Origin of the sequence: Phytopseudomonas punonensis, from assembly GCF_900142655.1 — a bacterium.
In the GTDB taxonomy this organism is placed as follows: Bacteria; Pseudomonadota; Gammaproteobacteria; order Pseudomonadales; family Pseudomonadaceae; genus Aquipseudomonas; species Aquipseudomonas punonensis.
The window spans coordinates 1-112,721 of the sequence record NZ_FRBQ01000007.1 but is presented as its reverse complement, the minus strand read 5'-3'; the positions used below and the strand labels follow the sequence as shown (position 1 = coordinate 112,721).

The following is a 112,721-nucleotide window of genomic DNA, read 5'->3' as shown; positions in this document are numbered from 1 at the left end:
TTTGTTGCCGGCGTGAAATATCTGCAGGATCGCCGGCGCACCACCGCTCTTGGCTGCCTCGGCGAGGCTGCGCAGGCTGGGGGTAAAGCTGTCATCGTAGCTGGCAAACTCGTCGGTGAAGCCGATGCCGTCTGGCGTTACGTGGGTGCAGCCGGTAATCACCAGGCCAACGCCTTTGACGCGAGCGCGGTAGTAGGCGAGCTCTTGTGCGGAGAGGGTGCCGTCGGGGTTTGCCGACCATGTGGTCATCGGTGCCATGACGACGCGGTTGCGCATGGTCAGGCCATTGTTGAAAGTCAGAGGCTGGAACAGCCTCGATTCGCTAGACGTCATAGCACTGCATCTCCGTGAGCTGAATAGGGCATCGTGGTTGGGGGGCAGTATCACGGCGAAGGGATGCTGGGCGGTTGCCGGAATCGTTTTGATTTTTGCCTGATTTGATGAGGATCGCTCGTTTGTCGAGTGGCTTGTTCGACGCGCTGCTAAGCTTTTTTCATCTAGGTCAATGGTGGGCGACCAATTTAATGGGGATTTAAATGACGCTTAAGGCTGGCGCGGGTATCGACAGACTTTCCGATTTGATTGCGGAAATTGCCCAATTTGATGGGGACTACGACACTGCGATTCCGACGCTGAAGATGCGCCGCTGCAGTTCCACTACTGAGCCTATGCCCTGTATCTACGGTCTGGGCCTGGCGCTGATCGTGCAGGGCGGCAAGCGGTTGATGCTGGGCGACGAGATATTCGACTACGGCCCAGGGCAAACGCTGATCACCACTGTGGACATGCCCGTGGTCGCCTATGTCACTCGCGCCAGTTCGGCAGAGCCTTTCCTCGGCATGTGGTTGCAACTGGATGCACGAATGATTGCCCAGGTGGCAGCGGAAATGGAGTTTGCGACGCCTATTCAGGCTTCAGCAGGGCGCGGAATATCCCTGGCAGCGCTGGATACTGGGCTGCAGGAGGCGTTGACCAGGCTGATCCGGCTACTGGCCGAGCCGGCGCTGATTTCCTCCATCGCACCGCTGATCCAGCAGGAGATCGTGGTTCGCTTGCTCATTGGCGGGCATGGCCCCAGCCTGCGCCGTCTGATTGCGGTGGGCTCGCCGAGCCAGCAAGTGGCCAAGGTCGTTGCCTGGCTCAAGCAGCATTACACCGAGAGCGTACCGATGGATGACTTGGCGGCTAGAGCACACATGAGCCCGTCGACATTTCGTCAGCATTTTCGTGCTGTGGTCGGCATGAGCCCCCTGCAGTATCTGAAAAACCTGCGCCTGCTCGATGCCCGGCAACTGATGCTCAATGAACACCTGGATGCCGGGAGCGCAGCTACCCGTGTCGGCTATGAGAGCGCCTCCCAGTTCAGCCGCGAGTACAGCCGTTTATTCGGCTACCCGCCGAACCGCGATATAAAGCGGGTGCGAGGGCTGAGAGAGGGCCATGCCTACTGAGAATACTGCGTGGTTGATCGCACTGCGGGGTTCTCATACTGGCCTCCTTTGCCTGAGGCTCGATGTTCGCCCTTTGCGATACCCTGCAACGCCGCTTCACCGCGCTGAAAAGCCATGCCGGGTTGCAGGCCGCGTTGGAGCGGGCCGAGCAGCTGGCAGTACGGCTCACCATTGCTCAACGTGACCTTCGACCCGACGGCTACGGGCGAGCTGGTCAGCTGCCGCCAGGCCTTTTGAAAGAGGCGGACAAGCTTCGTGTTGTCCGCCTTCGTGTCTTGCCGCGTATCTCAGGCCATCCTGTGGCTAGCCGTAACGATCAACTTAATGGCTCGCCTTTTTCAACCATTGCGGCCCACGCAGCTACGCTTGGGCGATTTTGCATCCGGGCGTACCATTCGCGAAGCGCTTCGCACTCCTCGGGGATCGATAGCTCCACGAGCGTCGAGAAAATCATGCCGCCGATCACGGCGATATCTGCCATGGAAAACGACGCCCCAGCAACGAATGGCTGGCTCTTCAATACCTCATTGAAATAGCGCATGCCTCGTACGGCCTTGTCGCGCATGCGCAGGCCCCATTCCTCATTCTGATAGAGCTCAACGTGTGGGCCCAGGCCCGGGGTGGCATGGTGAAAGTACACGCTCACGGCATCGAGAAACTCGATTTCGGCGCGCTTGGTCATCATGTGGATCAGACCTTTCTCAACGGCGGTTTTGCCGGTAAGCGTGGGTGAGCCGTCCAGGTCGTCCAGGTCGTCCAGATATTGGGTGATAGCCGTGCATTCCGCGATGCGGGTGCCGTCCTCCAGCTCCAGAACCGGAAGCGTGCCCGAGTAGTTTATCTCGAGAAACTCAGGCGTCTTGTGCTCACCTTTCCAGAGGTTGATCGACACGAAATCAACCTTTTGCAGAAGGCCTTTCTCTGCGAGCGCTATGCGAACTCGTGCCGGGTAGGGGCCGTTGTACCAGTCGTAGATTTTCATCGGCAATTGGCAGGCGTCGGCGTGAGGATGTGTAGTGTTCATATGAATACCTATCTATCAGTTGGTAGGCATATTTATAGGCGGTTTATACCTGCTGTCAATGCCTATCTATCAGTTGGCAGGTTTGTGGGTTGCGGTTAGCATTCCTGTCATCTTCCAACCGGTGAGGTGATGCGTGAGTGCAAACGCAAAAGAGGCCATCCTGGCTGCTGCCAAGCAGGCAGCGCAGTCCCATGGCTACAACGGACTGAATTTCCGTGACCTGGCGGCTGCAGTCGGTATCAAGAGCGCGAGCATCTACTACCACTTTCCCAGCAAGGCCGATCTCGGTTCTGCGGTAGCCAGGCGCTACTGGGAAGACACCGCAGCCGAACTGCAGGCGATGCTGGAAGGGGCTGACAGCCAGCTTGAATGCCTGCGACGGTATCCCTCGATTTTTCGAAGGGCGCTTGAGAGCGAGAACAGGTTGTGCCTCTGCAGCTTCATGGCCGCGGAGTACGAAGACCTTCCCTCGCAAGTGAAGAGCGAGGTGCAGGCGTTCGCCACCGTGAACGTGGCCTGGCTTTCCAAGGTGCTGCTCGCGGCCGGGCTCGGCGATCCTGCCGCGTGCGAGGAGCGAGCAAACGCTATTTTTGCTGCCGTTGCCGGTGCTCAGCTCATGGCCCGCAGCCGCGCCGATATCGAGTTGTTCGACTCGCTCATGGAGGGTTATCGGAAGTCTGGGCTTCTGCCGGCCTGAGTTGCAGGCATTGCAGCTGACACGGAACAGCCCCTGTCACGTGTAGCCTTGTGGGGTTGTTAGACTGCCCCTCTTTGCCGTCATTCAAAGGGTGTCCCATGTTCGCCATCAGCGAAACCCTTCAACACCGCTTCGCCGCCCTGCACTCCACCGCCGATTTCTGGTCGCTGCGCCATGTGCGGGAAACCACCGAGCGCTATTGGGTGCGGCGCAATGTGGCGCGGGCACCGTCGTTCTCGGACGATGCGGGCGCCATGCTCAGTGTGCGGGTGGCTGGGGTAGAAGCCTATGCGGCGACCAGCGATCTCAGCCAGGCCGGGTTGCAGGCGGCGCTCGACAAAGCCGAGGCGCTGGCGCGGCAATTGGCGGGGCGCAATCTGCTCGATCTGCATGAGCTGCCGGTGCCCCATGGGCAGGCCGATGACGTGATGCCTGGCTACCGGCGCAGCCTGGCCAGCCCGGCGCACTGGTACGAACTGCTGGCGGCCGAGTCGGCGCGGGTGCCGCGCGATGAAAGGCTGGTGGACTGGTACGCAGGGCTGACCTTTACCGCTACCGAGCAGATTTACCTGAACAGCGTCGGCGCCCGTTTGCGCCGCGCTCAGCATTACGTCTTCCCGCAACTGGGCGTTACCGCCAGCGATGGCGCCGACAGCCAGAGCCGCAGTTTCGGCGGCACCCACCTGGCGCGTCAGGGCGGTGCCGAGGTGATCGATGAACTGGGTGTGGTCGGCACCGCCAGCCGTATTGCCGACGAGGCGCTGCAACTGCTGCTGGCGCCCAATACGCCGAGCGGTCACCGTGATCTGCTGCTGATGCCGGACCAGATGATCCTGCAGATCCACGAGTCCATCGGTCATCCGCTGGAGCTCGATCGCATCCTGGGTGACGAGCGCAATTTCGCCGGCACCAGCTTTATCCGCCAGGAGGATTTCGGCCGCTATCAGTACGGCTCGCCGCTGCTCAACGTGACCTTCGACCCGACGGTATCGGGCGAGTTGGCCAGCTATCGGCATGACGACGACGGCACGCCGGCGCAGCGCGAATACCTGATCCGCGAGGGCGTGCTGCAGCGGCCGCTTGGCGGTGCGCTGTCGCAATGGCGCAGCGGGCTCGAAGGCGTGGCCAACAGCCGTGCCTGCAGCTGGAACCGCCCGACTCTCGACCGCATGGCCAACCTCAATGTCGAGCCCGGCACGCAGCGCCTGGAGCAGCTGATCGGCGGTATCGAGCGCGGCATTCTGATGAGTAACAACCGCTCCTGGTCGATCGATGATGCGCGCAACAAATTCCAGTTCGGCTGCGAGTGGGGCCGGCTGATCGAGAACGGTGAGCTCAAGGGCGTGGTGAAGAACCCCAACTACCGCGGCATCTCCGCGCAGTTCTGGCGCAACCTCAAGGCGGTGGGCGACGCCAGTACCTTCGAGGTGCTGGGCACGCCTTATTGCGGCAAGGGCGAACCGAACCAGGTGATCCGCGTCGGGCACGCCACGCCGGCGTGCGTGTTCGCCGATGTCGACGTATTTGGAGGGGCCGCCTGATGAACGCACGTCAGCATTTCGAGGCGCTGCTCGCGCACCTGAACGCCGAACTGCAGGCCGGCGAGGGCTTTACCCTGGAGTACCAGGCCGAGGCCTCGGACTTCATCCGCTTCAACCACGCCCGCGTGCGTCAGGCCGGCCAGGTGCAGCAGGTGTACGCCACCCTGGCGCTGTATCAGGGCGAGCGGCATGGCGACTTCGAACTGGCCCTGAGTGGGGTGATCGACGATGACCGCCCGCGCCTCGACCAGGCGTTGCAGCGCCTGCGTGCGGTATTGCCGACACTGGTCGATGACCCCTACCTGCGCCTGAACCGCGAGGCCTGGCGCAGCGAGACGGCGGCGGGCGAGGCAGTTCAGCAGAGCGATGCGGCCATCGCGCAGATCGTAGAGGCTTCGGCTGGGCTGGATCTGGTCGGCTTCTACGCTGCCGGGCCGCAATACCAGGGCTTTGCCAGTTCCTGGGGCGCTTTCGGCTGGCATGCAGCGAGCAGCTTCAATTTCGAATTCAGCCTGTTCCACGAGAATGGTCAGGCAGTGAAAAGCAGCTACGCCGGCGAGCGATGGGACACCCAGGCCTTTGCCCGCAAGCTGGCCTTCGCCCGCGAGCAACTGGAACACCTGGGCAAGCCCGCCCATGAGCTGAAGCCGGGTGCGTACCGCGCCTACCTGACCCCCGCGGCACTGGAGGAATTGTTCGGGCTGTTCGCCTGGGGCTTTTCTGCCGAAGCGCTGGCCACCGGCGGCAGCCCGCTGCAAAGGCTGTTCGCCGGCAGCGCCAGCCTGAGCGACAAGGTGACGCTCGACGAGCGCATCGAAGGCGGCCTGGCGCCAGCCTTCACCCGTGAGGGGCCGCGCCAGCCGCTGCGCCTGGTCAGCCAGGGCAAACCGGGCGAGCGCCTGGTCAGCTCGCGCAGCGCCGCCGAACATGGGTTGATCGCCAACGGCGCGGGCAGCGGCGAGTACCCGTTCTCGCTGCACCTGCACGGCGGCGAGCTGGAGGAGGGCGAGATCCTGCAGCGCCTCGGCACCGGGCTGTATATCGGCAACCTGTGGTACGCCAACTTCTCCGACCTGCCGGCCGGGCGCCTGACCGGCATGACCCGCTTCGCCACCTTCTGGGTCGAAGATGGCCGTATCCAGGCGCCCGTGGATACCATGCGCTTCGACGACTCGCTGTTCGACTTCCTAGGCGCGAACCTGGAAGCTCTGACCCGCGATCCAGAGCTGCTGCTGCCCAGCGGCACCTACGGCGCGCGGCAGACCAGCTCGATGGCGCTGCCCGGCGCCTTGCTGTCGCGGTTTACGCTGACATTGTGAGCGGCTGGTTATTCGAGAATTTCCTGGGTATCGCTGCGCTCAATCGCAGGCTACGAGGGCGCAACGCTCCGGTAGCCCGGCGTTGAGCGCAGCGATACCCGGGGAAACGACGTGGCATCTCAGATTTCATAAGGCGAGTGCGAGATTAATTAAGCCAGCGCCCCAACTTCTTTTTAGCTTGGGCGTGACTGTGAATGCGATTTTCTACAATCGCCTGTTCGCCGCGTGCGAGAGCAAGCAAAAGTTCCTGTCGCCGCCCATCGCGCTTTTTCGGTGGGATGTTCATTGACTCTCCGTGCCACTGCCTACTTCGTCGCCTTCAGCACCACGAACTTCGGCGTGGCCGCCACCTGCTCGACACCGCGGAACAGCCGCGACAGTTTGGTGTGATAACCCAGGTGGCGGTTGCCGACTATCCACAGTTCGCCACCGGTAACCAGCGCGCTGCGCGCCTGCTGGAACATGCGCCAGGCGAGGAAGTCGCCGACCACCTGCTGCTGGTGGAAGGGCGGGTTGCACAGCACCAGGTCCAGCGAGTCTTCGGCCTGCTCGGCCAGGCCATCATCGGCACGAATGGTCACCGGGCGTTCGCCTAGGGCCGCCCGCCAGTTCTCGGCGGCGGACTGCACTGCCATATAGGACTCGTCCACCAGTATCAGCTCGGCGCCAGGGCTGCTCATCGCATAGGCGATGCCCAACACGCCGTTGCCGCAGCCCAGGTCAGCCACCCGTCGATTATCCAGGTGGCGCGGCAGGTGCGGCAGAAAAGCACGGGTGCCGATATCCAGCCCCTCGCGGCAGAACAAGTTGGCGTGGTTGCTCAGCTCCAGCGCCGGTTTGTCTAGGCGGTAGCGGGTCGGGTAGGGCGACTGCGTTGCCGGCTTTGCCTCAGGTGTGGCATGCAGCAGACGGGCTTTTTTCACCGCCAGCGAGGCCTGCACCGTGCCGACATATTTCTCCAGCAGGTCACCAGCCGCGCGGGGCAGATGCTTGATCATCGCGCCGGCGATCACCTGGGCGCCTGGCGCGAGCCTGCCGTGCAGGCGGATCAGCTGTTCTTCCAGCAGCGCCAGGGTTTTCGGCACGCGGATCAGCACCACGTCGAATGGCCCGTTCATCGGCTCGCTGGCAGGGATGAAGGTCACCGCGTCTTCAGCTAGGCCGTTGCGCGCGAGGTTGAGGCGCAGCGCCAGGTAGCCGAGGTGCGAGTCGCCGCTGCTGGTTACCTGAGCACGCCCGGCCAGGGCACAGGCGAGGGCGCCGAAACTGTCGTTGAGCAACAGCACGCGTGCACCGTCCGGCAGGCTCTGCACCTGTTCGAGCAGGTAGGCATCGGCGGCATCGAAGGCCTGTAGCGGCATGCCGGGTTGTTCGGGCTGGCGCTGCAGCTCAAGGGTGGCGAACGGTGTGACGAAAGACGACGACATGCTGATCTCGTGATGGGCGTGGCGGGGCGCATTCTGCCACGCCGCGGGCATTGAATCTTCAAGCTGTGCAGTAGTTGGCGTTATTGCCGCTTGTTCCGCCGGGTACTATCGACAAGAATCGCGGCCCTGCACCACGGTCGCGTTTGCCTGAGCCGTCGCCGCAGCCCTCCAATAATAGTCGGACACCTGCGCGCTGCGCTGGGCATAGCCGACAGCGACCTCAACGAGGTCATCCGAAACCCCAATTTCCCCAGGTGCCTGCCTACGCATGCGCCTCTGTCTGCTATTGCCAAGGTGTTGCATGTTCAAGTCCGTTGTCACCCTCGCTCTGTCAGCCATGCTGCTGATCTGCACGCCGGTTTCCGCCGCCGAGCCCATCGTCATCAAGTTCTCTCACGTGGTCGCCGAAGACACTCCGAAAGGCCGCGGTGCGCTGCTTTTCAAGCAGCTCGTCGAACAGCGCCTGGGCGACAAGGTGAAGGTCGAGGTGTACCCGAACTCCACGCTGTTCGGTGATGCGGACGAGCTGCAGGCGCTGCGTGACGGCAAGGTGCAGATGCTGGCGCCGTCGCTATCCAAGTTTGATGCCTACACCAAGCAACTGCAGGTGTTCGACCTGCCGTTCCTGTTCGACGATCTGGAGGCAGTGAAACGCTTTCAGAAGCGTGAGAAGAGCCGCGAGCTGCTGCGCTCCATGGCGGGCTACGACATTTACGGGCTGGCGTACTGGAACAACGGCATGAAGCAGCTTTCCGCCACCCGCGCGTTGAAAGCACCGGCCGATGCCAAGGGTCTGAACTTCCGTATTCAGCCGTCGCCAGTGCTGGAGGCGCAGTTCGCCGAACTGGGCGCCACCACTAGCAAGATGGCCTTTAGCGAAACCCTGGCGGCGTTGCAGAAGGGCACCGTGCAAGGTGCGGAAAACCCTTGGTCGAACCTGGCCAGCCAGAAGCTCGACAGCGTGCAGCCGTTCATCACCGAGACCAACCATGGCTCGCTCAACTACATGCTGATCAGCAATTCCAAGTTCTGGATCAGCATTCCCTACCAGGTGCGCACGCAGCTGGAAGCGATCATCGAAGAAGTCAGCTTCAAGGTGAACCAGGACGCCGAGGAGCTGAACCGCAAGAGCCGCGAGCAGCTGGTCGCCGCCGGTCGCGCGCAGATCATCACCCTGACCCACGAGCAACGCGAAGCCTGGCGCGAAGCGATGCGCCCGGTGTGGCAGCGTTTCGAAACGGAGATTGGTGCTGATGTGCTGCGTGCCGCGCAGACGGTAAATCGGCGCTGAGCACCTCTGTCGGCTCGTCACGCAGTTCGTAGGGTGGACGACGCTTCACCTACGCGGCCCGACCCGTCCACCGCTGCAATCGCAATGGTGGATGAAAAAAGCGTCAGCTACGCGCCCCGATCCACCCTACAACTACGAAGCGCGCAGCTCCTCCAGTAGCAAACGCGCCGGCGATGACAGCGGCGAGCCACGCCGGCTGATCACGCCGTACGGCTCGCTGCGCAGCACCTGGGCCAGCTCCAGGCACGCGAGCTGGCCTGAGCGCGCCGCCGACTGGGCGGTTTCCCGTGGCATCAGCGCCACCAGGTTCGGGTCTTCCTGCAGCAGCATCAGGGTGGCGAAGGTCGACGCGGTTTCCAGTGGGTAGCGCGGAAACTCCAGTTCGGCATCGCTGAACGCCCGCTCCAGTACCAGGCGCATCGGCATGTTCGCCGGGAACACCACCCAGCTGTAGGTCGCCAGCTGTGCCAGGCTCAGGCCTGGCGTGCTCGCCAGTGGGTGCGCGGGATTCGCCACCACTTTCAGCTGCTCGTCATGCAGGCTCAGGCAGTCGTAATCATCCGGCCGGCGGCTCACGCTCGTCCGGCAGATCGCCAGATCCAGGCGGCCCTGGTCGATCAGGCTGAGCAGCCGCGCGCTGGTGTCTTCGACGATTTCCACCGACAGCTCCGGCTGCCGCGCGCGCAACCGCGACAGCGCGCGGGTCAGGTGCGGCACCGCACCCATGATCACCCCAACCACCAAACGCCCGCCCTGGCCCTGCAAGATGCCGAGCATCTCCTCGCGCAGGTGCGCTAGGTCGCTGTGGATCAGCCGCGCGTAGCGAATCGCACAACGCCCCAGATCATTGGCTTCCAGGCCCTGGCTGGTACGGGTGAACAGCCGCGTGCCGAATGCCGATTCGATTTCGTTGAGCGCCTTGGTCGCGCCCGGCTGGCTGATCGCCACGGCGTCGGCGGCCTTGTGCAGCGAGCCCTGTTCGTCGAGAGCGATCAGCAGGCGCAGCTGTTTCAGGCGCAGTCGGGATACCAGAGCGGGGAGGGATGCGAGCATGGTGATAACCATCAGTTATTGCTTGATCAGAGCCTGTCATTAGGCAGGCTGGCGCTGAGTTCGTAAAGTCTGCCCTGTACCCGTTCGGGCAAGACTGACAAGAGAGATAAGCCATGCGACTGATCCAGTTCGAAACCACCAGCGGCCAGCGTCAGGTTGGCGTTGTCGAAGGCGATGCCATCCGTACCGTGCGTGGCGTGGCCAGTACCCGCGAATTAGCGCTGGCGGCGATCCGTGCCGGGCGCAGCCTGCAGGCCGAGGTCGAGAGCCGCGGCAGTGAAGCCGGCCCTGCTTATGCCGAATTGCAGCAGGGCGGGCGCATCCTGCCGCCGCTGGATCACGAAGACTCCGCCCATTGCCTGATCAGCGGCACCGGCCTGACGCATCTGGGCAGCGCTTCGACCCGTGACAAGATGCACCAGCAGAAGGGCCAGGACGAAGCCACCCTGACCGACACCATGCGCATGTTCCGCTGGGGCTTGGAGGGCGGCAAGCCGGGCGCCGGCAAGGTCGGCGCGCAGCCGGAATGGTTCTACAAGGGCGATGGCAGCATCGTGGTGCGGCCCGGCGCCGAACTGCCAGTGCCGGTGTTCGCCGAAGACGGCGGCGAGGAGCCCGAGTTGGTCGGCCTGTATGTGATTGGTGACGACGGCAAGCCCTATCGCCTTGGCTACGCGCTGGGCAACGAATTCTCCGACCATGTGCTGGAGCGCCGCAGTTACCTGTACCTGGCGCACTCCAAGTTGCGCGCCTGCGCCTACGGGCCGGAGCTGCGCGTCGGTGCGCTGCCGGCGCACCTGGCCGGCACCAGCCGCATTCATCGTGGTGGAGAGGTCATCTGGGAGAAGGAGTTTCTCAGCGGTGAGGAGAACATGTGTCACAGCCTGGAGAACCTGGAGTTCCACCACTTCAAGTACCAGCAGTTCCTGCGCCCGGGCGATGTGCATGTGCATTACTTCGGCACCGCTACGCTGTCCTATGCCGACGGCATTCAGGCGCAGCCCGGCGATACGTTCGAAATCGAAATGAGCGAGTTTGGCGCACCTTTGCGCAACGGGCTGGTGGCGGCTGATGAGCCGCTCGAGCCGGGCGGCGTGACTGCACTTTAAGCAGCATTTCACCCCGGGGCCTCAAGGCCCCGCTTGGTTTTTGAATAGGAGGCATATTTCATGACCGTTAACGGCCATAACATTATCGGCGGCGCCTACAGCGCACTGGGCTCTGTGAAGCTGCAGAGCGTTGACGCCACCACTGGCGAAACACTGCCGTACGAGTTCGTCGAGGCCACTGCAGAAGAAGTCGACGCCGCTGCCGAAGCTGCAGCCGCTGCTTACCCTATTTACCGCAGCCTGCCAGCATCTAAACGCGCTGATTTCCTCGATGCTATCGCCGATGAGCTGGATGCCCTGGGTGACGAGTTCGTCGCCACCGTCTGCCGGGAAACTGCGCTGCCGAGCGGTCGTATCCAGGGCGAGCGTGGGCGTACCAGCGGGCAGATGCGTTTGTTCGCCAAGGTGCTGCGCCGTGGTGATTTCTTTGGCGCGCGTATTGACCGTGCATTACCGGATCGCCAGCCGCTGCCGCGCCCGGACATCCGCCAGTACCGTATCGGCCTGGGCCCGGTTGCAGTATTCGGCGCCAGCAACTTCCCGCTGGCGTTTTCGACTGCAGGCGGGGACACCGCGTCGGCCCTGGCTGCCGGCTGCCCGGTGGTGTTCAAGGCGCATCCTGGCCATATGGTTACCACCGCACAGGTCGGCGCGGCGCTGTTGCGTGCGGCCGAGAAAACCGGCATGCCCAAAGGCGTTTTCAACATGATCTACGGGGGCATCGTCGGTGCCGCACTGGTCAAGCATCCGGCGATCCAGGCCGTCGGCTTCACCGGTTCGCTACGTGGAGGCCGTGCCCTGTGCGATATGGCGGCGGCGCGCCCGCAGCCTATCCCGGTGTTCGCCGAGATGAGCAGCATCAACCCGGTCATCCTGCTGCCAGAAGCCCTCAAGGCGCGCGGCGAGCAGGTCGCTGGTGAGCTGGCCGCATCGGTGGTGCTCGGCGCTGGCCAGTTCTGCACCAACCCTGGCCTAGTGCTTGGTATTCGCTCGCCGGAGTTCAGTGCATTCCTGCACAGCCTGACCGCCAAGATGGCCGAGCAGCCGCCGCAGACGCTGCTCAATGCCGGCGGCCTGGAGAGTTATGGCAAAGGCCTGGCGGCGCTCGCTGCACACCCGGGCATCACTCACTTGAGTGGCGCCGCGCAGGAAGGTAGCCAGGCGCGCCCGCAGCTGTTCAAGGCAGATGTCAGCCTGCTGCTCAACGGTGATGAGCGATTGCAGGAAGAGGTTTTCGGCCCGACCACCATCGTTGTCGAGGTGGCGGACAAGGCCGAGCTGCTGGCCGCCATCAAGGGGCTGCATGGTCAGCTGACTGCCACGCTGATCACCGAGCCGGGCGATCTGCCCGGCAGCGAGGAGCTGTTTGCGCTGCTCGAGCAGAAGGTTGGCCGCGTGCTGTTCAATGGCTACCCGACCGGCGTGGAAGTCTGCGATGCCATGGTGCATGGCGGCCCGTACCCGGCGACTTCCGACGCCCGTGGCACCTCGGTCGGCACCCTGGCCATCGACCGCTTCCTGCGCCCGGTGTGCTATCAGAACTGTCCGGATGCCCTGCTGCCCGATGCGCTGAAAAACGCCAACCCGCTGGGCATCGCCCGCCTGGTGGATGGCGCCAGCAGCCGCGACGCGCTGTAAGCGCCCGCTGTGTCGCTAGAGAAAGCCGACCCTGAGGTCGGCTTTTTTATGGGCGGCGTTTTTCCCGGGTGTCGCTGCGCTCGACCCGGGCTACGAGGTTCAAAATCATGCACGCGGTTTATGTGGGAGCGCGCCATGCGCGCGAATCGCGGGCATGGACTAGGCGTCCCCGCCCGCTCCCACAAGATAGTGGTGCCAGCTCGTAGGGTGGATAACGCGAAGCTTATCCACCAATCACCTCGGAATCGCAGCCCCGCCAATCCCTGCCCATGCGTTGTCCCTGATCTTTACCGGTGTTTCCCGCGGCAGCTTTGCGCGACACTAGGCCCATGAGCCCAGACGGAGCCGCCGATGAGCAGCGAAGACAAATTCACCCGCCAGACCCTTCTCGACGTACAAACCCTGACGCCCAGCCTGTTCACCCTGCGCACCACCCGTGACGCGGGTTTTCGCTTTCGTGCCGGGCAGTTCGTGCGCTTGGGCGTAGAGAAGGCTGATGGTTCGGTGGTCTGGCGCGCCTATTCGCTGGTCTCGGCGCCCCATGACGAGCACCTGGAGTTCTTTTCCATCGTGGTGCCGGGCGGTGAATTCACCAGCGAGCTGAGCCGTCTGCGCGTCGGCGACACCCTGCTGGTGGAGAAGATGGCCACCGGTTACCTGACCCTGGATCGTTTCATCGATGGCCGCGATCTGTGGCTGCTGGGCAGCGGCACTGGTATCGCGCCCTTCCTGTCGATGCTGCAGGATTTCGAAATCTGGGAGCGCTTCGAGCGCATCGTACTGGTGTACAGCGCCCGCTCGGTCGCCGAGCTGGCCTATCAGGACATGATCCATGGCTTCTCCGAGCTGGAGCACCTGGCCGAATACACCCACAAGCTTACTTACCTGCCAGTGGTAACCCGTGAGCAGGCACCAGGCTGTCTGAATGCGCGGATCACTCAGTTGATCGAAAACGGCGAGCTGGAACGTGCCGCCGGTCTGGAACTGACCCCCGAACATTCACGGGTGATGATCTGCGGCAACCCGCAGATGATTGACGACATTCGCCAGTGCCTGAAAGCCCGCAATATGAACCTCAGCCTGACTCGCCGGCCGGGGCAAGTGGCGGTCGAGAATTACTGGTAAACCGCGCTTCTTGATCCTCTCCCGAGGCATGTAAAGCGCCGTTACAAACTCTGCGCTTTCAGTGTGACTCGCGCTCCAGTAGATTGCGTGGTCTGTTTTCCACTTCTCGGTCTTCATGGACAGCGACAGTAGACGATCGCCCTCGCCGGTATGGACGAGGGCGTTACTTCCCAAAGGTGGCGCCGCCCGGTGCCAGCCTCGCGTGCAGCAGCGTGCTGCGCATACTTCCCGTCAGTCGAGCCCTCACGAGCCTGCTTCACGCATGCGCGTCGCGTTCGGCTGCCTTCGTTTTCCCCTTGAGAGAGCTACACACTAAATGGAATGGATCGCTGATCCGACGGCCTGGTTAGGCCTGTTGACCCTGATCGTCCTGGAAATCGTTCTGGGCATCGACAACCTAGTGTTCATCGCCATCCTCGCCGACAAGCTGCCGCCCGAGCAGCGTGACCGTGCGCGGGTGATCGGCCTCAGCCTGGCCTTGATCATGCGCCTGGGCCTGCTGGCCAGCATGGCGTGGTTGGTGACGCTGACCGACCCGCTGATCGAGGTGTTCGGTAAGTCCTTCTCCGGGCGTGACCTGATCATGCTGTTCGGTGGTGTGTTCCTGCTGTTCAAAGCCACCATGGAGCTGCACGAACGCCTTGAAGGCCGCGTGCATCAGCAGAGTGGCCCGCGTGTCTATGCGAAGTTCTGGCCTGTAGTGGCGCAGATCATCGTGCTCGACGCGGTGTTCTCGCTGGATGCGGTGATCACTGCCGTCGGCATGGTCGAGCACCTGCAGGTGATGATGATCGCGGTGATTATCTCCATCGGCCTGATGATCGTCGCCAGCAAGCCGCTGACCGCGTTCGTCAACGCACGCCCGACGGTGATCATGCTGTGCCTGGGCTTTTTGATGATGATCGGTTTCAGCCTGACCGCTGAAGGCTTGGGCTTCCATATTCCGAAGGGTTACCTGTACGCCGCCATCGGCTTCTCGATCCTCATCGAGCTGTTCAACCAGGTCGCCCGTTCGCGCCGTAAACGCAGCCTGCAGGGCCAGCGTGGCCTGCGTGACCGTACCGCCCATGCGGTGATGCGCATGCTGGGCGGCAAGGTGCAGGCTGATGAAGTCGGTGACGAAATCGCCGACATGCTCGAAGGCAGCGAAGGCGAAGTGGCGCTGTTCGACCGCCGCGAGCGGGTGATGATCAGCGGCGTACTGAACATGGCCGAGATGTCGATCCAAAAGGTCATGACCGACCGTATGGAAGTCGACAGCATCAATCTCGACGACGACCCGGAGCGAATCCAGCAGGCGCTGCTCGATTCGCCGCATTCGCGCCTGGTGGTGACCCGCAACGACTCCCCTGAAGAGCCTCTGGGCTATATCCACAAGAAGGAGCTGTTCAAGGAATTGCTCAAGGGCCAGCAGCCGGACATCGAAAGCCTGGTGCGTGCGCCGATCAATCTGCCGGACAGCTCCAGCGTGCTCAGCGCCCTGGAGCAGATGCGCCAGGGTTCCACGCACGTGGCCTTCGTGGTCAACGAGTTCGGCGGTTTCGAAGGCTTGCTGACCCTGACCGATATTCTCGAGGCGATTGCCGGTGAACTACCGGATGCCAGCGAAGTGGATGGCCCGGACGTCGAGGAAGTGGAGGGCGGTTTCCGCGTCAACGGCGCGGTCAACCTGGCTGTGCTGCGTGATCGACTTGATTTCGCTGCCCGCCCGACAGACGACTACCAGACCCTCGCCGGCCTGGCGATGAGCCTGCTCGACCGCTTGCCGTTGATCGGCGACAAGGTTGAGTACCTGGGCTGGGAGCTGACCGTGATCGAGGTCAAGGAACGCCGGGTGACCCGCGTGCTGCTCAAGCCGGGCAGCGAAGCGGCTGCGTAACGGCGCGGTAGTGAAATGAAAACGGCGCCCCTTGGGGCGCCGTTTTCATGTCTGGCGTTTGCCGCTCATTCCTTGTGCTGCTGGTTTTTCAGCAGGTCACGAATTTCCGTCAGCAGCACTTCCTGGGGGCTCGGCGCCGGCGGCACCGAAGGCGCGGCGGCTTCTTCGCGCTTGAGGCGGTTGATCGCTTTGACGCCCATGAAGATGGCGAACGCGACGATCACGAAATCGAGAACCGTCTGGATGAAGCGGCCGTAGGCCAGCACCACGGCCGGGATATCGCCTTGCGCGGCCTTGAGCGTGATGGCCAGGTCGGAGAAGTCCACCCCGCCGATCAGCAGGCCCAGAGGCGGCATGATCACGTCGCCGACGAAGGACGAGACGATCTTGCCGAAGGCGGCGCCGATGATGATACCGACCGCCATGTCGACGACATTGCCCTTGACCGCGAACGCCTTGAATTCGTTGATGATGCTCATGTGCAACTCCCCTGGATTTGATTCGTGCGCTGAAGTGTAAATCACCGCTGCCTGTCTGCCATGTGCTGCCGCATGGCAGCACTAGGTTTGTGACCCTGATGGTGGGCAATTGTCCGAATTTATTACCGGGCAATGCCTGCAGAACAGTCAGTGGAACGCTCTATTTCAGGCCTTTACGCGGTACGACAACCCGTCATCAGGCACCTTGAGCGCCGTTGACAGAGATCAAAAGCCGGGCTTTTTCGCCCGACTAGAGTGCGCTCATTCATCTATCGGGAGCCTCTGTCATGCACATCGATTATTCAGCCCAATCCGAAATGTCGTCGCACCAGCGCGGCAATCCTGCCTATGCCGCGCTGGTCGAACAGCACGACGACGTCGACCGCCGTATCGCCCGTATCGAGAGCGGCCTGGAACGGCCCGAGGGGCTGAGCCTGGCTGCGCTGAAACTGCGCCGTTCCGGTTTGCGCGAGGACCTGGCGCGCCAGCAACGCAAGGCGCGTGGTGAGTGCTGCAACTGCGGCAACAACTGCGCCGGCTGATACAGCTCTTCGGGCAGTCGCGTGGGGGGGGACTAAGGTCAATGGATCACCACCCCAACAGAGAGGAGTGCCCCATGACTGCCGAACACAATCTGCGCGAGGAATTTCGTGAGTATGGCGACGCCCTGACCGAACGTCGCAAGAGCCATCCGGGGTTCGATGGTCTGGTCGGCCGCTATCAGGATCTGGACAAACGCATCCTCGACCTGGAGTCGGGCAACCAACCGTTCGATGACGAAACCCTGGGCCGCCTGCGCCGCGAGCGGGTGCTGCTCAAGGACAAGATCGTGCAGGAGCTGACTTCCGGCTGAGCCTCTGGCCGATGTTGAGCGCGGCGATGCTCTGAGTCTTACCCGCGGGCTCCTGGGTATCGCTTCGCTCAACGCCAGGCTACGGGCTGGCTTCTGTAGCCTGGGTTAGCGGCAGGCGTAACCCGCGTTCTCCATCTCTACTGGCAATCAGGCTTGCACCACAAAGCGCCGCAGCCCCGGCTCTTCCAGCTCTTTAGCCAACTCGCGCACCTTGTACGGCAGTTCACTCAACACCTGCGTGCAGAACCCATTACCCACTTCATCCTGCTCATAACAACACAGCAGCCACCGGCGCCCGTCGCTGACGGTCTGTTGCAGCAGCGCGCGGCCGATGCCCAGGCGGCGGTATTTCTTGAGCAGGAACAGGTCGGCGAACTCCATCTCGGCAACGCCCTGGTCGTCGCAGGCTTCCAGCAACAGAAAGCCGGCGATGAAGTCATCGACCAGAATCAGCCCGGCGCTCCAGCCGTCGTCCTGCCAGTAACGCTGCAGGTGCGCCTCGTGCACGTAGAAGCGGCCGTCGATCTCGATATCCTCCTGCTCCCAGTCGGACGACTCGTAGGCGTAGAACTGGTAGAGGTTGCGGATCAGCGGCAGATGTTCGGCGGTGGTGGGGATAAGCCTGATCGACATGCTGGGTACCTAGGGTCTGTTGACGTTTCAGCGCGAGCCGCGTTGCCACGAGAAGTCTCGCCAGGCAAGGCGGAGGACGCAGGGAATGGCGTCCCCTTTTCAAGTCCTCCAACGACGCATGGCGAGCTTTCTCGCGTAACCCGCAGGGCCGGGCCCGTTTTGTCGCGATGCGGCGTTTCTCGCCGGCTCATTTGGCCAGCCAAACTTCGCGGCTCGTGCCTTGCCTCGCGACAAAATGGGCTCCGGCGCGGCCGTGCGTGAAACGTCAACAGACCCTAGCAGATAAGCGCCGCATTATCGGCAAGCGCGCCGGCCGCTGATAGCCCGCATGCCGAAAGTCTGTAAATTTATCCAGTCTTTCGGTATCGTTTCGGCCTCGATTCATCAGGCAGGACGACTTCCATGGCCAAGGCCAAACGCTTGTACGGCTGCACCGAGTGCGGCGCGACCTTTCCCAAATGGGCCGGGCAATGCGGCGAATGCGGCGCCTGGAATACCCTGACCGAAACCATGATCGAAGCCGGTGGTGCGGCAGCGCCCAGTGGCCGAACGGGGTGGACCGGGCAGCAGGCGCAGTTGAAGACCCTGGCCGAAGTCAGCGTCGAGGAAGTTGCGCGCTTCTCCACCGCATCGGCCGAGCTCGATCGGGTACTGGGCGGCGGCCTGGTGGATGGCTCGGTGGTGCTGATCGGCGGCGATCCGGGTATCGGCAAATCGACCATCCTGCTGCAGACCCTGTGCAACGTCGCCCAGCGCTTCCCGGCGCTGTACGTCACCGGTGAGGAATCCCAGCAGCAGGTGGCGATGCGCGCCCGCCGTCTGGGCCTGCCGGAAGACAAGCTCAAGGTGATGACCGAAACCTGCATCGAAAGCATCATCGCCACCGCCCGCCACGAAAAGCCCAAGGTGATGGTGATCGACTCGATCCAGACCATCTTCACCGAACAGCTGCAATCCGCGCCCGGCGGCGTCGCCCAGGTGCGCGAAAGCGCGGCACTGCTGGTGCGGTTCGCCAAGCAGAGCGGCACGGCGATCTTCCTGGTCGGCCACGTGACCAAGGAAGGCTCGCTGGCCGGGCCGCGGGTGCTCGAACATATGGTCGACACCGTGCTGTATTTCGAGGGCGACCCCGATGGCCGCCTGCGTCTGCTGCGTGCGGTGAAGAACCGCTTCGGCGCGATCAACGAGCTGGGCGTGTTCGGCATGACCGACAAGGGCCTCAAGGAAGTCAGCAACCCCTCGGCGATCTTTCTCACCCGCGCCCAGGAGGAGGTGCCGGGCAGTATCGTCATGGCCACCTGGGAAGGTACCCGGCCAATGCTGGTGGAAGTGCAGGCGCTGGTCGACACCAGCCATATGGCCAACCCGCGCCGCGTCACCTTGGGCCTGGACCAGAACCGCCTGGCCATGCTGCTCGCCGTATTGCACCGTCATGGCGGCATTCCCACTTACGACCAGGACGTGTTTCTCAACGTGGTCGGCGGCGTGAAGGTACTAGAAACCGCCTCCGACCTGGCGCTGATGGCAGCGGTGATTTCCAGCCTGCGCAACCGGCCGCTGCCTCACGATCTGTTGGTGTTTGGTGAGGTTGGTTTGTCCGGCGAAATCCGCCCGGTGCCGAGCGGCCAGGAGCGTTTGAAGGAGGCCGCCAAGCACGGCTTCAAACGCGCCATCGTGCCCAAGGGCAATGCCCCGAAAGAGGCGCCGGCTGGTTTGCAGGTAGTCGCGGTGACGCGCCTGGAGCAAGCGCTCGACGCGCTGTTCGAGTGACTGCGGCGTTCTGCCGCTAGGGGCGCCTGGCAGCTATTGATCCGCGTCAATGGCGGGGTAGGGCGCTGGTCGCAGGATGAAGGCGTACCCACAGAGGAGACGCCATCATGCTGCTGTTCTACGACATCATCGCCAAAGCCAGTTTCTCGCAAGTGGACCGCCTGGGCATCGAGCGCAAGCGCCAGCCGCTTCTCGATGTGCTGCCACGCCTGGTGAAAGCCCGCCGCGCCCGCCGCCGCGAGGCCGATGCGGCCTGCTGCGATTTCAGTATCAGCCCCTGAGCATGCGATCACTGGCCCTCATGAGCTCGTATTGCCAGCCGCTTTTTTAGCGCGGCGTCGCCAGTAGACGGCGGCGCCGGCGATCATCAGCGTGAGTGCTGCCAGCGCGATTCGGTGTTCGCGTGCGGCTTGGCTGATGGCCTGGCCGCGCTCGATCCATTGCCGCTTGCGTGCGGCCTGGAAATCCGGCGTCTCGCAGGCGCCCACTCCGAACACGAAGGCCGGTGCTGGCGGCAGCCGTAAGGCGCCGTGCTCCACGTAACGGCGGTAATAGCTCTGTGCGCGTTGCGGGTCGACATTGATCAGCCAGTCGGTGGCGGCGCACAAGGTGCTGGCAAACGCCTGGCTGCGTTCCGGCGGCAGGTCAGCCGCACTGCTGGCCAGATCCGCCGCTATCCAGCGGTAATGGAAGCGTCGATAGGGTTCGGCGGCACTGGCATTCCAGCGCTGCACCTCTGCTGCCGATAGCAGGCCAGCCGTCGCAACCGGTCCAGCGTCTGGGACCACCTCTGCACTGTTGTAGCGTTCGGGGTAGTTGCCTGCGTAAACGTAGTTATCCGGCCCCAGTTCGTAGCCCAGCAGTTCCATGCCTTGGCGGCGAAGAATGCTGGCAGCCTGGAAATAGGCCTCGGCGCGGCCGATGTCGGTCCAGGCGCTTTGCGCGCGCTGGCGCGCCTGCTGATAGGCGCCTGCGGCCTGCCGTTGTTCGGCCTGGGCAAAGTAGCCACGCGCTTCGTCATAACGGCCGTCGCGCATCAGACGGCGTGCCAGCAGTTCTCGCAGGCGCAGAGCCGGCGGACGATCCCAGTAACTCCAGGGTTCGCCGTCGGCAGGCGCCGGGGCGCTGGTGACGTGGCTGTCGACGTAGCCTTTGAGTTCATCGGTGGTCAGTACGCGTTCGGCCACGGCAGCAGCGTCCTCCCAGTAAAGATCACCGCCGCGATAGAGCTGCTCGAAAGCCTGCAGGTAGTCACCACGCTCGAGGGCGAGAATCGCCGACTCACCTTCGATACGGCACCTGGGCTTCAGGGTTTCGTTCAGCCAGTCGCCGTTACGTCGCCAGCCCCAGTTCTCGTCTTCCGGAAAACCTTTGGCCGCCTCGGCATAAGCCTGGCTGGCGGCTTGGCTGTCACCTGCACGAAGCGCCATTTTGGCCCGCAGCCACCAGGCCAGGCCGCTACCGGCGGCGCGATCGAGAAAACGCTGAGCGGTGGTGTAATCCCCTTCGCGATAAGCGATGGCTGCGAGTCGGTCGGCATCGTCCAGTTGCTGGATGCCCGTCTGCTGAATCAGCCTCAGCAGGCGCTCTGCGGGAAGCGACGAAGATTGGATGCCGGCCAGCAGCATGGCGCTGAGCAACTGGCGCACCGCCTGCTGATGCAGCAGCGGCAGCAGGTGTTGGTCATCCAGAGCCGCGAGATCGGCGCCGACCTCGCGCAACGAGCTGGTGCCGGTTTCGGAGCCATGAATGGCCTGGCTGGCGTAAAGGACGATGGCCTGGCTCCAGGCATCCGCTTGCAAATGCAGCCGCGCCTCTTCGCCGAGGCTGGCAATGGCCAGTTCGAGCGGGTCGTCGAAACCTTCGATCGCCAACTGGCGCGTTTGCTCGAAGGCCGCGGCCGCTCGTTGCGGCAGGTCGGGCTCGCTAGCGTCGGTTGCCTCGCCGCTCATAAAGGCCAGGCTACGGCCCAGGGAATAGGCTGCCCAGGTGCTGCGCAACTTGCGTTGCTCTGCAGGCAAGGCCAGTACGCGCTGGAAGTACTCGGCGGCCTGCCGATGATCGCCCTGGGCGAAGGCCACGGCGCCAGCCGTGTACAGGCGCAGCTCGGCCGGCAGCTCGACGCCCTGGCTTTCCACTTCGGTCGCTGCGGTGAATGCACGCAACTGCTGAACGCGTTCGAAGAGGCCGTCCTGCAACTGTGCTTTCTCCACCTCATCACGCTGCATCGGCAGGCGGTCGTTGCTGCCCCAGTACTGAGGCAGTGTCGCTTCACTGGCCCCACCCAGACCGGGAATCGCCGTGCCAAGGTTGCGAATCTCTTGCGTGAAGCTGCCTTCGGGCAGCTGCGCCAGAGCATTTTGGCGATCATTGAGCAGCAGGTAGGGGAAATCCGGTCCGCAGGCGACGGCAGGGGACAGCGGCAGCAATAAGCCAAAACCGACACTCAGCAGTCGGCGTTGCCACTCAGGGTGAAACATGAATTGCTCCTTGGTCGAACAGGCTGCAGCGTGCCCAGCCCAGTGCCTGGCGTTGCCCTGCTGCGAGACGTGCGGGTTGTTTGCGAACGAATACCGGACCATTTTCGCTCTGCTCCAGGCGATAGTCTGCGACGGCGTCGGCTGCTTCGCAGTGGCTGCCAGCCAGGCTGACGCGCTCTGGTAGCCCTGCGTCGCGATTGCCGTTGCTCACCAGCGTCAACTCACGCAGAGGGCCGGCCTGGTTCACGTCCACAGTGATCACGGCGCTCAGGGGCTGCCCATGCATCACCGCTTGCAGAGTCGCCAACGGCCAGGCGCGGCGGTCACCCGGCAGCGGCAGGCGGAACCAGATGATGCCGTGCAGGTTTTCCGGACGGCGCTCGTGCAGGCTGGTCAGAAGGTTGGCAACTTGCTGCGGGTCGGCAAGCAGCTCACGGCGGCTTCCGCCGGCATCCAGCGGGGCTTCGCTCTCGACCTGGCGTGAGGCGTCGATCAAGGCGACGCCGTAGGCGGGCAGCGCCAGCATGAAGGGTTTTTCGCTGCGTTTGCCATAGGCCTCGGCCCAGCGCTGCGCCTGCTGTGGGGCGAACAAACCATCGCGTGGATCGTTGATGGCATGCACCTGCAGCACCGAGCTGTCGACCTGGCGCAGCAGGGCTTCCAGATCTGGGCTATTCAACCAGGTGGGCAGGGCGGTGATGCTCAGCGCGAGGCCGGCCGGCAACGTGGGGCGCAGTGCTGCCAGCAGGTCGGTGTAGGCAGGCAGCCGGGCGCTTGCGCAGTCGTGATCGATTTCCACACCCTGCACGTTGACTCCGCTGGCCTGCCATTCAGTCAGCAGGCTGTCCGTTTGGCTGAGAGTCTGCGCCTGATCTGGTTGCGGCAATTGCCCGTCGAGTCGTATCACCATCACCACCGGGCGACCATCGGCGATCAGTTGCTGCAGGTCGGGATAGGCCCTGGCCCAGCCCACCTTGGGGTGAAACTGCAAGGCGAGTACGCGGAGGGTGGTGAAGTCATTCCTGGTCTGAGCAAGTACCTGACGATGGGCGGGCTGCCATTGCCGTTGCCAGATGTAGACCTGCTGATCAAGCGGTGCTGACGCTGGCGGTGAGCAGGCAGCACAAAGCAGCGCCAGCAGCGACAGGCACAAACAGCAAAGGGATCGATGCATACGGTCGGTATCGTCGCGCAGCGGGGCGGCGCATACGATACGCCTCGCCCGAGTTTGCTGCGCGTTGATTTTGCCAAGCCAAGCCAAGCCAAGCCTTGCCAGGTCACCGGCTTGCCGAGTTGCCGCCTTTAGATGGGCGAAATCAGTTGTCGTCTTCGCAGAGCGCAGCCAGTTCGCGTTCGAGCATCTGCTCATCACCGAGGTTGAGCTCTACCAGGCGACGCAGATGGCTCATCGAGTCGAGGTCGATGTGGTGGCAGAGAAAGCCCAGCACGCGCTCTTCGCGATGCACCAGTTCGACCTGCATGCTCACCTGCAGATTGTCATCGAGGGCGATGCGCAGCAGGTAGTCCTGGCCGGTCTCGCCTTCCCAGTTCCAGGGGCGGCGTACCAGCACGCCACGGAACGAGATGTCGTGCAGTTCCACTTGCCAGCTCTGCTCGCCCTGCACGATTTCGGCGGGGGCGTCGAAGGCGATGCGCTGGAAGCGCCGACGTTCGTGGTTGTCACTCATGAAAACTGTCCTCTTTTAGTTTTGTCCACTATAGCCAAGCCGCGCCGTGGCGTCGCCGAATGCGCTCGACGGTGGCGTCAGGTTTGCGGCGACCAGCCGTACTCCATGGCGTGCTTGACCAGGTCGGCGGGCTTTTCGATATCGAGCTTGCGGCGAATGTTCAGCCGGTAGGTCTCCACGGTGCGCACGCTGATCGCCAGCTCGCGGGCCATGGCCTTGTTGTTCAGCCCCTGAGCCATCATCAGTAGCACTTGGCGCTCGCGCGGTGTCAGCTCGCCTTCTTCGGTGTCTTCCTGGGCCAGCTTGTGGGCCACGTCGCCGCTATAGAAGCGCCCGCCGACCGCCAGCACGTCGATGGCCGAGATGATGTCCTGGGATGGCGCCTCCTTGAGTACGTAGCCCGAGGCGCCCATGCGTAGCGAGCTGCTCACGTACTCCTGATTGTCGTACATGCTCAGAATCAGCACCTTGATGGCCGGGTGGCGCTTTTTGATGATGCCGGTCAGCTCCAGGCCGTTTATGTCCTTGAGGCCGATGTCCATCAGCAGGATATCCGGCTGTTCGCGGGCTACCAGTTCCAGCGCCTCGCTGCCGCTGCCGGCTTCGCCGGCGATCTCGAAATGCTCGACCATCGACAGCAGCGTGCGGATGCCTTCGCGTACCAGAATATGGTCGTCGACGAGGGCGATGCGGATGGTTTTCATGACTGGGTCCGGGATTGCTGCGCGTCGGCAGAGGGTAACAGGGCGATGGACAGAACGGTGCCGGACGAGCTAGACGCGATGCTGAAGTCCCCGCCAAAGTGCTCGACCCGCTCGCGGATGTTGCGCAGGCCAATGCCGCCGCTCTGTTCGGCCTGATAGGGGCTGAAGCCGCTGCCATCATCGCTGATGCGCAGGTTCACCTGACGATTGTTGCCGGTTAGCCGGATCGTAACCTGGCTAGCCGCGGCGTGGCGCTCGATGTTGGTCAGCGCTTCCTGGAGGATGCGAAACAGCGCCACATTCATGTCATCGCTCAGGCGCGTGTCGCCCAAACTGTTGTCGTAGGTCACGCGCAGCCCGCTGCGTTGCTCGAACTCGCTGGCCAGCTGGCCAATCGCCGAGGCCAGGCCGAGGGTGTCGAGCAGCGAGGGGTGCAGGTCGTGGGAGATGCGCCGCACTTCGCCAATCGCCCCGGCCAGGCGCTCAATGCCCTGGCGCAGGGTCTGCGCGGCGCTGGCCTTGCCCGCTTCCAGTTCATGACCGGCGAGCTCGAACTTGAACTTGATCGACACCAGCAGCTGGCTGATGCCATCGTGCAGCTCTCGGGACAGCCGCGAGCGTTCCTCTTCCTGGGAGTTGATGATGCGTTGGGTGAGCTGCTGCAGCTTGCGGTCAGCCAGGCGATGTTCGCTGACGTTGAGGGTCAGGCCGCTGGCAGACACCAGTAAAACGGCGATCAGCGCGACGATGGCGATGGCCAGCATGGTGGTGCGGATACCGCTGCCCACGTCGTGGCGAACCTGGGCGATGGCGTTGTCGACATCTTCCAGATAGATACCGGTGCCGAGCATCCAGCCCCAGCGCTCGAGCATGCTCACGTAGGCGAGCTTCTCGGCGACCTGGCCGGTGGACGGCTTCTGCCAGTCGTAACGCTGAAAACCGTCGCCCTCGGTAGCACTGCGGATCAGCGCCTGGATCACCAGCAGGCCGTGTGGGTCGGTCATGTTCCACAGATCTTTGCCTACCAGCGAGGCCTGGCGTGGGTGCATCAGACTTTTGCCGTTGCGGTCGTAGACGAAGAAATAGCCATCGCTGCCAAAGTTGATGCGCTCCAGCAGAGCAAGTACCTGGCGCTTGGTTTCCTCATCATCGCGGCCGCTGTCATACAGCGGCGCGATGGTGCTTAGGGCCATTTCCACGTAGTGCTTGAGCTCGGCTTGCTTACTGCCAAGGATGCTGTGTTCGATCAGCTGGGCCTGCTGGTTGCCCAGGCGCTGGTTCTGAATCAACACCAGTAGGCACACCACTGCCACGGCCAGCAGCATGGGCAAAAGACTCAGGGCGACGATCTTGTGCTTGAGTTGCATCGGGTCACTCCGGGGCGGTGCATCGCCGGTGCTCGGCGGCCATGTGGCAGGTGGAAGGCTGGGCGCGCAGCTGGCGCGGCGGGGCAGAGCATACACAAAGCTGCAGCCCTCGGCGGGCGGGATGTGCAGCGGATTGCGTAGTTCTACGTAGTCGCCCGTGGGTAGTTTTGCGAATTACTGCAAGCAGTACTTAGATGGATAGTTGCGAGGCTCTGGTAAAAGAGCACAACAATAACAATGAGTGTCGCAGGCCTTGTGCTGCGGCCGGAGATGTCCAATGACCAGAATGGCTAGCCATATCGCCTGGTTTGCGGTCGCGTTGCTGGGCGCATTCGCGCTGGGCACCGTGGCGCTGAACCGCGGCGAATCTATCAATGCCTTGTGGATCGTCGTCGCTGCCGTGGCGATCTATCTCGTCGTGTATCGCTACTACAGCCTGTTCATCGCCACCAAGGTGATGCAGCTCGACCCTACCCGTGCCACTCCAGCGGTGCTCAACAACGATGGCCTGGACTACGTCCCGACCAACAAGCACATCCTCTTCGGTCACCACTTTGCCGCCATCGCTGGCGCTGGCCCGCTGGTCGGCCCGGTACTCGCGGCGCAGATGGGTTACCTGCCTGGCACGCTCTGGCTGATTGCCGGTGTGGTGCTGGCCGGTGCTGTACAGGACTTCATGGTGCTGTTCATTTCCACCCGCCGTAACGGCCGCTCCCTGGGTGAGTTGGTACGCGAGGAAATGGGCCAGATCCCCGGTACCATTGCGCTGTTCGGCGCGTTCCTGATCATGATCATCATCCTCGCGGTGCTCTCGCTGATCGTCGTCAAGGCGCTGGCTGAAAGCCCGTGGGGCATGTTCACCGTGATGGCGACGATTCCCATCGCGATGTTCATGGGCATCTACATGCGCTACATCCGGCCCGGCCGCATCGGCGAGATTTCCCTGATCGGGGTGATCCTGCTGCTCGGCTCTATCTGGCTGGGTGGCGTGATCGCCGCTGACCCCGTGTGGGGCCCGGCCTTCACCTTTACCGGTGTGCAGATCACCTGGATGCTGATCGGCTACGGCTTCGTCGCGGCGGTGTTGCCGGTTTGGCTGATCCTGGCGCCGCGCGACTACCTGTCGACCTTCCTCAAGATCGGCACCATCATCGCCCTGGCCATCGGCATTCTGGTGGTCATGCCCGAGCTGAAAATGCCGGCACTGACCCAATTCACCGACGGCACCGGCCCGGTCTGGAAGGGCACCCTGTTCCCGTTCCTGTTCATCACCATCGCCTGTGGCGCGGTATCGGGCTTCCACGCGCTGATCAGCTCGGGCACCACGCCCAAGTTGATGGCCAACGAAACCCATGCCCGTTACATCGGTTACGGCGGCATGTTGATGGAATCCTTCGTGGCCATCATGGCCATGGTTGCTGCCTCGGTGATCGAGCCTGGCGTGTACTTCGCCATGAACAGCCCGGCGGCCCTGGTCGGTTCGGATGTTCAGTCGGTCGCAGCAGCGGTCAGCAGCTGGGGCTTCGTGATCACTCCGCAGGAGCTGGAGGCGGTCGCCCGAGACATCGGCGAAAACACCATCCTGGCCCGTGCTGGTGGTGCACCGACGCTCGCTGTAGGTATCGCGCAGATCCTGCACAGCGTGCTGCCAGGCGAGAACACTATGGCGTTCTGGTACCACTTCGCGATCCTCTTCGAGGCGCTGTTCATCCTCACCGCTGTGGACGCCGGTACCCGTGCCGGGCGCTTCATGCTGCAGGATCTGCTCGGCAACTTCGTACCGTCGCTGAAGAAAACCGAATCCTGGACTGCCAACGTCATCGCCACCGCAGGGTGCGTGGCGCTGTGGGGCTGGCTGCTGTATCAGGGCGTGATCGATCCGCTGGGTGGCATCAACACCCTGTGGCCGCTATTCGGCATCTCCAACCAGATGCTCGCCGGTATCGCGCTGATGCTCGGTACCGTGGTGCTGATCAAGATGAAGCGCGAGCGTTATGTGTGGGTCACGCTGATCCCGGCCACCTGGCTGCTGATCTGCACCACCACCGCTGGCCTGATCAAGCTGCTCGATCCGAACCCGGCCGTTGGCTTCCTGGCGCTGGCCAAGAAGTACCAGACTGCTGTGGATGCCGGTCAGGTTCTCGCTCCGGCCAAGGATATGGGCCAGATGCAGCACGTGATCTTTAACGCGTACACCAACGCCACACTCACCGTGCTTTTCCTGTTCGTGGTGCTGAGCGTGCTGTTCTATGCCGTCAAGGTGGGCCGCGCAGCCTGGCGCAAGGAGCTGCGCACCGATCAGGAAGCTCCATACCAGGAACTACCAGCTGACGCACCGGAGGTCGCCCGTGTTCAATGATCTCAGCCGCATGGGCAAGTACCTCGGCCAGGCTGCACGGATGCTGGTGGGCATGCCCGACTACGACACGTACGTCGAACACATGACCAAGAAACATCCGGACAAGCCGGTAATGAGCTACGAAGCCTTCTTCCGCGAGCGCCAGGAAGCGCGCTATGGTGGCGGCAAGGGGCGGCCCATTCGCTGTTGTTGATCTCTCTGGGCTGATTGCCTGGTTCAAGAACCACACGCCACGCCTAGCCGTGGCGTGTGTCATTCAGAGGAACGCTTTTTATGTCCTTCAACCCCATTCCGGTCACCGTGCTCAGCGGTTTCCTCGGCGCTGGTAAAACCACGCTGCTGCGCCACATCCTCAAGGCCGAGCACGGCCTGAAAATCGCCGTGATCGAAAACGAATACAGCGAGATGCCCATCGACAGCCAATTGCTCGGCACCGAGCCGGTACAGGTGATGACCCTGGCCAACGGCTGCGTGTGCTGCTCCATCCACGTCGAGCTGGAGAAGGCGTTGTTTGTGCTGCTCGAGAAGCTCGACAGTGGTGAGCTGACCTTTGATCGCCTGGTCATTGAATGCACCGGCCTCGCTGACCCGGCGCCCGTGGCACAGACCTTTTTCGCCACCGAAGAGCTCTGCGACCGTTACGTGCTGGACGGCATCATTACCTTGGTGGACGCCGCCAACGCCGAGCGCCATCTGCAGGAAATCATCGCTCAGGCCCAGGTTGGTTTTGCTGACCGCATCCTGCTTAGCAAGACCGATCTGGTCGATGTAGGCGCTCGCGACGCGCTTATCCAGCGCCTGCAGCGCATCAATCGTCGGGCACCGATTCGTATCGTCGAACACGGCCGTATCGATCTGGCCGAGCTGCTCGATGTGCGGGGCTTCAATCTGAATGCCGATATAGCGCCGAGCCTGCGCCCGGTATTGCCAGGCAAGAGCAGCGACCGAATATCCACATTGGTGCTCACGGGCGACAAGCCGCTGGATTTGGATCGGCTCAGTGGCTTTATGGAGACATTGCTCGAGGAACACGGCAATTCATTGCTGCGCTACAAAGGTGTGCTGAGCATTGCCGGTGAAGATCGCCGCATGGTGTTCCAGGGTGTGCTGCGGCTCTATGGTTTCGACTGGGACAGCGAGTGGGGCACTGACGAGAAGCGCGAAAGCGTGATCGTCTTCATCGGCGACAACCTGCCCGAAGAGGCAATTCGTCAGGGTTTTGCCGAGGTGAACGCCTGAGATTTCAACGTCGCTTGTGAAGAGCCGTAGGCTTTCCGCCAAGGATGGCGGGGCATAAAAAATGCCGGTCAGCGCAAACTGACCGGCATTTTTTGTACCCGGGAAACCTTACTCGTCGAGGAACGAGCGCAGGTGTTCGCTACGGGTCGGGTGACGCAGTTTGCGCAGCGCCTTGGCTTCGATCTGACGAATACGCTCACGGGTAACGTCGAACTGTTTGCCCACTTCCTCAAGGGTGTGGTCAGTGTTCATGTCGATACCGAAACGCATGCGCAACACCTTGGCTTCGCGGGCGGTCAGGCCGGAAAGCACTTCGCGAGTGGCTTCCTTGAGACTTTCCACGGTGGCTACGTCGATCGGGGACTGCATGGTGCTGTCCTCGATGAAGTCGCCCAGATGCGAATCTTCGTCATCGCCGATCGGGGTTTCCATGGAGATCGGCTCTTTGGCGATCTTCAATACCTTGCGGATCTTATCCTCAGGCATTTCCATGCGCTCACCCAGCTCTTCCGGAGTAGGCTCGCGGCCCATTTCCTGAAGCATCTGACGAGAGATGCGGTTGAGCTTGTTGATCGTCTCGATCATGTGCACCGGAATACGGATGGTGCGGGCCTGGTCGGCGATCGAGCGAGTGATCGCCTGACGGATCCACCAGGTGGCATAAGTCGAGAACTTGTAACCGCGACGGTATTCGAACTTGTCCACCGCCTTCATCAGGCCGATGTTGCCTTCCTGAATCAGGTCAAGGAACTGCAGACCACGGTTGGTGTACTTCTTGGCGATGGAAATGACCAGACGCAGGTTGGCCTCGACCATTTCTTTCTTGGCGCGACGAGCCTTGGCTTCACCGATCGACATGCGACGGTTGATGTCCTTGATCTCGGCCAGCGTCAGGTCGCTTTCTTCCTGCAGGGCGATCAGCTTCTGCTGGCAGCGCTGAATGTCAGCTTCCAGGTTACCAATGGCTTCGGCGTACTTGCCTTTGCCCTTGGCCAGGCTGGCAGCCCAATCCAGGTCTACTTCGTTGCCTGGGAACAGGCGCAGGAAGTCGGCACGCGGCATACGGGCATCACGAACGCACAGTTGCATGATGGCGCGTTCCTGGCCGCGCAGGCGGTCCAGGGCTTCACGTACACGTACTACCAGTGCGTCGTACTGCTTTGGCACCAGCTTGATCGGCATGAACAGCTCGGCGAGCAGGCGCAGTTCTTCGATCGCCTGCTTGCTGCTGCGGCCATGCTTCTTCAGCGCTTTCTTGGCGATTTCCAGCTGATCAGAGACCGCGGTGAAGCGGCGCAGGGCCTCTTCAGGATCCGGGCCGCCATCGCCTTCTTCTTCCTCGTCGTCGCTGTCGCCGTCTTCCTCGTCATCGTCCTTGTCTTCGGCCTTGTCGTCTGTAGACGCAGGAACCGGAGCCGCGGCTTCGGCAGGCACGCTACCGTCGTCCGGGTCGATGTAGCCACTGAGTACTTCGACCAGACGGCCGCCCTCAGTGGTGACGCGAGTGTATTCGGCGAGAATGCTGTCGACGGTGCCTGGGAAGTGGGCAACTGCGCCCATGACTTCACGGATACCTTCTTCGATCCGCTTGGCGATTTCGATTTCGCCTTCGCGGGTCAGCAGCTCCACGGTACCCATTTCACGCATGTACATGCGCACTGGGTCAGTGGTGCGGCCGATATCGGTCTCAACGGCAGCGAGTGCAGCAGCGGCTTCTTCAGCGGCTGCCTCGTCGGTGTCAGCATCGGCCAGCATCAGGGCGTCTGCATCCGGAGCACTCTCGTGTACCGGGATCCCCATGTCATTGATCATGCGGATGATGTCTTCCACCTGCTCAGGATCTGAAATATCCTCAGGCAGGTGGTCGTTGACCTCTGCGTAAGTCAGATACTTCTGCTCACGACCCAGGGTGATCAACTCTTTGATACGAGATTGCTGTTGCGCTTTTCCGGACATAACACCCTATCCATTTAAGGTCTTGGCGGGCTGAAAACAAGCCGAGGATTATACCTCAGCTCGGCGCTCAGGCGCCAGTTGGGGTCTTGCTGGGCGAGTTGAGGCTGCTGTAATGCTCGCGCAATAGCGCCTTTTCCTCGTCGGTGAGTTCGCTCAGGCTTTTCTGCATGATGCTGCGCAGAGCGGTTTCGCGTCGCTTTAGCGACTGGCTATGGGCAAGTGTAGTAATGGTGTCGAAAAACTGCCGTTCAAGGTTGTCCTGATCGATTAACCATTCTTTTTCTGCCAATACTTTCAGCAGGCGGCCCTGTTCGGTGCCGTGCCAGCGGGCAATCAATTGCAGCGAGCGCAGGCCCGGCTGCTTTTGCAGCGTGCCTACCAGGGCCACCAGCAATTGTGCGTATGTGTCGTCTTCGGCTGCGAAGTTGCTGACATCTTCAACTTTTTGCGCAAGCTCGGGGTGATGCAGCAGGCTGCGCAGCGCGCTGAGGTGTGGCGACTCGACGCTGACCGCCGTGCGCGGCGGTTGGTAGTCGTCGCGGCCCTTCTTGCTCCACTTGCCGCCCTCTTTTTTCCACTCGCCCTTGCCCTGTTTCCTGGCCGGTCGCTCGAATAGTTGTGCGGGCTGCTCTTCGTAACCTGGTGGTGCGTCGTAATAAGCGCTGTCCGGGATCGCTTCAAGCGCTGGGGCGTGATGATCGATGCCCTGATGGCTGGGTGCGACCTGCTGTTGGCGAGGCTGCGGTGCGGCCATCTGGCCCAGTGCGTTGGCGTCTAGCCCGGTGATCTGGGTCAGGCGTTGGCGCATCAGTGCGCGCAGCGTATTGCCAGGGATCTTTTCGATCAGCGGTGCTGCCAGGGTCACCAGGTGTGCCTTGCCTTCCAGAGAGCGCGGGTCGGCTTCTTCGCTTAGCTGTTGGAAAAAGTAATCGGCGAGGGGCTGGGCGTGCTGGTGAATGCGCGCCTGGAAGGCTTCGGTGCCTTCGCTGCGTACCAGGGTGTCCGGGTCTTCGCCGTCTGGCAGGAATAGAAAACGTGCGCGGCGGCCGTCCTGCAGGTTCGGCAGGGCTGCTTCCAGTGCGCGCCAGGCGGCGTTGCGGCCGGCCTGGTCGCCATCGAAGCAGAACAGTACGCTCGGCACCAGGCGGAAGATACGTTTGAGGTGCTCTTCGCTGGTTGCAGTGCCCAGGGTCGCCACGGCATTGCGCAGGCCCTGTTGGGCGAGGGCGATGACGTCCATATAGCCCTCGACCACCATGATCTCGTCGAGGTTGCGATTGTTCTTGCGCGCCTCATAAAGGCCGTAGAGTTCCTGGCCCTTATGGAAGACCGGCGTCTCGGGTGAATTCAGGTACTTGGGTTTGTCGTCTCCAAGCACTCGGCCACCAAAGGCAATCACTCGGCCGCGGCTGTCGTGAATGGGGAAGATCACCCGGTCACGAAAGCGGTCGTAGCGCTTGCCGCTTTCGGTGTTCTCTACCAGCAGGCCGGCGTCGATCATCGCCTTGTGTTGCAGGCTGTCGCCGGCCAGATGCTTGAGCAGGTTGTCCCAGCCGGGCGGCGCGAAACCGAGGCCGAAGTCCCGGGCGATTTCGCCGGACAGGCCGCGACCTTTCAGGTATTCGACTGCGGCACGGCGCTGCGGGTGGCTTTTCAGCGCCTGACGGTAGTAGTCGGCCGCCGCCTTGAGCAGGGCGTAAAGCGGCGAGTCGGTTGGTTGGCGTGGTTTGCCGCCGCCGCGTCCGTTGTCCTCGCGCGGCACTTCCATGCCGGCGCGCTTGGCCAGCTCCTCGACCGCCTGCGGAAACTCCGTCTGGTCGTGATCCATCACGAAGCCAAGGGCATTGCCGCCGGCGCCGCAACCGAAGCAGTAGTAGAACTGCTTGTCCGGGCTGACGGTGAAGGAGGGCGACTTTTCCTTGTGGAACGGGCAGCAGGCGCTGTAGTTCTTGCCGGTCTTCTTCAGTTGGATGCGCGAACTCACCACGTCGACGATGTCGGTGCGGTTGAGCAGGTCATCAATGAAGGATTGTGGAATCAGGCCGGCCATAGACGCTCGATGGTGTCTGAAAACAGTAGCGGCACAAACGCAAAAACTCCGCTAGTTCGCCAGTAGGCGACGCGGAGTCCTTGACGATGATACCCGGCGAGCCGGGCATCCAGGCGCTGCGTGTACGGTATTAGTACAGGCGAACGCTGCGGCGCTGTTCGCGCTGCACTTTCTTGGCGTGACGCTTAACAGCGGCAGCGGCTTTACGCTTACGCTCGGCGGTCGGCTTTTCGTAGAATTCGCGGCTACGAACTTCGGCCAGAACACCGGCTTTTTCGCAGGAGCGCTTGAAACGACGCAGAGCTACGTCGAAGGGTTCGTTCTCTTTAACTTTGACGGCTGGCATCCAGAGCTACCTTCTTTATTACCGGAGGTTTGTGAGTTCCGGCAAAGGCACGGAAAGATCACAGGTTTTTAAGGGTTGCGGATGTTACCGCCTCGTCAACCGGAATGCAAAGCCTCTGATCGAAAAGCACTGGTCTGAGCCGCTGAGCGGCGATTATCATGCCGGCCTTTACGCTCGGCAAGTGCTAATAAAGGCGAAACCATGCTGGTTCTGGGATTGGAAACTTCGTGCGACGAGACCGGTGTCGCGCTTTATGACAGTGAGCGCGGTCTGCTTGCCGATGCGCTGTTCAGTCAGATCGACCTGCACCGTGCCTATGGTGGCGTGGTGCCGGAGCTGGCCTCGCGAGACCACGTCAAGCGCATGCTGCCGCTGATTCGTGAGGTGCTGGGCGAGGCTGGCTGCGCCGCCACCGATATCGACGCCATCGCTTATACCGCCGGGCCGGGCCTGGTTGGTGCGCTGCTGGTCGGCGCCTCCTGCGCTCAGGCGCTGGCGTTCGCCTGGGATATTCCCGCCATTGGCGTGCACCACATGGAAGGCCACCTGTTGGCGCCCATGCTGGAGGCGACCCCGCCGACGTTCCCGTTCGTTGCCTTGTTGGTATCCGGCGGCCACACCCAGCTGGTGCGGGTCGATGGTATTGGCCAGTACCAGTTGCTCGGCGAGTCGCTGGACGATGCGGCAGGTGAGGCGTTCGACAAAACCGCCAAGCTGATGGGCCTGCGTTATCCCGGCGGCCCGGAAATCGCCCGACTAGCCGAGCGTGGCACGCCGGGGCGTTTCGTGTTCCCACGGCCGATGACCGATCGCCCGGGTCTGGATTTCAGCTTTAGCGGCCTGAAGACTTTCACCCTCAATACCTGGCAGCAGTGCTGTGCCAATGGTGATGACAGCGAGCAGACCCGTTGCGACGTGGCCCTGGCATTCCAGCAGGCGGTGGTAGAAACGCTGACCATCAAATGCCGCCGCGCCCTCAAGCAGACGGGCCTCAACAGCTTAGTGATCGCCGGTGGGGTAAGTGCCAACCGGGCGCTACGCACGTCGCTCGAAGACATGACGGCAGCGCTCAAGGGCAATGTCTTTTACGCACGCCCGGCATTCTGTACCGACAATGGCGCGATGATCGCCTACGCCGGTTGCCAACGTCTGTTGGCCGGGCAGCACGAGGGGTTGGCAATAAACGTGCAGGCCCGCTGGCCGATGGAGCAGTTGCCGGCGTTGTAAGGATTGGTTATGGGTATTGATGGATCACTTGTGGGAGCGGGCCTCGCCCGCGATTCACGCGCATGGCGCGCTCCCACAGGAGATTCGTGAATAGCCGCCCATTGTTTTCGCCTTCTCGAAACGGATCAGAACTGCCGTTCGCGGCCAGCCCACAGATCACGTAAATTGCGCCGGTGACGCCAGACGATCAGCCCGCTGAGCACGCACATCGGCAGCAGAGCAGCCGGTCGTTGCCAGGCCAGTAGCGGCAACGTCATCGGAGCAGCGGTCAGCGCCGCCAGCGAGCTGGTGCGGGTCAGGGTGAAGGTCAGCAGCCAGGTGCACAGCGCCAGCAGTGCCGCCGGCGGGTATAGCCCCAGCAGCATGCCGGCCGCAGTGGCGACACCCTTGCCGCCGCGGAAGCGAAAGTAGATCGGGTAGAGGTGGCCGACTACGGCCGCGAGGCCCAGCCAGGCCTGCTGTTGCAACGTGAAATCGAGGTGGGCAGCTATCAGTACTGGCAGCAAACCTTTGAACAGATCGCCGATCAGCGTGAGAATGGCCAGCCGTTTACCCGCCACCCTGAGCATATTGGTGGCGCCGGGATTACCCGAACCACTGGCGCGCGGATCTGCCAGGCCGGTCATGCGGCTGAGCAGGATAGCGAAGGACAAAGAGCCGAGCAGGTAGGCGAGGATCGCCAGTAACCAAAACATGGTATCCATTCCGCGCCGGGGGATGGCCGATTCTAAACGAGGTACGGCGAGCTTGTCGTGCCGTGGAGAGCATGCTTGGACACAGTGTTTATCGCAGGGCTGGAGGTCGACACCGTAATTGGTGCCTACGACTGGGAGCGCACCATTCGCCAATGCCTGCAGCTGGATCTGTGGCTGGGCTGGGACAACCGCCCCGCAGCCGAGGATGACGACCTGAGCAAGGCGCTGGATTACGCCTCGGTATCGGCGCGTATCCAGGCTTTTGCCAGCGAATCGCAGTTCATCCTGGTGGAAACCTTCGCCGAGCGCCTGGTGGCGCTGCTGATGAGCGAATTTTCCATTCCCTGGGTGCGCCTGCGCCTGACCAAACCAGGCGCCGTGCCGGCCGCCCGCGGCGGTGTTGGTGTGGAGATCGAGCGCGGATGTCGCTAACGCCAATCCTGCTCGGCCTGGGCAGCAATATCGAACGCGAAGCGCATCTGCTTGCCGGCCTCGATGCCCTGGTCGATATCGTCACCGATATGCGCTGTTCGCCGGTATTCGAGAGCCTGGCGGTGGGCATCAAGAGCGGGCCGTTCTTCAATCTGGTGATTTCCGGTCGTACCGCGCTGCCGCTGACCGAGCTGGACCGTCGCCTGAAATTCATCGAGGCGGATAACGGCCGCTACGCACCTGACCGCAAGGGCCTGCCGCTGGATATCGACGTACTGACGTACGGCGAGCTGGTCGGCAACTTCAATGGCCTGGTGCTGCCGCGGGCGGAAATCCTCAAGAATGCCTTCGTACTCAGGCCGTTGGCGCTGCTGGTGCCTGATGTCGAGCATCCCGGAATCGGGCGCAGTTTCGCTCAGTTGTGGGACGAGGCGCGGATCGAGCAGCAGCTGTGGCCGGTGGCCTTCCAGTGGCGTGGCGTCCAGCTGACGCCTGCCGAGTTGCTGCCGTCGCCCTAGCTGTTTTCTCTGTCTTGCTTGAAGGCTTTGAGCGCGTTAAGGCGCTCGCGGTTGAGGGCTTCGCCCAGTTCTGCGCCTTTGTAGCCGCGTTCCAGCAACGGCTGTACGGCTACTTCGCGGACCGCGCGCATGGCGTCTAGCAGATAAGCCGCCTGGTGATATTCTCGCTGTTCCAGCCCTTCACGACCGCGGGCATCCATTTCGCAGGCGGCGATGAACGCCTCGAAGCGTTGCGGGCGGCGGAACACGTCGAAGCGCTGCATCAGCTCCAGCAGCGTCGAGGCGCGCAACTCCAGCGCCCGATGGGCGTGGGTGTGAAATTCGCCTACCAGCTCGGCCAGCTCCTGGCACTCCTTGGGCACCTTGCACCGGCTGTTGACCGCCTGAATCAGCGGGATGCCGCGATGTTCATGGGCGATGTGGCGTGGCCAGTCCGCAGGGTCGGTCCTGCCCTTGCCTACATCATGCAGCAGGCAGGCCCAGCGCACGGGCAGTGGCTGCTGGTGTTCGGCGCATTGGCGCAGTACCGCCAGCACGTGAATGCCGGTGTCGATTTCCGGGTGGTGGGCCTCGGGCTGCGGCACGCCGAACAGCCGGTCGACCTCAGGCAGCATGGCTGCCAGGGCGCCGCAGTCGCGTAGCACCTGAACGAACACGTCCGGGCGCTGCTCCATCAGCGCGCGGGAAATTTCCTTCCAGCTGCGTTCCGGGGTCAACGCATCCAGCTCCCCGGATTCGGCCAACTGACGCATCAGTTCGAGGGTTTCCGGCGCTACGCTAAAGCCCAGCGGCGCGTAGCGTGCCGCGAAGCGTGCCACGCGCAACACGCGAAGCGGGTCTTCGGCGAAGGCTGGTGACACGTGGCGCAGTTGCCTGGCCTCCAGATCACCCTGGCCGCCGTAGGGGTCGATCAGCTTGCCCTGCTGATCTTCGGCAATGGCATTGATGGTCAGATCGCGGCGGATCAGGTCCTCTTCTAGCGTCACCTCGGGGCTGGCGTGAAAGGTGAAACCGCCGTAACCGCGACCGCTCTTGCGTTCGGTGCGGGCCAGGGCATACTCCTCGCCCGATTGCGGGTGCAGGAATACCGGGAAATCCGCCCCCACCGGGCGATAACCCTGTTCCAGCATGGATTCGGCGGTGGCACCAACCACCACCCAGTCGATCTCGGTCACCGGCCGGCCGAGCAGGCGATCGCGCACGGCGCCGCCGACTTTGTAGATGTGCATAGAAGTCTCCGTCATGCGCAGAGGATACCCGCTGCGCCGGAGCATGTCGCCGGACCTAGAGCGGTGGAATATGCAGGTCCAGGCGTGGAGGATCGCCGTCCGCCGCGCCGTCACTTCTGGGCGGCACGTGCTGGGTGGTGACGATGCGGTCGCCCTGCAGCGTCTGCAGGTGGATGTCGAACCCCCACAGGCGGTGCAGGTGCTTGAGCACTTCCTCGGTAGAACTGCCCAGCGGTTTGCGGTCGTGCTGGAAGTGACGCAGAGTCAGGGAGCGGTCGCCGCGGCGGTCGATGCTCCAGATCTGCACATTGGGTTCGCGATTGCCCAGGTTGTATTGGGCTGCCAGGGTTTCGCGGATGGTGCGATAGCCCGGTTCGTCATGGATGGCCGGCACGCTGAGTTCGTCTTTCTGGTCGTCGTCGAGAATGCTGAACAGCTTCAGGTCGCGGATCACCTTGGGCGACAGGTACTGCAGGATGAAGCTTTCGTCCTTGAAGCTGGTCATGGCGAATTTCAGGGTACTCAGCCAGTCACTGCCGGCAATGTCCGGGAACCAGTGACGATCCTCCTCGGTGGGTTCTTCGCAGATGCGGCGGATGTCCCGGTACATGGCAAAACCCAGGGCGTAGGGATTGATGCCGCTGTAATAGGGGCTGTCGAACGATGGCTGGAACACCACGCTGGTGTGCGACTGCAGAAACTCCATCATGAAGCCGTCAGTCACCAAGCCCTCGTCGTAAAGGTCGTTCATCAGCGTGTAGTGCCAGAAGGTCGCCCAACCTTCGTTCATCACCTGGGTCTGGCGCTGCGGATAGAAGTACTGGGCGATCTTGCGCACGATGCGGATCACTTCGCGCTGCCAGGGCTCCAGCAGCGGCGCATGTTTTTCCAGGAAGTAGAGGATGTTTTCCTGCGGCTCCGCCGGGAAGCGCTTGTTGTCGCCATCACCAGCCTTGCTCGCGCTTTTCGGGATGGTGCGCCACAGATCGTTGATCTGGCGCTGCAGATGCTCTTCGCGATCCTTCTGGCGGCGACGCTCCTCCTCGGCGGAGATGGGGTAGGGGCGTTTGTAGCGATCGACGCCGTAGTTCATTAGCGCATGGCAGGAGTCGATCAGGTCTTCCACGGCATCGATGCCGTGGCGCTCCTCGCATTGGGTGATGTACTGCTTGGCGAATACCAGGTAGTCGATGATCGAGCTGGCATCGGTCCAGGTGCGGAACAGGTAATTGCCCTTGAAGAAGCTGTTGTGCCCATAGCAGGCGTGGGCAATCACCAGCGCCTGCATGGTGATGGTGTTTTCTTCCATCAGGTAGGCAATGCACGGATCGGAGTTGATCACGATCTCGTAGGCCAGGCCCATCTGCCCGCGGCTGTAGGATTTCTCGGTACTGAGAAACTGTTTGCCGTATGACCAGTGGTGATAGCCCAAGGGCATGCCGACGGAGGCGTAGGCATCCATCATCTGCTCGGCGGTGATCACTTCGATCTGATTGGGGTAGGTGTCGAGCGCATAACGCTCGGCCAGTCGGCTGATTTCCCGGTCGTAGTCGCGAATCAGCTCGAAGGTCCATTCCGAGCCCGTGGACAAGGGTTGGCGCTTTTTGCTGCTGGCACTGCTCATGTCGAGAGCCTCCGCTGGAACAGTTCGCGGAACACGGGATAGATATCGCCGGCTGATACCAGTTGCTGCTGGGCGAAGGTCTCATCGTACGCCTCGGCAACCCGCTCGTATTCGAACCACAGCGCCTGATGCTCGCGCGGGGTGATTTCCACGTAGGTGAAGTACTGCACGAACGGCATGATCTGCTTGATCAGGATGTCGCGGCACACCGGCGAGTCGTCGTTCCAGTTGTCGCCGTCGGAAGCCTGGGCGCCATAGATGTTCCATTCGTTGGCCGGGTAACGCTCGGCCATGATCTCCTGCATCATCTTCAGTGCGCTGGAGACGATGGTGCCGCCGGTTTCCCGGGAATAGAAAAACTCTTCTTCATCGACTTCCTTGGCGCTGGTGTGGTGACGGATGAACACCACGTCGATCTTGTCGTAGTTACGCTTGAGGAACAGGTACAGGAGGATGAAGAAGCGCTTGGCGACGTCCTTGGTGGCCTGGGTCATGGAGCCGGACACGTCCATAAGGCAGAACATCACGGCCTTGGAGCTAGGGTTGGGGTGTTTGACCAGCAGGTTGTACTTGAGATCGAAGGTATCGAGAAACGGGATGCGGTGAATGCGTGCGCTGAGGCGTTCGATCTCGGCCTCGAGCAGCTGGATGTCGCTGAAGTTGTCCGGCTCCTCGCGGCGCAACCGTTCAAGTTCGGCCTTCGCTTCGCGCAGCTTGGCCCGGCTGCTGCCGGACAGGGCGATGCGCCGCGCATGGGCCGAGCGCAGGGTACGCACGATATTGATGCGTGACGGGTTGCCTTCGCTGCTGATGCCGGCGCGCACGGTCTTGAAGGTTTCCGCGCCGGTCAGGTGGCGCTTGACCAGGTTGGGCAGCTCCAGATCCTCGAACATGAAGTCCAAGAACTCTTCCTGGGTGATCTGGAACACGAATTCATCCATGCCCTCGCCGGAGTTGCTGGCCTTGCCGGCACCCTGGCCGCCGCCACCGCCCTGCGGGCGGGGAATCCGCTCACCGGCAACGAACTCCTTGTTGCCTGGATGTACGACAGTCTGCTTGCCGCCGCGGCCGTGGTGCAGCACCGGCTCGTCGATATCCCGGCCGGGAATGCTGATCTGCTCGCCGTGCTCCATGTCGGTAATGGAGCGGCGGCTGACGGCGTCCTCCACGGCCTTCTTGATGTGGTCGCGGTAACGACGAATGAACCGCTGGCGGTTCACCGTGCTCTTGTTCTTGCCATTGAGGCGACGGTCGATCACGTAGCTCATACAAGCCCTCCGGGCACCGCCCGCTCAGGCCACGGCGTGGGCCATGACCTGAACGGCAGGCCGCTTACTGCGATTTACGTACGCGCAGATACCACTCGGACAGCAGGCGCACCTGCTTCTCGGTATAGCCGCGTTCGACCATGCGTTTGACGAAGTCGTTGTGCTTCTGTTGATCCTCCTTGCTGGCCTTGGCATTGAAACTGATGACCGGCAGCAGATCCTCGGTGTTGGAGAACATCTTCTTCTCGATGACCACTCGCAGTTTCTCGTAGCTGAGCCAGGTCGGGTTCTTGCCATTGTTGTTGGCGCGGGCGCGCAGCACGAAGTTGACGATCTCGTTGCGGAAATCCTTCGGGTTGCTGATGCCGGCCGGCTTCTCGATTTTCTCCAGTTCCTCGTTGAGGGCCACGCGGTTGAGGATTTCACCGGTTTCCGGGTCGCGATACTCCTGATCCTGAATCCAGAAGTCGGCATACAGCACATAGCGGTCGAATATGTTCTGGCCATATTCGCTGTAGGACTCGAGATAAGCGGTCTGGATCTCCTTGCCGATGAATTCGATATAGCGCGGTGCCAGGTATTCCTTGATGAAGCGCAGATAGCGCTCGCGGGTTTCACCGGGGAACTGTTCCTGCTCGATCTGCTGCTCCAGCACGTAGAGCAGGTGCACCGGGTTGGCGGCAATCTCATGAGGGTCGAAGTTGAAGACCTTGGAGAGAATCTTGAAGGCGAAGCGGGTCGACAGGCCGTTCATGCCTTCGTCGACACCGGCCGAGTCGCGGTACTCCTGAATCGACTTGGCCTTGGGGTCGGTGTCCTTGAGGTTTTCGCCGTCGTACACGCGCATCTTCGAGTAGATGTTGGAGTTTTCCGGTTCCTTGAGGCGCGACAGGGTGGAGAACTGCGCGAGCATCTTCAGGGTGTCGGGTGCACAGTGGGCATTGGCCAGCGAGCTGCTGATCAGCAGCTTATCGTAGATCTTGATCTCGTCGCTGACACGCAGGCAGTACGGCACCTTGACGATGTAAATACGGTCGATGAAGGCTTCGTTGTTCTTGTTGTTGCGGAAGGTGTGCCATTCCGATTCGTTGGAGTGGGCCAGCAGGATGCCGTTATAGGGGATCGCGCCCAGGCCTTCGGTGCTGTTGTAGTTGCCTTCCTGGGTGGCAGTGAGCAGTGGATGCAGCACCTTGATCGGTGCCTTGAACATCTCGACGAATTCCATCAGGCCCTGGTTGGCCCGGCACAGCGCGCCCGAATAGCTGTAGGCATCGGCATCGTTCTGCGGGTATTCCTCGAGCTTGCGGATATCCACCTTGCCGACCAGGGCAGAGATGTCCTGGTTGTTCTCGTCACCGGGCTCGGTCTTGGCGATGGCAATCTGATTGAGGATCGACGGGTAGAGTTTAACCACCCGGAACTGGCTGATATCGCCGCCGAACTCGGCCAAGCGCTTGCTGGCCCAGGGCGACATGATGCTGCCGAGATAACGGCGGGAAATACCGTAATCCTCTTCAAGAATGGCGGCATCTTCTGCCGCGTTGAACAAGCCCAATGGTGATTCGAAGACCGGCGAGCCCTTGATGGCGTAGAAGGGCACTTTCTCCATAAGTTGTTTGAGCTTTTCAGCCAGGGACGATTTACCGCCACCGACCGGGCCCAGCAGATAAAGGATCTGTTTCTTCTCTTCCAGCCCTTGAGCTGCATGGCGGAAGTAGGAAACGATCTGTTCGATGCATTCTTCCATGCCATGGAAGTCGGCAAAGGCGGGGTAGCGGCGAATCACCTTGTTGGAAAAGATCCGCGACAGCCTTGGATTATGGGAGGTATCGAGCAGCTCCGGCTCGCCGATGGCCATCAGCAGGCGTTCGGAGGCGCTCGCGTAGGCACTGCGATCCTGTTTGCACAGTTCGAGGTACTCCTGCAGCGAGTACTCCTCCTGGCGGGTCGCCTCGAATCGTTGCTGGAAGTGACTGAAAATACTCATGACTTCACCTCGCTCGATACTTGGAGCCGGCCGGGATCGGTCGAGCGGGTACATGCAGACTCGGCGCTTGCGCTACCGAGATGAATCCCCCAACACCCCGTAGTCAGTCAGAACCTCAAGATCGGCCTGTCCGTGGCGTGGCAGGTTTAAGGACAGCCGCCATGCGCGCTGTGCATGGCGTATCGGCTGCCTTCTCCCACCTGACCCTGTGCTGCATGGCTCTGGCTGGCTGCTGAAGGTGATACCGATGGCCCGTTCGGCCGATTGGCCGGCTACCTGAATTGGGATGGCCTGAGGTAAGAATAGTTGGTTATCGCAGAGATCAAGGCGCAATCGCCGTGCGAAGCGCCATTGCGACGCTTCGCAGAGAACCAAACCCAGCATCGACGCGGGGATGGCGGCAAAAAATATTTATTCCAACGGGCCGGACTCGGTGTCTTGAGGATAAGTGGTGCGCCACAGCTCGAAGCCACCATCAAGGCTGTACACCTCGGAGAATCCCTGGCCGACCAAATAGGCCGCAGCGCCCTGGCTGGAGTTGCCGTGATAGCAGGTGACGATCACAGGGCCATCCATATCGGCCTTGGCGATGAAGTCCGGCAGGGAGTAGTTGTCCAGATGCAGGGAGCCGCTGATGTGCCCCGCAGCAAAGCTCTGTGGATCACGGATGTCGACCACCACTGCGCCACTCGTACGCAGTGCCTGGGCCTGCTCCGGGGGGATGCGTTTGAACTCGCTCATTCTGCCTCCTCGCTACAGTCGCAGCGATGGTATTCGCCGCTGTCGATATTCATCAGGGTCATGCTGCCGCCCCACACGCAGCCAGAATCCAGGGCGAATACTCCTGGCTCATCGCAGCGGCCTTCAAGGGAAGCCCAGTGGCCGAAGACTATCTTCTGGCCGCGTGTCTTGCGTTGCTTGTGGCTGAACCACGGCAGATAGCCGGCTGGCGCAGTGCCCAGGCCTTCCTTGCTTTTCAGGTCTAGGGTGCCATCTGCCTTGCAAAAGCGCATACGGGTGAAATAGTTGGTGATCACCCGCAGCCTGGTAATGCCCTGCAGTTCCTTGTCCCAGCGCGCCGGCTCGTTACCGTACATGCCGTCCAGAAACATTGGAAACAGTGCGTCGTCAGCCAGGGCGCTTTCTACTTCTGCCGCGCGCCGCAGCGCCTTGTGCATGTTCCACTGCGGGGGAATGCCGGCGTGGACCAGCGCCATGTCGCGTTGCTCATCGTAATGCAGCAGCTTCTGCTTGCGCAGCCAGTCGAGCAGCTCGTCGCGGTCTGGAGCTTCGAGGATTTCGTGCAGGGTGTCGCCGCGTTTCAGGCGTTCGATACTGCGCGATGCGGCAAGCAGATGCAGGTCGTGATTGCCCAGCACGCAGATCAGCGCATCGCGCATGCGATAGAGAAAACGCAGGGTTTCCAGCGACGCTGGGCCACGATTGACCAGGTCGCCGACCAGCCAGAGGCGGTCATGCGTGGGGTTGAAGGCGACACGTTCCAGTAGGCACTGCAGCGGTTTCAGGCAGCCCTGCAGATCACCGACGGCGTAAGTCGCCATCAGTGCAGGGCACCTGGAACGGCTAGGCGGAAAGGCGCGATCGGCGCATCGAAACGCTGGCCATCATCGGCCAGCATCTGATAACTGCCTTGCATCGTGCCGACCTGAGTGGCCAACAAGGTGCCGCTGCTGTAGCGATGTCTGTCACCGGGTGCGATCAACGGTTGCTCGCCGATAACACCTGCGCCGCGTACTTCCTGAACCTGGCCATTGCCATCGGTGATCACCCAGTGACGCGTCAGCAGTTGCGCTGGCAGATCACCGTTGTTGCTGATGGTGACGTCATAAGCGAAGGCGAAACGGTTCTGCTGGGGCTGTGACTGCTCCGGCAGGTAACGTGTGACGATGCTGACATCGATCTGGTAGCGAGAGTCGGACATGGGCACTCGATAAGTCAGGTGAGCGTAGGTTCTGGCTGCAGCGCGAGCTGGTCGGCCAGGCGCACGAAGGCGGCCAGGTCCAGTTGCTCCGGGCGCAAGCTGCCGTCGACGCCGGCAGCTTCGATTTCGCTGGCAGGCAGCAGCGCCTTGAGGGTGTTGCGCAAGGTTTTGCGACGCTGATTGAAGGCTTCGCGCACCACACGCTCGAGCAGGCGGTGATCTTTAGCCGGGTGCGGCAACACCTTGTGCGGGACCAGGCGCACGATGGCCGAGTCGACCTTGGGCGGTGGATTGAAGGCGCCGGGGCCGACATTGAACAGGTGTTCGACCTGGCAGTGGTACTGCACCATGATCGACAAGCGACCCCAGTCGCCGCCACCCGGGCCTGCGGCCAGACGCTCGACCACTTCCTTTTGCAGCATGAAGTGCATGTCGCGGATTAGGTGAGCGTTGCTCAGCAGGTGGAAAATCAGCGGCGTGGAGATGTTGTAAGGCAGATTACCGACCACCCTCAGGCTGTTGGGCGCTGCTTGCAGGCTGTTGAAGTCGAACTTCAAGGCATCGCCCTGATTCAGGCGAAAGCGCGGTTCGCCGGCGAACTTGGCTTGCAGAATCGGGATCAGGTCCAGATCGAGCTCGATCACATCGAGCTGCGCGCCGCTATTGAGCAGCCCTTCAGTCAGCGCGCCCTGGCCAGGGCCGATCTCCAGAATGTGCTCGCCTTCGCGCCCGTGAATGGCGCGCAGGATGCGATGAATCACCCCGGCGTCATGCAGGAAGTTTTGGCCAAAACGCTTGCGCGCGCGGTGTTGGTAAGGCTCGGACATCGGGAAAGCAGCTCCAGGCTTCAAGCTGCAAGCGTCAAGCAAGAGCGTAAAGCGATCAGGCGAAAACGCGCAGTTTAGCAGGGAACACCTGTCGAGCGTTGCCGCTCGCCGCTTATCACGTCCGGTTCACGGTCTATTGCAGCTCTGCGCCATTTCATAGGCCGTTTCTAGCGCGACTTGTAGGCTGCCACAGTCGATTTTGCCAGTGCCGGCAAGATCCAGCGCGGTGCCGTGATCGACCGAAGTGCGAATGATGGGCAAGCCCAACGTGACATTCACGGCAGCGCCAAACCCTTTGTACTTGAGCACCGGCAGCCCTTGGTCGTGGTACATGGCTAACACCGCGTCGCAGTGCTCCAGATGTTTGGGGGTAAACAGCGTGTCAGCAGGTAGCGGGCCGATCAGATTCAGGCCTTCTTCACGCAGTTGCTGCAGCGTCGGCTCGATTACCTCGATCTCCTCACGGCCCAGGTGACCACCTTCGCCAGCATGCGGGTTAAGGCCGCAGACCAGAATGCGCGGGACGGCGATACCGAATTTGTCGCGTAGGTCTGCGTGCAGGATGCGCGTCACGCGTTGTAGCCGTTCAGTGGTGATGGCGTCAGCCACGTCCTTGAGCGGCAGGTGCGTAGTAACCAGTGCAACGCGTAGGCCGCGTGTGGCCAGCATCATCACCACCTGTTCGGTGTGGGTCAGCTCGGCAAGAAACTCGGTGTGCCCGGAAAACGCGATGCCCGCTTCGTTGATGATGCCTTTATGTACCGGCGCGGTGATCAGGCCGGCAAAGTTGCCGTCCAGGCAGCCCTGACCAGCGCGGGTCAGGGTCTGCAGCACATAGGCTGCATTGGCCTGGTCCAGGTGGCCAGTCTCGACCGGTGTGCCGAGTGGGGTATCCCACACATACAGGCTGTTGGCAGGCGCTGGTTGCTTTGGCCAGTTGTCGGGGCCGGTTTCGATTAGGCGGATATCCAGCTCCAGCTCCTTTGCGCGCTCCTTCATCAGTGCCGTACTGGCGACGCAGATCAGCGCGTGCGCCTGCCGCTTTCTGGCTAGTAACAGGCAAAGATCGGGGCCGATGCCGGCGGGTTCTCCGGGCGTCAGGGCGAAGCGCAGGCAGTCTGACATGATCATCTCTCAAGAGTGGGCCGGGCAATTCTAGCAGGCGGTGCCTCCGGGTCGTCTCTGCTACAGCGATCTAGGTCCCTGATGTTTCAGCGTGACAGGCATGAAAAAGCCCGGCACTGGGCCGGGCTTCTCGGTGGTATCAGGCCGGATTACAGCTTGATTTCCACATAGGCTTCGTCACGGATCTGGCGTAGCCAGGTCTGCAGCTCTTCCTCGTACTTGCGATTGCGCAGCAGGTTGAGTGCTTGTTGCTCACGCATCTGCTCACTGCTGTCGGTGGCGCGGCGGCCCATGACTTGCAGAACGTGCCAGCCAAACTGGCTCTTGAACGGCTTGGAAACTTCACCGCTTGCCGTGTTGTTCATCACTTCACGGAATTCCGGTACCAGAGCGTTGGGGTCGATCCAGTTAAGGCTGCCACCGTTAAGTGCCGAGCCCGGGTCTTCGGAGAAGTTCTTCGCCAGCTCGGCAAAGTCTTCACCAGACTGGATGCGCTGATACAGGCGCTCGGCCAATACCTTGGCTTCGGCGTCGGTACGGATTTCGCTTGGCTTGATCAGGATGTGGCGTACGTTTACTTCTTCGCGCACGGCTGCTGCCTCGCCACCGCGCTTCTCCAGCACCTTGAGCAGGATAAAGCCGCCTGGAGTGCGAATCGGCTCGGTCACATCGCCAACGCTCATGGCGCTGATCATGCTGTCGAACGGCGGAGGCAGTTGCGCGGCCTTGCGCCAGCCCATGTCACCGCCATCGAGCGCGGTTTCACTGGCCGAGTTGGCGATCGCCAGTTTGGCGAAGTCGCCGCCCTGTCGGGCTTGCTGATAGATGTCCTGAGCACGACGCTCTGCAGCCTGCAGGGCTTCAGAGCTGGCGTCTTCCTGAATCGGGATGACGATGTTGGCCAGGTGAAACTCTTCGGAGAGCTGCATCTTGCCCAAGTCGGAGGCGAGGAAGTTTTTCACTTCCTGCTCGGTAACCTGGATGCGCTCAGCAACACGGCGCTGGCGCACACGGCTGATGATCATTTCGCGGGATATCTGGTCACGCGCATCGTTGAATGACAGACCGTCTTTGGCCAAAGCATCGCGGAACTGCTCGATGGTCATGCCGTTGCGTTGGGCAACGGTGGCCATGGCCTGGTTGAGCTCTTCATCGCTGATGCGAATGCCAGAGCGCTCGCCCATCTGCAACTGAATGTTCTCCAGGATCAGACGATCCAGTACCTGTTGAGTCAGTACATTGGCCGGCGGCACCTCGCCGCCGCGCTTGGCGATGGTCTGCTGAACGTCGCGAACGCGGGCGTCGAGTTGCGTTTGCATGATCACGTCGTTATCGACGATCGCGACCACACGGTTGAGAGGCTGTACATCGGCGTGTGCCGCGGTACCCAGAAACATCGCGCCCAACAGCAGCGGGCGCATGTACTCAGCGAGCTTGTTCTTCACGTTCACGATAACCTTGAATGCCTTGGTCGAGGAATGTCTCAACTTTGTTGCCAGTCACGCCACCCAGGCCTTTGAGGACGATCTGCAGGAAGATGCCAGTGTCGGCCTTGTCGTTGCGTGAGGGATTGAGACTGACCTCGTCGTAATCGATCCAGTAACGGTTGATAACGCGTAGTTTCCAGCAGCAGCTGTCGTACTCGAAACCACCGAAGGCTTCCAGGGTACGGTTGCGGCCGTAGTCGTACTGCCAGCGCGAGATCAGGCTCCACTGCGGGCCAACCGGCCAGATGACCGAGAAGTCATGCTGGCTGATCTTGTAGTAGTCCTTGATGAAGGTACTGCTGCCAGGCGTGCCGTAGTCGCTGCCATAGCTCCAAAGGCCCTTGCTCTCGTCGTAGTTGAGTGTGTCGTTACGATAACGGTAACCCGCGTTGACGATCTTGCGTGGGTTATCCGCAGGCTGGTAATGGAACATGGCGCTGCCCGAACGGGTGCTGCGGGTATCCGGATCCCAGTTGAAATCAGAGGTGAAGCGCCAGTCCTGGTTGTAGCGGTACATGTATTCGAGCGCGTAGGGCGACACGGAAGACTGAGCTTGGTCAAGGGTGCGGTAATCGATGCCGGGCATCTGCACCTTGCGGTCTTCGAAATAGAACGCCTGGCCGATACTGAAGCGCTGACGCTCGAAGCCGTTCGGCTCGATCCAGCGGCTGGTCACGCCAAGGGAGATCTTGTTCTCGTCGCCGATCCGATCCTTGCCACTAAAGCGGTTTTCACGCCACAGCGACGAGTAGCTGAAGGTGCTCTCGGTTGTGTCGAAGACCGGGATGTCGGTTTGATCTTCTTCCGGTACATAAAGGTAGAAGAGTCGCGGCTCCAGAGTCTGACGAGCTTCACGGCCAAACAGCGAAGTGTTGCGGTCGAAGTACAGGCCGCTGTCGACGCTGAACAGGCCGACGCCGCGGTTCTGCGTGCTGCTGTATTGTTCATCAGCCAGCAGCGTGCTCTTGCCTTGCTGATCAAGGTCCAGGTCGTAGCTGGTTTGCAGGTACTTGATCTGCGGCTTGATGTAGCCCCAGCTCCAGTCCAACGGCAAGCTGACACCCGGCTCGACATGCAGTCGAGTACCGTTAGCACGCGCCAGGCCTTGCACGTTGGCATCGTTCCACGGACCTTCGACGTTGCCATTCTGGTCGATGTAGTTACCACTGCGCAGGTCGCGATCAAAACGTACCAGCTCGCTACCATAGGTGAAGTTCAAACCACCTGGCTCAACCGGCAATTTACCGTCCAGAGTGATCTGCGGCAGGCGGTTGTAAGGCGTTACGGCAGTGATGGTGGCCAACTCATAGGCATGCGCATTGAGTTTCGCCGTGTAGCTGTCGCCACGCCAGGTAAGCGTACCGCGCTGGTCGACGTAATCAGAGGTCTCGACACCCAGGTCCGATTTCAGATCCTGGAAGTAGTAAGGATCGCTGATATCGGTGTAATCGACCTCTGCCAGCAGGCGGTCATTGAGCCCCTGCGTGTGCTGCCAACTGTACATCCAGCGCTGATCTTTATAGCCGGACTGCAGCTTGCGTTCATCTTCCTGGTCGTCGAGGTAACCGCCACCGACTTGGCCTTCGCTGTTTTGCGTCAGGTAGCGGTATTCGCCTTCTAGGAACAGGCCGCGTTTGGCCATATAGGTCGGGTAAAGCGTGGCATCGAAGTTCGGTGCCAGGTTGAAGTAGTAAGGCGTCTGCAGGCTAAGGCCGTTGCTGCCGGAAGTGCCGATGCTCGGCGGCAGGAAGCCAGATTGACGACGATCGTCGATCGGGAAGTAGATATACGGCGTGTAGAAAACCGGGAAATCCTTGACCCGCAGCGTGACGTTGGTCGCGGTGCCAAAGCCGGTGGCCGGGTTCAGGGTGATGTTGTTACCGGTCAGGTGCCAGGCGTTGCTGCCTGGTTCACAGCTGGTGTAGGTGCCATCTTTGAGGCGGATGATGGCGGTTTCTTCGCGCTTGGCGTAGGCCGCGCTGCCGCGTACATGGGCGGCGTGCATCACGTACTCGGCGTTATCGATTCGCGCCTCGCCGTTGTCGAGTTGCAGCTCGCCGCGATCACCAACCACCAGGGCGCCTTTGTCGCGTAGGCGGACGTTGCCGACCAGCTCGCCACGGTTTTCTGCCTGGTGCAGGTTGGCCTCGTCGGCTTCGACCTGCATACCGGCCTGGCGCACAACTACGTCACCTGCGAGGGTCGCGACCTGCTCGTCCTGCTGATAGCGCGAAGCCTTGGCCGATACGAACATCGGCGCTTCGCTCATCGGCGTGGTGTCGTTCATGCCTGGGCGAGTCGGTTCGATATAGGCGCCGGAACAGGCCGGGCCCATTTCCGCCAGCTGCGCGCTGGTCAGCTTCTCGCGAGGCACCCAGTCGAGGTGACTGTAATCGGCACTACGCGAGGCCAGTGCGCGACCACCGCTTTCTGTCACTTGCGTTGGCGCCGCCTTGGTATCAGGCTTGGCGGCCGTTGTCGCAGCCGTACCAGCGCTCACCGAGTTGGCACTGTGCGTCGGACGCGACGGCACATTGGCCACACCGGATTTCGGTGCACAGGCCCAACCGCCGGTAGGCGATGCCTGGCAATCGAACTGTTCGGCAGCGCTGGCGAATGGACTGGCGAAGGGCTGTAGGGCCAACAGGCCGCCCGTTACCAGAAGCGGGAATTTCTTACGAAAAGCGGGGTATTTTACTGCCATCTTGTTTTCCGGGCTTCCTGTGCGCTTTTGGCCCAGGGGCCGCACGCCTCTCGATGGGCTGAAAAAGATGCTGGATAATAAAGCATGACCCGCGCAACGGCTAGCGCCGTCGGAGACCCTTGTAATGCCTGATCAAGATGTACGTCTGCAATGCCTGCAACAGTGGCTCGAGCCGCAGATGCAAACGCTGTTCGCTGCCAACGGTTGGGGGGCGGTGCCACCTGCCACTCTGCAGCCTGCCAGCAGTGACGCCAGCTTTCGTCGATATTTTCGCTGGGAGGCCGCAGGCCGCAGCCTGATCGTGATGGATGCACCGCCGCCGCAAGAGAATTGCCGGCCATTCGTCGAAGTGGCGAATCTGCTGGCACGGGCCGATCTCAACGTTCCGCGCATCTATGCCGCGGACTTGGATCAAGGTTTTCTGCTGCTCAGTGATCTTGGTCGCCAGACCTATCTGGATGTAATCGACAGCGACAATGCCGACAGCCTGTTCGGCCCAGCCATCGATGCATTGCTGGCCTACCAGCAGTTGCCGATGGACACTCCGTTGCCGCACTACGATGACGCATTGCTGCGCCGCGAACTGCAGTTGTTCCCGGATTGGTATGTCGCCCGTGAGCTGGGGCTGACCTTCACTGCCGAGCAGCAGGCAGCCTGGCAGCGCGTTTGTACGCTGCTGATCGACAGCGCCCTGGCGCAGCCCAAGGTCTTGGTGCACCGCGACTACATGCCACGCAACTTGATGGTCAGCGAGCCCAACCCTGGCGTGCTGGACTTTCAGGATGCCGTCTACGGCCCGGTCACTTATGACATCACCAGCCTGTTCAAGGATGCATTCCTCAGCTGGCCAGAGCCTCGCGTACAGGGCTGGCGTGAAGGCTATTGGCATAAAGCCCGTGCAGCAGGCGTTCCGGTGCAAGCCGATTTGGCCGACTTTCTGCGCGCCAGCGATCTGATGGGCGTGCAGCGCCACCTCAAGGTGATCGGTATCTTCGCGCGTATTTGTCATCGCGATGGCAAGCCGCGCTACCTGGCGGACGTGCCGCGTTTCTTTGTTTATATAGAGGCAGTGCTCGCCAGGCGCCCTGAGCTCGCAGAGCTCGGCGAACTGATCGCGCAGCTCAAGCACGCCGCGGAGGCCGCTCGATGAAGGCGATGATTCTCGCCGCCGGCAAAGGCGAGCGGCTGCGGCCGCTGACCTTGCACACCCCCAAGCCATTGGTGCGTGCCGCTGGCGTGCCACTGATCGAATACCACGTGCGCGCACTCGCGCGCGCCGGTTTCAGCGAACTGGTGGTCAACCATGCCTGGCTCGGCCAGCAGATCGAGGACTATCTCGGCAGCGGCGAAGGCTTTGGCGTCAGCATTCGTTATTCTCCCGAAGGCGAGCCGCTGGAAACTGGCGGTGGGATTTTCAAGGCATTGCCGCTGCTCGGCGATGCTCCTTTCCTGATCGTGAATGGCGATATTTTCACCGATTACGATTTTTCCACGTTGCGCCGGCCATTGAGTGCGAAAGCTCATCTGGTCTTGGTGGACAACCCCGCTCATCACCCGCAGGGCGATTTCCGCCTGCATGATCACTTGATCGAGGATGGTGCGGCGGATGCGGCTAGCCTGACCTACAGCGGTATTGCGGTACTCAGCCCCGAGCTGTTCACCGGTTGCCAGCCTGGAGCATTCAAGCTCGCTCCGCTGCTACGCGATGCGATGCAAAGCAAGCAGGTGAGTGGTGAGCATTTCACTGGGCGCTGGGTGGATGTTGGTACCCACGAGCGCCTGGCCTACGTGGAAAATCTGCTGCAGGAAGCGCGCTGATATGTACTGGCCCCTGACGCTCATTGGTGCCCTGGCGGGGTTTGCTCTGGCCAGTATTCCCGGCTTGTTGTTGGGCGGCCTGCTTGGTCAGGTGCTGGATCGTCGGCTTGGCCTGCGGGGCTGGTCGGCCTTGGGCGAACGGCTGCGCGGTACGTCGGGTGTTCAAGATGAAATGCTGTTGTTTCTTATGTTGGGGCGCCTGGCCAAGAGCGACGGCGTAGTGCAGCAGGCACATATTCGTCAGGCCCGGGCTGAAATGCAGCGGCTGACCATGAGCGAGGCCGGCAGAGCGGCGGCCATCGAAGCTTTTGCTCGTGGCAAGACCGGCCAGGACAACCTGCGTGGCCCCTTGCTGCGCCGTCGTAGTGAGGCGCAGGAGCTGTTGCGCGCCTGCTGGCGTATGGCCTGGGCCGATGGCAAGGTCGGGCAGGCCGAGCGCGAGCAGATTTTGCTGTGGGGCAAATGGCTGGGTATCTCGGCCGAGGCCCAAGAAGCGCTCAGTGCCGCCTATTCGCCACGCCGTGGCCCGCCGGTAACGGCCGCCGATAGTTATCAACAGGCGATGCGCCTGCTAGGCGTGACCGCGGACAGCGATGCTCAGCAGGTCAAGAAGGCTTATCGTCGGCTGCTTAGCCGCCATCACCCGGACAAAATGGCCGGCAGCGGTGCGGCGCCCGACAAGGTGCGTGAAGCCACCGAAGCGACCCGCGAACTGCACAACGCCTATGCGCTGATTCGCCAGCGCCGCGGCTTTCGCTAAGCCGCTGCTATTTGGCGCCGCCGGCGTGCTTGTCCAGCCACCCTCGCAGGCGTCGAAATAGCTGCTCCTGAGCCACGTCGGGATTACCCGGCAGCGCATCCAGACTGATCTGCACCAGCGTTGGCTGCTTCTGCCGCTGACTCAGTTGCTTGCGCGCCAGCGCCGCCTGCCGTGCGGTGGCGCTGTCGCGGTAATAGAAGTCGCCGACTTTGGCAGTGAGCTGCCCCAGCAGATCGTTGAACGGCGCGTCGAAGCCTTCCGGCTGTCGAGTATCCACCAGCACCAGATGAGTGACATTGGCGGGCTTGCGCTCGGCAATGTAGCGCGCTGCCCAGTAGGCGCCGCTGCCGTGGCCAAGCAGCACCACGACCTTGGCTTGCTGCTGCCCGGCAAAGGCGATGCCGGCATCGATACGGGCGAATACCCGCTCGACGTGGGCCGCGCGTGCCGCTTCAGCGTCAGGCGCTGGTGCCTCGCTCGGTGGCGCAGGCGTGGCGGGCTCTGCGGGCTTTTCAGTCGGAGCCTCGGCAGCTTTGCCGTCGCCGCTTGCAGGTGGTTCGGCAATGCGTACTGGCAGATTCGCCCCCTGCGGATCCGGCAAGGTCAGGCTCAGGCTGTGCCAGCCGGCGTCCGGCAATTTGCGGCGTAGCGGGCCAATGGTAGGTGGTGCGTCGGCACTCTCTTCGTCGCCGGGAATCAGGATCACCGCGCCCATCGGCGCCGGATCATTGGCCGGTCGCCAGAGCGCCAGAAAAGGCGTGCCGGCGGCGTCGAGTTGCTGCTGCTCAGTGGCGGCCAGCTGGCGCTCCAGCGCCAGCGCTTCAAGGTCGCTACGCTCGGCCAGCGGCGCGCGCTGTTCGGCCTTGGCATCGGCCTTTTCACCATCCTTGGTGGGTGGGCTCTGTTCGGCGAACGCGCACACGGCGCCTGCCAGCAGTGTCAGGCATAGCGCGTAGTGTGGCAGGTTTTGAAAACGCGTCATTGCAGGGGCCGGCAGTTGTAGATAGAGCCCAGCCTAATCACTTGTCGTGGATTTGTCAGACTCTGATGTAGCTTAATGCGCGTTCGCCGCGCCGTTGCCTTTGCGGCATTTCTCTTTTTGGTGCCTGAGCATGATTCACCGTTGGCTGTTTCTCCTGATGCTGAGCGTGCCGGGTGCGCTGTGGGCGGACCAACCGCCAACACCGGCTGCAATCTTCGATGTCGCTCAGCAGCAATGGCTGACCGCCAACCCGGCACTGCGTGCCGGTGTGGTGCTGCAGCCGCCTTATGCGCAGCTTGACCGGCGCCTGCACCGCCTGACCGGTGCGAATGTGGAGATGATCAACACCCTGACAGCGCTGATGGGCGTGCAGGTGCGCTGGCGCACCTTCCAGACGAGCGAAGAGCTGGAGCAGGCGCTGCGCAACGATCAGATCGACCTGGCCTCGGGGCTTATCCAAACGCCGGCCGGGCTGCGGCGCTGGGTATTTTCCGATCCTTTTTTACGCGTCTCGCACTTGTTGATCGGCGAGCGTGATAGCGGTGGATCGGTGGATCTGGAGCAGCTCGACGGCCGCTCACCGGTCGCCCTGAAAGTTTCCGATGCGGTACTCGACTACCTGCGCGGCAGCTACCCCAAGCTCAAACTGGATATCGCCAACACCCCGCGTCAGGCGCTGCAGCGAGTCGTCAATCAGCAGGCCAGTTACGCGGTGCTCGATGAGGCGCAGCTGGGTCGTCTGTCACGTGAGCCGGAGTTCCTAGGCCTGGCCATCGTCGGTGATATCGGTTTTCCGCAATTGCTGCGCATCGCCACGCGACGTGATCAACCGCAATTGGCGGGCATCGTCGATGTCGCCCTGCGTAGCGTGTCGGCGCGCGAACTCGATGATCTGCACAACCGCTGGCTGCCGCCGAGCTATGTGCAGCAGGAAAGCTCGGCGAGCTTCTGGCGCACGATCAGCCTTCTGCTCTGCCTGTTGCTGATATTCGCGCTGGCCTTGGTGCTGTGGATGCGCCGCCAGCGAGATAATCTCGAATTCCGCTTGCTCGCCGCGCGCCATGAAGTCGAGTTGCGCGAAATCGCCCGCGACGCGCTTAGGTTGTCGCAGTTCTCCATCGACAACAGCACGGTCGGCATTCTCTGGGTCAACTGGGACAGCCACGTGCGCTACGCCAACCATGCCGCCGAGGCCATGCTGGGCTGCCACAGCGGCGGTCTGGTTGATCGGCCGCTGCGCGATTTCGAACCGGACATGAGCATGGATCGCTGGCTCAACCTGTGGCGCCTGGCGCGCAAGGGCGACGAAGGGCCGCCGAGCTTCGAGACCGAGTGCGTGCGCGCCGATGGCAGCCGCTTGCCGGTCGACGTTTCGCTGAGCTTTCTGCAGTACCGCGATACCGAATACCTGGTGGTCTTCATCACCGATGTGACCGAGCGCCGTCGCGCCCTGGCCGCCTTGCAGGAAAGCGAGGCGCGGCTGCAGGGCATCGCCTCCAACGTGCCGGGCGTGGTGTTTCGCCTGGAGCGGGCGCGGCCGGGCGATCCGGCGCTGTTCGCGTTTATCGGCGAGGGCAGTGAAAGCCTGGTCGGTTATCGGGCATCGACACTGCTGGCGCCCGATCACGGCTTGCGCAGCCTGGTACATCCGGACGACAAGGCCGACTACCACCGCGTGCAGGATCAGGCCTTCGACAGCGACAGTGACTGGCACTGGCAAGGCCGCATGCTCACCCACACCGGTGAGTCGCGCTGGGTCGACATCAAGGCAATGGCGCGGCGTCTGGCCGATGGCCGGGTGATCTGGGATGGCGTGGTCTGGGACATCAGCGACAACAAGCGCAACGAGCTGGCGCTGGCCGAATCCCAGGCGCGCCTGCGTGATCTGTCCGCGCACCTGGAAAGCGTGCGTGAAGAAGAAAAGGCCCGTATTGCCCGCGAGGTGCACGACGAACTCGGCCAGGTGCTGACCGTACTCAAGCTGGAAACCTCGATGTGCGAGCTGGGCTTCGCTGACCTCGACCCAGGCCTGCGCGAGCGCCTGGACAACATGAAGAAGCTGATCGCCAATTTGTTCCAGCTGGTGCGTGATGTCGCCACCGCCTTGCGCCCGCCGATTCTCGATGCCGGCATTGCCTCGGCCATCGAATGGCAGGCGCGGCGCTTCGAGGCGCGCACGCAGATCCCCTGCCTGGTGGAGGTGCCCGAGCATCTGCCGCCGCTGAGCGACGCCAAGGCCACCGGGCTGTTTCGCATCCTTCAGGAGTCACTGACCAACGTCATGCGCCACGCCGAAGCGCATACGGTGACGGTGCAGCTGGAGCTTCTCGGCGACAGCCTGCACCTGTCTATCAGCGACGACGGCCGCGGCTTCGATCCCGCGAGCGTGCGCGCCGACTCCTTCGGCCTGGTCGGTATGCGCGAGCGCGTATTGATGCTCGGCGGCCAATTGAGCCTCGACAGCCGGCCCGGCGAAGGTACTCTGTTGCGCGTACGGGTGCCGCTGAACGAGTGCGTGTCCGATGATTGAGAGGGTAAGTGCGTGATCCGAGTACTGGTAGCCGAAGACCACACCATCGTCCGTGAGGGCATCAAACAGCTGATCGGCATGGCCCGCGACCTGCTGGTAGTCGGCGAGGCGAGCAACGGCGAGCAGTTGCTGGAAACCCTGCGGCACACGCCTTGTGAGGTCGTGCTGCTGGATATCTCCATGCCTGGCGTCAACGGCCTGGAGGCGATTCCGCGGATTCGCGCCTTGAACCAGCCGCCGGCGATTCTGGTGCTGTCGATGCATGACGAGGCGCAGATGGCCGCCCGCGCGCTGAAGATCGGCGCCGCCGGTTACGCCACCAAGGACAGCGACCCGGCCCTGCTGCTCACCGCGATTCGCAAGGTCGCCGGTGGTGGGCGTTACATCGATCCCGATCTGGCCGACCGCATGGTCTTCGAGGTCGGCCTCACCGACTCGCGCCCGCCCCACGCGCTGCTGTCCGAGCGCGAATTCTCGGTGTTCGAGCGCCTGGTGCAGGGCGAGGGCGTCAACGAGATCGCTGCGCATCTGGCTCTAAGCAGCAAAACCATCAGTACCCACAAGGCACGGCTGATGCAAAAGCTCAACCTGCACTCGGTTGCGGATCTGGTGCGTTACGCGGTCGAGCACAAGTTGGTCTGAACGCGCTGCTTATCTATCCGCGACATGCCAGAAACTAGGCGAGCCGCTTCGTTTCGAGCGCTATCTATCAGCACTTATCCAGATACGACATCCGTGTAGGGCTCGCCCTACAGCCACCTTTCCGCCTGCCTTATAGCAAAGTGTCAGTACGCCCGATTTTCAGGTTCTAACCGCGGTTCTAGTCTCTGTTCACGGTAGAACAACAGGCAGGTGCGGTGATGGGCGACACTTCTTCGAGCGACATCCTGGTCAGCTTTCGTGGCGTGCAAAAGAGCTACGACGGCGAGAACCTGATCGTCAAAGATCTCAATCTGGATATTCGCAAGGGCGAGTTCCTGACCCTGCTCGGGCCGTCCGGCTCCGGCAAGACCACCAGCCTGATGATGCTGGCCGGCTTCGAGACGCCCACCGCCGGTGAGATCACTCTGGCCGGCAAGCGCCTGAACAACGTGCCGCCGCACAAGCGCGATATCGGCATGGTGTTCCAGAACTACGCATTGTTCCCGCACATGACGGTGGCCGAGAACCTGGCGTTCCCGCTCAGCGTGCGCGGCATGAGCAAGGCCGACGTTGGCGAGAAGGTCAAACGCTCGCTGTCGATGGTGCAGCTCGATGCCTTCGCCGGCCGTTATCCGGCGCAGCTCTCTGGTGGCCAGCAGCAGCGTGTGGCCCTGGCCCGCGCGCTGGTGTTCGAACCGCAGCTGGTGCTGATGGACGAACCGCTCGGCGCGCTGGACAAGCAACTGCGTGAACACATGCAGATGGAGATCAAGCACATCCATCAGCGCCTTGGCGTAACCGTGGTGTACGTGACCCATGACCAGAGCGAAGCGCTGACCATGTCCGATCGCGTGGCGGTTTTCCACCAGGGCGAGATTCAGCAGATCGCCGCGCCGCGCGACCTCTACGAGTCGCCAAGCAACACCTTCGTTGCGCAATTTATTGGTGAGAACAACCGCTTCGCTGGCCAGTTGGTCGAGCGCAATGGCGACAATTGCACAGTGCAACTGGCGCGCGGCGAGAAGGTTCAGGCCCTGGCCGTCAATGTCGGCCAGCCTGGCGATGCCGTAAGCCTGTCGATCCGTCCGGAGCGCATTCGCCTGAACAATGCGGCCGAGGGCTGCGACAACCGCTTCTCCGGCCGTGTCTCGGAATTCATCTACCTGGGCGACCACGTGCGCGTGCGCCTGGAGGTCTGCGGCAAAACCGACTTCTTCGTCAAACAGCCGATTGCCGAGCTCGATCCCGGGCTCGCGGTTGGTGATGTGATCCCGCTCGGCTGGCAGGTCGAGCACGTTCGCGCCCTTGATCCGCTGTCGGCGGAATGATCGGCGTTTTGCGCTTTACCACAGCACTTGGAGCCAACATAAAAATGTCGAAGCTATTCTCCCTTTCCGCGCTGACACTGGGCCTGGTTTGCGCTGCACAGGTTCACGCTGCAGACCTCACCGTCATCAACTTCGGTGGCGCCAACAAGGATGCCCAGGTCAAGGCCTACTACCAGCCGTGGGAAGCGGCCGGTAAAGGCAAGATCATCGCTGGCGAATACAACGGTGAAATGGCCAAGGTCAAAGCCATGGTCGACACCAACAGCGTTTCGTGGGATCTGGTCGAGGTTGAGTCCCCGGAGCTCGCCCGTGGTTGCGATGAGGATCTGTTCGAAGAAATCGACTACTCGGTAGTCGGCGACAAGAAGGCCCTGGTGCCGGGCGCGGCGTCGATGTGCGGCGTCGGCTTCTTCGTGTGGTCGACCGTGATGGCCTACAACGCCGACAAGCTCAGCACCGCGCCGACTAGCTGGGCAGATTTTTGGGACGTGAAGAAATTCCCGGGCAAGCGCGGCCTGCGTAAAGGCGCCAAGTACACCCTCGAGTTCGCTCTGATGGCTGACGGCGTTGCGCCGAAAGACGTCTACAAGGTGCTGGCGAGCAAAGACGGCCAGGAGCGCGCGTTCAAGAAACTCGACGAACTCAAACCTTACATCCAGTGGTGGGAAGCCGGCGCCCAGCCGCCGCAGTACCTCGCTTCCGGTGACGTGGTCATGAGCTCGGCCTACAACGGCCGTATCGCCGCCACCCAGAAGGAAGGCAGCAGCCTGAAAGTGGTGTGGGACGGTGGTATTTACGACTTCGACGCCTGGGCCATCCCGAAAGGCGCGAAGAACAAGGATGAGGCCATGAAATTCATCGCCTACACCCTGCAGGCCGAGAACCAGAAGACCTATTCGGAAAACATCGCCTACGGGCCGGTGAACCCGAAAGCCGTTGATCTGCTGGACGCCAAGGTCGCCGCCGACCTGCCGACCGCCCCGCAGAACATCGCCAACCAGGTCGCGATGGACGTGGCCTTCTGGGCTGACTTCGGCGAAGTGCTGGAGCAGCGTTTCAACTCTTGGGCTGCCAAGTAACGGCTCAGCGTAATGCGGTGAGCGCGCCCAGCGTTCACCTGTTGCAAGGAGCGCTCGCGTGCGGGCGCTCTGGCTTTATCCCCGAATTCTTATCCGCTTCACCGGAGTTATCCCCATGGCCCTAGCAGTGCCCCATGCCGAGGTCGCCGGCCCCTCGCTCAAGCAGCGTCTGGCGCGCGCTGAGCGAATGAATCGCTTGAAATCCCAGGCGCTGATCCTGCCGCTGGTGCTGTTTCTCGTCTTCACCTTCTTGGTGCCAATCGTGGCGCTGCTCAACCGCAGCGTGGATAACCCGGACGTGGTCGGCTCGCTGCCGCGCACCGTCGAAGCCATCGACAGCTGGGACGGCCGCGGCCTGCCCGAAGAGCCCGTCTACAAGGCGCTGGCACTGGACCTGGCCGAGGCCCGCGAACAGCAGAAGCTCGGCGACCTGTCGAAGCGCCTGAACATGGAACTGGCCGGTTACCGCAGCCTGCTGGCGAAGACCGGCCGTGCGCTGCCATTCGAAGCTGAGCCGGCTTCCTACAAGGATGCCCTGGAGTCCTTTGACGAGCGCTGGGGCGACCCTGCGTACTGGCAAGTGATCCGCCGCAACAGCAGTTCCTGGACCTCCTACTACCTGCTGGCCGCCCTGGATCATCGCGTTGACGACTCCGGCGCGGTAGTGAAGACCACGCCAGATCAGGCCATCTACCTGGATATTTTCGCCCGCACCTTCTGGATGGGCGCGGTGATCACCGCCATCTGCCTGGCGTTGGCCTATCCGCTGGCTTATCTGCTCGCCAACCTGCCGACTCGCCAGGGCAACCTGCTGATGATCATGGTGCTGCTGCCGTTCTGGACCTCGATCCTGGTGCGTGTCGCCGCCTGGATCGTGCTGTTGCAGTCGGGCGGGCTGATCAACTCGGCGCTGATCAAGCTGGGGTTGATCGACCAACCGCTGGAGCTGGTGTTCAACCGCGCCGGGGTGTACATCTCCATGGTGCACATCATGCTGCCGTTCATGATCCTGCCGATCTACAGCGTCATGAAGGGCATTTCGCCGACCTACATGCGCGCCGCGATTTCCCTGGGCTGCCACCCGTTCGCCAGCTTCTGGCGGGTGTACTTCCCGCAGACCCTGGCCGGTGTCGGCGCCGGTTGCCTGCTGGTGTTCATCCTGTCCATCGGCTACTACATCACGCCTGCGCTGCTCGGCAGCCCGAGCGATCAGATGGTCAGCTACTTCGTCGCCTTCTACACCAACACCACCATCAACTGGGGCATGGCCACCGCGCTTGGCGGCCTGCTGCTGGTCGCCACGCTACTGCTCTACGTGGTGTACAGCTGGCTGGTGGGTGCGGGTCGGTTGCGTCTGGGTTAATGAGCGGAGATTAGAAAAATGCTGAGTCCTTACATGTCTCCTGTTGAGCGCGCCTGGTACTACGGCTTGCGCCTGCTCTGCGGCCTGGTGCTGCTGTTTCTGGTGCTGCCGATCCTGGTGATCGTGCCGCTGTCGTTCAACTCCGGCACCTTCCTGATCTACCCGATGCAAGGCTTCTCGATGCGCTGGTACGAGGACTTCTTCGGCTCGGCCAGTTGGATGCGTGCGCTGAAGAACAGCATGATCATCGCCCCGGCAGCGACCGTGCTGGCCATGATCCTCGGCACCCTGGCCGCTATCGGTCTGACCCGCTCGGAGTTCCGTGGCAAGGCGCTGGTGATGAGCCTGCTGATCTCGCCGATGGTGGTGCCGGTGGTGATCGTCGGCGTCGCCAGCTACCTGTTCTTCGCACCGCTGGGCCTGGCCAACGGATACCTGTCGCTGATCGTGGTGCACGCAGTACTCGGCGTGCCCTTCGTGATCATCACCGTGTCGGCGACCCTGCAGGGCTTCAACTACAACCTGGTACGCGCTGCGGCCAGCCTCGGCGCCTCGCCGATCACTGCGTTCCGCCGGGTGACCCTGCCATTGATCGCACCGGGCGTGATATCCGGCGCACTGTTCGCCTTCGCCACCTCGTTCGACGAAGTGGTGGTCACCCTGTTCCTCGCCGGCCCCGAGCAGGTCACTCTGCCACGGCAGATGTTCAGCGGCATCCGTGAAAACCTCAGCCCGACCATCGCCGCCGCCGCGACTCTGCTGATCGGTTTTTCGATCTTGCTGCTGCTGACTTTGGAATGGCTGCGCGGGCGCAGTGAGAAAATGCGCACCCAGGTCAACGAATAACCCTTTTCACGGCTATGCCGTAACCGCCGCGCCCTTTGGGTTGCGGCGGTTTTTTTTAGCCGCCGTTTCCGGTCGCGGCCTGGCTCGTTGCCGGCCCCTTGTCATGCCTGTCGTCGTCAGCGAGTACACTGCCAGGTCTTCTGCCCGGTCCTGGAAAGCCCATGGATTTCAACGATCCCAGTTTTCGCGAATTGCTCGACGCGTTGCACGATGGTGTCTATATCACCGACGCCGACGGCATCACCCTCAAGGTCAACGGCGCCTACGAACGGCTGACCGGCTTGCGCAGCGAGGATGTGGTCGGCCAGCACATGCAGGCGCTAGTGGAGCAGGGCGTGATTTCCCAGTCGGTTTCCCTGCGGGTGCTCAAGGAGGGCAGGGCGCTGTCGCTGATGCAGAGCGTCAGTCAGGGCAAGCGTCTGCTGGTCAGCGGCACGCCGATTCTCGATGCCACGGGCCAGGTGCGCTATGTGGTCAGCACGGTGCGCGACATGACCGAGCTGTTGCGCATCAAGCACGAGCGTGACGAGCTGCAGCAACTCAAGGAGCTGCGCAGCAGCACGGCGAAGCTGCACGCCGGCCAGCGCGGCGATCTGCTCTACGCCTCGCCGGTGGCCGATCACCCGGCCTCCGGGCGCATCTTCGCCCAGGCACGGCAGGTCGCCGCCAGCGACGTGAAGGTGTTGTTGCAGGGCGAAACCGGAGTCGGCAAAACGCTGATCGCCCAGTACATCCACAAGAGCAGCCCACGCGCGGCCCAGCCGTTCCTGGCGCTCAACTGCGGCGCGCTGCCGGAGAACCTGATCGAGGCCGAACTGTTCGGCTACGTGGCGGGCGCCTTTACCGGCGCCGGCAGCAAGGGCAAGCGCGGCTTGCTCGAGCTGGCCCACCACGGCACGGTGTTTCTCGACGAGATCGGCGACCTGCCGCTGGCCCTGCAGGTCAAGCTGCTCAAGGTGATCGAGGAAAGCCGCTTCATCCCGGTGGGTGGTCTGGAGCTCAAGGAAGTGGACGTGCGCATCATCACCGCCACCCACCATGACCTACGCCAGATGGTCGCCGATGGGCGCTTTCGCGCCGATCTCTATTACCGTCTCAACGTGGTGCCCATCCATATTCCGGCGCTGCGCGAGCGGCCCGATGAGATCCAACCGCTGCTGGATTTCTACCTGGCCGAATTCAATGGCCGTTATGGCCGCGCGCTGACCTGGGGGTTGGAGGCGCTGGATGCGCTCACCGATTACGCCTGGCCCGGCAATATCCGAGAGCTGATTAATCTGGTCGAGCGCCTGGTGGTCACCTGCACGGGTGAGGCGGTGGAGCTGTTCGACCTGCCCGAGGAAATGCGCACGCCTGCGGCAGAGGCGGGCAATGAGAACCTGCCGCTGCGCAAGCAGGTCGAGCAACTCGAGCGACGGCTGATCCGCAAGGCCCTAGTGCAATACAAGACTACCCGCGAGGCCGCCAAGGCTCTCGGCCTCAGCCAGGCGACGCTGGTGCAGAAGATGAAGCGCTGGGAGCAAGGCTGATTGGAAAATGGATCAAGCAGGCTTTTTCGATCCATTTCCTAATCAAAACTGAGCGCCCCGAGCCTGTGGCAGATCGACGCAGCCCTTGCGCCGCAAGGGTTCCGCTCAACTGGCACAGGACTCGCTAAGACAGGCCCGAACCCGTCTAGTTTTCACAATGCACAAAAGGGCCCTGATGATGAGTACCGCTGCCTTCAAGATCGCCAATAAGCTGCTGACCGGCCAGGGCGCCGTCGAGCAACTGGCGCACGAATTGCCCCGCCTGAAAATAGACAATCCGCTGATCGTCACCGACGCCATCCTGATCAAGTCCGGCACCGTGGAGCATGTGCTCAAGCAGCTCGGCGAGCGCGCTTACGGCATTTTCGACGGCGTGGAGCCGGAGCCGGAGATCGCCATCGTCGAGGCCTGCGCCAAGGTTTTCCGCGACGGCGGCCATGACGGCCTGATCGGCGTCGGCGGCGGCAGCGCCATCGACATCGCCAAGGCCGTGGCCGGCTACGTCGGTCATGACGGCGCGCTGGAAGAGCTGTTCGGCGTCGATCAGGTCAAGCGCAAGGGGCCGCCGCTGATTGCCATCCCGACCACCGCCGGTACCGGCTCGGAAGTGACCAACGTGTCGATCCTTTCGGACAAGCAGGCGCAGCTGAAAAAGGGCATCGTCAGTGATTACCTGTTGCCCGACGTGGCCTTGGTCAGCCCGGTGATGACCCTGACCTGCCCGCGTAGCGTGACCGCCGCCAGCGGCGTCGATGCCCTGGTGCACGCCGTGGAATCCTACCTGTCTGTGAATGCCTCGCCGATCACTGACGCCCTGGCCATCGGCGCCATCAAGCTGATCGCCAAGGCGCTACCCAAGGCCTACGCCAATCCGGCCGACCTGAGGGCGCGCGAAGACATGGCCACCGCCAGCCTGATGGCCGGCATGGCCTTCGGTAACGCGGGTGTCGGCGCCGTGCACGCCCTGGCTTATCCGTTGGGCGGGCGCTTCAACATCGCTCATGGGGTCAGCAACGCCTTGCTGCTGCCCTACGTGATGGCTTGGAACAAACTGGCCTGCGTCGAGCGCATGGCCGAGATCGCCGCTGCTCTCGGCGTGCAGACTCATAGCCTGAGCGACAAGGCCGCCGCCGACCTGGCCGTCGAGGCCATGGCCGAGCTGTGCGCCAGCGTCGACATTCCCAAGGGCATGCGCAGCTTCAACGTGCCCGAGGACGCCATCCCAGCCATGGCCGAGGAGGCCAGCAAGATCGACCGCCTGATGCGCAACAACCCGCGGCGCCTGACCGCTGGCGACATTGAGCAGATCTACCGCGCTGCCTACTGATCCCTTTCACAACCGATGACCAACAGCCCCGGCCACGCTGGGGCTTGCTGCTTACAACTCTAATAAGATTGGTAATTCTCATGTCCGAACTGCATCAACAAGACCTGGGCGTCGAAGCCCCCTACTGGCCAATGGGGCCATTCAAGGTACGTCTGCCTTTCATTCACTACCGCTTCGAGCTCTCCGACTACATGCAAGGCTTGCTCATGTGCGCGGTGGACCTGGCGGCGATTCCGCTGATGACCGAATTCCTCGGCATGCCGTTCGAGGTGGCACTGGCGGTGGTCATGCTCAACGGCTTGCTGTACCTGACCCACCACCTGCTCGGCGACCCGGTGGTTCCGGGCTGGATCACCCCGGCGATCCCACTGCTAATGGCCTACTGCAGCCAGTTCCCGGAGGGCCCGGAGCGGGTGCATGCGCTGATTGCCTTCCAGTTGATGCTCGGGGTGTTCTCGATAGGCCTGGGCATGACGGGCATGGCGCGTAAGGTGGTGTCGCTGGTGCCCTCGGCGCTCAAGGCCGGCATCATCATGGGCGCCGGCCTCAGTGCGGTGGTCACCGTATTCAAGGAAGGCGGGCGCTTCGACGCCTTCCCCTGGACCATCTCCATCGCGGTCGGCATCGCTTTCTACCTGGTGTTTTCCCTGCACTTCCAGCAACTGAAGAAGCGCAGCCGCTTCTGGTGGAACTTCGCCAAGCTGGGCATCTTCCCGATCATCCTGCTGGCCGTGTTCGTCGCGCCGATCTTTGGCGAGGCGCCGTGGCCGAGCATCGAGTGGGGCATCAGCAAGCCGGACTTCGTCACCCTGTGGAACGAATACACCGTGTTCGGCCTCGGCATGCCGCCGTTGATGATGTTCGTCACCGCCATTCCCACCGTGTTCGCCGCCTACCTGGTGGTGTTTGGCGACGTGCTGGGCGCCAGGGCGATTCTCTCCGAGGCCGACCATATCCGCAGTGACGAGAAGGTTGACTTCAACCCCAACCGTTCGCACATGATCTTTGGCGGCCGCAACGCCCTGATGAGCATCCTCGGCCCGGACGTGGCTATGTGCGGCCCGCAGTGGTCGGCCATGCAGGTGGTGATCACCGAGCGTTTCAAGGGCGGCGCCCAGGCGATGAAGTCCATCTACGGCGGTGTCGGCTCGTTCCGCTGGGGCACCAATACCGGTCTGTTGCTGCTGCCGGTGGTCACCCTGCTGCAGCCGATTCTCGGCGTGGCACTGGCGCTGACCCTGCTGATCCAGGGCTACGTCAGCGTGCGTCTGGGGATCATGGAGGCGCGCAGCCAGCGTGACCTGGGCATCGCCGGGGTGATCGGCGCGGTGCTGGCGATCAAGGGCGCCGGTTGGGCCTTCGCTATAGGCGTCGGTCTGTGCGTGCTGATCTACGGCGCGCAGATGTTCCGCGGCGAGAACGATCAGACCTTTACCAAGGATCTGCCGCCGGGCGAGTAATCCCGGCGAGTGCTTGAGTCTGGGTAGCCCGAATCGAGCGCAGCGACACCCGGGACTGCCCTGGGTATCGCTGCGCTCAACCGCAGGTTACGCCGTGCCAGACTGAGGCATTTGCGCGCGCCGCCGTCAGGTGGCGCTGCCATCCGGCGCATCTGCCGCTACAATGCGCGCCACCGTGATTCAGCACTCAGAGGTGCGCCATGCAACCCTTCGCCATCGCCCCGTCGATCCTTTCCGCCAACTTCGCCCGCCTGGGTGAAGAAGTGGATAACGTACTCGCCGCTGGCGCCGACATCGTTCACTTTGATGTCATGGACAACCACTACGTGCCCAACCTGACCATCGGCCCGATGGTCTGCACGGCGCTGCGCAAACACGGCGTGACCGCGCCGATCGACGTGCACCTGATGGTCAGCCCGGTGGATCGCATCATCGGCGACTTCCTCGAGGCCGGCGCCACATACATCACCTTTCACCCCGAAGCCAGCCAGCACATCGACCGCTCCCTGCAGTTGATCAAGGATGGCGGCGCCAAGTGCGGCCTGGTGTTCAATCCGGCGACCTCGCTGGACGTGTTGAAGTACGTGATGGACAAGGTCGACATGATCCTCTTGATGAGCGTCAACCCCGGTTTCGGTGGCCAGAAGTTCATCCCCGGCACCCTCAACAAACTGCGTGAAGCCCGCTCGCTGATCGACGCCAGCGGCCGCGACATTCGCCTGGAAATCGACGGCGGCGTCAGCGCCACCAACATCCGCGAGATCGCCGAAGCGGGCGCTGACACCTTCGTCGCCGGCTCGGCGATCTTCAACCAGCCGGACTACAAAACCGTGATCGATGCCATGCGTGCCGAGCTGGCCCAGGTGCGTGGATGAAACCGCTGCGCGAACTGTGCGCCGGTGAACTGCCGCGTCTGGTGATGTTCGACCTGGACGGCACTCTGGTCGATTCAGTGCCGGACCTGGCCACCGCCGTCGATCGCATGCTGGTCGAACTGGGACGTGAGCCGGCTGGCGTCGAGCAGGTGCGCAAATGGGTCGGCAACGGGGTACGGGTTCTGGTGCGTCGCGCCCTGGCTGGCGGCCTGGACCACGCGGCGGTGGGCGAGGCTGAAACTGAAGAGGCGCTGGCGCGCTTTCTCGATATCTATGCCGATTGCCATGAGTTGATCACCCTGTATCCGGGCGTCCATGAGTTGCTGGAAGCGCTGAGCACGGCGGCCGTCGAGCTGGCGGTAGTGACCAACAAACCGGAGCGTTTCGTTGCCCCGTTGTTGGAACAGGTCGGTTTGGGCGGTTACTTTCGCTGGATCATCGGCGGCGACACCCTGCCGCAGCAAAAGCCCGATCCGGCCGCCTTGCTGCAGGTGATGCACCTGGCGGGCGTCAGCCAATCACAGGCGCTGTTCGTCGGTGACTCGCGCACTGATGTATTGGCCGCCCGTGCGGCTGGCGTGCCTTGCGTAGCGGTGAGCTACGGCTACAACCACGGTCGCCCGGTGGCCGAAGAAAAGCCGCAGTTGGTGGTCGACAGCCTCGCCGAGCTTCTCTAACGGCATTTGGTTGCCTGAACCGAGCGGCTGCGCTACCTTGGCCGCTCGTTGTTTCCCCCCTCTCTGAGATGCTCCCGTGGCGGTCACCTGCAAACTCTGGATGAAAGTCATCAAGGCCCTGGCCCGCTGGCGCTGGCGCGCCTGACATCCTCTGCCGCTCTGCGCGGCCCGTCTGCATCTGACCGATTTCTCATGCCACGAGGCTGATCATGATCCATGAAGAATTCCTGCGTTTAGCCGCTGAAGGCTACAACCGCATTCCGCTTGCCTGCGAAACCATCGCCGACTTCGACACGCCGCTGTCGATCTACCTGAAACTCGCCGACGCGCCTAACTCCTATCTGCTTGAGTCGGTGCAGGGCGGCGAGAAATGGGGTCGTTACTCGATCATTGGCCTGCCGGCGCGCACCGTGCTGCGGGTGCATGGCCATGAGGTGGAGATCACCACTGATGGCGTTGAAGTCGAGCGGCATGACTGCGCCGATCCCTTGGCTTTCGTCGAAGAGTTCAAGGCGCGCTACCGGGTGCCGACCATCGCCGGCTTGCCGCGCTTCAATGGCGGCCTGGTCGGCTACTTCGCCTACGACAGCGTGCGTTACGTCGAGCCCAAGCTGGCCGCCGGGGTGAACCCCGACGCGCTGGGCACGCCGGACATTCTGCTCAACGTTTCCGATGCCGTGGTGGTGTTCGACAACCTGGCCGGCAAGATGCACGCCATCGTCCTGGCCGACCCGGCCGAGACCGATGCCTTCGAGCGTGGTCAGAAGCAACTGCAGGACATCCTCCATAAGCTGCGTCAGCCGTTCACGCCGCGCCTGGGCGTGGATCTGAACAAGCCAGCGGGCGCCGAGCCGGCGTTCCGCTCCAGCTTCAGTCGCGAGGATTACGAGCGCTCGGTCGGCGCCATCAAGGATTACATCCTGGCCGGCGACTGTATGCAGGTGGTGATTTCCCAGCGCATGTCGATACCGTTCAAGGCCGCGCCCATCGACCTGTACCGCGCGCTGCGCTGCATCAATCCGACGCCGTACATGTACTTCTTCAACTTCGGCGACTTCCACGTGGTGGGCTCTTCGCCGGAAGTGCTGGTGCGCGTCGAGGACAACCTTGTCACCGTGCGGCCCATCGCCGGCACCCGCCCGCGGGGTGCCACCGAGGAGCAGGACCTGGCGCTGGAACACGACCTGCTGGCCGATGCCAAGGAAGTCGCCGAGCACCTGATGCTGATCGACCTGGGCCGTAACGACACCGGCCGCGTTTCGGAGATCGGTTCGGTGAAGCTGACCGAGAAGATGGTCATCGAGCGCTATTCCAATGTCATGCACATCGTCTCCAACGTCACCGGCGAGCTGAAGCAGGGCCTGACCTCGATGGACGCCTTGCGCGCCATTCTGCCGGCCGGCACCCTGTCCGGTGCGCCGAAGATCCGCGCCATGGAAATCATCGACGAGCTGGAGCCGGTTAAGCGCGGCGTCTACGGTGGTGCCGTCGGTTACTACGCCTGGAACGGCAATATGGACACCGCGATTGCGATTCGTACCGCAGTGATCAAGGACGGCGAGCTGCACGTGCAGGCCGGTGCCGGCATCGTCGCCGACTCGGTACCCGCGCTGGAGTGGGAAGAGACCCTCAACAAACGCCGCGCCATGTTCAAGGCCGTGGCCTTGGCGGAGCAGGGCTCGCTCTGATCCGTGCAGATAACAAAAAGGGCAGCTCAGGCTGCCCTTTTTGTTTTCGATTTCCCGGGTATCGCTGCGCTCCATCCAGGCTACAAAGAGCGCCCGTAGCCTGGTGTCGAGCGTAGCGATACCAGGAGCGATCTCAGCCTTCCAACTTTGCCAAGGCCGCTCCGGCATCCAGATAAGCCCCTGCCTGCTCGCGAATGCGCAGGGTGCCGTCCGCTGGCGCGGTGACCTGGGTTTCCATCTTCATGGCTTCCATCACCGCAATCACCTCGCCGGCTTTGACCTGGGCGCCGTCCTCGACCAGCCAGGCGTGCAGGTTGCCGGAGATCGGTGCTGCTACCAGGCCTTCTTCGGCAGCCGGTGGTGCTGCTTGAGGCGCGGCTTGGGTGTTGCCGCCCAGCGGCGCCAGACCTTGCAGCAGGGCGCCGGGCAGGCCCAGTTCGTGGCGCTTGCCGTCGATCTCGATAAAGGTGCGTAGCACCGTGTCACCGGCTACCGGAAGGGTGCGCGGTGCCAGGGTGATCTGCTCGGCGAAGTCGGTCTCGATCCAGCGCGTGTGCACGGCGAAGCCGCCGCCGGTGAAGTCCTCGTGGTCCATCACCGCGCGGTGGAAGGGCAGTACCGAGGCGATGCCCTCAATCTGGAACTCGGCCAGGGCGCGGCGGGCGCGGGCGATGGCCTGTTCGCGGGTGGCGCCAGTGACGATCAGCTTGGCCATCATCGAGTCGAATGTACCAGGCACGCTGGAGCCGCTTTCCACGCCGCTGTCCAGGCGCACGCCCGGGCCGCTCGGGGCGCGGAATTCGCTGATCTTGCCTGGGGTGGGCAAAAAGCCCTTGCCGGCATCCTCGGCGTTGATGCGGAACTCGAAGCTGTGGCCGCGCGGCGTCGGCGTTGTGCTGAAGGACAGCGGCAGGCCGTCGGCGACGCGTAGCTGCTCGATCACCAGGTCGACGCCGGCGGTTTCCTCGGTCACCGGATGCTCGACCTGCAGGCGGGTATTCACTTCCAGGAACGACAGGGTGCCATCGGCGCTGAGCAGGTATTCCACGGTGCCGGCGCCGACGTAGCCGGCCTTGGCGCAGATGGCGTGTGCGGACTGGTGAATGCGCTGGCGCTGCTCATCGGTGGTGAACGGTGCTGGCGCTTCTTCCACCAGCTTCTGGTTGCGGCGTTGCAGCGAGCAGTCGCGGGTGCCGACCACCACCACGTTGCCGTGGCTATCGGCGATCACCTGGGCTTCGATATGGCGCGGGCGGTCGAGGAACTGCTCGACGAAGCACTCGCCGCGACCGAAGGCGGCCTCGGCTTCACGCACCGCCGAGGCGTACAGTTCGGCCACTTCGTCCATGCGCCAGGCGACCTTCATGCCGCGCCCACCGCCGCCGAACGCGGCCTTGATGGCGATCGGCAGGCCGTGTTGCTCGGCGAAGGCCAGCACTTCGGCGGCGCTCTGCACCGGGCCGGGCGTGCCGGCCACCAGGGGCGCGCCGACCTGCTGGGCGAGTTTGCGGGCTTCGACCTTGTCGCCGAGTACGTCGATGGTTTGCGGGTTCGGGCCGATCCAGATCAGCCCGGCGTCTTGTACGGCACGGGCGAAGTCGGCGCGCTCGGAGAGAAAACCGTAGCCGGGGTGCACGGCATCGGCGCCGGCACGTTTGGCGATAGCCAGCAGTTTGTCGATGTTCAGGTAGGTGTCGGTCGGGCGCTCGCCGTCCAGCGCGTAGGCTTCGTCGGCATGGCGTACGTGCAGGGCGTCGATATCGGCATTGGCGTACACGGCCACGGAGCCCACACCGTAATCACGACAGGCGCGGGCGATGCGCACGGCAATTTCACCGCGGTTGGCGATCAGGACTTTTTTCATGATGGGTTCTTCGCATCGGCAGTAGGAAGGGAGGCCTCGGGCTCGAGCTCGACGAACGCCTCGGTCGGGTTGAAGCGGATCTGTGCGTTGATGGGGATTTGCCCGGCCAGATCCAAATGGTGGCTGGCCACGGCGGCGATCACCGGATAGCCGCCGGTCAGCGGATGGTCGGCGAGGAACAGCACCGGCTGGCCGCTGGCGGGCACCTGGATGGCGCCCAGTGAGGTGCCTTCACTGGGCAGTTCGGCAGGGTTGCAGCGCTCCAGCGGCACCTCGCCCTCGAGGCGAATACCGACCCGGTTGGATTGCGACGTGACGCGCCAGAGCTGACTGCTCAAACGCTCGATGGCCGCCGGGGTGAACCAGTCGCTGCGCGGGCCCATGACCACATCCAGGGTGATCACGTCCTTGGCGGTGGGCAGCGCGAACGCCGGGGCTTCGCTCGTCGATACGCTGCTGCCGGCGCTGGTCGCCTCGAAACCCAGACGGTCGCCGGCCTTGAGCGGCGGCGGGCCGACCTGGGCCAGGCTGTCGTAGGAGAGGCTGCCCAGCACCGGGGCCACCTGAAAACCGCCGCGAATCGCCAGGTAGCAGCGCAGCCCGGCCTGGGGCGCGCCGAGGCTGACGCGGTCGCCGTCGTCCAGTTCGATGGGTTGGTAATTACCGGGCTGCCATTGCAGGCCGCTGGCGGTGGTCACGGTGATGGGCGTCTGCGCACCGGTGATGGCGATGAGCGTGCGGCCATGGCAGACGAAGCTCAGGCCGCCAAGCACCACTTCCAGGCAGGCGAGGGCCGTGTCGTTGCCCACCGCGCGGTTGGCGGCGCGCAGGGCGCCACGGTCCAGCGCGCCGGACATCGACACGCCCTGGTCGGTATGGCCGGCGCGGCCCAGGTCCTGCAACACCGTTTGCAGGCCGGGGCTGAGGATTTCCAGGTGGGCACCGGCAGGCGGCTCGCTGGCCACCGCATGCTCATGGGCGGGCAGGCCCGCGGCCAGCAGCGGGCCGGCGTCCTGGAAGCGCACCTTGTAGCCAGGGCGCAGCAGGGCCGGCTCGTCGCGGCCTAGATCCCACATCTGCAAGGGCGTGACGCCGATGATCTGCCAGCCGCCAGGGCTGGCCTTGGGGTAGATGCCGCTGAAATTGCCGGCCAGGGCCACAGCGCCGGCTGGAATGCGGGTGCGCGGAGTCTGCCGGCGCGGCACCTGGAAGTCGGCGCCGCCGGTCAGGTAGCCGAAACCGGGGGCGAAGCCGCAGAAGGCCACTTCGTAATCGGCGCTGGTATGGCGGCGCACCACTTCTTCACGGCTGATGCCGAGCAGCCCGGCGACCTCGTCGAGGTCCTCGCCGTTGTAGTGCACGGGAATTTCCACGCGGCGGCTCTCGCGGGCGCTGCGCCGGCTCAGGTCGCGGCGGGCGAGATCGTCGATTAATGCCTGGCGGTCGACGGCGCTGGGCCGATACTGGATCAGCAGGGTACGGGCCGCCGGGACGATTTCCTCGACCCCGGCGATAGGCTCGGCCTGCAGCGCGTCGAACAGCGCCAGGGTTTCGTCGAGATCCTGTAGTTCGACGAGCAGCGTATCGAGGTTGGCTGGGAGAAAACGCACGGGCTCGTCCTATACGTGGTACGTGCTGTCAGGCACGTCGGTGATAAACATATGGCCCGGCGAATGGGTGATCGCGAAGGGCACGCCGGAGGCCATGACTGCTGCCTGGGGCGTCACGCCGCAGGCCCAGAACACCGGCACTTCGCCGGGCTCGATGCGCACCGCGTCGCCGAAATCCGGCGCCTGCAGGTCTTTGATGCCGAGCCGCTGCGGCTCGCCGATATGCACCGGGGCGCCGTGCACCGAGGGATAGCGCCCGGAAATGCCGGCCGCCTCGGCGACGCGATCCGCCGGGATCGGCCGCATCGACACCACCATCTCGCCGTGCAGACGGCCCGCCGGGCGGCAGGCGCGGTTGGTGCGGTACATCGGCACGTTGCAGCCGTCGGTGATATGCCGCACGTCGATGCCGGCTTCCTGCAGGCCAGTCTCGAAGGTGAAGCTGCAGCCGATCAGGAAGGTCACCATGTCGGCGTGTTCCGCCCAGGCGGCGGTGGCGTCGCTGACTTCCTCGGCCAGCTTGCCGTCACGCCAGATGCGGTACAGCGGCAGGTCGGTACGCAGGTCGGCGCCTTCGGCCAGTACCGTGTGCGGGCTGCCGGCGTCGCTCACGTCGAGCACCGGGCAGGCCTTGGGGTTGCGCTGGGCGTAGAGCAGAAAGTCATAGGCCCAGTCGCGGGGAAGGGCGATCAGGTTGGCCTGGGTCATGCCCGGCGCGATGCCGGCCGTGGGCGTGACACGGCCGTTGCGGTACTCGGTGCGGGCCTGGTGGGCGGCGGCAATAGCGGCCTGCTGGGCGCGTTGGATGGCGTTCATCGGGCGGCTCCGGCGAAGGCTTGCAGGGATACGCCAGACTTCTCCAGCAACTGACGCACCTCGCGAGCCATCTGAATGGCGCCTGGGCTGTCGCCGTGTACGCAGATGGAGTCGGCTTCGATGCGCGTGACACTGCCGTCGATGGCTTCGACCTCGCCGCTCTGTACCAGGTGCAGCATGCGCTGGGCCACCTGTTCGGCGTCGTGCAGCACGGCGCCTGCCTCGCGGCGCGACACCAGAGTGCCTTGCGGCGTATAGGCGCGGTCGGCGAAGGCTTCGGCGATGCAGGTCAGGCCTTCGCGGCGTGCCAGCTCGATCAACGGCGAACCGGCCAGGGCGACGAGCACCAGGCGGGCATCGACCGCGCGGATCGCCGCGATCACCGCCAAGGCCTGGCGGGTGTCGTGGGCGATGGTGTTGTACAGCGCGCCGTGGGGTTTCACGTAGCGCACCTTGGTGCCGGCAGCAGTTGCCAGGGCCTGCAGGGCGCCGATCTGGTAGATCACGTCGGCGGTCAGCTCGTCGCTGGCCACATCCATGTTGCGGCGGCCGAAACCGACCAAGTCCGGGTAGGCGACGTGGGCGCCGATGGTCACGCCCTTGGCCGCAGCCGCCTTGAGCGTGTGCAGGATGCCGGCCGGGTCGCCAGCGTGAAAGCCGCAGGCGACGTTGGCGCTGGTGACGATGTCGAGCATCGCAGCATCGTCGCCCATGGACCACTGGCCGAAGCTCTCGCCCAGGTCGCTGTTGAGGTCGATGGTTGGCATGTCGTTATCTCCTTACAGGTTCACGAAGGCCAGGATCGGGCCGACCGATTTGGCTGCCATATACCAGGTCAGTGCGCAGGTCACGGCGCCGAGGGCCAGCAGCCAGCGTGGGTAGTGATAGCCGCCCATCAGGTCACTGCGGCGCCAGCCCACGTAGACGAAAATGCTCAGGCCGATGGGCAGAATCAGACCGTTGAAGCCGCCAGCGAACAGCAGCAGTGCCGCCGGCGCGGTGCCCAGGGCTACATAGATGGCCAGCGAAACGGCGATGAACGCCACGGTGGCATGATTACGGCCACGTTCGCTGATATCTGGCATGAAGGCAGTGATGAACGACATTGACGTGTAGGCAGCACCGATCACGCTGGTAATCGCAGCGGCCCAGAGCACCAGGCCGAAGGCACGCAGACCGAGCTCGCCGGCGGCAGCCTGGAACGCCTGCGCAGCCGGGTTGGCGCCTTGGCCGGAGGTGTCGATGATCACGCCGCTGGCGGCCACGCCGAGAATCGCCAGGAACAGCACGTAGCGCATCACACCGGTTACCGCGATGCCGCTGAGCGCCGCCTTGGTGACTTCCTTGATGTGCTCCTCGCCAACCAGGCCGCGATCCAGCAGGCGGTGCGCGCCAGCGTAGGTGATATAGCCGCCTACGGTACCGCCGACGATGGTGGTGATGGTGGCGAAGTTGATCTGGTCTGGCCATACGGTCTGGCGCAGCGCTTCGCCCAGGGGCGGGTTGGAGGCGATGGCGACGAACAGGGTGAGCAGGATCATCAGCAGGCCCAGCACCACGATCAGCCGGTCGATGGCAAGGCCGGCACGTTTGGACAGGAAGATACCGATTGCCACTAGGGCGCTCAGCGCGCCGCCCCATTTCGGATCCAGGCCCATCAGTGCGTTGAGGCCCAGGCCCGCACCAGCGATGTTGCCGACGTTGAACACCAGGCCGCCAAAGATCACCAGTACCGCGAGTAGATAGCCGCTGCCGGGAATCGCCGCGTTGGCGATGTCCGAGGCGCGCATGCGGGTCAGGGTGACGATGCGCCAGACGTTCAACTGAACCACGAAGTCGATGAGGATCGACGCCAGGATGCCGAACGCGAAAGCCGCACCCATGTTGGCCGTGAAGGTGGCCGTCTGGGTAATAAAACCGGGGCCGATGGCCGAGGTGGCCATCAGGAAGATGGCTGCGATCAATGATGAGCGGCGTGAGCGCGCGAAGTCGGCGGTGGTCTGGGCCTGCATGGAACACTCCTGGGGCGAAGTAACGGGTGCAGGGTGTAAGGCAATGGGCATGCCACATTGCGATGAAATGGTGTGATCTGTTGATTCTAGATGGTTTTATTGTTCAACAATCTAATTTGTATTGATGATCTATTTGCACTGTTTTGTTACTTCGATACCCAGCGTTGTTTCACCATGGTGCGCAGGGTGACAGCATGGCCACTTGCCTGAAGCGTGCCGCTCGGTGACCATCGCTGCATTCGGCTCTATGAAGAGCCCGGCCCTGGCCTGGTGGAACGATGATGAACAACGACGTATCTGACAACCCGCGCACGCTCGGCGAGACGGTGACTGCGGAAATCCGCCGCAAGCTGGTCGAGGGCGAACTTGTGCCGGGGCAGCGGCTGTCCGAGGCGGCGCTCAGCGAGAGTCTGGACATCTCGCGCAATACCCTGCGCGAAGCCTTCCGCGTGCTGACCCAGGAAGGCCTGCTCAAGCACGAACCCAACCGCGGCGTATTCGTCTCGGTGCCGGACATGGCCTCGATCATCGAGATCTACCGGGCGCGGCGTTTCGTTGAATGCCAGGCGCTGGCCCAGGCTTATCCCAAGCACCCTGGGGTCAAGCGTATGCGCGGGGCGGTGCAGGCGGCGCAGCGCAGCGCCGAGGTGGCGGATTGGGGCGCGGTGGGTACGGCCAACATGGCCTTTCACGCGGCCATCGTCGAGCTGGCGGACAGCCAGCGCCTGAATACCTTCTACCGGCACCTATCCGCTGAACTGCGCCTGGTATTCGGATTGCTCAACGACGCCGAATTCCTGCATGCGCCCTACATCGACATGAACGCCTCGATTCTCGAACACCTCGAAGCCGGCCGCCCGCACGACGCTGCCAAGGCGCTGGACGCCTACCTGGTGCAGTCGGAACGCACCATCCTGGCCGCCTACGCGCGGCGTGGTTCCTGAGTTCTTTCCAGCGAATAACCGCCCTGGGCTTCGGCACACAGGCTGCCTTCGCCACCGGTATCGGCAGCCTTGGCGCAGCTGTCGATATAGGCCGCCAGGTGATGCAGCTCAATGAACTTGGGCGCCTTGGCGCTGCTGTCCAGTGTGGTAATGGGCAGGTTCAGGCGGCCGCTGGCGATGGCGCGGATGAAGTTGTCGGCGCTCAGGTGACGGAAATACACCGTGCGCACGCGGTCGATGGGCACCAGCACGTCGCCGTGGGTGCGGAATAGGAGCTCCAGCGTCTGGAGCGGCAGGTGCGGCTCAGGCTGAGTGTTCATGGTCGGCTCGGTATGGGGTCAGGTCTCGTTGTCCGGGTTCATGGGGCGCGCCATCATTCTTCGGTGAAGCGCGAGGATTTGAGGATGCCACCCACTAGGTGAATCTTGGTGACGTTGTCCTGGTGTATATGGATGGGTGGGTGGTTCTGGTTGACGCTGTCGAAGCGGTACATGCCGTCGCGCAGGTAGATGTATTCCTTGATCATCGCCTGGCCGTCCAGGGTGCGAACCATTACCTCGTCGCCGGCGTGAAACGGCTTGTTCGGCTCGATCAGCACGTATTCACCGTTCTTGATTCGTGGGTGCATGCTGTCGCCGTTCACCCTTAGGCCGTAGGCATTGGGGTCGTCACTGTGAATGCGCAGGTAGCCGTCGCCATGGCCGACGGGAAAGTCGATCTCCTCGAAGTAACCCTGAGTACCCAGTTGCGCGTGCCCCACCACCGGCACCGCGCCGACACGAGCGTGACCGACTGCCTGGGTGTCGGCAGGCGAGGCGTCGGGTAGCTCGTCGGTACCGGCCAGCTCAGCGAGGCTGACGCCCAGTGCCGGAGCGAGCAGCAGCAGATCCGCCAAGGCAGGCTCGCGCAGGTCGCTTTCGTAGTTGCCAATACGTGATTGGGATGACCAGCCGCAGGCTTCGGCCAACTGTTGCTGGCTGAGGCCTTTGCTCTTGCGTAGACGCTTGATGCGTTGCCCGAGGGTTTCCATTGCTCCACTCCGTTAATCACGATATGAAATATTTATAGCGCAGTTCTTTGCTTGAATAAAACACGTTATGTGATTATTTTTATTTTGGTCGACTACCGGCTGCGCTGGCAGGTGGCTGAGCGGGTCACGGGTTATTCGTGTGATCGTGACCTAGGTGTAATAGCGCCGCGGAATGCGGTAGAGGAGGAGTTGGATGATCTCTTACATCGATGAAGTATTGGAGCTGTGGGCCGAAGAGCGGCAGGGCGGAGGCAGTGAGAGCGGCTCCGGCATGGCGGGCAACGTGATTGCTTCGCTTATGGCATCACAAGGTGTGCTTAACCGTAGCGCCCGCGGCAGCCGCGTATTGGTGGATCGGGCAGCGGAGGTCGAGTGGATCGTCAACAAGCATCTGTCGCCCGAGCAGCGGCAAGTGGTCACTGCGCAATATTGCAATGGTGGGGCGAGCGCTGCGAAATGGGCGGCCTGTGGTTGTAGCCGGGCGCAGTTCTACCGACGATTGGGGCAGGCCCACCGGGCCATCGAATCACAGCTTCTGAAGCGCGCCGCCTGAGCGCGCTTTTCATTTCTACTGGCGGCAGCGCTCACTGCTGCGCATGTTTTCTCTCCAGAAAATGACGCTCAGCCAGCGGGCTTGAGGCGCCTCGGCGTGGGCTTTTCAGTGGCGCATCAATGCTGGATGCGATGCGTGTCCGTTTTTTCTCAGTGCGTTCACGCTGATCACCGCGCCACCCTTGAGGCCCTGAGAATCGGGGGTTATAAATTCATCACCGTCACAGAGGTGGGCGAGCAGTCAGCCAGCCTCATGACTTAATCAACAGCTACAGGCGCGTCGAGCCGCGCTGCAACACACCGACCTTCCTTAAACAATGCCCCGCCCATGCGGGGCATTGTCGTTTCAGGGGGCGGCATAACCTCAATGTCGTCGGGGCCGTCGGCCTCGGGGAGTACGATAACAATGACTGAATTCAGCAGCGCCGTGCTGTTCGGCGTGCTCGGCGAGCATCTCGCCGCGCTGATCGCTCCAATCAATGGCGAGGCTGCACTCGGCGCCTTGTGCGGGGCCCTGGTGTACTTCACCACTACGCAAAATCTGCCCATGTGGAACCGGTTGGCGTTCTTTCTGACGTCAGCCGTGATGGGGTACCTGTGTGCCCCGGCGATCACTGACTTCCAGCTGCACGGCATCCACCCCTTCGCTTATCCGGGCCCAGCCGGTTTTGCCGGCGCCGGCCTGGTGGTGACGTTGATGCTGGCGGCGATTCGCCGGCGTACCGGCGCCCTGCGCGACAAACCGCCCGGAGACCGAGATGCCTGACTCGGCCACCAGGCTGCACCTCGCAACAAGCGATACCCGAACCCGTACAACGGCGCACTCCGCGCCGCTGTACTCACCCTGGCCCGCCACCGTGCGGGCTTTTTCATGTCTGGAGGAAACACCATGGCTATCAAAACCTTTGACCAAATGGCCGCTGCCGGCGAATTTCCGCTGATTGGCTTCAATGCTGCCGGGCTGGGCAACAACCCCTATGTGGATCCCATCACCACGGCGCGGCTGGACACCCACTACCTTACCGTGGCGCCGCGCGGCCATCAGCCGGACTACATCAAGTCCTACGCTGGCAGCCTCGGCGGCAAACCCTTCGCTGTACGCTTGCCCTTCGCCGGTGAGCGCATCGCCATTCTCGATGGCGCTGGCGGCTTCACCTTGCGGCAGAGTTACGTGGAGGAAATCCGCAAGGCCATCCGCCATATCCACAGTTGGGGCGGCTTTTCGCTGCTCGACATGCACAACTACTGCCGCTGGTACGTGCGCGCCAACGGCCCGGTGAGTGGTCGCGTGGTGCAGTCGTGGGGCGGCGGGTTCGCCTTGTGGACCGCTATCGGTGCGCCGGATTGCCCGGTCAACTACACCCTGCTGGCGCGTATCTGGGCGGCCATTGCCCGAGAGCTGCGGGACGAGCCCGGGCTGTTTGGCTACGGCCTGATGAACGAGCCGCACAACATGGGTAGCGTGCCCGACGGCGGCGTCAACGTCGAAACCCTGTGGACCAACAACGTGCAGCGGCTGATCACCGCGGTGCGTGAGGTCGATCCGCGGCACTTCATTACCGTGGCCGGCAATTCGTTCGCCTCGGCCTTGTATTGGCCGCGTAGCTCCGACGCCCTCAAGAACCTGCAGGATCCTGGAGGCCGCCTGCTCTACGAGGCGCACCAGTACCCGGATAAGGAGGGTCAGGGTGGCGGCAAATGGACTCAGGGAGAGGAGTCCATTGCCTACCGGGAGCGCATCGCGGACTGGGCACCCTTTATCGACTGGCTCAAGGCCAACGGCAAGCGCGGCATCGCCGGCGAATTCGGTGGGCCGGATCATGTGCCCGGCATGCGCACCTACTTCACCGAATTGCACAAGTACTTCGACGCCAACCACATCCTGCGCTTCCAGTGGCTGGCTGGGCCTGGTGATGACGACGACAGTCCCAATGGCATGGACCGCAACGACGGCACCCTCAAGGCCAATACGCGTTCGTTGATGGCGCGCATCGGCAACACCACCACGGCCTACGGCCCACGCTGAAACAACCCACATGACCCGCTTCGGCGGGTCATTCTATTTGGAGAATTCCCATGGCCCGAATTACTGCCACCCAGGCGGGTGGCCAAAACGTACTCGCCTTTCTCGACATGCTCGCCTGGAGCGAAGGCACCTCGACCATTACCAGTAGCGACGACGGCTACAACGTGCTGGTTGGTGGCGCGCTGTTCGATGACTACAGCGCGCATCCACGCCGGCTGATCGAACTGCCGCGCTACGACATTCAATCCACGGCCGCTGGCCGTTATCAGTTCCTAGCGCGGACCTGGGATGCGATCGTCAGCCTCTACAACTTTCAAGGCCGCTTTACGCCACAGGCACAAGACTTGGCTGCGGTGAAGTTGCTCGATGAGTGTGGTGCACTTACCCATATTCAGGCTGGGCGAGCTGCCGAGGCGATCAACGCCGCGGCGCCCATCTGGGCCAGCCTGCCGGGCGCCGGCTACGGTCAGCGTGAGCACGATCTCGCTGCGCTGCTGCGCATCTATCGGCAAGAGCTCGCCGGCCAGGCGCGCGATCAGGATGACCTGCTGGCCATGTACATCGCCTCTGGCGGGGAGGTGGCCACATGAGCCTGCTAGCGCTGATTCCGGCCCGTTTGCGCCTGCCTATCACTGCTGTCCTGGCGCTGACGCTGTTATTCGGCGCCGCGAGCCTGGGCTGGGTGGTGCAAGGCTGGCGCATGGGTGAAAGCTTGGCCGAGCGCGACAAAACCCATGCCCAGACCCTCGGCCGCATCCAGAGCGCCGCCGCGCTTGAAACACAACGTGCCAATGACAAGCGCCTGATGCTCGAACAGCAGTTGCAGGCGTCCTCCCAGATCCGATACAGGAAACTTACCGATGCCGAAGATACTGCTGCGCGCCTGCGTGATCGTCTTGCTACTGCTGAACTACGGCTGTCAGTCCTCACCGCAACTTCAAGAAATGCCGACGCCGGTCACGACGCCCGGCTGTCCACCACCACCGCTGCCGGACGCCTGGTGGATGGCGCCGAGCGAGCCAACATTGACCGAGGAGCTGCTCAACAAATTGTCGCCATCACCGGGCGCGGTGACCGCGCCATCATCGCCTTAGGCATGTGCCAAGCGTACGTGCAGGCGATAAGCCAGGAGGGCTAACGGTGTCGTCTATGGATGGTTATCCGGCGCGGGCGGCGTTTCCGGCAGAAGAGTGGCTTGCTGAGCGGGCACCGTCAGTGTTGGCAGCCTGGCAGTGAAACAGGTGCCGTCCGCTTCGCTTGAGGTCACACCAATTGTGCCGTTATGCCCGCGCACGATTTCCGCTGCGATATACAGCCCCAAACCCAGCCCCTCTCGCTGCCCCTGCTCGGAGCGGGTGTAGGGCTGGAACAGTTTCGGCATCAGCTCGGGTTCTATTGGCACGCCGCGATTCCAGACGGAAATCACTAGGTGGCAAGCCTCGACGCTAATATTGACCTTGATGAGTCCACCACGCTCGCCGTGGGTTACCGCATTTGCCAGCAGGTTGGACAGCAGCTGGCACAGCCGTACCGGGTCGCAGCGATTGAGCGGCGCAACGGAGATCGACTGCTCGATGCTCGCCAGCGGATGGGCCGTAGCGATTTCGGCAATCACGCGCTGCAAATCGCTCTCTAGGGTTTCGACGATCTGCGGTTCTACGGGAATGCCGCTGCCCAGGCGGCCGCGAGCAAAGTCGAGGATATTTTCGATCAACGAGCCCATGCGCTTGGCGCTGCTCTGGATTGCCGTGGCGAGTCGGCGCTCCGGACGATCGATCAGTTTGGACTCCAGCATGTCGGCGCCCATCCTGATCGCGCTCAACGGCGTTCGTAGGTCGTGGCCGAGAACCGCAATCAACTGCTCGCGCAGATGCCCGGTTTTCTTTTCCATCGCCAACTCTTGCTGGCTCTCATCAACGGACGCCTGCATGTCCAGGTTCGCCGCAATCAATTGGGCGAAAAGTGTAAGCGTTTCGGTGATGACTGGTATATCGAGGTTGGCTGGTGCCGAGTCGATCGCACAGAGTGTTCCGAAAAAGTCTCCATTGGCCCTTACGATTGGAATCGATACGTAACTCTCCAGGCCATACAGCTTGGGTGTGTGATGCCTGGAAAACAGCGGATGTTCGCTGGCGTGAGCGAAGATCACCGGCGTGCGGTGCTGTCTGATCTCATTGCAGATGGTGGTCTCCAGCGCGAGCTCGTCGCCCGGCTTGAGGCCGAACGCTATCGAGTCATCGACCGCGCAAGTGACCCACTGTTTATCCGTTACCCGGGCCACTGCTGCGAAACGCATGCCTGTCACCTGTTTGACCATGCGCAAGATCATCGGAATCGCTTCGATCTTCGCGACGGCGCGCAGGTCGGGGCCAAAATTTATCGTCGACATTTCGGCCATTCCGATTGCAAAAAAGGCAGAGTACAGGAGTGGTTCAGGTGGCTCATCGAACTTTACAGTGAGGCCAGCACTGCGCCGTCGCGCCGCGACTAACGGTGACCGATAGCCGATCCGGCAGAGTGATATTGCACGCGCTAGCTTGCTGGGCTACTGTGCGGGCAGATAAACGCGAGACTTCCCCGTGAACGCAAGCAGCACCCTTCTGATGCGCCTCATCAAAGCCCACGCCCGCTGGCGTTGGCGCGCCTGATCTTTTCTATCCGGTCACGCCGGACGATTCTCTCTGCCTTGCTCGACCCCTGAATAGATATTCTCCCAGCATGAAAAACTGCGGGTACGAATGGGGCATCGAAAACTGGGCGATTGGCTGAAGAGCAGTAAATCAAAGGTTTAAAACATGCTGCTGATGATCGACAACTACGACTCCTTTACCTACAACGTGGTGCAGTACCTGGGCGAGCTGGGTGCCGACGTTCACGTTATCCGCAATGACGAGCTGACCATCGCGCAGATCGAGGCGTTGCAGCCCGAGCGCATTGTTGTGTCGCCAGGCCCATGCACGCCGACCGAAGCCGGTGTGTCTATCGAGGCTATCCTGCATTTTGCCGGCAAGCTGCCGATTCTTGGCGTTTGCCTCGGTCACCAGAGCATCGGCCAGGCCTACGGCGGCGACGTGGTGCGCGCCCGCCAGGTGATGCACGGCAAGACCAGCCCGGTGTTCCATGAGGACAAAGGCGTGTTCGCCGGCCTCAACAATCCACTGACCGTGACCCGCTACCACTCCCTGGTGGTCAAGCGCGACACGCTGCCGGATTGCCTGGAAGTCACAGCTTGGACGGCCAACGAAGACGGCTCCGTCGACGAGATCATGGGCTTGCGCCACAAGACCCTGAACGTCGAGGGCGTGCAGTTTCACCCCGAGTCGATCCTTACCGAGCAGGGCCACGAACTGTTCGCCAACTTCCTCAAGCAGGCCGGAGGCGTGCGCGCATGAACATCAAGGAAGCCCTCAACCGCATCGTCACCCAGCTGGACCTGAGCACCGAGGAAATGCGCGCAGTGATGCGCGAAATCATGACCGGTCAGTGCACCGACGCGCAGATCGGCGCGTTTCTGATGGGCATGCGCATGAAGAGCGAAACCATCGACGAGATCGTCGGCGCCGCCAGCGTGATGCGTGAACTGGCCGCACCTGTGGAGATCGCCGCCGAGCGCCTGGTCGACACCTGCGGCACCGGCGGCGACGGCATGAACATCTTCAACGTCTCCACTGCCGCCGCCTTCGTCGTCGCCGCAGCCGGCGGCAAGGTGGCCAAGCACGGTAACCGCGCGGTCTCAGGCAAGAGCGGCAGCGCCGATTTGCTCGAGGCTGCCGGCGTTTATCTGGGGCTCACCCCGGTGCAGGTGGCGCGCTGCGTCGAGACCGTCGGCGTCGGCTTCATGTTCGCGCCGTCTCATCATGGCGCGATGAAGCATGCCATTGGCCCACGCCGCGAGCTGGGCTTGCGCACGCTGTTCAACATGCTCGGTCCGATGACCAACCCGGCTGGCGCCAAGCACCAGGTGGTTGGCGTGTTCAGCCAGGCGTTGTGCCGCCCGATGGCCGAAGTGCTGCAGCGCCTCGGCAGCGAGCACGTACTGGTGGTGCATGCGCAGGATGGTCTCGACGAGATCAGCCTGGCGGCGCCGACCTTCGTCGCCGAACTGAAGAACGGCGTGGTCAGCGAGTACCGCATCCAGCCCGAAGATTTCGATATCAAGAGTCAGAGCCTGATCGGCCTCACCGTCGACGGTGTCGGGCAATCGCTGGAGCTGATCCGGGATGCCCTGGGCCGCCGCAAGACTGATGCCGGCCAGAAAGCCGCCGACATCATCGTGCTCAATGCCGGCGCGGCGCTTTATGCAGCTGACCATGCCGACAACCTGCAGGGTGGTATGAGCCTGGCCCATGACGCGCTGCACACCGGCTTGGCCCGGGAAAAGATGGAAGAACTGGTGTCCTTTACCGCGGTATTCAAACAGGAGAATGAAGGGTGAGCATTCCCACCGTTCTGGAAAAAATCCTCGCCCGCAAGGCCGAAGAAGTAGCAGCACGTCGTGCCGTGGTCAGCCTCGCCGAAGTCGAGCGTGAAGCCCGCGCCGCCGACGCTCCACGCAGTTTCGCCAATGCGCTGATCGAGAGAGCCAAAAGCAAACAACCTGCGGTGATCGCCGAGATCAAAAAGGCCTCGCCGAGCAAAGGCGTGATTCGCGAGAACTTTGTGCCGGCGGAAATCGCCCAGAGTTATCAGGATGGCGGCGCCACCTGCCTGTCGATCCTCACCGACATAGATTTTTTCCAGGGCGCCGACCGTTACCTGCAGGAAGCGCGCAGCGCCTCCTCGCTGCCGGTGATCCGCAAAGATTTCATGATCGACCCGTACCAGATCGTCGAGTCGCGGGCACTGGGCGCCGATTGCGTGCTGCTGATCGTTTCGGCACTGACCGATGCGCAGATGGCCGAGTTGGCGGCCACCGCCAAGGCGTTCAATCTAGACGTGCTGGCCGAAGTGCATGACGGTGACGAGCTGGAACGTGCGCTTAACGTGCTGGACACGCCGCTGATTGGCGTCAACAACCGCAATCTGCACACCTTCGAGGTGAGCCTGGAAACCACGCTGGATCTGCTGCCGCGCATTCCGCGCGACCGTATGGTGGTGACCGAGAGTGGCATCCTTAATCGCGCCGATGTCGAGCTGATGGAAATCAGCGAGGTGTACGCCTTCCTCGTTGGCGAAGCCTTTATGCGTGCGGAAAATCCGGGCGCTGAGCTTGGACGGTTGTTCTTCCCCGAGCGTAAGCGGTTCATCGGCAGCCCTGATGTCGACTGACTGATACGAAAAACGGCGCCCTCGAGGCGCCGTTTTCATTCACCGGGATTATTACAGCGACAGGCGCATCGACAGATCCACGGCCTTGACGTCTTTGGTCAGCGTGCCGATGGAGATGTAGTCCACGCCGGTCTCGGCAATGCCGCGCAGGGTGGTTTCGTTCACGCCGCCCGATGCTTCAAGTTTGGCGCGGCCGGCGGTGATGGTCACCGCACGGCGCATGTCATCCAGCGACAGCTCATCGAGCATGACGATATCTGCGCCAGCCGTCAGTGCCTGTTCCAGCTCGTCCAGATTCTCGACTTCCACTTCAACCGGCTTGCCTGGTGCGATGCTGCGCGCAGCGGAAACCGCCGCCGCAATGCCGCCGCAGGCCGCGATGTGGTTCTCCTTTATAAGGAAGGCGTCGAACAGCCCTATACGATGGTTGTGGCAGCCGCCCTGGGTGACCGCATACTTCTGCGCCAGGCGCAGGCCCGGTAGCGTCTTGCGGGTGTCGAGCAGCTTGACGCCCGTGCCTTCGACCAAGGCAGCGTAATGCTGGCAATGCGTGGCAACGGCCGACAGCGTCTGCAGAAAATTCAGCGCCGTGCGCTCACCGCTGAGCAGAGCCCGCGCCGGGCCTTCCAGATGGAACAGCGCCTGATTCGGCGCAGCCTGCTGACCATCTTCTACCTGCCAGTGCACGGCCACACGCGGGTCAAGCTGGCGAAACACTTCATTTACCCAGGCTGTGCCGCAGATCACCGCGCTCTCGCGGGTGATCACGCTAGCATGCGCCAGCCGCGATTCTGGAATCAGCTGAGCAGTGATGTCACCGCTGCCAATGTCTTCGCGCAGGCTGCGACGGACATTGGCCTCGACTTCGGCGCTGAGTTCGGTGAGCAGTAGGTTCGGCATGCAAGCCTCCGATTGGCTGAGGCGGCGATTATAAAGGCAGTGGCAGCTGCTGTTGCGTTCATCGGGTAAAAATGAACCCTGGGTGTAACGATCGGTCACATCTGCAGTCCCGGGAACAGCTTGCTCGATGGGCTGTGATGTATTTCATATCTGCAGGAAATTGCTTTGGCATCTCCAGCAGCATTCCGATATGTTTTAATACAGAAGTATTGACGTCATACCATTGACGTTGAAGCGGTGCTCGTATTCCTGTTTCAGTTTGCTTCACCAGCGCTCTGCGCAGGAGATCTTGATGAAGAACGATGCCAACGTAGTGCATCTGAACAAGATGGTATCTGAGGCGGCCCATCCGGCAGCTTCCAGGTTGCCTGCATCGCTCATTCAGGTTCGTGACCGCGCCGCTACCCAGCTCAAGCAAGCATTGCAGGCATTGTTCGACAATGCTGACGACACGCTTTTCGACATGGCCGATCGCGCCACCAGCAACGCTGAACAGAACGCCTTCTTCGAAGCCATGCGCGACCTTCGCCTCAAGCGCAAAGGGATCGAGCGTGGCTTTTTGCAACGTGTCTTCGAGTCGTTCGCCGGCCTCAACCAGCACGTAGTCGGTAAAGCGCCGACTCTCGATGCCGTTTCGTTCGACAGTCTGTCGCTGGTGCAAAACGACGAGCTCGAAGAAACCGTTGCCCTGGATTCCATGATTGCCAAGGTGCTGAGCCGTGATCACGTTGCGCTGACGCACCTGACTACGCGCCTCAATGCGGTGGTCAGCAAGAAGCTCGATGACAAATCCAATCCCCTTGGGCCGGTTTCGCTCAGCGAACTGTTCCTCGAGTCCTGCAGCGGGCTTGGCGTCGAGATCAAGGTCAAACTGATCATTCTCAAACTGTTCGAGAAGTACGTGCTCAGCGGCCTTGAGCAGCTTTATGCCGATGCCAACGCTGTGTTGGTCGAGGCTGGTGTGCTGCCGGAGCTCAAAGCAGTGGTGCCGCGTCGCAACGCTACCCCGAATCGACCTGAACGTAGTGAGCGCACTGAACAAGTTGACGGCTTCGAGCGCTCCACCAGTTTTGCCGACGACGATGTCCGCGAGGTGTTCAGCGCGCTGCAGGAACTGCTATCGCAGACCCGTGACGGCTTGGCGCCGCGCCGCCAGGCTCCCGCCAATGCGATGCCGATTTCCACCAACGATTTGATGCGCCTGCTTTCTCACCTGCAGCAGCGCGCTCCGATCCAGGCTCCGATGGATGTCGATCTGCGTTCCCAGCTCGAACACTTGCTTACACGTGCCAGCGCCAAGAGCGGTCGTGTTCGCGTAGTAGGCGAGGTCGATGAAGACGTCATCAATCTGGTGTCGATGTTGTTTGAGTTCATTCTCGACGACCGCAGCCTGCCTGATTCGCTTAAGGCACTGATCGCCCGTCTACAAATCCCAATGCTCAAGGTTGCGGTTCTCGACAAGACCTTCTTCAGCCGAGGTAGCCACCCGGCGCGCCGCCTACTCAATGAAATCGCCACCGCCGCACTTGGTTGGGGCGAGCACGACAGCAGCCAGCGTGACAGCCTGTACCAGAAGATCGAACAGGTTGTGCAGCGCCTGCTTAACGATTTTACTGACGATCCGGCGATCTTCTCCGAGCTGCTCGCCGACTTCCTGGCCTTCACCGGCGACGAGCGCCGTCGTAGCGAGCTGCTCGAGCAGCGTACTCGCGATGCTGAGGAAGGCAGCGCACGTGCCGAGATGGCCCGCCGTGAAGTGGAACAAGCGCTTAATGAACGTCTGCTCGGCAAGACCTTGCCGGAAGTAGTGGTGCGGTTGCTGCGTGAAGCCTGGAGCAAGGTCATGATGCTGACCTGCCTCAAGCACGGTACCGATTCCGAGCAGTGGCAGAGTTCGCTCGCTACCATGGACGAGCTGATCTGGAGTGTTGAGCCCCACGATAATCCCGAGGCGCGTCTGCGCTTGCTGGAATTGGTACCCGGGTTGCTCAAAGCTCTGCGTGAAGGAATGGCTAGCGCCGCGTTCGATCCGTTCTCCACCAGCGAATTTTTTAGTCAGCTCGAAGCGCTTCATGTCCAGGCTTTCCAGCGCTTCAAACGTGCGATACCTGATGTAGAGCGTGCTGCGCCTACTGAGTCGGACGAAGTGCAGCGGTCGGCGTTGTCCGCGGTTGGAATCGAGCTGCCGTTGCTTGATCTGCAGCTTGAGGAAGACAGCAGCATTTCGGCGATGGTAGAAGTTGTCGAAGAAATCGTTCTCGAGGCACCGGGGCAAACACGGATCGAGGAAGAAGAGCCTGTTATCGCCCTTGATGACGAAGCAATGCTGCATGTCGACGCCCTGCGGGTCGGGAGCTGGGTCGAGTTTCAGGAAGATGAGGAGCACAAGCTGCGTTGCAAGCTGGCAGCGATCATCAAGCCGACCGGCAAGTACATTTTCGTCAACCGCACCGGTATGAAAGTGCTCGAGAAAACCCGTGTGGGGCTTGCTCTGGAATTCCGTCGCAATGCAGTTCGCCTGCTCGATGATGCGCTGCTCTTCGACCGCGCCCTGGAGTCGGTGATCGGTAATCTGCGTCGCCTCAAGGGCGCCTGATACGGCTACGCTTCTCGATCCAATCCTCACGGCCCGCAAGGGCCGTGAGTCGTTCTGGGTCGTGGTGAAAGGCCGCGCGCCGTGCTGGTGACTTGCGCCGAAAGCTGAACAGCCCCTAGAGTGTGCGCTCGTTCGAGGAGCCCCTATGCGCAAGCAGCTCGAAGACGGCTGGTATCAAGGCATTCAGCACTGTCCTTCGCCCAACTTCAATGAGCGCCCGCAGGGTGAGATTTCCCTGTTGGTCATTCATAACATCAGCTTGCCTCCGGGCCAGTTTGGCACCGGTCAGGTGCAGGCGTTCTTCACCAACTGTCTGCAAGCCGATGCGCATCCTTATTTCGCGGGGATCGCCAGCATGACGGTTTCCGCGCATTTTCTGATCGAGCGCGATGGCCGTATTTTCCAGTTCGTGTCGTGCCTGGATCGGGCGTGGCATGCCGGTGTGTCCTGTTTCAAGGGGCGAGAGAACTGCAACGATTTTTCGCTGGGCATAGAGCTCGAAGGTACGGATCATTTACCGTTCACTGATGCGCAGTACGCTGCACTCATCGAGCTGACGCGAGCATTGCAGATGGCCTATCCGGCAGTCACCATCGAGCGCATTTGTGGGCATAGCGATATTGCGCCGGGCCGCAAGACCGACCCGGGGCCGGCATTCGATTGGGCGCGGCTGCGCTCTGCATTGATCAAAGATAAGGAGGCGTCATGAGTTTCCTGGTGTTGCTGCTGGTGCTCTGGGTCGAGAAGTTCTCTTCCTGGCGTCAGCGTGTCCAGCAGGACGAGCCCTGGCTGCGAGCCCTGTGGCGGATGGAGCGAGGCGGCACGACCAGTGATTCGCCGTGGCTGGCAATCGCGCTGCTGGTCGGCGTCCCGCTGCTGGTGCTAGCTCTAGTATTGAAGCTGCTGGCGCCGCTGGCTTACGGCTGGTTGCTGCTGCCTGTGCATTTGCTGGTGGTGATCTACAGCCTGGGCCGTGGTGATCTGCTTGCTGCACTGGGGCCATTCCGTGATAGCTGGCGGCGTGGCGATAGCGAGGCGGCTTATCTGGTGGCGCAGCGCGACCTCGGCGTGCAGGCCGAAGGTGAGGCGACCTTGCTGCCGAGTGTGCAGACCTACATGGTTTGGCAGGCGTACCAGAGTTTCTTCGCGGTGATCTTCTGGTACGTGCTGTTGGGGCCTCTTGCTGCGCTGGCCTATCGGCTGCTGGCGCTGCTGGTCGAGCATGGTCAGTCCGAGTCGCTGCGTGAGCGTGCCGGCCAATTGCGCCATGCCTTCGACTGGCTACCCGTGCGCGTGCTGGCGGCGAGCTTCGCGCTGGTGGGCAACTTCATTGCAGTCACCCGGGCTTTGCTGCACGAGGTGCTCAGCTGGGATATCTCGGCAGCGCAATTGGCTGCCGGTGCGGCGCGTGCCGCTGCAGAGACGCCAGAGCCGACGCCCGGTGAGCCGGGTGTGAAGACCTTAGATAGCCTGTGGCAGCTGTTGGTGCGTGCCGCCATTCTCTGGTACGCCGCCATAGCGCTGTGGACGTTGCTGTTTTAAGCGCTTAGTCGCAATGCCAGCCGAACAGTTGGCTGGCATTGCGACTGCTGGCGGACGCCAGTTCTTCGGGGGCTATCTCGAAAAGCGTGGCCAGCTCGCGGCATATATCTGGTAGATGAACCGGACTGTTACGCACATGTGGGTGCATCGCTGGCGCCATGTCCGGTGAGTCGGTTTCTAGCACCACCGCCTCCAACGGCAACCGCGCAATCACTTGGCGCAGGCGCCTTGCTTGGGGCCAGGTGGCTGCGCCGCCCAGGCCCAGCTTGAATCCCAGCTTCATATATTCCCGCGCTTCCTCGTAGCTGCCGGCGAAGGCATGGATAACGCCGGCACGGCGAAGCTTGTAGCGTTTCAGGGTGGCAATCACCTGGGCGTGCGCGCGCCGAACGTGCAGCAGCACTGGCAAGTCGATGCGCTCGGCTATCGCCAGCTGTGCTTCGAACAGCATCTGCTGACGTTGCCGATCCAGCTCCGGCAAGTAGTAATCCAGACCGAATTCGCCGACTGCGCAGAGCTTTCCGTGACCTTGAAGGCTGAGCAGCCATTGCTCCAGCCGTTCCACATCCTGCGCCTGGTGCTCGGCCAGATACACCGGATGCAGGCCGAATGCGGCGTACAACCCGTCGTGGGCCAGCACCTGATCCCACACGCGCTGCCAGTTGCCATGCTCGACACCCAATACCACCAGTTTCTCGACACCGAGCTCGCGCGCCCTGGCGAGCACGGCCTGCCGGTCCGCGTCGAAGTCGGGAAAGTCGAGGTGGGTGTGGGTATCGATCAATTGCATGTCGTGCTGCCAGATGAGTAAAAGGTGTATGCAAAGAGGTTTTGTACACCTGCGTTGCAACATTCTGTGAGTCATTCCGAGTGTTGGCCAGTCGAACGCTCAGGGACGGTGATTGTGGGGATCGCCGATAACAAAAGGGGCGGTCGTATGACGCGTCTTCGCAAGATACTCGCCTGGTGCTTCGCCAGTCTTCTGCTATTGATCGCAGCACTGATGTTGTTTCTGGTGTTGTTCGATTGGAATTTGCTCAAGCCCACGATTAATGCCCGCGTTTCCGAGGCGCTCAACCGACCCTTCGCGATAGAGGGCAACCTGGCCGTTACCTGGCAGCGCGAGCCCGGTGAGCCAGGGGTGCGCGCCTGGGTGCCGTGGCTCCATGTATCTGCCGAGCAGCTCCGCCTGGGTAATCCGGAATGGGCCAAAGGCGAGCATTTCATCAGTCTGGAACGGGTGGAAGCCAGTCTGTCGCCGCTGCCGTTGCTGTGGAAAACAGTCTCCATACCGCGCATTTATCTGACTGGCGCAGACGCCGCTCTGGAGCGACTGGCCGACGGGCGCGCCAACTGGACTTTCGATCTTGGCGCGCAGGAGCAACCTGAGCAGGAAGAGGCTTCGCCATGGGGGATGGACATCGGCACCATCGGCTTCGACAAGGCGCAGGTGAGCGTCAATGATCTGGTTTCGCAGGCCAGCGTGAATCTTCAGGTCGAGCCCCTGGGAGAGCCAATCGCCTTTGCAGAGATCGCAGGCAAGCCGGCCAGTCAGGCCGATGGCGATACTGCGCAGCCGCAGGACTATGCGTTCGCCTGGCAGGCCAAAGGGCGTTACAAGAACCAGGCACTCAGCGGCACCGGGCGCATTGGCGGATTGCTGGCGCTGCAGGATGCTGGCCTGCCATTTCCGGTGCAGGCCGATGTTCGCGCCGGCACCACGCGCGTGCAAGTGGCCGGCACGCTCACTGATCCGAAAAATCTTGGCGCGCTTGATCTGCGCCTGCGGTTGTCCGGCGCCAGCCTCGGCAACCTCTATCCGCTAACCGGCGTCACGCTGCCAGATACACCTGCCTACTCCACCGATGGGCAACTGGTCGCCCAGCTACAGGATCCAGATGGGCCGCTGTTTCGCTATGAAAAATTCAATGGCCGCATCGGCGATAGCGATATTCATGGCGATCTCACCTTCGTGGCGCGAGAGCCGCGACCCAAGCTCTCTGGCACTCTGGTATCCAATCAGCTGCGCTTTGCCGACCTGGCGCCGCTGATCGGCGCCGACTCCAATGCTGAGAAGAAGCAGCGCGGCGCGGCCAGCGTTCAGCCGGCCGATAAGGTGCTGCCAGTCGAGGCGTTCAAAACCGAGCGCTGGCGGGATATGGATGCCGACGTGAGCTTCACCGGTAAACGCATTGTGCACAGCGAGCAGCTGCCGTTCACCGATCTGTTCACCCATGTGGTGCTCAACGACGGCAAGCTCGGCCTCGAACCGCTGCGCTTCGGCGTGGCGGGCGGCCGTCTGGATTCCACGTTTTATCTGGATGGCAGCGCCACGCCGCTGCGGGCGAACGCGCAGTTGAGTGCGCGCAATTTCCGCTTGCGCCAGTTGTTCCCGAATGTCGAGGTGATGCAGAGCAGCCTGGGCGCGCTGAATGGCGACGCCGCGCTGAGCGGTACCGGCAATTCGGTAGCTGCCTTGCTGGGTGGCGCTAATGGGCACGTCAAGCTGCTGATCAACGATGGACGGGTCAGTCGCAACCTGATGGAAATCGCCGGGCTTAATGTCGGCAACTATCTGGTTGGCCGCCTGTTCGGTGACAACGACGTGGAGATCAATTGTGCGGCTGCCAACCTCGCCATCAAGCAGGGTGTGATGAAGCCGCAGCTGATGGTGATCGATACCGAGAATGCCTTGATCGGCGTGGACGGTACCGTCAACTTCGGCACAGAACAGCTCGACCTGACCATCACGCCGGAATCCAAGGGGCTGCGTATTTTCTCGCTACGCTCGCCGCTGTATGTACGCGGCACCTTCAAGAACCCGAATCCGGGCGTGAAGGCTGGTCCGCTGGTTCTGCGTGGCGCCGGTATGCTTGCACTCGGTGCGCTAGTAGCGCCGGCTGCCGGCCTGGTTGCGCTGGTTGCGCCGAGTGGTGATCAGCCCAACGAGTGTGAGCCGCTGCTGCAGCAGTTGCGTCAGGAGCGATAGGGCGGTTCCCGCTGAATCGCGTCGCCGCCCGACCAGGCGAGGCTTTTCGAAGGCTGCCTGGCGCGGTTACGTCGTTAGGTTTTAGCTAAAACGGATTTTCAGTCCCCGTTCGATGGCATCCAATCCCGGTTGATAGGTGCCTTCGAGAGCGCTGAGCAAGCGTTCGAATACGCGCTCGGCAATGCGCTCGTGTTGCTGGGAGATGGCATTGACGCGCATCGGTAGAAAATCCAGCAACTGCGCATCACCGAATGTGCCGAGGCGTAGCGTGCGGGTATCCAGCTCCGGGTGTTCGTACAGCGCGTCGAGCACGCCCTCGAGCAATACATAGGCCGTGGTGACCAGCATATCCGGCAGGTTGCCGTTGGCCATCAGCTCACGCATCTGCCGATAACCCCAACTGCGACTGAACTGCTCACCATGGCTGACGCTGATCAGGCCATCGAAGCCGGCCAGCGCCTCACGAAACCCTTGCTCACGCGCCTGGCTGATCGGCAGTTCCGGGCGGGCGCCGATCATGGCGGCATGACGTTGGGCGGGTTGCAGCAGGCTCTTGGTCAGTTGCTCGCCGGCCTGGCGATCATCACTGACCACCGAATACAGCCGGCTGGGGTCCAGTGCGCGGTCGACGGCAATCACCGGCGTACCGGCGGCGACCAGCTGCTGGTAGTCGGTAGCATCCGGCGGCAGGCAGCTAGCGACGATCAGTGCATCACAGCGGCGTGAGCGAAACAGTTCGAGCAGTTGCCGCTCGCTATCTGGTTGATCGTCGGAGCTGGCGATCAGCAGCTGATAACCCGCCGCTCGCGCCCGTTGCTCGAGCAGCTTGGCCAGCCGGGCGTAACTGGGGTTTTCCAGATCCGGCAGGATGAACCCCAGACAGCGGCTTTCCCCGCGGCGCAGGCCGGCAGCTTGGGTGTTGGGACGATAGTCGTGCTTCTCCACCACCTCCAGCACGCGCTGGACGGTAGCCGCACTGATGCGGCGCTTGGCGGCCTGGCCGTTGATCACATAACTGGCGGTGGTCAGTGAAACGCCGGCCAGGCGGGCGATGTCGGTCAATTTCAACGGGGCGTTCCTCCTCTCGCAGGCTTCAAGGATTACCCATTATCAGGTAACGTGCCAGTGCTAGATGAAACGATTCAGCAAACAAGTCGACTAAGCTAACAAGAATGTCCGCCAAGCCCGTCTGCAGCCGGTCTTGCTTGAGGAGAAACATCATGCTCGAACTTCACCCTTCACAAATCCAGATGGGCCGACAGGCTGTCGACAAGCAGCAGGCGCTGGCCCTGCTTGCCGAGAGCCTGGTCGCCGACGGTCTGGTGGCGGCCGCTTACCTTGAGGGCATGCAGGCGCGCGAGCGCCAGGGCTCGACTTACCTGGGGCAGGGCATCGCCATTCCCCACGGCACGCCGGAAACGCGCGATCAGGTGTTCCAGACCGGCATGCGGCTGATCCAGTTTCCCGAGGGTGTGGATTGGGGCGATGGCCAGCGTGTGTACCTGGCTATCGCCATTGCCGCGCGTTCCGATGAGCACCTGCATTTGCTGCAACTGCTCACCCGGGCACTTGGGGAGGGCGACCTGAGCCAGGCGCTGCGTGAGGCCAAGGATGCCGACGCCATCCTTTCACTGCTGCAGGGCGCCGCGCCCGAGCTAGCTCTGGACGGACAGTTGGTGAGCCTCGGTGTTGACGCCGACGATCTCGACGAGTTGACCTGGCAAGGCGCGCGTTTGCTGAAGAAGGCCGGCTGCTCGGCTGCCGGTTTCGCCGCCAGTCTGGTGCAAGCCGAGCCGCTGCCACTGGGCAATGGGCTGTGGTGGCTGAGTAGCGAGCAAGGTGTCGAGCGGCCGGGCCTGGCGTTCGTCACCCCGGCGCAGCCGCTGCAACGTGGTGAGCAGCCGGTGGCTGGTCTGTTCTGCCTTGCCTGCCTGGGCGAAGGTCACCGCCAGGTGCTTGAGCGCCTGTGCGATCTGCTGATTGCCGGGCAGGGCGAGACGCTCACCCAGGCCACCAGCAGCCGCGGCGTGCTGGAAGCGCTGGGTGCTGAGTTGCCTGCCGACTGGCCGACGCTGCGCATTACCCTGGCCAACGCCCATGGTCTGCATGCCCGCCCTGCCAAAACGCTCAGCGAAATTGCCCAAGGCTTCGACGGCGAAGTTCGTGTTCGCCTGGCTGAAGGCGTTGCAACGACCGTCTCGGCCAAGAGCCTGAGCAAGCTGCTGGCCCTGGGCGCGCGTCGCGGTCAGGTGCTGGAGTTCAGCGCCGATCCGGCCATTGCCGAGCAGGCTTTGCCTGCCATCGAAACAGCAGTGCGCGCCGGACTTGGTGAGGAAGTCGAGCCGCTGCCTGAGCATGCCGAGAACACCGTCGAGCCGACCCCTGAAGCGCCGGTCACCGATACTGCCGTCGCGCCGGTCGCCGGCTCGCGCCTTCATGCTGTAGCGGCTTCGCCCGGTATCGCCAGTGGTCCGGCGTTCGTGCGGCGTATGCCGAAACTGGATTACCCCGAGCGTGGTGAGGGTGTTGCTGCAGAGCGCCAACGCCTTGATGACGCACTGCAGCACATCGATGGCGAAATCCAGCGCTTGGTCGAGAGCAGCGCCGAAGCCAGCATTCGAGAAATTTTCGTTACCCATCAGGCGATGCTGCGCGACCCGGCGCTGCGTGAAGATGTCGATGTACGCCTGGCCAGCGGAACCAGTGCCCAGGCGGCCTGGATCGGCGAGATCGAAGCGGCCGCGGCGCAGCAGGAATCCCTGCACGACGCTTTGCTGGCAGAGCGTGCAGCTGACCTTCGTGATGTCGGGCGCCGTGTGCTGGCGCATCTGTGTGGCGTCGAGGCGCCGCAGGAGCCGGTCGAGCCCTACATTCTGGTGATGGGCGAAGTCGGCCCGTCGGACGTGGCCAGTCTCGATCGCCAGCGAGTCGCCGGTATCGTCACCGCCCGTGGCGGCGCCACTGCTCATAGCGCGATCATCGCCCGGGCGCTGGGCATTCCCTGTGTGGTTGGCGCCGGCGAAAGCCTGTTGTTGTTGGAGCAAGGCAGCCGTCTGCTGCTCGACGGTGACCGTGGTCAACTGTGGGTCGAGCCGGACGAAGCGACCCTCGCCCAGGCCGAGCGTGAGCGTCAGGCCAGCGAGCAGCGCCGCGAGCGTGCCCATGGCGAGCGTATGCAGCCGGCCCGTACTCGCGATGGCCATACGATCGAGGTGGCGGTCAATATCGGCGCCAGTGGCGAGGCCGCGGGTGCGGTCGAGCTGGGTGCAGAAGCGGTGGGCCTGCTGCGTACCGAACTGGTCTTCATGGACCACTCTCAAGCGCCCGATGCGGCCACCCAGGAAGCCGAGTACCGGCGGGTCTTCGATGCCCTGCAGGGCCGCCCGCTGGTGGTGCGCACGCTGGATGTCGGCGGTGACAAGCCGCTGCCGTACTGGCCGATGCCCGAAGAAGAAAACCCTTTTCTCGGCGTGCGCGGCATTCGCCTGACCCTACAACGCCCGGAGATCATGGAAACCCAGCTGCGCGCCCTGCTGCAGGCTGCCGATGGGCGACCGCTGCGCATCATGTTCCCGATGGTCGGTCAGGTTGAAGAGTGGCGCGCCGCCCGGGAAATGGTCGAGAAGCTGCGCGGTGAAATTCCGCTCGGTGACCTGCAACTGGGCATCATGATCGAGGTGCCATCGGCGGCGCTGCTGGCGCCTGTGCTGGCCCGCGAAGTGGACTTCTTCAGCATCGGTACCAACGACCTGACCCAATACACCCTGGCCATCGACCGTGGCCACCCGACGCTTTCCGCTCAGGCCGACGGCGTGCACCCTTCGGTGCTGCGTCTGATCGGCATGACCGTCGAAGCGGCCCATGCCGAAGGCAAGTGGGTCGGGGTTTGCGGTGAACTGGCCGCTGACATGGTCGCCGTGCCTTTGTTGGTTGGCCTGGGTGTCGACGAGCTGAGCGTCGCCGCGCGCAGCATTCCGCTGGTCAAAGCGCGCGTGCGCGAACTGGATCTCCAGCATTGCCAGGCCCAGGCTCGCCAGGCGCTGTTGTTGCCTAGCGCGACGGCGGTGCGGGCACTCGTCGAGGAGGCGCACTGATGGCGCGGATTCTTACCCTGACTCTCAACCCGGCTCTGGACCTGACCGTCAGCCTCGACACCTTGCAGGCCGGCAACGTCAACCGCAGCCTGGGCATGACCACCCACGCGGCGGGCAAGGGGCTCAACGTCGCTCAGGTGCTCGCTGATCTTGGCCACAAGGTCACGGTCAGCGGGTTTCTCGGCCATGCCAATGCGGCGCCGTTCGAGCAATTGATTCACCGTCGCGGTTTCACCGATGCCTTCGTACGTGTACCCGGAGAGACGCGCAGCAACATCAAGCTCGCCGAGCGCGACGGCCGCATCACTGATCTGAACGGTCCGGGCCCCGAGGTGAGCGACGCGCATCAAGCGCAGTTGCTTGCCGAGCTGGAGGAGATCGCGGCTGGCCATGACGCCGTAGTGGTGGCTGGTAGTCTGCCCCGTGGTGTGACGGTCGAGTGGTTCACTGCCTTATTGCGTCGCCTGATCGCCTTTGGCCTACCGGTGGCTCTGGATACCAGCGGCGCTGCGCTACGAGCCGGGCTGGCGGCAAGCCCCTGGCTGATCAAACCCAACGAAGAAGAACTGGCCGAAGCCTGCGAGCTGGAGCATGCCTCGGCCGAACAGCTTAACAATGCGATTGGCACGTTGCGCCAGGCGGGTGTCGAGCACGTGTTGCTTTCGCGCGGCTCGCAAGGCGCTGACTGGTTCGGCCCCCATGGTGTGCTCAACGCCCAGCCGCCGCGTGTTGAAGTCGCCAGCACTGTCGGCGCCGGCGATTCGCTGCTCGCTGCCACGCTGCATGGTCTGCTAAGCGGCTGGCCCGCCGAGCGCACCCTGTGTTTGGCCACGGCGGTTGCAGCTCAGGCGGTGACGCAAATCGGTTTCGGTATTCACGATCGGCAACAGCTCGCCCGCCTGGAGGCGGCCGTGACTGTCACGTCGAAACAATAATTAGAGGTCGCTGCAATGAATGTGCTGATCGTTACTGCCTGCCCCAATGGGCAGGTCACCAGCGTACTGTGTTCCCGCTTGCTGCAGGCTGCTGCCGAACGCCTCGGCTGGACCACCCAGGTTGAGGTGCATGACGCCAAGGCCATTGGCTCGCCCCTGAGCGCCCCCGCCATTGATGCTGCAGAGCTGGTGCTAGTCGTCAAGACTGGCGAGCTGGATCTGCAGCGATTTGTCGGCAAGCGAGTGGTGCAGTCCACGCCGTCCGAGGCGCTGGCGGATCCGCAGCAGTTCTTGCTGGTTGCCGCCGAGCAGGCGCAAGTGCTCGAACAGGCCGCGCCTACCGCCGCTGCGACTTCGTCTGGCAAGCCGAAGCTGGTGGCGATTACCGCCTGCCCAACCGGCGTGGCCCACACATTTATGGCCGCCGAGGCGCTGCAACAGGCGGCCGAGCAGTTGGGCTATGACTTACAGGTGGAGACTCGCGGCTCGGTTGGTGCACGCAACCTGCTCGACGAGGCGAATATCGCAGCGGCCGACGTGGTGTTGCTGGCCACCGATATCGAGGTGGAAACCGACCGTTTCGCCGGCAAGAAGGTCTATCGCTGTGGCACGGGCATCGCCCTCAAACAGCCAAAGCAGACTTTGCAAAAGGCGCTTGCCGAAGGCGTTCTGCAACAGGGCGCGGGACAGGTGCAGAGCACCGAGAGCGGCAAGTCCGCGACCAAGAGCGGCCCCTACAAGCACCTGTTGACCGGGGTGTCCTTCATGCTGCCGATGGTGGTGGCGGGGGGCTTGCTGATCGCCCTGTCGTTCGTGTTCGGTATCGAGGCGTTCAAGCAGGAAGGCACGCTGCCAGCGGCGCTCATGAAGATCGGTGGCGATGCCGCCTTCGCACTGATGATTCCGGTGCTGGCCGGCTATATCGCCTATTCGATTGCCGACCGCCCCGGGCTTGCGCCCGGCATGATCGGTGGCATGCTTGCCAGCGCCCTGGGCACTGGTTTTCTCGGCGGCATCATCGCGGGGTTCCTGGCCGGTTATCTGGCCCTGGGCCTGAACCGCTGGCTGCGCCTTCCGCAGAGCATCGAGGCGCTCAAGCCGATTCTGCTGATTCCGTTGCTCGCCAGCCTGGCCACTGGCCTGGCGATGATCTACGTGGTGGGTACCCCGGTTGCCGGCATCATGGCGTCGCTGGAGACCTTCCTGCAGAACATGGGCACCACCAACGCGATCCTGCTCGGGCTGTTGCTCGGCGGCATGATGTGCGTGGACCTCGGTGGGCCGATCAACAAGGCCGCCTACGCATTCTCAGTCGGCCTGCTGGCCTCGCAGAGCTATGCGCCGATGGCAGCGACCATGGCCGCCGGCATGGTGCCGCCGATTGGCATGGCCATCGCCACCGTGCTGGCGCGTCGCAAGTTCAGCCAGACCGAGCGTGAGGCCGGCAAGGCCGCTGGTGTGTTGGGGTTGTGCTTCATTTCGGAGGGGGCGATCCCGTTCGCGGCCAAGGACCCGCTGCGTGTCATTCCGGCGAGCATCGCTGGCGGCGCATTGACCGGTGCTCTGTCGATGTACTTTGGCTGCAAGCTGATGGCACCGCACGGTGGTTTGTTCGTGCTGCTGATCCCCAACGCGATCAACCATGCGCTGCTGTATCTGCTGGCTATCGTGGCAGGCAGCTTGGTGACCGGCGTGGTCTATGCGCTGATCAAGCGCCCTGAAGTCGAAGCCCTGGCGGTTGCCGCCAAGGCTTGAAAGACAAACGGGGCATCTATTGATGCCCCCGTTTTTAGCGTGTACCGAAGACCACCATGGTCTTGCCTTTCACGAACACCAGGCCCTGTTCTTCCAGGGACTTGAGTACCCGACCAACCATCTCCCGCGAACAGCCAACGATACGGCCGATCTCCTGGCGGGTGATCTTGATCTGCATGCCGTCCGGGTGGGTCATCGCATCTGGCTGCTTGCACAGGTCGAGCAGGGTGCGCGCAACGCGGCCGGTAACGTCGAGAAACGCCAGGTCGCCGACCTTGCGAGTGGTGTTACGAAGGCGCTCGGCCATTTGCGAACCCAGGGCGAACATGATGTCCGGATCCTGCTGGGTTAGCTCGCGAAACTTGGCGTAGCTCAGCTCGGCTACTTCGCACTCGGTCTTCGCCCGCACCCACGCGCTACGTTCTTTCTCGGCGCCTTCCTTGCAGAACAGCCCCATCTCGCCAAAGAAATCGCCAGGGTTGAGGTAGGCGATGATCATCTCGCGGCCATCATCATCTTCGATCAGGATGGTGACCGAGCCTTTGACGATGAAATACAGCGTCTCACTGCGGTCGCCTGCATAGATGATGGTGCTTTTGGCGGTGTAACGGCGACGGTGGCAGTGTGAGAGAAGCTTGTCGAAGTTTTTGACCTTTGGCGTGAGAGTAATAGCAACCATGCCTGAAATTCCGAATAGATGAAAAAAGGCCTGTGACAGGCGTAATAGGTGACGCTGTCCAGCTCCGGAGTGCATTGCGTGGAACGCGGCTACCCGGGACGAATACCTTGTTCTTGTAAATCTAGAACGTCGTCGTACCTCAGTGATCAGATTGTGCCACTAAAACGGCATCATCATGCTCGGTGATACCTGCCAGCGGTCTGATTTGTGAGTTATGGCACGTTCTTGGCGGAACTCTAGCAGCATCTGTGGCACGCGGTGCAAATCCTGCCCTGTGATAAGCTGCCGGCTTTTTTACGGAGGAGCGGCAACGATGAAAGCTCGCGTTCAATGGGCAGGTGAAGCGCTGTTTCTAGGCGAGTCCGGCAGTGGCCATGCGGTGGTGATGGACGGGCCTCCCGAGAATGGCGGCCGCAACCTGGGCGTGCGCCCGATGGAAATGCTGTTGATCGGCCTGGGCGGCTGCAGCAACTTCGATGTGGTGAGCATTCTCAAGAAATCCCGCCAGCCAGTCGAAAGCTGCGAAGCGTTTCTCGAGGCCGAGCGTGCATCGGAAGATCCCAAGGTGTTCACCAAGATCCACCTGCACTTTGTGGTCAAAGGCCGCGACCTCAAGGAAGCACAGGTCAAGCGCGCGGTGGAGTTGTCTGCCGAGAAGTATTGCTCGGCCTCGATCATGCTCGGCCGCGCCGGCGTGGAAATCACCCACGATTACGAAATCGTCGAACTGGGTGCCTGAAGCTGACAGGGCGACTGACGCCGCCCCGCTAGTTGCACATCAGATGCGGTAGGTGGTTTTGGTCATGACTTTGGAAAGCAATCTCATGCCCAGCTTGACCGGCGCAGGGAAGCGCACGCCACCAGCGTCCAGCGCGTTGTTGGCATGTTCCATTTCATCACTGCGCATCTGCTGCAGGATTGCGCGGGACTTGCTGTCTTCCTCGGGAATCTGCTCCAAGTGCTCGTCCAGGTGTTTGACCACCTGGTCTTCAGTCGCGGCAACGAAGCCGAGGCTGACCCGGTCACTGACCAGACCAGCGACTGCACCGACGCCGAACGACAACCCGTAGAACATCGGGTTGAGCACGCTTGGATGGTTGCCCAGCTGGCGAATGCGTTGTTCGCACCAGGCCAGGTGGTCAATCTCTTCATCAGCGGCATGCTCCATGGCCTCGCGTACACGCGGCAGCTTGGCGGTCAATGCCTGGCCTTGGTACAGCGCCTGTGCGCACACTTCACCGGTATGGTTGATACGCATCAGCCCGGCGATATGGCGAGTTTGCTGAGCATTGAGCTCGGCTTCCCTCTCGACGATGGCAGGGGACGGGCGACTGGGTTGGCCGCTGAAGGGCAGCAATGTGCGCAGCGCCATATCGGCTTGCAACAGCAGGCGGTCGACGGGCGAATAATGGCGGTCGTTGGCCATGAGGTTTCTCCGGCGATGACAAGAGTCCGCAGTTTACCGCAAACCGCCTAAGTCGGTCGTAGAGCGTGTGAGCCGCTGACAAACGTGCGGCGTTTCTATCCTCGTGCATCGGTCTCTTGCTCGCGCTGCCCGGTTGGCAGGACTATTGGCCGCCGCTTGGGCATAAGGAGTTGCTGTGAAGAACGATATTCACGACCTGGGGTTGGTTCTCGATTCCAAGGTCAAGCTGGTGCTGATCGAATCCTGGGATGAACGGCGTGTGCTGGAAACCCTGACAGGGCTTGCGGTGCGCCGCGGCCTGAGCCTGTTTACCTGGTCGATCACCGACGGCTTGCAGCGCGGCGGGATTGCCGGCGAGGTCTTTGCTGAAAGCAACAGCCATGAGCCCGAGGCGGCCTTGCGACTGATCAAGGCCGATCCGCAGGCAAGCCTTTACGTGATGTGCGATCTGCATCCGTTCCTCGATGACAACCCAAAGCTGGTGCGGCTCCTCAAGGAAGTCGCCATGGCCGATGCCTCCCAGGCGCCGACCATCGTGCTGGTGTCTCACGCCTGCAAGCTGCCGCCGGAAGTGCAGCGTTACGCCGCGCGCCTCAATCTGGCGCTACCGAGTGAGGATGAGCTGCTGGCCATCGTCCGTGAAGAAGCCGCGCGCTGGAGCGAGCGCAATCGTAACCGCCGGGTGCGCACCGACAATCGTACGCTGCAGCAGGTCGTCAAGAATTTGCGCGGCATGAGCCACGCCGAGGCGAGGCTGCTGGCGCGCAACCTGATCTGCGACGACGGTGCGATCACCCAGGAAGACTTGCCGGAGTTGAACAAGGCCAAGTTCGAGTTGCTCGATCTCGATGGCGTGCTCAGCTACGAGCACGACACGGCGCGTTTCGCTGATGTTGGTGGGCTGGCAAATTTGAAGCGCTGGCTGGGCGAGCGCCAACGCGTGTTCTTCGCCGGTGAAGGCGTGGATATTCCCAAGGGGGTGCTGTTGGTCGGCGTGCAGGGGGCTGGCAAGAGCCTGGCGGCCAAGGCCGTCGCAGGGTTGTGGGGGCTGCCGCTGCTGCGTTTGGACTTTGGTTGCCTGTACAACAAGTTCTTTGGTGAAACCGAGCGCAATCTGCGGGAGGCGCTGGCGCTGGCAGAACAGATGTCGCCATGTGTGCTCTGGGTCGATGAAATCGAGAAAGGCTTGGCCAGCGGCGACCAGGACGGCGGCGTCAGCCAGCGCGTGCTGGGTACGCTGCTGACCTGGATGGCGGAGCGTAAGTCTTCAGTGTTCATGGTCGCCACCGCCAACGTGATCGACCGCTTGCCGCCGGAGCTGGTACGCAAGGGCCGTTTCGACGAGCTGTTTTTCGTCGACCTGCCTGAAGCTGATATCCGTGCAGAGATCTTTCGTATTCACCTGCAGCGCCGCGAACTTGAGCCTTCGTCATTCGATCTCGCGCAATTGGCGGACGCGTCCAATGGGTTCTCAGGTGCCGAGATCGAGCAGGTGGTGGTCAGCGCTTTGTATGCGGCTCAGGCGCAGCAGCAGTCGGTCGATCACTGCATGCTGCTGCGCGGCATTCAGGCCACGTCGCCGTTGTCGGTGATCATGGCCGAGCGACTGGGCGAGCTAAGGGCCTGGGCGCGTGGGCGGACGGTCAGCGCTAACTGACGCTCAAGTGCGGCCAAAGCGGCGATTGAGACGTGCCGCGAAGCGTCGCACCAACCACCGGGGAAATAGCCGGGGCGCCATCACCAGCAGGCGGTTGCGCCAACCCGGCACGATGATCGCGCGATTGCGCTCCAGCCCGCGTACGGCAATCAGCGCCACCTCTTCAGCGCTGAGCATCAACTTGCCGCGTTCCAATGAGCTCGTATCGAGCTGCGCATTGCGGAAGAAAGCGCTGTGCGTCGGCCCTGGGCAAAGCACCGAGACCTTCACGCCATGGCCGCGTAGCTCCTCGCGCAGCCCCTCGGAGAAATGCAGCACGTAAGCTTTGCTGGCGTAGTAGCTACTCATCCAGGGGCCCGGCTGGAATGCGGCAACAGAGGCAATATTGAGGATTTGCCCATGCCCTCGAGCAGCCATGACCGTGCCGATAGCGTGGCATAGGCGTGCAAGGGCTAGCACGTTGAGCTCCAGAAGTTGCTGCTCACGGCGCCAGTCCTGGGCGACGAAGGCGCCACCGCTGCCGATGCCCGCGTTGTTCACCAGCAGGTCGATGACCTGGCCGCTCTGCTCCAGTTCATGCAGCAGCCCTGACAGCTGCAGAGGTTCGCTGAGATCGCAGACGCGAAACAGCACATCCACGGAAAAGCGCTGCGTCAGTTCGTAGGCGATGCTTTCCAGCGCATCGCGTTTGCGCGCCACGAGAATCAAGTTACGCCCACGGCGGGCCAGCGCTTCGGCCAGTGCCAGGCCGATGCCGCTGGAGGCACCCGTAACCAGGGCATAACGTGACATCAGATCCTCCAGAACACTTCGCGGGCAGGTGTATAGCCTATCCGCAACCGGGCTGTCGGCGCTGCAACTGCATCGCCGTCAAAGCAAATAAAAGCTTTGGCCCTGCAGTGCTTAGCTGCCCTTCAAGAGCTCGCCGAACAGGCCGCCAAAGATGGCAAGCATCGCAAACCCGCTGAGAAACAGCATCAGCAGACTGCCAATGAGCAGGATCAGAAAGATGCCTGCCACCAGGTTGACGGCTAGGCTGTTGGGTGGCGGCGGCTGACCATAGCGGTTGCTGCCGGCGGGGCCAGGTACCACCAGCATGATGATCCAGAATACGCTGCTGATGACGGGCACCAGATTGAGTAGCCACAGCCAGCCGGTCCAGCCCATGTCATGCAGACGCTGCACACCGATTTGCGCACTGATCACCAGCATGCCGATGATCGCGCCGATCAACAGGATGCTACCGAGCGTTTCGGATGCCATCGTGATGGCGGAGATCCCGAGCATAATAGCGACAAATATGAACAGTAATCCCAGAGACCAGGCCAGATAGCGCATGCGGCCAATACGGCCTCTGAACGAGTTGATCTTCAGCTCGCCAACCTGACCCGCGTGAGTATTGATTTCGGCCTTTGGCGGTGAATAAGGCGTTTGCGGCGTTGCCGTGTTGCTCAACGCTGGTCTCGCTTGGGTGCTTTGCGGGTTGGCTGCCTGGCGGACGAGGTATTTTTCGATGATTACGCCGCAGGCCGAGCACTCCGCTGCCTTAATCTGCGGGTGGCCGCACTTCGGGCATGTCATGGTGCCCTGAGGTTGTACTGAGGGTTCGGCCTTCTGCGCTTTCTCTTCATCGGTTTCCAGCAGACTCAGGGCCGCCGACAGATCCGTCTCCTTGCGGGCTCGTGCGCCAGCGCGCTGCAGAACGTTGAGGTATTGCTCGGCCTGTGTTTCATCCAGATCTCGCTTGAGCGCAATGGGACCGCGACCGAACAAATTGTCGATGCGCGTGCGGTCACTCTTGAAGAGGCTGGCCAGGTTGCTCTTGACCTCCTCCAGGGAGGTGTCGGGCATCAGGCTGCCATCGAAGATGATCTTGTAGCGGGGCTGGCTCATGCGCGTCCTTGTCTGCACGGAGGGAAATGTTCGCCGACCCTAGCCCGCCGTCGAAGGCTCGACAAGTAGGCGTGGGTAGGTTTTCAGCGCAGCTGAGCGGTGGTTCTCAGCTTGCAGGCAGTCGCGACGCTGGTAGATCAGAAAGGTCGAACGACAACCAGGATGACGACGGCAATTAGTATCAGCACCGGCACTTCATTGAACCAACGATAAAACACGTGGCTGCGTTTGTTTTCGCCACGGGCCAGGCGCTTGTACATGGCGCCGCATACATGGTGATAACCCACCAGCAGTACCACCAACGTCAGCTTGGCGTGCATCCAGCCTTGGCTCATCCAGCCCGGTGCGAGCACCAGCAGGGCGACGCCCATCACCAGGGTGACGATCATCGCCGGCGTCATGATGCCGCGATAGAGCTTGCGTTCCATGATGCTGAAACGCTCACGGCTTGGAGCGTCTTCGCTCATGGCGTGGTACACGAACAGCCGAGGCAGATAGAACAGACCGGCAAACCAGCAGACCATGGCGACGATGTGCAGGGCTTTGATCCACAGATAAAGCATTGCCGTTCCTTTTCATTGATAGGGTTTGCGATACTAGTGCCCATTATCTCAATAGTCATCAAGACGGTTGGCCGCAGGCGGGGTGGGCCTTATCATCGAGTTCTTTGTCGAACATCCTTGAGGCACCCGATGCAGGTTTCCCCAACTTTTATGACCAAGCCTTTTAGCAGGGGTTGCCGTGTGACGGGCCTGCAGCGCTGATGGCAGGTTGGGAGGTTCGCCCCAGCAACCGCGCGAGTGAACGACGCCTGCGCGTTGCGCTGGTGGTTCTGCTAGTTGCGGTGCCGTTGGCCTTCTATGCGGGTAGCTGGTGGCAAGCCAAGACGATGAAGGATCAGGCGGATGCGTTCGGGGCGATGCAAGTGCATGTCGATGAGCAGGCGCGCGAGCTGGACGATCTGCGTCAGCGCATGGCGGTTATCAGCAGTGGCGAGCAGATTGCGCAGCAGTCTACCGAGCAGAGTCGCCTGACCATCAAGTTGCTCGAAGAGCAGAATTTCAAACAGCAACAGGAGTTGGCCTTCTACAAGGGCGTGCTGGCGCCGGACAGCAAGGTCAATGGTTTGCTGATTCGCAGCTTCGATATTCATCCGACGGAGTCGCCAAGCGTCTATCGCTTCAAGATCATGCTCAGTCGTGTTGGCAAGGACGACAAACCGCTGCAGGGCCGTTTACAGGTTTCGCTGGACGGGCGCCTGGCCGGCAAAGTCAAAAGTCTGCCACTGAGCCAGTTGAGCGGTGATTTGCCGGAGGGTTCGACCGAGCAGTCGATCCCCTTTGCCTTCAAGCACCTGCAGGCCATCCCCGAGGGTGGGCGCCAGGGTGAGCTGCGAATCCCTGAAGGGTTCGAGCCAAAACGTATACGTATCAAGGCTGATGTCGAGGGTGCCAAGCCTGTCGAGCGTCAAATCGAATGGACTGACGGATAGGTGATGAATCGCCATGTGGAATAAAGGTAAAGGCAAGGCAGATATGCAGCGCTTCACGGGCAAGACCAGCCTGATCGCTGCCGGTGCAGTATTTCGCGGTGACCTGGAGTTTCAGGGCGCTGTGCAGATCGACGGCAAGGTGCTTGGCGACATTCTCACCGAGGGAGGGTTGGTGCGGGTAAGCGTGGAGGGGGAGGTTGAAGGCGAGGTGCGTGCGCCCCATGTTGTGATCGACGGCGAAATCATCGGTGATGTTTACGCTAGCCAGCATGTTGAATTGGGCCCCAAGGCTCGAGTTCGCGGCAATCTTTACTATGGCCTTATGGAAATGGCCATGGGTGCGCAGGTCGAGGGCGGCCTGCGGCCCATCAAGGATCAGGACAGACCGTTGGAGCTGCCCGAGAGCGTGGATGACGCGCAATAGTTGACCGCTTTTCTCGGGTAAGCGGATAATGTAGCGCTATTACGCAGTATGGGCGCCTGGCGCCGGGAGATAGAACATGAGCGTCGAAACCTTCACCCCTGCCGCAGCAATGCAGTTCACGCACGGGGCGGCCAGCAAGGTTAAGAGCCTGGTTGATGAAGAGGGCAATCCACGCCTGAAGTTGCGCGTGTTCGTTACGGGAGGCGGTTGCTCCGGCTTCCAGTACGGGTTCACCTTTGATGAAGACGTAGCTGATGATGACACCATTATCGAGCGCGAAGGCGTTAGCCTGGTCGTCGACCCAATGAGCTTTCAATACCTGGTCGGCGCCGAAGTGGACTACCAGGAAGGCCTTGAAGGCTCGCGGTTCGTGATCAAGAACCCTAACGCGACTACTACTTGCGGTTGCGGCTCGTCTTTCTCGATCTAAGCAGCGCCCCTCATGAAAACGCCGCGCAGATGCGCGGCGTTTTTGTTTCTGCCAGATGTTCAGGCGGGGTAGATGGCGCCGAGCACGCGTAGCCCTCTGGCGCCGGTGACCTCTGGGCGGTTACCTGGGATGCCGTTGAGGCAACAGTGGGCCAGCCATGCAAATGCCATGGCTTCAACCCAGTCAGCGGGTACGCCGTGATCATCCGTGCGACTCACTTGTGTAGCCGGCAGGAGGCTTTGCAAGCGGGCCAGTAATGCTTTGTTACGGGCGCCGCCACCGCAGACCAGCAGTTGGCTGCAGTGTGGCTGAGCTTGCTGCAGCGAGGTGGCGATACTGGTGGCAGTCAGTTCGAGCAACGTGGCTTGTACATCCTCTGTCCGGTGAGCGGGCTGGGTTTTCAATTGCTGCTGCAGCCAGGGCAGATTAAACAGCTCGCGACCGGTGCTCTTCGGACCCGTGGCCTGAAAAAATGGATCCGTCAGTAATGCCTGGAGCAGTTCGGCTTGTACATGGCCACTTGCAGCCCATGCACCATCGTTGTCGTAGCTTTCGCCACGATGGTGATGAATCCAGGCGTCCATCAGCACGTTACCAGGTCCACAGTCGAAACCCTTTGCCGGCTTTCCCTTTTCAAGCAAGCTCAGATTGCTGAAGCCACCTACGTTGAGGATCGCTCTGGCAGCGCCAGGGCTTGCAAACAGAGCTTCATGGAAGGCAGGCACCAGCGGTGCACCCTGACCGCCGGCAGCTACGTCGCGGCGACGGAAGTCGCCCACTACCGTGATGCCAGTGAGCTCTGCCAACAACGCCGGGTTGGCGATCTGGATGGTGAAGCCACGCGCGGGCTCGTGGCGCACGGTCTGCCCGTGGCTGCCGATCGCACGAATGTCACCCGGCTGCAGATTTTGCTCGCGCAACAGGCTATGAACACCTTCGGCAACCAGCTGTGCCCACTGCTGCTCGGCTATTGCCGCGCGCGCGAGTTCGTCTGCGCCAGAACTGCAGAGTTCCAGCAGCTGCTGGCGGAGAGAGTCGGGAAGGGCTTGGTAGTGGTGGGCGAGCAACTGCGTGCGCTCGCCTTGTTCGACAAGGGCAATGTCCAGTCCATCGAGGCTGGTGCCGGACATCACACCGAGATAAAGCACCGGGTCAGCGCTTATTGAGGGCGAGCATGGTGGCTTTTTCCTGATCCATGCGGGCCATCAGCGGCTTGCTCACTTGCATGAAGCGCTGCTTTTCCTGGCGCGCGATAGGATCGGACATCGGCAGTTTCTGGCTAAGCGGGTCTACGTGAGTACCGTTGACCTGGAACTCATAATGCAAGTGCGGGCCGGTCGACAGGCCGGTCGTGCCGATATAACCAATGATCTGGCCCTGCTTGACACTGCCGCCGGTGCGTACGCCTTTGGCGAAACCTTGCATGTGCGCATAGAGCGTGCGGTAACGGCTGCCATGCTGCAGGACGATAGTGTTGCCATATCCGCCTTTACGGCCAGCCAGGATAACCTTGCCGTCTCCAGCCGCCTTGATCGGTGTGCCGCGTGGGGCTGCATAGTCGACGCCCTTGTGCGCGCGGATCTTGTTAAGGATCGGATGCTTGCGGCCGTTGGAGAAGCGCGAGCTGATGCGTGCGAAATCCACTGGGGTACGGATGAATGCCTTGCGCATGCTGTTACCGTCGGCATCGTAATAGCTGACGTTGCCCTGTTTGTCGGTGTAGCGCACTGCAGTGAAAGTCTTGCCGCGGTTGGTGAATCGCGCGGACAGGATATTACCGGTACCGACAGTCTTGTCGCCGATGACCTTGTCCTGATAGATAACTTCGAATTCGTCGCCTTCGCGAATATCCATGGCGAAGTCGATGTCGTAGCCAAAGATATTGGCCAGATCCATGGTCAGGTTGTGCGAGAGGCCAGCACGCTTGGCGGACACGAACAGCGAGCTGTTGATCACGCCGTGCGCGTAAGCGTCGCGGACATCAGGCTTTACCAGTTCACGCTTGAAGTCGTAACCCTTGTCCGTCTTGCTCAGGGTGACGCTTTCTAGGTCGCTGAGCTTGCTGTGCAGCCCCTCCAGCTGGCCATCTTCACTGAGCCGGAACTGCAGTTCCTGGCCTACATTCAGGCGGCTTAGCTGCTTGGCTTCCTTGCTGCTGTTGATCACGTCATGCACGGTATTGGCGCTCAGGCCAACCTTGCTGAATACCGTAGAAAGCGTGTCGCCGTTGCCTACGGTAACCGTTTTATTACGTGGGTCTTCGACGGGCGTTGCGGCAACCTCGGGCTCAGCACTCTGCTGGGCGTTTTGCGTATCCGCGCTCCCTTCTATCTGAGCAAAAGGCGAGTCGCTTTCTACTTGCTGGTCGGTGCTGTCTGCTGCTGTGTTCGGAAGGCCCTGAACCTGCTCTGAACCGTTGTCCATATCCAGGTTGAGGAAAGTTTTCTTTGCTTCTACTTCACGAGACGGGAATACAAGGAGTGCGAGACTAAGAAGGGCGGCGACGCCGCTTGCTGCGATGATGTGAGTTTTTGGATATAGCGGCGGCGCTTTAGTTGTAGAGGTCATAAGGCTGCTTTTTGAAGTGAAAAGATGAAAAGGATAAGAAGATACTGATGAATATGCAGTAACTGTATAAAATATAACCAAATCTGCCTTGAGGCAAGCCCGCAGGTGATGGCCGGTGCCTGGTGAGCGCGCTATTGGGTGGAACTTGTCATTTATAGCCGATCTTGTATGGTTGGTTCCCTTTTGAATCTGGTGGCTGTGAGTCCTATGAAGTCGGTTGAAGAGCAGCTCGCGCTGATCAAGCGCGGTGCAGAAGAAGTCCTAGTTGAAGCTGAGCTGATCGACAAGCTCAAGCGCGGTGAGCCGCTGCGTATCAAGGCAGGCTTCGACCCGACTGCGCCGGACCTGCACCTGGGGCATACCGTCCTCATTAATAAGCTGCGCCAATTTCAGGAGCTCGGGCATCAGGTGATCTTCCTGATCGGCGACTTCACTGGCATGATCGGCGACCCCAGCGGTAAAAGTGCTACGCGCCCACCGCTGACGCGCGAGCAGGTGCTGGAGAACGCCGAGACCTACAAGGCTCAGGTATTCAAGATCCTTGATCCCGCCAAGACCGAGGTGGCGTTCAACTCCGCCTGGATTAATGCGCTGACTCCGGCCGACTTCATTCGTCTCGCCTCGCAGTACACAGTGGCTCGCATGCTCGAGCGCGATGACTTCGATAAGCGCTACACCGGTAATCAGCCAATCGCCATCCATGAGTTCCTTTATCCGCTGGTGCAGGGCTACGACTCGGTGGCGCTGCGCGCCGATGTCGAGCTGGGAGGTACCGATCAGAAATTCAACCTTCTAATGGGGCGTGAGCTTCAGCGCGCGTACGGCCAGCCTTCCCAGTGCGTCGTCACCATGCCGCTGCTCGAGGGGTTGGATGGCGTCAAGAAGATGTCCAAGTCGCTGGGTAACTACATAGGTATCCAGGAAGCGCCGGGCGTGATGTACACCAAGCTGGTGTCCATGCCGGATGCGCTGATGTGGCGTTACTTCGAGCTGCTCAGCTTCCGATCCATGGAAGAGATCGAGCAGTTCAAGAAGGATGTCGAGGCGGGGGCCAATCCGCGCGACATCAAGATCAAGCTGGCTGAAGAGATCGTGGCGCGTTTCCATGGTGAAGAAGCCGCTGCTACAGCCCACCGCTCTACCGGGAACCGTATGAAGGAAGGCGAGCTTCCGGAAGACTTGCCGGAGATTGAGCTGGCCGCTTGCGAAGACATGCCGGTTGCAGCGCTCCTTAATAAGGCTGGGCTGGTGAAGAACTCGGCAGTCGCTCGCGACCTGCTGGGCTCGGGCGGTGTGCGTGTCGATGGACAGGTGGTTGATCGCTCCTTTATATGCAAGCTGGGCGCGACCCATGTTTTTCAGGCCGGTAAGAAGGCTTTTGCACGTATTACCCTGAAATCTGAATAAACCGTAAATAAGCCCTTGACCAGAAACTGTGGGGGCCTATAATGCGCACCACTTCCGGCGCAGCCTGATCTGAAAACTCCTTGTGGATCAACGAGTTAGACGAAAATAAAGGTTGCACGGACGGCGAATTCGAGTAGAATGCGCCGGCATCGACAGGGTGGTTTGAGTGGTTCTGTTGATGGTTCGGTCAGGTGTGATCGAAGGCGGTAAAAGAGGGTGTTGACAGCGGTTTGTAACGCTGTAGAATGCGCCTCCCGCTGGAGAGAAGATGATCTGGTCGGGCGCTGCAAGGTGTTGAGAAGAAAGAAAAAGTTCTTCAAAAACAACTTGACAGGAAATGAGGCTGCTGTAAGATGCGCGCCTCG

At 62.1% G+C, this 112,721-nt stretch carries 103 protein-coding genes (1 of these 103 running past the window's edge); 56 read left to right on the top strand and 47 right to left on the bottom strand.

Translation table 11 applies throughout. The annotated features are described in order from the left end of the window. On the bottom strand, positions 1-333 hold the 5' portion of the coding sequence (locus BUC40_RS16895) for an NADH-dependent flavin oxidoreductase (RefSeq protein ID WP_073267339.1). 816 nt of this gene lie to the left of the window's left edge; only the first 333 of its 1,149 coding nucleotides appear in the window; its start codon is at positions 331-333; its stop codon lies beyond the left edge, outside the window. A 203-nt stretch (positions 334-536) separates the two neighbouring features. Between BUC40_RS16895 and BUC40_RS16890 the strand changes: the two genes are divergently transcribed. After that, the gene (locus BUC40_RS16890; RefSeq protein WP_073267338.1) at positions 537-1,451 is read left to right on the top strand and encodes an AraC family transcriptional regulator; all 915 of its coding nucleotides are present in this window, start codon (positions 537-539) and stop codon (positions 1,449-1,451) included. A gap of 316 nt (positions 1,452-1,767) precedes the next feature. On the opposite strand, the gene BUC40_RS16885 is transcribed toward BUC40_RS16890, so the two are convergent. Then, a complete protein-coding gene (locus BUC40_RS16885; RefSeq protein ID WP_139272202.1) occupies positions 1,768-2,433 on the bottom strand; it encodes a glutathione S-transferase in 666 nt (221 codons plus the stop codon). Between the two features lie 175 nt (positions 2,434-2,608). Here BUC40_RS16885 and BUC40_RS16880 point away from each other — a divergent pair, with 175 nt between their 5' ends. From BUC40_RS16880 to BUC40_RS16870, 3 genes are all read left to right on the top strand, one after another. After that, on the top strand, positions 2,609-3,172 hold the full coding sequence (locus tag BUC40_RS16880) for a TetR/AcrR family transcriptional regulator (RefSeq protein WP_073267336.1): 564 nt from the start codon (positions 2,609-2,611) through the stop codon (positions 3,170-3,172). 98 nt (positions 3,173-3,270) lie between these two features. Next, positions 3,271-4,713 (top strand): TldD/PmbA family protein, encoded by a 1,443-nt coding sequence (locus tag BUC40_RS16875; RefSeq protein WP_073267335.1) that lies wholly within the window; start codon positions 3,271-3,273, stop codon positions 4,711-4,713. Then, positions 4,713-6,032, top strand: coding sequence for a TldD/PmbA family protein (locus BUC40_RS16870; protein ID WP_073267334.1), 1,320 nt, complete (start codon positions 4,713-4,715; stop codon positions 6,030-6,032). The genes BUC40_RS16875 and BUC40_RS16870 overlap by 1 nt, the downstream gene beginning before the upstream one ends. A gap of 145 nt (positions 6,033-6,177) precedes the next feature. Here the strand turns inward: BUC40_RS16870 and BUC40_RS22925 are convergent, their stop codons facing one another. Next, positions 6,178-6,318, bottom strand: coding sequence for a hypothetical protein (locus tag BUC40_RS22925; RefSeq protein WP_167369169.1), 141 nt, complete (start codon positions 6,316-6,318; stop codon positions 6,178-6,180). A 19-nt stretch (positions 6,319-6,337) separates the two neighbouring features. Beyond that, positions 6,338-7,459 carry a methyltransferase gene (locus BUC40_RS16865; RefSeq protein ID WP_073267432.1) on the bottom strand — a complete coding sequence of 374 codons (1,122 nt, stop codon included), beginning with the start codon at positions 7,457-7,459 and terminating at the stop codon, positions 6,338-6,340. A 301-nt stretch (positions 7,460-7,760) separates the two neighbouring features. On the opposite strand from BUC40_RS16865, the gene BUC40_RS16855 reads away from it, so the two are divergent. After that, positions 7,761-8,750, top strand: coding sequence for a TRAP transporter substrate-binding protein (locus BUC40_RS16855; RefSeq protein ID WP_073267332.1), 990 nt, complete (start codon positions 7,761-7,763; stop codon positions 8,748-8,750). A 132-nt stretch (positions 8,751-8,882) separates the two neighbouring features. Here BUC40_RS16855 and BUC40_RS16850 read toward each other — a convergent pair whose 3' ends face one another. Beyond that, a complete protein-coding gene (locus tag BUC40_RS16850) occupies positions 8,883-9,803 on the bottom strand; it encodes a LysR family transcriptional regulator (protein ID WP_073267431.1) in 921 nt (306 codons plus the stop codon). A gap of 113 nt (positions 9,804-9,916) precedes the next feature. On the opposite strand from BUC40_RS16850, the gene araD1 reads away from it, so the two are divergent. The 4 genes from araD1 (at position 9,917) to BUC40_RS16830 (ending at position 15,554) form a co-directional block, all read left to right on the top strand. Then, on the top strand, positions 9,917-10,912 hold the full coding sequence (araD1, locus tag BUC40_RS16845; RefSeq protein ID WP_073267331.1) for an AraD1 family protein: 996 nt from the start codon (positions 9,917-9,919) through the stop codon (positions 10,910-10,912). A 60-nt stretch (positions 10,913-10,972) separates the two neighbouring features. Further along, positions 10,973-12,550 carry an aldehyde dehydrogenase (NADP(+)) gene (locus BUC40_RS16840; protein ID WP_073267330.1) on the top strand — a complete coding sequence of 526 codons (1,578 nt, stop codon included), beginning with the start codon at positions 10,973-10,975 and terminating at the stop codon, positions 12,548-12,550. A gap of 351 nt (positions 12,551-12,901) precedes the next feature. Continuing rightward, on the top strand, positions 12,902-13,675 hold the full coding sequence (locus BUC40_RS16835; protein WP_073267329.1) for a ferredoxin--NADP reductase: 774 nt from the start codon (positions 12,902-12,904) through the stop codon (positions 13,673-13,675). 316 nt (positions 13,676-13,991) lie between these two features. Then, positions 13,992-15,554 carry a TerC family protein gene (locus tag BUC40_RS16830; RefSeq protein WP_073267328.1) on the top strand — a complete coding sequence of 521 codons (1,563 nt, stop codon included), beginning with the start codon at positions 13,992-13,994 and terminating at the stop codon, positions 15,552-15,554. Between the two features lie 65 nt (positions 15,555-15,619). Here the strand turns inward: BUC40_RS16830 and mscL are convergent, their stop codons facing one another. Further along, positions 15,620-16,033 carry a large-conductance mechanosensitive channel protein MscL gene (gene mscL / locus BUC40_RS16825; protein ID WP_073267327.1) on the bottom strand — a complete coding sequence of 138 codons (414 nt, stop codon included), beginning with the start codon at positions 16,031-16,033 and terminating at the stop codon, positions 15,620-15,622. A 287-nt stretch (positions 16,034-16,320) separates the two neighbouring features. On the opposite strand from mscL, the gene BUC40_RS16820 reads away from it, so the two are divergent. Beyond that, complete coding sequence (locus tag BUC40_RS16820) at positions 16,321-16,575, top strand: DUF465 domain-containing protein (RefSeq protein ID WP_073267326.1); 255 nt, start codon at positions 16,321-16,323, stop codon at positions 16,573-16,575. A 74-nt stretch (positions 16,576-16,649) separates the two neighbouring features. Then, positions 16,650-16,886 carry an HP1242/YdcH family protein gene (locus tag BUC40_RS16815; RefSeq protein ID WP_073267325.1) on the top strand — a complete coding sequence of 79 codons (237 nt, stop codon included), beginning with the start codon at positions 16,650-16,652 and terminating at the stop codon, positions 16,884-16,886. A gap of 147 nt (positions 16,887-17,033) precedes the next feature. Here the strand turns inward: BUC40_RS16815 and BUC40_RS16810 are convergent, their stop codons facing one another. Beyond that, positions 17,034-17,519, bottom strand: coding sequence for a GNAT family N-acetyltransferase (locus BUC40_RS16810; RefSeq protein ID WP_073267324.1), 486 nt, complete (start codon positions 17,517-17,519; stop codon positions 17,034-17,036). A gap of 402 nt (positions 17,520-17,921) precedes the next feature. On the opposite strand from BUC40_RS16810, the gene radA reads away from it, so the two are divergent. Together radA and BUC40_RS22920 are read left to right on the top strand one after the other, a co-directional pair. Next, positions 17,922-19,289, top strand: a complete 1,368-nt coding sequence (gene radA, locus BUC40_RS16805; protein WP_073267323.1) for a DNA repair protein RadA — start codon at positions 17,922-17,924, stop codon at positions 19,287-19,289. Positions 19,290-19,396: 107 nt separating this feature from the next. After that, a complete protein-coding gene (locus tag BUC40_RS22920; RefSeq protein WP_167369168.1) occupies positions 19,397-19,570 on the top strand; it encodes a hypothetical protein in 174 nt (57 codons plus the stop codon). 18 nt (positions 19,571-19,588) lie between these two features. On the opposite strand, the gene BUC40_RS16800 is transcribed toward BUC40_RS22920, so the two are convergent. From BUC40_RS16800 to BUC40_RS16780, 5 genes are all read right to left on the bottom strand, one after another. Beyond that, positions 19,589-21,769 (bottom strand): hypothetical protein, encoded by a 2,181-nt coding sequence (locus BUC40_RS16800; RefSeq protein ID WP_073267322.1) that lies wholly within the window; start codon positions 21,767-21,769, stop codon positions 19,589-19,591. Next, positions 21,756-22,943, bottom strand: a complete 1,188-nt coding sequence (locus tag BUC40_RS16795; RefSeq protein WP_073267430.1) for a DUF3142 domain-containing protein — start codon at positions 22,941-22,943, stop codon at positions 21,756-21,758. The genes BUC40_RS16800 and BUC40_RS16795 overlap by 14 nt, the downstream gene beginning before the upstream one ends. A gap of 142 nt (positions 22,944-23,085) precedes the next feature. After that, positions 23,086-23,457 (bottom strand): PilZ domain-containing protein, encoded by a 372-nt coding sequence (locus BUC40_RS16790; RefSeq protein ID WP_073267321.1) that lies wholly within the window; start codon positions 23,455-23,457, stop codon positions 23,086-23,088. A 77-nt stretch (positions 23,458-23,534) separates the two neighbouring features. Continuing rightward, positions 23,535-24,161 carry a response regulator gene (locus BUC40_RS16785; RefSeq protein WP_073267320.1) on the bottom strand — a complete coding sequence of 209 codons (627 nt, stop codon included), beginning with the start codon at positions 24,159-24,161 and terminating at the stop codon, positions 23,535-23,537. Beyond that, the gene (locus BUC40_RS16780) at positions 24,158-25,528 is read right to left on the bottom strand and encodes a cache domain-containing protein (RefSeq protein WP_073267319.1); all 1,371 of its coding nucleotides are present in this window, start codon (positions 25,526-25,528) and stop codon (positions 24,158-24,160) included. Before BUC40_RS16780 ends, BUC40_RS16785 begins: the two co-directional genes overlap by 4 nt. A 277-nt stretch (positions 25,529-25,805) precedes the next feature. Between BUC40_RS16780 and BUC40_RS16775 the strand changes: the two genes are divergently transcribed. The 3 genes from BUC40_RS16775 (at position 25,806) to yjiA (ending at position 29,126) form a co-directional block, all read left to right on the top strand. Next, positions 25,806-27,887 carry a carbon starvation CstA family protein gene (locus BUC40_RS16775; protein WP_073267318.1) on the top strand — a complete coding sequence of 694 codons (2,082 nt, stop codon included), beginning with the start codon at positions 25,806-25,808 and terminating at the stop codon, positions 27,885-27,887. Beyond that, positions 27,877-28,080: a YbdD/YjiX family protein gene (locus BUC40_RS16770; protein WP_073267317.1), complete on the top strand. Its 204-nt coding sequence runs from the start codon at positions 27,877-27,879 to the stop codon at positions 28,078-28,080. The genes BUC40_RS16775 and BUC40_RS16770 overlap by 11 nt, the downstream gene beginning before the upstream one ends. 80 nt (positions 28,081-28,160) lie before the next feature. Continuing rightward, positions 28,161-29,126, top strand: coding sequence for a GTPase (yjiA, locus tag BUC40_RS16765; RefSeq protein WP_073267316.1), 966 nt, complete (start codon positions 28,161-28,163; stop codon positions 29,124-29,126). Positions 29,127-29,234: 108 nt separating this feature from the next. Here the strand turns inward: yjiA and rpoD are convergent, their stop codons facing one another. The 3 genes from rpoD to rpsU all read right to left on the bottom strand — a co-directional run bounded on the left by rpoD (position 29,235) and on the right by rpsU (position 33,478). Beyond that, positions 29,235-31,082, bottom strand: coding sequence for an RNA polymerase sigma factor RpoD (gene rpoD, locus BUC40_RS16760; RefSeq protein WP_073267315.1), 1,848 nt, complete (start codon positions 31,080-31,082; stop codon positions 29,235-29,237). Between the two features lie 67 nt (positions 31,083-31,149). Continuing rightward, the gene (gene dnaG / locus BUC40_RS16755) at positions 31,150-33,132 is read right to left on the bottom strand and encodes a DNA primase (protein WP_073267314.1); all 1,983 of its coding nucleotides are present in this window, start codon (positions 33,130-33,132) and stop codon (positions 31,150-31,152) included. A gap of 130 nt (positions 33,133-33,262) precedes the next feature. Beyond that, a complete protein-coding gene (rpsU, locus tag BUC40_RS16750) occupies positions 33,263-33,478 on the bottom strand; it encodes a 30S ribosomal protein S21 (protein ID WP_003290642.1) in 216 nt (71 codons plus the stop codon). Positions 33,479-33,679: 201 nt separating this feature from the next. Here rpsU and tsaD point away from each other — a divergent pair, with 201 nt between their 5' ends. Further along, positions 33,680-34,705, top strand: a complete 1,026-nt coding sequence (gene tsaD / locus BUC40_RS16745) for a tRNA (adenosine(37)-N6)-threonylcarbamoyltransferase complex transferase subunit TsaD (RefSeq protein ID WP_073267313.1) — start codon at positions 33,680-33,682, stop codon at positions 34,703-34,705. A 125-nt stretch (positions 34,706-34,830) separates the two neighbouring features. Here tsaD and plsY read toward each other — a convergent pair whose 3' ends face one another. Beyond that, positions 34,831-35,400: a glycerol-3-phosphate 1-O-acyltransferase PlsY gene (gene plsY, locus BUC40_RS16740; RefSeq protein WP_073267429.1), complete on the bottom strand. Its 570-nt coding sequence runs from the start codon at positions 35,398-35,400 to the stop codon at positions 34,831-34,833. A 75-nt stretch (positions 35,401-35,475) separates the two neighbouring features. Between plsY and folB the strand changes: the two genes are divergently transcribed. Together folB and folK are read left to right on the top strand one after the other, a co-directional pair. Continuing rightward, the gene (gene folB / locus BUC40_RS16735) at positions 35,476-35,832 is read left to right on the top strand and encodes a dihydroneopterin aldolase (protein WP_073267312.1); all 357 of its coding nucleotides are present in this window, start codon (positions 35,476-35,478) and stop codon (positions 35,830-35,832) included. After that, positions 35,823-36,350, top strand: a complete 528-nt coding sequence (folK, locus tag BUC40_RS16730) for a 2-amino-4-hydroxy-6-hydroxymethyldihydropteridine diphosphokinase (protein WP_073267311.1) — start codon at positions 35,823-35,825, stop codon at positions 36,348-36,350. Before folB ends, folK begins: the two co-directional genes overlap by 10 nt. Here the strand turns inward: folK and BUC40_RS16725 are convergent. From BUC40_RS16725 to BUC40_RS16675, 11 genes are all read right to left on the bottom strand, one after another. After that, positions 36,347-37,579: a multifunctional CCA addition/repair protein gene (locus BUC40_RS16725; RefSeq protein ID WP_073267310.1), complete on the bottom strand. Its 1,233-nt coding sequence runs from the start codon at positions 37,577-37,579 to the stop codon at positions 36,347-36,349. The two genes, folK and BUC40_RS16725, sit on opposite strands and share 4 nt — an antisense overlap. A 55-nt stretch (positions 37,580-37,634) precedes the next feature. Next, the gene (locus tag BUC40_RS16720; protein WP_073267309.1) at positions 37,635-39,203 is read right to left on the bottom strand and encodes a SpoVR family protein; all 1,569 of its coding nucleotides are present in this window, start codon (positions 39,201-39,203) and stop codon (positions 37,635-37,637) included. Then, the gene (locus BUC40_RS16715) at positions 39,200-40,471 is read right to left on the bottom strand and encodes a YeaH/YhbH family protein (RefSeq protein ID WP_073267308.1); all 1,272 of its coding nucleotides are present in this window, start codon (positions 40,469-40,471) and stop codon (positions 39,200-39,202) included. Before BUC40_RS16715 ends, BUC40_RS16720 begins: the two co-directional genes overlap by 4 nt. Before the next feature lie 64 nt (positions 40,472-40,535). Beyond that, entirely contained in the window at positions 40,536-42,458 is a 1,923-nt protein-coding gene (locus tag BUC40_RS16710; protein WP_073267307.1) for a PrkA family serine protein kinase, read from the bottom strand. 411 nt (positions 42,459-42,869) lie between these two features. After that, entirely contained in the window at positions 42,870-43,199 is a 330-nt protein-coding gene (glpE, locus tag BUC40_RS16705; RefSeq protein WP_073267306.1) for a thiosulfate sulfurtransferase GlpE, read from the bottom strand. Next, on the bottom strand, positions 43,196-44,020 hold the full coding sequence (locus tag BUC40_RS16700) for a symmetrical bis(5'-nucleosyl)-tetraphosphatase (RefSeq protein WP_073267305.1): 825 nt from the start codon (positions 44,018-44,020) through the stop codon (positions 43,196-43,198). Before BUC40_RS16700 ends, glpE begins: the two co-directional genes overlap by 4 nt. Continuing rightward, positions 44,020-44,400, bottom strand: a complete 381-nt coding sequence (apaG, locus tag BUC40_RS16695; RefSeq protein WP_073267304.1) for a Co2+/Mg2+ efflux protein ApaG — start codon at positions 44,398-44,400, stop codon at positions 44,020-44,022. The genes BUC40_RS16700 and apaG overlap by 1 nt, the downstream gene beginning before the upstream one ends. Positions 44,401-44,414: 14 nt before the next feature. Further along, positions 44,415-45,227: a 16S rRNA (adenine(1518)-N(6)/adenine(1519)-N(6))-dimethyltransferase RsmA gene (gene rsmA / locus BUC40_RS16690; protein WP_073267303.1), complete on the bottom strand. Its 813-nt coding sequence runs from the start codon at positions 45,225-45,227 to the stop codon at positions 44,415-44,417. A gap of 126 nt (positions 45,228-45,353) precedes the next feature. Beyond that, a complete protein-coding gene (gene pdxA / locus BUC40_RS16685) occupies positions 45,354-46,352 on the bottom strand; it encodes a 4-hydroxythreonine-4-phosphate dehydrogenase PdxA (RefSeq protein WP_073267428.1) in 999 nt (332 codons plus the stop codon). Positions 46,353-46,501: 149 nt separating this feature from the next. Further along, positions 46,502-47,803, bottom strand: coding sequence for a peptidylprolyl isomerase (locus BUC40_RS16680; RefSeq protein WP_073267302.1), 1,302 nt, complete (start codon positions 47,801-47,803; stop codon positions 46,502-46,504). After that, entirely contained in the window at positions 47,778-50,543 is a 2,766-nt protein-coding gene (locus BUC40_RS16675; protein ID WP_073267301.1) for an LPS-assembly protein LptD, read from the bottom strand. Before BUC40_RS16675 ends, BUC40_RS16680 begins: the two co-directional genes overlap by 26 nt. Before the next feature lie 124 nt (positions 50,544-50,667). On the opposite strand from BUC40_RS16675, the gene BUC40_RS16670 reads away from it, so the two are divergent. The 3 genes from BUC40_RS16670 to BUC40_RS16660 are packed head-to-tail and all read left to right on the top strand — an operon-like array spanning position 50,668 to position 53,121. Continuing rightward, positions 50,668-51,693 (top strand): aminoglycoside phosphotransferase family protein, encoded by a 1,026-nt coding sequence (locus tag BUC40_RS16670; RefSeq protein ID WP_073267300.1) that lies wholly within the window; start codon positions 50,668-50,670, stop codon positions 51,691-51,693. Then, positions 51,690-52,361 (top strand): N-acetylmuramate alpha-1-phosphate uridylyltransferase MurU, encoded by a 672-nt coding sequence (gene murU / locus BUC40_RS16665; RefSeq protein ID WP_073267299.1) that lies wholly within the window; start codon positions 51,690-51,692, stop codon positions 52,359-52,361. Before BUC40_RS16670 ends, murU begins: the two co-directional genes overlap by 4 nt. A gap of 1 nt (position 52,362) precedes the next feature. Continuing rightward, on the top strand, positions 52,363-53,121 hold the full coding sequence (locus tag BUC40_RS16660) for a DnaJ domain-containing protein (RefSeq protein ID WP_073267298.1): 759 nt from the start codon (positions 52,363-52,365) through the stop codon (positions 53,119-53,121). A 7-nt stretch (positions 53,122-53,128) separates the two neighbouring features. On the opposite strand, the gene BUC40_RS16655 is transcribed toward BUC40_RS16660, so the two are convergent. Beyond that, entirely contained in the window at positions 53,129-54,103 is a 975-nt protein-coding gene (locus BUC40_RS16655; protein WP_083593589.1) for an alpha/beta hydrolase family protein, read from the bottom strand. A 130-nt stretch (positions 54,104-54,233) separates the two neighbouring features. On the opposite strand from BUC40_RS16655, the gene BUC40_RS16650 reads away from it, so the two are divergent. The 12 genes from BUC40_RS16650 to trpE all read left to right on the top strand — a co-directional run bounded on the left by BUC40_RS16650 (position 54,234) and on the right by trpE (position 69,447). Next, on the top strand, positions 54,234-56,633 hold the full coding sequence (locus BUC40_RS16650; protein ID WP_073267297.1) for a PAS domain-containing sensor histidine kinase: 2,400 nt from the start codon (positions 54,234-54,236) through the stop codon (positions 56,631-56,633). Between the two features lie 12 nt (positions 56,634-56,645). After that, the gene (locus BUC40_RS16645) at positions 56,646-57,275 is read left to right on the top strand and encodes a response regulator (protein ID WP_073267296.1); all 630 of its coding nucleotides are present in this window, start codon (positions 56,646-56,648) and stop codon (positions 57,273-57,275) included. Between the two features lie 218 nt (positions 57,276-57,493). Further along, positions 57,494-58,603 carry an ABC transporter ATP-binding protein gene (locus BUC40_RS16640; protein ID WP_073267295.1) on the top strand — a complete coding sequence of 370 codons (1,110 nt, stop codon included), beginning with the start codon at positions 57,494-57,496 and terminating at the stop codon, positions 58,601-58,603. Between the two features lie 44 nt (positions 58,604-58,647). After that, positions 58,648-59,682, top strand: coding sequence for an ABC transporter substrate-binding protein (locus tag BUC40_RS16635; RefSeq protein ID WP_073267294.1), 1,035 nt, complete (start codon positions 58,648-58,650; stop codon positions 59,680-59,682). A gap of 115 nt (positions 59,683-59,797) precedes the next feature. Continuing rightward, positions 59,798-61,045, top strand: coding sequence for an ABC transporter permease (locus tag BUC40_RS16630; protein ID WP_073267293.1), 1,248 nt, complete (start codon positions 59,798-59,800; stop codon positions 61,043-61,045). Positions 61,046-61,063: 18 nt separating this feature from the next. Next, positions 61,064-61,891, top strand: a complete 828-nt coding sequence (locus tag BUC40_RS16625; RefSeq protein ID WP_073267292.1) for an ABC transporter permease — start codon at positions 61,064-61,066, stop codon at positions 61,889-61,891. A 161-nt stretch (positions 61,892-62,052) separates the two neighbouring features. Then, positions 62,053-63,420: a sigma-54 interaction domain-containing protein gene (locus tag BUC40_RS16620; RefSeq protein WP_073267291.1), complete on the top strand. Its 1,368-nt coding sequence runs from the start codon at positions 62,053-62,055 to the stop codon at positions 63,418-63,420. A 178-nt stretch (positions 63,421-63,598) separates the two neighbouring features. After that, positions 63,599-64,747 (top strand): iron-containing alcohol dehydrogenase, encoded by a 1,149-nt coding sequence (locus BUC40_RS16615; protein WP_073267426.1) that lies wholly within the window; start codon positions 63,599-63,601, stop codon positions 64,745-64,747. 80 nt (positions 64,748-64,827) lie between these two features. Next, complete coding sequence (locus BUC40_RS16610; RefSeq protein ID WP_073267290.1) at positions 64,828-66,207, top strand: hypothetical protein; 1,380 nt, start codon at positions 64,828-64,830, stop codon at positions 66,205-66,207. 200 nt (positions 66,208-66,407) lie between these two features. Then, the gene (gene rpe / locus BUC40_RS16605; protein ID WP_073267289.1) at positions 66,408-67,082 is read left to right on the top strand and encodes a ribulose-phosphate 3-epimerase; all 675 of its coding nucleotides are present in this window, start codon (positions 66,408-66,410) and stop codon (positions 67,080-67,082) included. Then, positions 67,079-67,759: a phosphoglycolate phosphatase gene (locus BUC40_RS16600; RefSeq protein WP_073267288.1), complete on the top strand. Its 681-nt coding sequence runs from the start codon at positions 67,079-67,081 to the stop codon at positions 67,757-67,759. Before rpe ends, BUC40_RS16600 begins: the two co-directional genes overlap by 4 nt. Positions 67,760-67,968: 209 nt before the next feature. Beyond that, complete coding sequence (trpE, locus tag BUC40_RS16595) at positions 67,969-69,447, top strand: anthranilate synthase component I (protein ID WP_073267287.1); 1,479 nt, start codon at positions 67,969-67,971, stop codon at positions 69,445-69,447. Positions 69,448-69,580: 133 nt separating this feature from the next. Here the strand turns inward: trpE and BUC40_RS16590 are convergent, their stop codons facing one another. Genes BUC40_RS16590 through BUC40_RS16570 form a run of 5 tightly spaced genes read right to left on the bottom strand, consistent with a single transcriptional unit; the run spans position 69,581 to position 75,749 of the window. Further along, positions 69,581-71,311: an acetyl/propionyl/methylcrotonyl-CoA carboxylase subunit alpha gene (locus BUC40_RS16590; protein WP_073267286.1), complete on the bottom strand. Its 1,731-nt coding sequence runs from the start codon at positions 71,309-71,311 to the stop codon at positions 69,581-69,583. Next, positions 71,308-72,921: a 5-oxoprolinase subunit B/C family protein gene (locus BUC40_RS16585; RefSeq protein ID WP_073267285.1), complete on the bottom strand. Its 1,614-nt coding sequence runs from the start codon at positions 72,919-72,921 to the stop codon at positions 71,308-71,310. The genes BUC40_RS16590 and BUC40_RS16585 overlap by 4 nt, the downstream gene beginning before the upstream one ends. Before the next feature lie 9 nt (positions 72,922-72,930). After that, the gene (locus BUC40_RS16580) at positions 72,931-73,737 is read right to left on the bottom strand and encodes a putative hydro-lyase (RefSeq protein ID WP_073267284.1); all 807 of its coding nucleotides are present in this window, start codon (positions 73,735-73,737) and stop codon (positions 72,931-72,933) included. Then, complete coding sequence (locus BUC40_RS16575) at positions 73,734-74,504, bottom strand: LamB/YcsF family protein (RefSeq protein WP_073267283.1); 771 nt, start codon at positions 74,502-74,504, stop codon at positions 73,734-73,736. Before BUC40_RS16575 ends, BUC40_RS16580 begins: the two co-directional genes overlap by 4 nt. Positions 74,505-74,516: 12 nt before the next feature. Then, entirely contained in the window at positions 74,517-75,749 is a 1,233-nt protein-coding gene (locus tag BUC40_RS16570) for an NRAMP family divalent metal transporter (protein WP_073267282.1), read from the bottom strand. Positions 75,750-76,030: 281 nt separating this feature from the next. On the opposite strand from BUC40_RS16570, the gene BUC40_RS16565 reads away from it, so the two are divergent. After that, complete coding sequence (locus tag BUC40_RS16565; protein ID WP_073267281.1) at positions 76,031-76,693, top strand: GntR family transcriptional regulator; 663 nt, start codon at positions 76,031-76,033, stop codon at positions 76,691-76,693. On the opposite strand, the gene BUC40_RS16560 is transcribed toward BUC40_RS16565, so the two are convergent. Together BUC40_RS16560 and BUC40_RS16555 are read right to left on the bottom strand one after the other, a co-directional pair. Continuing rightward, positions 76,672-77,013, bottom strand: a complete 342-nt coding sequence (locus BUC40_RS16560) for a pyocin activator PrtN family protein (RefSeq protein ID WP_073267280.1) — start codon at positions 77,011-77,013, stop codon at positions 76,672-76,674. The two genes, BUC40_RS16565 and BUC40_RS16560, sit on opposite strands and share 22 nt — an antisense overlap. A 53-nt stretch (positions 77,014-77,066) precedes the next feature. Further along, positions 77,067-77,723 (bottom strand): XRE family transcriptional regulator, encoded by a 657-nt coding sequence (locus tag BUC40_RS16555; protein ID WP_073267279.1) that lies wholly within the window; start codon positions 77,721-77,723, stop codon positions 77,067-77,069. Positions 77,724-77,916: 193 nt separating this feature from the next. On the opposite strand from BUC40_RS16555, the gene BUC40_RS16550 reads away from it, so the two are divergent. The 5 genes from BUC40_RS16550 (at position 77,917) to BUC40_RS22915 (ending at position 81,439) form a co-directional block, all read left to right on the top strand. After that, entirely contained in the window at positions 77,917-78,276 is a 360-nt protein-coding gene (locus tag BUC40_RS16550; protein ID WP_073267278.1) for a PA0613 family protein, read from the top strand. Positions 78,277-78,681: 405 nt separating this feature from the next. Further along, positions 78,682-79,041, top strand: coding sequence for a putative holin (locus BUC40_RS16545; protein WP_073267277.1), 360 nt, complete (start codon positions 78,682-78,684; stop codon positions 79,039-79,041). Between the two features lie 123 nt (positions 79,042-79,164). Continuing rightward, positions 79,165-80,301: a glycoside hydrolase family 5 protein gene (locus BUC40_RS16540; protein ID WP_073267276.1), complete on the top strand. Its 1,137-nt coding sequence runs from the start codon at positions 79,165-79,167 to the stop codon at positions 80,299-80,301. A 50-nt stretch (positions 80,302-80,351) separates the two neighbouring features. Beyond that, the gene (locus BUC40_RS16535; protein ID WP_073267275.1) at positions 80,352-80,891 is read left to right on the top strand and encodes a glycoside hydrolase family 24 protein; all 540 of its coding nucleotides are present in this window, start codon (positions 80,352-80,354) and stop codon (positions 80,889-80,891) included. After that, the gene (locus tag BUC40_RS22915) at positions 80,888-81,439 is read left to right on the top strand and encodes a hypothetical protein (protein ID WP_073267274.1); all 552 of its coding nucleotides are present in this window, start codon (positions 80,888-80,890) and stop codon (positions 81,437-81,439) included. The genes BUC40_RS16535 and BUC40_RS22915 overlap by 4 nt, the downstream gene beginning before the upstream one ends. Before the next feature lie 9 nt (positions 81,440-81,448). On the opposite strand, the gene BUC40_RS16525 is transcribed toward BUC40_RS22915, so the two are convergent. Further along, positions 81,449-82,699, bottom strand: coding sequence for a GAF domain-containing sensor histidine kinase (locus tag BUC40_RS16525; protein WP_073267273.1), 1,251 nt, complete (start codon positions 82,697-82,699; stop codon positions 81,449-81,451). A 397-nt stretch (positions 82,700-83,096) separates the two neighbouring features. Here BUC40_RS16525 and BUC40_RS16520 point away from each other — a divergent pair, with 397 nt between their 5' ends. The 3 genes from BUC40_RS16520 to trpC are packed head-to-tail and all read left to right on the top strand — an operon-like array spanning position 83,097 to position 85,569. After that, positions 83,097-83,693: an aminodeoxychorismate/anthranilate synthase component II gene (locus BUC40_RS16520; protein WP_073267272.1), complete on the top strand. Its 597-nt coding sequence runs from the start codon at positions 83,097-83,099 to the stop codon at positions 83,691-83,693. After that, a complete protein-coding gene (trpD, locus tag BUC40_RS16515) occupies positions 83,690-84,736 on the top strand; it encodes an anthranilate phosphoribosyltransferase (RefSeq protein ID WP_073267271.1) in 1,047 nt (348 codons plus the stop codon). Before BUC40_RS16520 ends, trpD begins: the two co-directional genes overlap by 4 nt. Continuing rightward, entirely contained in the window at positions 84,733-85,569 is an 837-nt protein-coding gene (gene trpC / locus BUC40_RS16510; RefSeq protein WP_073267270.1) for an indole-3-glycerol phosphate synthase TrpC, read from the top strand. The genes trpD and trpC overlap by 4 nt, the downstream gene beginning before the upstream one ends. 51 nt (positions 85,570-85,620) lie before the next feature. On the opposite strand, the gene nadC is transcribed toward trpC, so the two are convergent. Further along, positions 85,621-86,469: a carboxylating nicotinate-nucleotide diphosphorylase gene (gene nadC, locus BUC40_RS16505; RefSeq protein ID WP_073267269.1), complete on the bottom strand. Its 849-nt coding sequence runs from the start codon at positions 86,467-86,469 to the stop codon at positions 85,621-85,623. A gap of 292 nt (positions 86,470-86,761) precedes the next feature. Between nadC and BUC40_RS16500 the strand changes: the two genes are divergently transcribed. The 3 genes from BUC40_RS16500 to ampE all read left to right on the top strand — a co-directional run bounded on the left by BUC40_RS16500 (position 86,762) and on the right by ampE (position 90,607). After that, positions 86,762-89,065 (top strand): DUF1631 domain-containing protein, encoded by a 2,304-nt coding sequence (locus BUC40_RS16500; protein WP_073267268.1) that lies wholly within the window; start codon positions 86,762-86,764, stop codon positions 89,063-89,065. Between the two features lie 145 nt (positions 89,066-89,210). Beyond that, a complete protein-coding gene (gene ampD / locus BUC40_RS16495) occupies positions 89,211-89,774 on the top strand; it encodes a 1,6-anhydro-N-acetylmuramyl-L-alanine amidase AmpD (protein WP_073267267.1) in 564 nt (187 codons plus the stop codon). Continuing rightward, on the top strand, positions 89,771-90,607 hold the full coding sequence (gene ampE / locus BUC40_RS16490) for a regulatory signaling modulator protein AmpE (RefSeq protein ID WP_073267266.1): 837 nt from the start codon (positions 89,771-89,773) through the stop codon (positions 90,605-90,607). Before ampD ends, ampE begins: the two co-directional genes overlap by 4 nt. A 4-nt stretch (positions 90,608-90,611) precedes the next feature. On the opposite strand, the gene BUC40_RS16485 is transcribed toward ampE, so the two are convergent. After that, a complete protein-coding gene (locus tag BUC40_RS16485; protein ID WP_073267265.1) occupies positions 90,612-91,397 on the bottom strand; it encodes a TatD family hydrolase in 786 nt (261 codons plus the stop codon). A 147-nt stretch (positions 91,398-91,544) separates the two neighbouring features. Between BUC40_RS16485 and BUC40_RS16480 the strand changes: the two genes are divergently transcribed. Continuing rightward, on the top strand, positions 91,545-93,596 hold the full coding sequence (locus tag BUC40_RS16480) for an AsmA family protein (protein WP_073267264.1): 2,052 nt from the start codon (positions 91,545-91,547) through the stop codon (positions 93,594-93,596). Between the two features lie 81 nt (positions 93,597-93,677). Here BUC40_RS16480 and cra read toward each other — a convergent pair whose 3' ends face one another. Then, the gene (cra, locus tag BUC40_RS16475) at positions 93,678-94,664 is read right to left on the bottom strand and encodes a catabolite repressor/activator (RefSeq protein WP_073267263.1); all 987 of its coding nucleotides are present in this window, start codon (positions 94,662-94,664) and stop codon (positions 93,678-93,680) included. Between the two features lie 152 nt (positions 94,665-94,816). Between cra and ptsP the strand changes: the two genes are divergently transcribed. From ptsP to BUC40_RS16460, 3 genes are read left to right on the top strand one after another with little or no spacing between them, the layout of a single operon-like run. Further along, positions 94,817-97,690, top strand: a complete 2,874-nt coding sequence (ptsP, locus tag BUC40_RS16470) for a phosphoenolpyruvate--protein phosphotransferase (protein ID WP_073267262.1) — start codon at positions 94,817-94,819, stop codon at positions 97,688-97,690. Further along, on the top strand, positions 97,690-98,625 hold the full coding sequence (gene pfkB / locus BUC40_RS16465) for a 1-phosphofructokinase (protein ID WP_073267261.1): 936 nt from the start codon (positions 97,690-97,692) through the stop codon (positions 98,623-98,625). The genes ptsP and pfkB overlap by 1 nt, the downstream gene beginning before the upstream one ends. Positions 98,626-98,640: 15 nt before the next feature. Further along, positions 98,641-100,380 carry a PTS fructose-like transporter subunit IIB gene (locus BUC40_RS16460; RefSeq protein WP_073267260.1) on the top strand — a complete coding sequence of 580 codons (1,740 nt, stop codon included), beginning with the start codon at positions 98,641-98,643 and terminating at the stop codon, positions 100,378-100,380. Positions 100,381-100,414: 34 nt separating this feature from the next. Here BUC40_RS16460 and crp read toward each other — a convergent pair whose 3' ends face one another. Then, on the bottom strand, positions 100,415-101,059 hold the full coding sequence (gene crp / locus BUC40_RS16455; protein ID WP_013789731.1) for a cAMP-activated global transcriptional regulator CRP: 645 nt from the start codon (positions 101,057-101,059) through the stop codon (positions 100,415-100,417). A gap of 313 nt (positions 101,060-101,372) precedes the next feature. Here crp and BUC40_RS16450 point away from each other — a divergent pair, with 313 nt between their 5' ends. Further along, a complete protein-coding gene (locus BUC40_RS16450; protein ID WP_073267259.1) occupies positions 101,373-101,798 on the top strand; it encodes an OsmC family protein in 426 nt (141 codons plus the stop codon). 39 nt (positions 101,799-101,837) lie between these two features. Here the strand turns inward: BUC40_RS16450 and coq7 are convergent, their stop codons facing one another. Further along, positions 101,838-102,485, bottom strand: coding sequence for a 2-polyprenyl-3-methyl-6-methoxy-1,4-benzoquinone monooxygenase (gene coq7, locus BUC40_RS16445; RefSeq protein ID WP_073267258.1), 648 nt, complete (start codon positions 102,483-102,485; stop codon positions 101,838-101,840). Positions 102,486-102,660: 175 nt separating this feature from the next. On the opposite strand from coq7, the gene BUC40_RS16440 reads away from it, so the two are divergent. Beyond that, entirely contained in the window at positions 102,661-104,142 is a 1,482-nt protein-coding gene (locus BUC40_RS16440) for an AAA family ATPase (protein WP_073267257.1), read from the top strand. Between the two features lie 3 nt (positions 104,143-104,145). Here the strand turns inward: BUC40_RS16440 and BUC40_RS16435 are convergent, their stop codons facing one another. The 3 genes from BUC40_RS16435 to hemJ form a co-directional block, all read right to left on the bottom strand. Then, the gene (locus tag BUC40_RS16435; protein ID WP_073267256.1) at positions 104,146-104,934 is read right to left on the bottom strand and encodes an SDR family NAD(P)-dependent oxidoreductase; all 789 of its coding nucleotides are present in this window, start codon (positions 104,932-104,934) and stop codon (positions 104,146-104,148) included. A gap of 111 nt (positions 104,935-105,045) precedes the next feature. Beyond that, complete coding sequence (locus tag BUC40_RS16430; protein WP_073267255.1) at positions 105,046-106,035, bottom strand: DUF805 domain-containing protein; 990 nt, start codon at positions 106,033-106,035, stop codon at positions 105,046-105,048. A gap of 137 nt (positions 106,036-106,172) precedes the next feature. Beyond that, on the bottom strand, positions 106,173-106,598 hold the full coding sequence (hemJ, locus tag BUC40_RS16425; RefSeq protein WP_073267254.1) for a protoporphyrinogen oxidase HemJ: 426 nt from the start codon (positions 106,596-106,598) through the stop codon (positions 106,173-106,175). A gap of 200 nt (positions 106,599-106,798) precedes the next feature. Here hemJ and BUC40_RS16420 point away from each other — a divergent pair, with 200 nt between their 5' ends. From BUC40_RS16420 to erpA, 3 genes are all read left to right on the top strand, one after another. Beyond that, positions 106,799-107,527 carry a DUF6776 family protein gene (locus BUC40_RS16420; RefSeq protein ID WP_073267253.1) on the top strand — a complete coding sequence of 243 codons (729 nt, stop codon included), beginning with the start codon at positions 106,799-106,801 and terminating at the stop codon, positions 107,525-107,527. Between the two features lie 13 nt (positions 107,528-107,540). Then, the gene (locus BUC40_RS16415; RefSeq protein WP_073267252.1) at positions 107,541-107,951 is read left to right on the top strand and encodes a bactofilin family protein; all 411 of its coding nucleotides are present in this window, start codon (positions 107,541-107,543) and stop codon (positions 107,949-107,951) included. Positions 107,952-108,027: 76 nt separating this feature from the next. Further along, positions 108,028-108,381, top strand: a complete 354-nt coding sequence (gene erpA / locus BUC40_RS16410; RefSeq protein ID WP_073267251.1) for an iron-sulfur cluster insertion protein ErpA — start codon at positions 108,028-108,030, stop codon at positions 108,379-108,381. A 59-nt stretch (positions 108,382-108,440) separates the two neighbouring features. Here the strand turns inward: erpA and BUC40_RS16405 are convergent, their stop codons facing one another. Both BUC40_RS16405 and BUC40_RS16400 read right to left on the bottom strand, forming a co-directional pair. Then, the gene (locus BUC40_RS16405; RefSeq protein ID WP_073267250.1) at positions 108,441-109,511 is read right to left on the bottom strand and encodes an anhydro-N-acetylmuramic acid kinase; all 1,071 of its coding nucleotides are present in this window, start codon (positions 109,509-109,511) and stop codon (positions 108,441-108,443) included. Positions 109,512-109,533: 22 nt separating this feature from the next. Next, complete coding sequence (locus tag BUC40_RS16400; RefSeq protein WP_073267249.1) at positions 109,534-110,949, bottom strand: peptidoglycan DD-metalloendopeptidase family protein; 1,416 nt, start codon at positions 110,947-110,949, stop codon at positions 109,534-109,536. Between the two features lie 207 nt (positions 110,950-111,156). Between BUC40_RS16400 and tyrS the strand changes: the two genes are divergently transcribed. Next, positions 111,157-112,356: a tyrosine--tRNA ligase gene (gene tyrS, locus BUC40_RS16395; RefSeq protein ID WP_073267248.1), complete on the top strand. Its 1,200-nt coding sequence runs from the start codon at positions 111,157-111,159 to the stop codon at positions 112,354-112,356. Between the two features lie 87 nt (positions 112,357-112,443). Here tyrS and BUC40_RS23020 read toward each other — a convergent pair. Then, positions 112,444-112,721: hypothetical protein (locus BUC40_RS23020; RefSeq protein ID WP_208605783.1), on the bottom strand; the 278-nt coding region annotated here is incomplete at its 5' end.

What these genes read in the sequence shown, in the direction of transcription:
- BUC40_RS16590 (WP_073267286.1), bottom strand. Translation starts at nt 71,311, where the DNA reads ATGAAAAAAGTCCTGATCGCCAACCGCGGTGAAATTGCCGTGCGCATC.
- BUC40_RS16615 (WP_073267426.1), top strand. Translation starts at nt 63,599, where the DNA reads ATGAGTACCGCTGCCTTCAAGATCGCCAATAAGCTGCTGACCGGCCAG.
- BUC40_RS16480 (WP_073267264.1), top strand. Translation starts at nt 91,545, where the DNA reads ATGACGCGTCTTCGCAAGATACTCGCCTGGTGCTTCGCCAGTCTTCTG.
- BUC40_RS16550 (WP_073267278.1), top strand. Translation starts at nt 77,917, where the DNA reads ATGATCTCTTACATCGATGAAGTATTGGAGCTGTGGGCCGAAGAGCGG.
- trpD (WP_073267271.1), top strand. Translation starts at nt 83,690, where the DNA reads ATGAACATCAAGGAAGCCCTCAACCGCATCGTCACCCAGCTGGACCTG.
- BUC40_RS16405 (WP_073267250.1), bottom strand. Translation starts at nt 109,511, where the DNA reads ATGTCCGGCACCAGCCTCGATGGACTGGACATTGCCCTTGTCGAACAA.
- BUC40_RS16855 (WP_073267332.1), top strand. Translation starts at nt 7,761, where the DNA reads ATGTTCAAGTCCGTTGTCACCCTCGCTCTGTCAGCCATGCTGCTGATC.
- apaG (WP_073267304.1), bottom strand. Translation starts at nt 44,400, where the DNA reads ATGTCCGACTCTCGCTACCAGATCGATGTCAGCATCGTCACACGTTAC.
- BUC40_RS22925 (WP_167369169.1), bottom strand. Translation starts at nt 6,318, where the DNA reads ATGAACATCCCACCGAAAAAGCGCGATGGGCGGCGACAGGAACTTTTG.
- BUC40_RS16780 (WP_073267319.1), bottom strand. Translation starts at nt 25,528, where the DNA reads ATGCAACTCAAGCACAAGATCGTCGCCCTGAGTCTTTTGCCCATGCTG.
- BUC40_RS16795 (WP_073267430.1), bottom strand. Translation starts at nt 22,943, where the DNA reads ATGCATCGATCCCTTTGCTGTTTGTGCCTGTCGCTGCTGGCGCTGCTT.
- rpsU (WP_003290642.1), bottom strand. Translation starts at nt 33,478, where the DNA reads ATGCCAGCCGTCAAAGTTAAAGAGAACGAACCCTTCGACGTAGCTCTG.
- glpE (WP_073267306.1), bottom strand. Translation starts at nt 43,199, where the DNA reads ATGAGCGAGTTCAAACGCATCCCCCCGGAGCAGGCCCAGGCACTGCGT.
- BUC40_RS16775 (WP_073267318.1), top strand. Translation starts at nt 25,806, where the DNA reads ATGACCAGAATGGCTAGCCATATCGCCTGGTTTGCGGTCGCGTTGCTG.
- plsY (WP_073267429.1), bottom strand. Translation starts at nt 35,400, where the DNA reads ATGTTTTGGTTACTGGCGATCCTCGCCTACCTGCTCGGCTCTTTGTCC.
- BUC40_RS16815 (WP_073267325.1), top strand. Translation starts at nt 16,650, where the DNA reads ATGACTGCCGAACACAATCTGCGCGAGGAATTTCGTGAGTATGGCGAC.
- BUC40_RS16640 (WP_073267295.1), top strand. Translation starts at nt 57,494, where the DNA reads ATGGGCGACACTTCTTCGAGCGACATCCTGGTCAGCTTTCGTGGCGTG.
- BUC40_RS16520 (WP_073267272.1), top strand. Translation starts at nt 83,097, where the DNA reads ATGCTGCTGATGATCGACAACTACGACTCCTTTACCTACAACGTGGTG.
- BUC40_RS16435 (WP_073267256.1), bottom strand. Translation starts at nt 104,934, where the DNA reads ATGTCACGTTATGCCCTGGTTACGGGTGCCTCCAGCGGCATCGGCCTG.
- BUC40_RS16460 (WP_073267260.1), top strand. Translation starts at nt 98,641, where the DNA reads ATGAATGTGCTGATCGTTACTGCCTGCCCCAATGGGCAGGTCACCAGC.
- BUC40_RS16635 (WP_073267294.1), top strand. Translation starts at nt 58,648, where the DNA reads ATGTCGAAGCTATTCTCCCTTTCCGCGCTGACACTGGGCCTGGTTTGC.
- BUC40_RS16670 (WP_073267300.1), top strand. Translation starts at nt 50,668, where the DNA reads ATGCCTGATCAAGATGTACGTCTGCAATGCCTGCAACAGTGGCTCGAG.
- BUC40_RS16525 (WP_073267273.1), bottom strand. Translation starts at nt 82,699, where the DNA reads ATGGCCGAAATGTCGACGATAAATTTTGGCCCCGACCTGCGCGCCGTC.
- dnaG (WP_073267314.1), bottom strand. Translation starts at nt 33,132, where the DNA reads ATGGCCGGCCTGATTCCACAATCCTTCATTGATGACCTGCTCAACCGC.
- BUC40_RS16865 (WP_073267432.1), bottom strand. Translation starts at nt 7,459, where the DNA reads ATGTCGTCGTCTTTCGTCACACCGTTCGCCACCCTTGAGCTGCAGCGC.
- BUC40_RS16560 (WP_073267280.1), bottom strand. Translation starts at nt 77,013, where the DNA reads ATGAACACTCAGCCTGAGCCGCACCTGCCGCTCCAGACGCTGGAGCTC.
- BUC40_RS16870 (WP_073267334.1), top strand. Translation starts at nt 4,713, where the DNA reads ATGAACGCACGTCAGCATTTCGAGGCGCTGCTCGCGCACCTGAACGCC.
- BUC40_RS16600 (WP_073267288.1), top strand. Translation starts at nt 67,079, where the DNA reads ATGAAACCGCTGCGCGAACTGTGCGCCGGTGAACTGCCGCGTCTGGTG.
- hemJ (WP_073267254.1), bottom strand. Translation starts at nt 106,598, where the DNA reads ATGCTTTATCTGTGGATCAAAGCCCTGCACATCGTCGCCATGGTCTGC.
- BUC40_RS16840 (WP_073267330.1), top strand. Translation starts at nt 10,973, where the DNA reads ATGACCGTTAACGGCCATAACATTATCGGCGGCGCCTACAGCGCACTG.
- BUC40_RS16565 (WP_073267281.1), top strand. Translation starts at nt 76,031, where the DNA reads ATGAACAACGACGTATCTGACAACCCGCGCACGCTCGGCGAGACGGTG.
- rpoD (WP_073267315.1), bottom strand. Translation starts at nt 31,082, where the DNA reads ATGTCCGGAAAAGCGCAACAGCAATCTCGTATCAAAGAGTTGATCACC.
- tsaD (WP_073267313.1), top strand. Translation starts at nt 33,680, where the DNA reads ATGCTGGTTCTGGGATTGGAAACTTCGTGCGACGAGACCGGTGTCGCG.
- radA (WP_073267323.1), top strand. Translation starts at nt 17,922, where the DNA reads ATGGCCAAGGCCAAACGCTTGTACGGCTGCACCGAGTGCGGCGCGACC.
- folK (WP_073267311.1), top strand. Translation starts at nt 35,823, where the DNA reads ATGTCGCTAACGCCAATCCTGCTCGGCCTGGGCAGCAATATCGAACGC.
- BUC40_RS16830 (WP_073267328.1), top strand. Translation starts at nt 13,992, where the DNA reads ATGGAATGGATCGCTGATCCGACGGCCTGGTTAGGCCTGTTGACCCTG.
- BUC40_RS16430 (WP_073267255.1), bottom strand. Translation starts at nt 106,035, where the DNA reads ATGAGCCAGCCCCGCTACAAGATCATCTTCGATGGCAGCCTGATGCCC.
- BUC40_RS16715 (WP_073267308.1), bottom strand. Translation starts at nt 40,471, where the DNA reads ATGAGCTACGTGATCGACCGTCGCCTCAATGGCAAGAACAAGAGCACG.
- mscL (WP_073267327.1), bottom strand. Translation starts at nt 16,033, where the DNA reads ATGAGCATCATCAACGAATTCAAGGCGTTCGCGGTCAAGGGCAATGTC.
- BUC40_RS16500 (WP_073267268.1), top strand. Translation starts at nt 86,762, where the DNA reads ATGAAGAACGATGCCAACGTAGTGCATCTGAACAAGATGGTATCTGAG.
- BUC40_RS16420 (WP_073267253.1), top strand. Translation starts at nt 106,799, where the DNA reads ATGGCAGGTTGGGAGGTTCGCCCCAGCAACCGCGCGAGTGAACGACGC.
- BUC40_RS16625 (WP_073267292.1), top strand. Translation starts at nt 61,064, where the DNA reads ATGCTGAGTCCTTACATGTCTCCTGTTGAGCGCGCCTGGTACTACGGC.
- BUC40_RS16875 (WP_073267335.1), top strand. Translation starts at nt 3,271, where the DNA reads ATGTTCGCCATCAGCGAAACCCTTCAACACCGCTTCGCCGCCCTGCAC.
- coq7 (WP_073267258.1), bottom strand. Translation starts at nt 102,485, where the DNA reads ATGGCCAACGACCGCCATTATTCGCCCGTCGACCGCCTGCTGTTGCAA.
- araD1 (WP_073267331.1), top strand. Translation starts at nt 9,917, where the DNA reads ATGCGACTGATCCAGTTCGAAACCACCAGCGGCCAGCGTCAGGTTGGC.
- BUC40_RS16540 (WP_073267276.1), top strand. Translation starts at nt 79,165, where the DNA reads ATGGCTATCAAAACCTTTGACCAAATGGCCGCTGCCGGCGAATTTCCG.
- BUC40_RS16660 (WP_073267298.1), top strand. Translation starts at nt 52,363, where the DNA reads ATGTACTGGCCCCTGACGCTCATTGGTGCCCTGGCGGGGTTTGCTCTG.
- BUC40_RS16650 (WP_073267297.1), top strand. Translation starts at nt 54,234, where the DNA reads ATGATTCACCGTTGGCTGTTTCTCCTGATGCTGAGCGTGCCGGGTGCG.
- BUC40_RS16535 (WP_073267275.1), top strand. Translation starts at nt 80,352, where the DNA reads ATGGCCCGAATTACTGCCACCCAGGCGGGTGGCCAAAACGTACTCGCC.
- BUC40_RS22915 (WP_073267274.1), top strand. Translation starts at nt 80,888, where the DNA reads ATGAGCCTGCTAGCGCTGATTCCGGCCCGTTTGCGCCTGCCTATCACT.
- BUC40_RS16890 (WP_073267338.1), top strand. Translation starts at nt 537, where the DNA reads ATGACGCTTAAGGCTGGCGCGGGTATCGACAGACTTTCCGATTTGATT.
- BUC40_RS16850 (WP_073267431.1), bottom strand. Translation starts at nt 9,803, where the DNA reads ATGCTCGCATCCCTCCCCGCTCTGGTATCCCGACTGCGCCTGAAACAG.
- nadC (WP_073267269.1), bottom strand. Translation starts at nt 86,469, where the DNA reads ATGCCGAACCTACTGCTCACCGAACTCAGCGCCGAAGTCGAGGCCAAT.
- BUC40_RS16800 (WP_073267322.1), bottom strand. Translation starts at nt 21,769, where the DNA reads ATGTTTCACCCTGAGTGGCAACGCCGACTGCTGAGTGTCGGTTTTGGC.
- BUC40_RS16810 (WP_073267324.1), bottom strand. Translation starts at nt 17,519, where the DNA reads ATGTCGATCAGGCTTATCCCCACCACCGCCGAACATCTGCCGCTGATC.
- BUC40_RS16835 (WP_073267329.1), top strand. Translation starts at nt 12,902, where the DNA reads ATGAGCAGCGAAGACAAATTCACCCGCCAGACCCTTCTCGACGTACAA.
- ampD (WP_073267267.1), top strand. Translation starts at nt 89,211, where the DNA reads ATGCGCAAGCAGCTCGAAGACGGCTGGTATCAAGGCATTCAGCACTGT.
- BUC40_RS16820 (WP_073267326.1), top strand. Translation starts at nt 16,321, where the DNA reads ATGCACATCGATTATTCAGCCCAATCCGAAATGTCGTCGCACCAGCGC.
- BUC40_RS16710 (WP_073267307.1), bottom strand. Translation starts at nt 42,458, where the DNA reads ATGAGTATTTTCAGTCACTTCCAGCAACGATTCGAGGCGACCCGCCAG.
- BUC40_RS22920 (WP_167369168.1), top strand. Translation starts at nt 19,397, where the DNA reads ATGCTGCTGTTCTACGACATCATCGCCAAAGCCAGTTTCTCGCAAGTG.
- BUC40_RS16610 (WP_073267290.1), top strand. Translation starts at nt 64,828, where the DNA reads ATGTCCGAACTGCATCAACAAGACCTGGGCGTCGAAGCCCCCTACTGG.
- BUC40_RS16725 (WP_073267310.1), bottom strand. Translation starts at nt 37,579, where the DNA reads ATGCACATCTACAAAGTCGGCGGCGCCGTGCGCGATCGCCTGCTCGGC.
- BUC40_RS16720 (WP_073267309.1), bottom strand. Translation starts at nt 39,203, where the DNA reads ATGAGCAGTGCCAGCAGCAAAAAGCGCCAACCCTTGTCCACGGGCTCG.
- BUC40_RS16485 (WP_073267265.1), bottom strand. Translation starts at nt 91,397, where the DNA reads ATGCAATTGATCGATACCCACACCCACCTCGACTTTCCCGACTTCGAC.
- BUC40_RS16790 (WP_073267321.1), bottom strand. Translation starts at nt 23,457, where the DNA reads ATGAGTGACAACCACGAACGTCGGCGCTTCCAGCGCATCGCCTTCGAC.
- BUC40_RS16700 (WP_073267305.1), bottom strand. Translation starts at nt 44,020, where the DNA reads ATGGCGACTTACGCCGTCGGTGATCTGCAGGGCTGCCTGAAACCGCTG.
- BUC40_RS16545 (WP_073267277.1), top strand. Translation starts at nt 78,682, where the DNA reads ATGACTGAATTCAGCAGCGCCGTGCTGTTCGGCGTGCTCGGCGAGCAT.
- crp (WP_013789731.1), bottom strand. Translation starts at nt 101,059, where the DNA reads ATGGTTGCTATTACTCTCACGCCAAAGGTCAAAAACTTCGACAAGCTT.
- pdxA (WP_073267428.1), bottom strand. Translation starts at nt 46,352, where the DNA reads ATGTCAGACTGCCTGCGCTTCGCCCTGACGCCCGGAGAACCCGCCGGC.
- BUC40_RS16785 (WP_073267320.1), bottom strand. Translation starts at nt 24,161, where the DNA reads ATGAAAACCATCCGCATCGCCCTCGTCGACGACCATATTCTGGTACGC.
- BUC40_RS16570 (WP_073267282.1), bottom strand. Translation starts at nt 75,749, where the DNA reads ATGCAGGCCCAGACCACCGCCGACTTCGCGCGCTCACGCCGCTCATCA.
- BUC40_RS16630 (WP_073267293.1), top strand. Translation starts at nt 59,798, where the DNA reads ATGGCCCTAGCAGTGCCCCATGCCGAGGTCGCCGGCCCCTCGCTCAAG.
- trpE (WP_073267287.1), top strand. Translation starts at nt 67,969, where the DNA reads ATGATCCATGAAGAATTCCTGCGTTTAGCCGCTGAAGGCTACAACCGC.
- BUC40_RS16450 (WP_073267259.1), top strand. Translation starts at nt 101,373, where the DNA reads ATGAAAGCTCGCGTTCAATGGGCAGGTGAAGCGCTGTTTCTAGGCGAG.
- ampE (WP_073267266.1), top strand. Translation starts at nt 89,771, where the DNA reads ATGAGTTTCCTGGTGTTGCTGCTGGTGCTCTGGGTCGAGAAGTTCTCT.
- BUC40_RS16415 (WP_073267252.1), top strand. Translation starts at nt 107,541, where the DNA reads ATGTGGAATAAAGGTAAAGGCAAGGCAGATATGCAGCGCTTCACGGGC.
- BUC40_RS16555 (WP_073267279.1), bottom strand. Translation starts at nt 77,723, where the DNA reads ATGGAAACCCTCGGGCAACGCATCAAGCGTCTACGCAAGAGCAAAGGC.
- BUC40_RS16580 (WP_073267284.1), bottom strand. Translation starts at nt 73,737, where the DNA reads ATGAACGCCATCCAACGCGCCCAGCAGGCCGCTATTGCCGCCGCCCAC.
- murU (WP_073267299.1), top strand. Translation starts at nt 51,690, where the DNA reads ATGAAGGCGATGATTCTCGCCGCCGGCAAAGGCGAGCGGCTGCGGCCG.
- BUC40_RS16885 (WP_139272202.1), bottom strand. Translation starts at nt 2,433, where the DNA reads ATGAAAATCTACGACTGGTACAACGGCCCCTACCCGGCACGAGTTCGC.
- BUC40_RS16400 (WP_073267249.1), bottom strand. Translation starts at nt 110,949, where the DNA reads ATGACCTCTACAACTAAAGCGCCGCCGCTATATCCAAAAACTCACATC.
- tyrS (WP_073267248.1), top strand. Translation starts at nt 111,157, where the DNA reads ATGAAGTCGGTTGAAGAGCAGCTCGCGCTGATCAAGCGCGGTGCAGAA.
- BUC40_RS16620 (WP_073267291.1), top strand. Translation starts at nt 62,053, where the DNA reads ATGGATTTCAACGATCCCAGTTTTCGCGAATTGCTCGACGCGTTGCAC.
- rsmA (WP_073267303.1), bottom strand. Translation starts at nt 45,227, where the DNA reads ATGTCCGAGCCTTACCAACACCGCGCGCGCAAGCGTTTTGGCCAAAAC.
- BUC40_RS16575 (WP_073267283.1), bottom strand. Translation starts at nt 74,504, where the DNA reads ATGCCAACCATCGACCTCAACAGCGACCTGGGCGAGAGCTTCGGCCAG.
- yjiA (WP_073267316.1), top strand. Translation starts at nt 28,161, where the DNA reads ATGTCCTTCAACCCCATTCCGGTCACCGTGCTCAGCGGTTTCCTCGGC.
- rpe (WP_073267289.1), top strand. Translation starts at nt 66,408, where the DNA reads ATGCAACCCTTCGCCATCGCCCCGTCGATCCTTTCCGCCAACTTCGCC.
- BUC40_RS16655 (WP_083593589.1), bottom strand. Translation starts at nt 54,103, where the DNA reads ATGACGCGTTTTCAAAACCTGCCACACTACGCGCTATGCCTGACACTG.
- BUC40_RS16675 (WP_073267301.1), bottom strand. Translation starts at nt 50,543, where the DNA reads ATGGCAGTAAAATACCCCGCTTTTCGTAAGAAATTCCCGCTTCTGGTA.
- pfkB (WP_073267261.1), top strand. Translation starts at nt 97,690, where the DNA reads ATGGCGCGGATTCTTACCCTGACTCTCAACCCGGCTCTGGACCTGACC.
- ptsP (WP_073267262.1), top strand. Translation starts at nt 94,817, where the DNA reads ATGCTCGAACTTCACCCTTCACAAATCCAGATGGGCCGACAGGCTGTC.
- erpA (WP_073267251.1), top strand. Translation starts at nt 108,028, where the DNA reads ATGAGCGTCGAAACCTTCACCCCTGCCGCAGCAATGCAGTTCACGCAC.